At 39.0% G+C, this 107,166-nt stretch carries 100 protein-coding genes and 1 pseudogene; 87 read left to right on the plus strand and 14 right to left on the minus strand.

What is annotated here, in order from left to right:
* Positions 1 to 218 (plus strand): hypothetical protein (locus T356_RS21370; RefSeq protein ID WP_035780622.1); only part of this gene is annotated, 218 nt, incomplete at its 5' end.
* A gap of 146 nt (positions 219 to 364) precedes the next feature.
* Here the strand turns inward: T356_RS21370 and T356_RS0106685 are convergent.
* A complete protein-coding gene (locus tag T356_RS0106685; RefSeq protein WP_026513830.1) occupies positions 365 to 1,531 on the minus strand; it encodes a serine hydrolase domain-containing protein in 1,167 nt (388 codons plus the stop codon).
* A 127-nt stretch (positions 1,532 to 1,658) separates the two neighbouring features.
* On the opposite strand from T356_RS0106685, the gene T356_RS0106690 reads away from it, so the two are divergent.
* A complete protein-coding gene (locus T356_RS0106690; protein WP_026513831.1) occupies positions 1,659 to 2,279 on the plus strand; it encodes a GDSL-type esterase/lipase family protein in 621 nt (206 codons plus the stop codon).
* Positions 2,280 to 2,779: 500 nt separating this feature from the next.
* On the opposite strand, the gene T356_RS0106695 is transcribed toward T356_RS0106690, so the two are convergent.
* On the minus strand, positions 2,780 to 3,115 hold the full coding sequence (locus T356_RS0106695; protein WP_026513832.1) for a hypothetical protein: 336 nt from the start codon (positions 3,113 to 3,115) through the stop codon (positions 2,780 to 2,782).
* A gap of 274 nt (positions 3,116 to 3,389) precedes the next feature.
* Between T356_RS0106695 and T356_RS0106700 the strand changes: the two genes are divergently transcribed.
* From T356_RS0106700 to T356_RS18655, 4 genes are all read left to right on the plus strand, one after another.
* On the plus strand, positions 3,390 to 4,691 hold the full coding sequence (locus T356_RS0106700; protein WP_026513833.1) for an ATP-binding protein: 1,302 nt from the start codon (positions 3,390 to 3,392) through the stop codon (positions 4,689 to 4,691).
* 327 nt (positions 4,692 to 5,018) lie between these two features.
* On the plus strand, positions 5,019 to 5,357 hold the full coding sequence (locus T356_RS0106705) for a hydrogenase maturation nickel metallochaperone HypA/HybF (RefSeq protein ID WP_242846572.1): 339 nt from the start codon (positions 5,019 to 5,021) through the stop codon (positions 5,355 to 5,357).
* Positions 5,358 to 5,406: 49 nt separating this feature from the next.
* Positions 5,407 to 6,354 carry a GTP-binding protein gene (locus T356_RS0106710; RefSeq protein WP_026513835.1) on the plus strand — a complete coding sequence of 316 codons (948 nt, stop codon included), beginning with the start codon at positions 5,407 to 5,409 and terminating at the stop codon, positions 6,352 to 6,354.
* 74 nt (positions 6,355 to 6,428) lie between these two features.
* Positions 6,429 to 7,850: a sensor domain-containing diguanylate cyclase gene (locus T356_RS18655; protein WP_035780624.1), complete on the plus strand. Its 1,422-nt coding sequence runs from the start codon at positions 6,429 to 6,431 to the stop codon at positions 7,848 to 7,850.
* Between the two features lie 74 nt (positions 7,851 to 7,924).
* Here T356_RS18655 and pta read toward each other — a convergent pair whose 3' ends face one another.
* Entirely contained in the window at positions 7,925 to 8,911 is a 987-nt protein-coding gene (gene pta, locus T356_RS0106720) for a phosphate acetyltransferase (protein ID WP_026513836.1), read from the minus strand.
* A 137-nt stretch (positions 8,912 to 9,048) separates the two neighbouring features.
* Between pta and T356_RS0106725 the strand changes: the two genes are divergently transcribed.
* The gene (locus T356_RS0106725) at positions 9,049 to 9,282 is read left to right on the plus strand and encodes a hypothetical protein (protein WP_026513837.1); all 234 of its coding nucleotides are present in this window, start codon (positions 9,049 to 9,051) and stop codon (positions 9,280 to 9,282) included.
* Here the strand turns inward: T356_RS0106725 and T356_RS0106730 are convergent, their stop codons facing one another.
* Complete coding sequence (locus tag T356_RS0106730) at positions 9,283 to 9,891, minus strand: YgjV family protein (RefSeq protein WP_026513838.1); 609 nt, start codon at positions 9,889 to 9,891, stop codon at positions 9,283 to 9,285.
* A 291-nt stretch (positions 9,892 to 10,182) separates the two neighbouring features.
* On the opposite strand from T356_RS0106730, the gene T356_RS0106735 reads away from it, so the two are divergent.
* Positions 10,183 to 11,610 carry a hypothetical protein gene (locus T356_RS0106735; RefSeq protein WP_155838984.1) on the plus strand — a complete coding sequence of 476 codons (1,428 nt, stop codon included), beginning with the start codon at positions 10,183 to 10,185 and terminating at the stop codon, positions 11,608 to 11,610.
* 32 nt (positions 11,611 to 11,642) lie between these two features.
* On the opposite strand, the gene T356_RS0106740 is transcribed toward T356_RS0106735, so the two are convergent.
* Complete coding sequence (locus T356_RS0106740; protein WP_026513840.1) at positions 11,643 to 12,929, minus strand: aminotransferase; 1,287 nt, start codon at positions 12,927 to 12,929, stop codon at positions 11,643 to 11,645.
* A gap of 200 nt (positions 12,930 to 13,129) precedes the next feature.
* Here T356_RS0106740 and T356_RS0106745 point away from each other — a divergent pair, with 200 nt between their 5' ends.
* Complete coding sequence (locus tag T356_RS0106745; protein ID WP_026513841.1) at positions 13,130 to 13,495, plus strand: DUF1622 domain-containing protein; 366 nt, start codon at positions 13,130 to 13,132, stop codon at positions 13,493 to 13,495.
* A gap of 377 nt (positions 13,496 to 13,872) precedes the next feature.
* Complete coding sequence (locus T356_RS0106750) at positions 13,873 to 14,406, plus strand: histidine phosphatase family protein (protein WP_026513842.1); 534 nt, start codon at positions 13,873 to 13,875, stop codon at positions 14,404 to 14,406.
* A gap of 72 nt (positions 14,407 to 14,478) precedes the next feature.
* Here T356_RS0106750 and T356_RS0106755 read toward each other — a convergent pair whose 3' ends face one another.
* Positions 14,479 to 14,763 (minus strand): HU family DNA-binding protein, encoded by a 285-nt coding sequence (locus T356_RS0106755; protein WP_026513843.1) that lies wholly within the window; start codon positions 14,761 to 14,763, stop codon positions 14,479 to 14,481.
* 332 nt (positions 14,764 to 15,095) lie between these two features.
* Positions 15,096 to 15,944, minus strand: coding sequence for a MerR family transcriptional regulator (locus tag T356_RS0106760; protein ID WP_026513844.1), 849 nt, complete (start codon positions 15,942 to 15,944; stop codon positions 15,096 to 15,098).
* A 149-nt stretch (positions 15,945 to 16,093) separates the two neighbouring features.
* Between T356_RS0106760 and T356_RS0106765 the strand changes: the two genes are divergently transcribed.
* The 14 genes from T356_RS0106765 (at position 16,094) to T356_RS0106830 (ending at position 27,464) form a co-directional block, all read left to right on the plus strand.
* A complete protein-coding gene (locus tag T356_RS0106765; RefSeq protein WP_026513845.1) occupies positions 16,094 to 16,315 on the plus strand; it encodes an acyl carrier protein in 222 nt (73 codons plus the stop codon).
* Positions 16,316 to 16,343: 28 nt separating this feature from the next.
* Positions 16,344 to 17,273 (plus strand): enoyl-[acyl-carrier-protein] reductase FabK, encoded by a 930-nt coding sequence (gene fabK / locus T356_RS0106770; RefSeq protein ID WP_026513846.1) that lies wholly within the window; start codon positions 16,344 to 16,346, stop codon positions 17,271 to 17,273.
* 14 nt (positions 17,274 to 17,287) lie between these two features.
* Positions 17,288 to 18,217, plus strand: coding sequence for an ACP S-malonyltransferase (gene fabD / locus T356_RS0106775; protein WP_026513847.1), 930 nt, complete (start codon positions 17,288 to 17,290; stop codon positions 18,215 to 18,217).
* Positions 18,217 to 18,957, plus strand: a complete 741-nt coding sequence (gene fabG, locus T356_RS0106780) for a 3-oxoacyl-[acyl-carrier-protein] reductase (RefSeq protein WP_026513848.1) — start codon at positions 18,217 to 18,219, stop codon at positions 18,955 to 18,957. The genes fabD and fabG overlap by 1 nt, the downstream gene beginning before the upstream one ends.
* A complete protein-coding gene (fabF, locus tag T356_RS0106785; RefSeq protein ID WP_026513849.1) occupies positions 18,950 to 20,185 on the plus strand; it encodes a beta-ketoacyl-ACP synthase II in 1,236 nt (411 codons plus the stop codon). The genes fabG and fabF overlap by 8 nt, the downstream gene beginning before the upstream one ends.
* Before the next feature lie 12 nt (positions 20,186 to 20,197).
* Positions 20,198 to 20,629, plus strand: coding sequence for an acetyl-CoA carboxylase biotin carboxyl carrier protein (locus tag T356_RS21610; protein ID WP_051563220.1), 432 nt, complete (start codon positions 20,198 to 20,200; stop codon positions 20,627 to 20,629).
* 9 nt (positions 20,630 to 20,638) lie between these two features.
* The gene (fabZ, locus tag T356_RS0106795; protein WP_026513850.1) at positions 20,639 to 21,079 is read left to right on the plus strand and encodes a 3-hydroxyacyl-ACP dehydratase FabZ; all 441 of its coding nucleotides are present in this window, start codon (positions 20,639 to 20,641) and stop codon (positions 21,077 to 21,079) included.
* 1 nt (position 21,080) lies between these two features.
* Positions 21,081 to 22,409: an acetyl-CoA carboxylase biotin carboxylase subunit gene (locus T356_RS0106800; protein WP_026513851.1), complete on the plus strand. Its 1,329-nt coding sequence runs from the start codon at positions 21,081 to 21,083 to the stop codon at positions 22,407 to 22,409.
* Positions 22,410 to 22,412: 3 nt separating this feature from the next.
* On the plus strand, positions 22,413 to 23,246 hold the full coding sequence (locus T356_RS0106805; RefSeq protein WP_026513852.1) for an acetyl-CoA carboxylase carboxyltransferase subunit beta: 834 nt from the start codon (positions 22,413 to 22,415) through the stop codon (positions 23,244 to 23,246).
* 22 nt (positions 23,247 to 23,268) lie between these two features.
* Positions 23,269 to 24,024: a carboxyltransferase subunit alpha gene (gene accA / locus T356_RS0106810; protein WP_026513853.1), complete on the plus strand. Its 756-nt coding sequence runs from the start codon at positions 23,269 to 23,271 to the stop codon at positions 24,022 to 24,024.
* Positions 24,025 to 24,032: 8 nt separating this feature from the next.
* A complete protein-coding gene (locus T356_RS0106815) occupies positions 24,033 to 25,691 on the plus strand; it encodes an AMP-binding protein (protein ID WP_026513854.1) in 1,659 nt (552 codons plus the stop codon).
* Between the two features lie 129 nt (positions 25,692 to 25,820).
* The gene (locus T356_RS0106820; RefSeq protein WP_026513855.1) at positions 25,821 to 26,195 is read left to right on the plus strand and encodes a response regulator; all 375 of its coding nucleotides are present in this window, start codon (positions 25,821 to 25,823) and stop codon (positions 26,193 to 26,195) included.
* A gap of 135 nt (positions 26,196 to 26,330) precedes the next feature.
* Positions 26,331 to 26,735: an amino acid-binding protein gene (locus tag T356_RS0106825; protein ID WP_026513856.1), complete on the plus strand. Its 405-nt coding sequence runs from the start codon at positions 26,331 to 26,333 to the stop codon at positions 26,733 to 26,735.
* 90 nt (positions 26,736 to 26,825) lie between these two features.
* Positions 26,826 to 27,464: a hypothetical protein gene (locus T356_RS0106830; protein WP_026513857.1), complete on the plus strand. Its 639-nt coding sequence runs from the start codon at positions 26,826 to 26,828 to the stop codon at positions 27,462 to 27,464.
* Positions 27,465 to 27,720: 256 nt separating this feature from the next.
* On the opposite strand, the gene T356_RS0106835 is transcribed toward T356_RS0106830, so the two are convergent.
* A complete protein-coding gene (locus T356_RS0106835) occupies positions 27,721 to 28,383 on the minus strand; it encodes a hypothetical protein (protein WP_026513858.1) in 663 nt (220 codons plus the stop codon).
* 20 nt (positions 28,384 to 28,403) lie between these two features.
* Complete coding sequence (locus T356_RS18665; protein WP_035780628.1) at positions 28,404 to 29,219, minus strand: helix-turn-helix domain-containing protein; 816 nt, start codon at positions 29,217 to 29,219, stop codon at positions 28,404 to 28,406.
* A gap of 520 nt (positions 29,220 to 29,739) precedes the next feature.
* Here T356_RS18665 and T356_RS0106850 point away from each other — a divergent pair.
* The 16 genes from T356_RS0106850 (at position 29,740) to T356_RS0106925 (ending at position 46,861) form a co-directional block, all read left to right on the plus strand.
* Entirely contained in the window at positions 29,740 to 30,417 is a 678-nt protein-coding gene (locus tag T356_RS0106850) for a response regulator transcription factor (protein WP_026513859.1), read from the plus strand.
* A complete protein-coding gene (locus T356_RS0106855; RefSeq protein WP_026513860.1) occupies positions 30,411 to 31,691 on the plus strand; it encodes a sensor histidine kinase in 1,281 nt (426 codons plus the stop codon). The genes T356_RS0106850 and T356_RS0106855 overlap by 7 nt, the downstream gene beginning before the upstream one ends.
* A 109-nt stretch (positions 31,692 to 31,800) precedes the next feature.
* Positions 31,801 to 32,487, plus strand: a complete 687-nt coding sequence (locus tag T356_RS0106860) for a polyphosphate polymerase domain-containing protein (protein ID WP_026513861.1) — start codon at positions 31,801 to 31,803, stop codon at positions 32,485 to 32,487.
* A 44-nt stretch (positions 32,488 to 32,531) separates the two neighbouring features.
* Positions 32,532 to 33,203, plus strand: coding sequence for a DUF4956 domain-containing protein (locus T356_RS0106865; protein ID WP_026513862.1), 672 nt, complete (start codon positions 32,532 to 32,534; stop codon positions 33,201 to 33,203).
* Positions 33,204 to 33,225: 22 nt separating this feature from the next.
* Positions 33,226 to 35,229: a CotH kinase family protein gene (locus T356_RS18670; RefSeq protein WP_051563222.1), complete on the plus strand. Its 2,004-nt coding sequence runs from the start codon at positions 33,226 to 33,228 to the stop codon at positions 35,227 to 35,229.
* Between the two features lie 1,098 nt (positions 35,230 to 36,327).
* The gene (locus T356_RS0106875) at positions 36,328 to 37,572 is read left to right on the plus strand and encodes a DUF2130 domain-containing protein (protein WP_026513863.1); all 1,245 of its coding nucleotides are present in this window, start codon (positions 36,328 to 36,330) and stop codon (positions 37,570 to 37,572) included.
* A gap of 178 nt (positions 37,573 to 37,750) precedes the next feature.
* Positions 37,751 to 39,106 (plus strand): MATE family efflux transporter, encoded by a 1,356-nt coding sequence (locus tag T356_RS0106880; protein WP_026513864.1) that lies wholly within the window; start codon positions 37,751 to 37,753, stop codon positions 39,104 to 39,106.
* Between the two features lie 60 nt (positions 39,107 to 39,166).
* A complete protein-coding gene (locus T356_RS0106885; RefSeq protein ID WP_026513865.1) occupies positions 39,167 to 40,114 on the plus strand; it encodes an NmrA family NAD(P)-binding protein in 948 nt (315 codons plus the stop codon).
* Positions 40,115 to 40,320: 206 nt separating this feature from the next.
* Complete coding sequence (gene glnA / locus T356_RS0106890; protein WP_026513866.1) at positions 40,321 to 41,655, plus strand: type I glutamate--ammonia ligase; 1,335 nt, start codon at positions 40,321 to 40,323, stop codon at positions 41,653 to 41,655.
* A gap of 57 nt (positions 41,656 to 41,712) precedes the next feature.
* Entirely contained in the window at positions 41,713 to 42,267 is a 555-nt protein-coding gene (locus T356_RS0106895) for an ANTAR domain-containing response regulator (RefSeq protein ID WP_026513867.1), read from the plus strand.
* Positions 42,268 to 42,391: 124 nt separating this feature from the next.
* Positions 42,392 to 43,117, plus strand: coding sequence for a lysophospholipid acyltransferase family protein (locus T356_RS0106900; RefSeq protein ID WP_026513868.1), 726 nt, complete (start codon positions 42,392 to 42,394; stop codon positions 43,115 to 43,117).
* An 18-nt stretch (positions 43,118 to 43,135) separates the two neighbouring features.
* Positions 43,136 to 43,321 (plus strand): hypothetical protein, encoded by a 186-nt coding sequence (locus tag T356_RS0106905; RefSeq protein WP_026513869.1) that lies wholly within the window; start codon positions 43,136 to 43,138, stop codon positions 43,319 to 43,321.
* A gap of 77 nt (positions 43,322 to 43,398) precedes the next feature.
* Positions 43,399 to 43,596, plus strand: a complete 198-nt coding sequence (locus tag T356_RS0106910; protein ID WP_026513870.1) for a DUF6465 family protein — start codon at positions 43,399 to 43,401, stop codon at positions 43,594 to 43,596.
* A 118-nt stretch (positions 43,597 to 43,714) separates the two neighbouring features.
* Positions 43,715 to 44,866: a glycosyltransferase family 4 protein gene (locus T356_RS0106915; protein WP_242846573.1), complete on the plus strand. Its 1,152-nt coding sequence runs from the start codon at positions 43,715 to 43,717 to the stop codon at positions 44,864 to 44,866.
* Between the two features lie 61 nt (positions 44,867 to 44,927).
* Positions 44,928 to 46,121 (plus strand): UDP-4-amino-4,6-dideoxy-N-acetyl-beta-L-altrosamine transaminase, encoded by a 1,194-nt coding sequence (gene pseC / locus T356_RS0106920; protein ID WP_051563224.1) that lies wholly within the window; start codon positions 44,928 to 44,930, stop codon positions 46,119 to 46,121.
* 119 nt (positions 46,122 to 46,240) lie between these two features.
* Positions 46,241 to 46,861 carry a superoxide dismutase gene (locus T356_RS0106925; RefSeq protein ID WP_026513873.1) on the plus strand — a complete coding sequence of 207 codons (621 nt, stop codon included), beginning with the start codon at positions 46,241 to 46,243 and terminating at the stop codon, positions 46,859 to 46,861.
* 305 nt (positions 46,862 to 47,166) lie between these two features.
* On the opposite strand, the gene T356_RS0106930 is transcribed toward T356_RS0106925, so the two are convergent.
* On the minus strand, positions 47,167 to 49,641 hold the full coding sequence (locus tag T356_RS0106930; protein ID WP_026513874.1) for a CotH kinase family protein: 2,475 nt from the start codon (positions 49,639 to 49,641) through the stop codon (positions 47,167 to 47,169).
* 157 nt (positions 49,642 to 49,798) lie between these two features.
* Here T356_RS0106930 and T356_RS0106935 point away from each other — a divergent pair, with 157 nt between their 5' ends.
* From T356_RS0106935 to T356_RS0106985, 11 genes are all read left to right on the plus strand, one after another.
* A complete protein-coding gene (locus tag T356_RS0106935) occupies positions 49,799 to 51,019 on the plus strand; it encodes a glycosyltransferase family 4 protein (protein ID WP_026513875.1) in 1,221 nt (406 codons plus the stop codon).
* A 32-nt stretch (positions 51,020 to 51,051) separates the two neighbouring features.
* Positions 51,052 to 51,276: a DUF3791 domain-containing protein gene (locus T356_RS0106940; protein WP_035780632.1), complete on the plus strand. Its 225-nt coding sequence runs from the start codon at positions 51,052 to 51,054 to the stop codon at positions 51,274 to 51,276.
* Complete coding sequence (locus tag T356_RS0106945; RefSeq protein ID WP_026513877.1) at positions 51,273 to 51,839, plus strand: DUF3990 domain-containing protein; 567 nt, start codon at positions 51,273 to 51,275, stop codon at positions 51,837 to 51,839. The genes T356_RS0106940 and T356_RS0106945 overlap by 4 nt, the downstream gene beginning before the upstream one ends.
* 8 nt (positions 51,840 to 51,847) lie before the next feature.
* Positions 51,848 to 52,075, plus strand: a complete 228-nt coding sequence (locus T356_RS0106950; RefSeq protein WP_026513878.1) for a hypothetical protein — start codon at positions 51,848 to 51,850, stop codon at positions 52,073 to 52,075.
* Between the two features lie 13 nt (positions 52,076 to 52,088).
* On the plus strand, positions 52,089 to 53,198 hold the full coding sequence (locus T356_RS0106955) for a glycosyltransferase family 4 protein (protein ID WP_026513879.1): 1,110 nt from the start codon (positions 52,089 to 52,091) through the stop codon (positions 53,196 to 53,198).
* 92 nt (positions 53,199 to 53,290) lie between these two features.
* Positions 53,291 to 54,676 carry a sugar transferase gene (locus T356_RS0106960; RefSeq protein WP_026513880.1) on the plus strand — a complete coding sequence of 462 codons (1,386 nt, stop codon included), beginning with the start codon at positions 53,291 to 53,293 and terminating at the stop codon, positions 54,674 to 54,676.
* 61 nt (positions 54,677 to 54,737) lie between these two features.
* Entirely contained in the window at positions 54,738 to 55,907 is a 1,170-nt protein-coding gene (locus T356_RS0106965) for a glycosyltransferase (RefSeq protein ID WP_155838985.1), read from the plus strand.
* Between the two features lie 28 nt (positions 55,908 to 55,935).
* The gene (locus T356_RS0106970) at positions 55,936 to 56,913 is read left to right on the plus strand and encodes a glycosyltransferase family A protein (RefSeq protein WP_026513882.1); all 978 of its coding nucleotides are present in this window, start codon (positions 55,936 to 55,938) and stop codon (positions 56,911 to 56,913) included.
* 9 nt (positions 56,914 to 56,922) lie between these two features.
* Positions 56,923 to 57,870, plus strand: coding sequence for a glycosyltransferase family 2 protein (locus T356_RS0106975; protein WP_026513883.1), 948 nt, complete (start codon positions 56,923 to 56,925; stop codon positions 57,868 to 57,870).
* Between the two features lie 4 nt (positions 57,871 to 57,874).
* Entirely contained in the window at positions 57,875 to 59,314 is a 1,440-nt protein-coding gene (locus T356_RS0106980; RefSeq protein ID WP_026513884.1) for a lipopolysaccharide biosynthesis protein, read from the plus strand.
* The gene (locus T356_RS0106985) at positions 59,314 to 60,417 is read left to right on the plus strand and encodes a DegT/DnrJ/EryC1/StrS family aminotransferase (RefSeq protein WP_026513885.1); all 1,104 of its coding nucleotides are present in this window, start codon (positions 59,314 to 59,316) and stop codon (positions 60,415 to 60,417) included. The genes T356_RS0106980 and T356_RS0106985 overlap by 1 nt, the downstream gene beginning before the upstream one ends.
* A gap of 19 nt (positions 60,418 to 60,436) precedes the next feature.
* Here T356_RS0106985 and T356_RS0106990 read toward each other — a convergent pair whose 3' ends face one another.
* Entirely contained in the window at positions 60,437 to 61,144 is a 708-nt protein-coding gene (locus T356_RS0106990; RefSeq protein WP_035780634.1) for a WbqC family protein, read from the minus strand.
* 151 nt (positions 61,145 to 61,295) lie between these two features.
* Between T356_RS0106990 and T356_RS0106995 the strand changes: the two genes are divergently transcribed.
* From T356_RS0106995 to T356_RS0107170, 35 genes are all read left to right on the plus strand, one after another.
* On the plus strand, positions 61,296 to 63,791 hold the full coding sequence (locus T356_RS0106995) for a hypothetical protein (protein WP_026513887.1): 2,496 nt from the start codon (positions 61,296 to 61,298) through the stop codon (positions 63,789 to 63,791).
* A gap of 223 nt (positions 63,792 to 64,014) precedes the next feature.
* Positions 64,015 to 65,250 carry a glycosyltransferase family 4 protein gene (locus T356_RS0107000; protein ID WP_026513888.1) on the plus strand — a complete coding sequence of 412 codons (1,236 nt, stop codon included), beginning with the start codon at positions 64,015 to 64,017 and terminating at the stop codon, positions 65,248 to 65,250.
* A complete protein-coding gene (locus T356_RS0107005; protein ID WP_051563230.1) occupies positions 65,225 to 66,400 on the plus strand; it encodes an N-acetyl sugar amidotransferase in 1,176 nt (391 codons plus the stop codon). Before T356_RS0107000 ends, T356_RS0107005 begins: the two co-directional genes overlap by 26 nt.
* A gap of 43 nt (positions 66,401 to 66,443) precedes the next feature.
* The gene (gene hisH, locus T356_RS0107010; RefSeq protein ID WP_026513890.1) at positions 66,444 to 67,055 is read left to right on the plus strand and encodes an imidazole glycerol phosphate synthase subunit HisH; all 612 of its coding nucleotides are present in this window, start codon (positions 66,444 to 66,446) and stop codon (positions 67,053 to 67,055) included.
* A 13-nt stretch (positions 67,056 to 67,068) separates the two neighbouring features.
* A complete protein-coding gene (locus tag T356_RS0107015; RefSeq protein ID WP_026513891.1) occupies positions 67,069 to 67,845 on the plus strand; it encodes an AglZ/HisF2 family acetamidino modification protein in 777 nt (258 codons plus the stop codon).
* A gap of 4 nt (positions 67,846 to 67,849) precedes the next feature.
* Complete coding sequence (locus T356_RS0107020; RefSeq protein WP_035780636.1) at positions 67,850 to 69,019, plus strand: N-acetyl sugar amidotransferase; 1,170 nt, start codon at positions 67,850 to 67,852, stop codon at positions 69,017 to 69,019.
* 5 nt (positions 69,020 to 69,024) lie between these two features.
* A complete protein-coding gene (locus tag T356_RS18675; RefSeq protein WP_051563231.1) occupies positions 69,025 to 70,218 on the plus strand; it encodes a glycosyltransferase in 1,194 nt (397 codons plus the stop codon).
* A 189-nt stretch (positions 70,219 to 70,407) separates the two neighbouring features.
* Positions 70,408 to 71,628 carry an O-antigen polymerase gene (locus T356_RS0107030; protein WP_026513893.1) on the plus strand — a complete coding sequence of 407 codons (1,221 nt, stop codon included), beginning with the start codon at positions 70,408 to 70,410 and terminating at the stop codon, positions 71,626 to 71,628.
* A gap of 6 nt (positions 71,629 to 71,634) precedes the next feature.
* Complete coding sequence (murJ, locus tag T356_RS0107035) at positions 71,635 to 73,182, plus strand: murein biosynthesis integral membrane protein MurJ (RefSeq protein WP_026513894.1); 1,548 nt, start codon at positions 71,635 to 71,637, stop codon at positions 73,180 to 73,182.
* A gap of 9 nt (positions 73,183 to 73,191) precedes the next feature.
* The gene (locus tag T356_RS0107040; protein WP_026513895.1) at positions 73,192 to 74,523 is read left to right on the plus strand and encodes a hypothetical protein; all 1,332 of its coding nucleotides are present in this window, start codon (positions 73,192 to 73,194) and stop codon (positions 74,521 to 74,523) included.
* Positions 74,516 to 75,562, plus strand: coding sequence for a sugar phosphate nucleotidyltransferase (locus tag T356_RS0107045; protein WP_035780638.1), 1,047 nt, complete (start codon positions 74,516 to 74,518; stop codon positions 75,560 to 75,562). The genes T356_RS0107040 and T356_RS0107045 overlap by 8 nt, the downstream gene beginning before the upstream one ends.
* Positions 75,563 to 75,590: 28 nt before the next feature.
* Positions 75,591 to 76,205, plus strand: a complete 615-nt coding sequence (locus T356_RS0107050) for an acetyltransferase (protein ID WP_026513897.1) — start codon at positions 75,591 to 75,593, stop codon at positions 76,203 to 76,205.
* 37 nt (positions 76,206 to 76,242) lie between these two features.
* A complete protein-coding gene (gene neuB, locus T356_RS0107055; RefSeq protein WP_026513898.1) occupies positions 76,243 to 77,241 on the plus strand; it encodes an N-acetylneuraminate synthase in 999 nt (332 codons plus the stop codon).
* Positions 77,238 to 78,404, plus strand: a complete 1,167-nt coding sequence (gene neuC, locus T356_RS0107060) for a UDP-N-acetylglucosamine 2-epimerase (RefSeq protein WP_026513899.1) — start codon at positions 77,238 to 77,240, stop codon at positions 78,402 to 78,404. The genes neuB and neuC overlap by 4 nt, the downstream gene beginning before the upstream one ends.
* A gap of 651 nt (positions 78,405 to 79,055) precedes the next feature.
* Complete coding sequence (locus T356_RS0107065) at positions 79,056 to 81,032, plus strand: hypothetical protein (RefSeq protein WP_155838986.1); 1,977 nt, start codon at positions 79,056 to 79,058, stop codon at positions 81,030 to 81,032.
* A gap of 7 nt (positions 81,033 to 81,039) precedes the next feature.
* On the plus strand, positions 81,040 to 82,170 hold the full coding sequence (gene rffA, locus T356_RS0107070; RefSeq protein ID WP_026513901.1) for a dTDP-4-amino-4,6-dideoxygalactose transaminase: 1,131 nt from the start codon (positions 81,040 to 81,042) through the stop codon (positions 82,168 to 82,170).
* 33 nt (positions 82,171 to 82,203) lie between these two features.
* Positions 82,204 to 83,442: an ATP-grasp domain-containing protein gene (locus tag T356_RS0107075; RefSeq protein ID WP_026513902.1), complete on the plus strand. Its 1,239-nt coding sequence runs from the start codon at positions 82,204 to 82,206 to the stop codon at positions 83,440 to 83,442.
* 6 nt (positions 83,443 to 83,448) lie between these two features.
* The gene (locus T356_RS0107080; protein ID WP_026513903.1) at positions 83,449 to 84,147 is read left to right on the plus strand and encodes an aspartate/glutamate racemase family protein; all 699 of its coding nucleotides are present in this window, start codon (positions 83,449 to 83,451) and stop codon (positions 84,145 to 84,147) included.
* A gap of 29 nt (positions 84,148 to 84,176) precedes the next feature.
* Positions 84,177 to 84,935, plus strand: coding sequence for a 4-hydroxy-tetrahydrodipicolinate reductase (locus T356_RS20250; protein WP_026513904.1), 759 nt, complete (start codon positions 84,177 to 84,179; stop codon positions 84,933 to 84,935).
* Positions 84,932 to 85,867 carry a glycosyltransferase family 2 protein gene (locus T356_RS0107090; RefSeq protein ID WP_026513905.1) on the plus strand — a complete coding sequence of 312 codons (936 nt, stop codon included), beginning with the start codon at positions 84,932 to 84,934 and terminating at the stop codon, positions 85,865 to 85,867. The genes T356_RS20250 and T356_RS0107090 overlap by 4 nt, the downstream gene beginning before the upstream one ends.
* Before the next feature lie 100 nt (positions 85,868 to 85,967).
* Positions 85,968 to 87,842 (plus strand): adenylyltransferase/cytidyltransferase family protein, encoded by a 1,875-nt coding sequence (locus T356_RS20255; protein WP_197020889.1) that lies wholly within the window; start codon positions 85,968 to 85,970, stop codon positions 87,840 to 87,842.
* 56 nt (positions 87,843 to 87,898) lie between these two features.
* Complete coding sequence (locus T356_RS0107100; protein ID WP_026513906.1) at positions 87,899 to 89,161, plus strand: lipopolysaccharide biosynthesis protein; 1,263 nt, start codon at positions 87,899 to 87,901, stop codon at positions 89,159 to 89,161.
* Complete coding sequence (locus T356_RS0107105) at positions 89,154 to 90,215, plus strand: acyltransferase family protein (protein WP_026513907.1); 1,062 nt, start codon at positions 89,154 to 89,156, stop codon at positions 90,213 to 90,215. Before T356_RS0107100 ends, T356_RS0107105 begins: the two co-directional genes overlap by 8 nt.
* Positions 90,212 to 91,156 (plus strand): Gfo/Idh/MocA family protein, encoded by a 945-nt coding sequence (locus tag T356_RS0107110; RefSeq protein WP_035780640.1) that lies wholly within the window; start codon positions 90,212 to 90,214, stop codon positions 91,154 to 91,156. Before T356_RS0107105 ends, T356_RS0107110 begins: the two co-directional genes overlap by 4 nt.
* A complete protein-coding gene (locus T356_RS0107115; protein ID WP_026513909.1) occupies positions 91,153 to 91,908 on the plus strand; it encodes an acylneuraminate cytidylyltransferase family protein in 756 nt (251 codons plus the stop codon). The genes T356_RS0107110 and T356_RS0107115 overlap by 4 nt, the downstream gene beginning before the upstream one ends.
* Positions 91,909 to 91,928: 20 nt before the next feature.
* Positions 91,929 to 92,939, plus strand: coding sequence for a Gfo/Idh/MocA family protein (locus tag T356_RS0107120; RefSeq protein ID WP_035780642.1), 1,011 nt, complete (start codon positions 91,929 to 91,931; stop codon positions 92,937 to 92,939).
* The gene (locus T356_RS0107125) at positions 92,929 to 94,161 is read left to right on the plus strand and encodes a polysaccharide biosynthesis protein (RefSeq protein WP_026513911.1); all 1,233 of its coding nucleotides are present in this window, start codon (positions 92,929 to 92,931) and stop codon (positions 94,159 to 94,161) included. Before T356_RS0107120 ends, T356_RS0107125 begins: the two co-directional genes overlap by 11 nt.
* Before the next feature lie 39 nt (positions 94,162 to 94,200).
* Complete coding sequence (locus T356_RS0107130; protein ID WP_026513912.1) at positions 94,201 to 95,352, plus strand: aminotransferase class I/II-fold pyridoxal phosphate-dependent enzyme; 1,152 nt, start codon at positions 94,201 to 94,203, stop codon at positions 95,350 to 95,352.
* A 22-nt stretch (positions 95,353 to 95,374) separates the two neighbouring features.
* Positions 95,375 to 96,442 (plus strand): polysaccharide biosynthesis protein, encoded by a 1,068-nt coding sequence (locus T356_RS0107135; protein WP_026513913.1) that lies wholly within the window; start codon positions 95,375 to 95,377, stop codon positions 96,440 to 96,442.
* Positions 96,443 to 96,445: 3 nt separating this feature from the next.
* Entirely contained in the window at positions 96,446 to 97,723 is a 1,278-nt protein-coding gene (locus tag T356_RS18690; RefSeq protein WP_051563233.1) for a polysaccharide biosynthesis C-terminal domain-containing protein, read from the plus strand.
* Between the two features lie 15 nt (positions 97,724 to 97,738).
* Positions 97,739 to 98,917 carry a non-hydrolyzing UDP-N-acetylglucosamine 2-epimerase gene (gene wecB, locus T356_RS0107145; protein ID WP_026513914.1) on the plus strand — a complete coding sequence of 393 codons (1,179 nt, stop codon included), beginning with the start codon at positions 97,739 to 97,741 and terminating at the stop codon, positions 98,915 to 98,917.
* Between the two features lie 39 nt (positions 98,918 to 98,956).
* Positions 98,957 to 99,667 (plus strand): glycosyltransferase family 2 protein, encoded by a 711-nt coding sequence (locus tag T356_RS0107150; protein WP_026513915.1) that lies wholly within the window; start codon positions 98,957 to 98,959, stop codon positions 99,665 to 99,667.
* A gap of 63 nt (positions 99,668 to 99,730) precedes the next feature.
* The gene (locus T356_RS0107155; protein ID WP_026513916.1) at positions 99,731 to 101,227 is read left to right on the plus strand and encodes an ArnT family glycosyltransferase; all 1,497 of its coding nucleotides are present in this window, start codon (positions 99,731 to 99,733) and stop codon (positions 101,225 to 101,227) included.
* Positions 101,228 to 101,392: 165 nt separating this feature from the next.
* Positions 101,393 to 102,355, plus strand: coding sequence for a hypothetical protein (locus tag T356_RS0107160; protein ID WP_026513917.1), 963 nt, complete (start codon positions 101,393 to 101,395; stop codon positions 102,353 to 102,355).
* A 152-nt stretch (positions 102,356 to 102,507) separates the two neighbouring features.
* On the plus strand, positions 102,508 to 103,836 hold the full coding sequence (locus T356_RS0107170; RefSeq protein WP_155838988.1) for a hypothetical protein: 1,329 nt from the start codon (positions 102,508 to 102,510) through the stop codon (positions 103,834 to 103,836).
* A gap of 204 nt (positions 103,837 to 104,040) precedes the next feature.
* Here the strand turns inward: T356_RS0107170 and T356_RS0107175 are convergent, their stop codons facing one another.
* Both T356_RS0107175 and T356_RS0107180 read right to left on the minus strand, forming a co-directional pair.
* Entirely contained in the window at positions 104,041 to 104,847 is an 807-nt protein-coding gene (locus T356_RS0107175; RefSeq protein WP_026512706.1) for an ExeA family protein, read from the minus strand.
* On the minus strand, positions 104,847 to 106,109 hold the full coding sequence (locus T356_RS0107180; RefSeq protein WP_026512707.1) for a DDE-type integrase/transposase/recombinase: 1,263 nt from the start codon (positions 106,107 to 106,109) through the stop codon (positions 104,847 to 104,849). The genes T356_RS0107175 and T356_RS0107180 overlap by 1 nt, the downstream gene beginning before the upstream one ends.
* A gap of 179 nt (positions 106,110 to 106,288) precedes the next feature.
* On the opposite strand from T356_RS0107180, the gene T356_RS0107185 reads away from it, so the two are divergent.
* Positions 106,289 to 106,501 carry a hypothetical protein gene (locus tag T356_RS0107185; RefSeq protein WP_026512708.1) on the plus strand — a complete coding sequence of 71 codons (213 nt, stop codon included), beginning with the start codon at positions 106,289 to 106,291 and terminating at the stop codon, positions 106,499 to 106,501.
* Between the two features lie 51 nt (positions 106,502 to 106,552).
* On the opposite strand, the pseudogene T356_RS21825 reads toward T356_RS0107185, so the two are convergent.
* Positions 106,553 to 106,813: pseudogene (locus T356_RS21825) on the minus strand (hypothetical protein); the annotation flags it as partial.
* Positions 106,814 to 107,166: the final 353 nt, after the last annotated feature.

The following is a 107,166-nucleotide window of genomic DNA, read 5'->3' on the forward strand; positions in this document are numbered from 1 at the left end:
GAACGAGCACCACACAGAATCATCGTGTAGAAGCTGTACGGTGTGAAAAAGAGACCAAGCACCACACAGAATCATCGCGTAGAAGCTGTACGGTGCGAAAACTGGACCAAGCACCGTACAGAATCATCGCGGAGAAACTGTACGGTGTGAAAAAGCCCGGCCACAAAAGGTATATATTCGGAAATTCGCCGTCTTCGGACGAGCAGGATGATTTTTAAGATGAAAAAAAGAAGAGAGCTCGACTGCTTCGAACAACGCTGAGAGGAGAGCTCTCTTCTTTTTTGAGTCTTAAAAAATCACCGCGCAGCCGTACACAGCGAATTTCCGAATATATACCTTTGCGGCCGGGCGTCCGTAAATACCCTTATGAAAAGATAATATTCTTAATCTTTCGTGTAAGTGGTCCTGTGCCGTAGTCGTAGCGCTGAACCATCATGAGGAAAGTGGTGTTGGTCTCGGGATCGTTTGAGAAGTGCGCACCAAGCCATCCGTCCCAGCCGTATTCACCCTTGTTGGCAATAAGCGAAGCCTGCCTCGGATCATCCAATACACGCATCAGATTTCCGTAGGTATAACCTTCAAGCCCTTGCCACTTCAGGAGATCGCTTTGCTGAGTGTCGTTAAGCTTTCCGGATGTGAGATATTTAACACTGTTTGGCGTAAGAAACTGCTTACCTTCGTATGTACCGCCGTTTAGAAGCATCTGTGCGAAATGCGCATAATCATCTATTGTTGAGAAAAGACCTGCTCCGCCTGATTCAAACAGATTCGGATCCCCGTTATTTCTGATGGCGAGATGATCACCTGAGTATGTTGAAAGCTTTCCTTTTGTGCGTCTGTATGATTTTGCAAGACGCTCTTTTTTCTCATCCGGAACATAGAAATCGGTGTCTTTCATACCAAGCGGTTCAAGAATCCTTGATCTTACGAAGTCTCCAAACTTCATTCCCGAAGCTTTTTCTATAACAGCGCCCAGAACATCGGCACTTGTTCCGTACTGGAAATGACTGCCGGGGATGAAATTAAGCGGGATTTTTCCGAGTTCTTCCGCAAATTCCATCGTTGTTATCATCTTATCCGAGCCGAGTTTTTTCTCCATCTTGTTCATGAGACGGCCGACTTCAACTTCAGAAGTTGTATTGAGCCCGGGATATACGAGACCTGAGGTCATATTAAGGAGTTCGCGAATTCTCATCTTGTTTTCTTCAGGAACTTTATGAACCTTACTTTTGGAAAGATAAGTCTGCTTGTTATAGCTCTCGATATAATTGCCGACGGGCTCGCTAAGGTCAAGGATTCCGTCTTCTATCAGCATCATGGCGGCGGTAGCTGTTATCGGCTTTGACTGTGAATACAGTCTGAAGATATTGTCACGGCTGATAGGAATGTTATTTTTTATATCGGCATAGCCGCTCTTTGCAAAAAAGATTTCTTTTCCATCCTTTATCTCAAGTGCGATAACGCCTGCGACTTCCTGATTTGCCACGGCTCTGTCCATGCACTCTTGAATAAGTTTCAGTTTGTCTCTCATAACATCTTTCCTTTCATGACTTTTTAAACATTGTAATATGAAATGCTTATACCTGCCTATAAGATGTCAATATTATACAAAATAAAGTCTGAATAGCATAATGGAATTATCAAAGGAGTACTAAACTATGAAAAACATACTTGCATTTGGTGATTCAAATACATGGGGACTTATCCCCGGAACAAAAGAAAGATATCCCGACGAAATCAGATGGACGGGACTTGTTCAGAACAAACTTAATGATACAAAAATAATAGAAGAGGGCCTCTGCGGAAGAACAACCGTATTTGAGGATGAGATAAGACCTTTCAGAAAAGGTGTTGATACACTTCCTCTTATCCTTGAGAGTGCATCACCTCTTGACGGAGTTATTATCATGCTCGGAACCAATGACTGCAAAACCTATTACCATGCCAACCCGCATGTGATAGGAAAAGGCCTTGAGCGCTGCGTCGAAGAAATCGAAAAATATGTATCTCCCGAAAAGGTACTGATCATATCCCCAATACATCTTGGCGACGAAGTCTGGCAACCCACAAAAGATCCTGAATTTGACGTGGATTCCGTAAACAGAAGTAAAGAACTCGCAGAAACTTACAGAAACATTGCCAAAAGAAGAGGCAATCAGTTCCTCGCCGCTTCATCCGTTGCCACTCCCAGTAAACGCGACGACGAACACCTCGACGAAACCGGCCATGAAGCCCTCGCTACCGCCATCTCAAGAAAAATCGAGTCTATGCAAATCTAAGCACACAAAGAACCGCGAGCGACTATCTATTCTGCGCAAAAAGTCGAGATATTTGATGACATCACATATCAGTGTGGTGTCTTGTTGACAATTTGATAAATTACTTGCCTGATTATTCATATGCGTTGTCAATCTCAATCGTCGTAGCCACCGCTACGACTCATTCGATTTCCTAGCATATGAATAATCATTCAGCGTAATTTGATCAAAAATCACCGTGTCAGCACACTAAATTTTCACATTTACCGCCCTTTTCATAGACAGCCCGGCCACAATGGTATATATTCGGAAATCCGCTGTCTTCGTACGAGCAAGATGATTTTCAACTTTAATAAAACCCGAAGATGCTGACTTCTCTGAACAACGTGAAAGGAAGCATCTTCGGGTTTTATTAAAGTATGAAAATCACTGCGCAGACGTACACAGCGGATTTCCGAATATATACCATTGTGGCCGGGCGTCAGGAAAGGCAGTATCACTAAAAATTAGCGCGCAGTCCTTTATACTTCGTCATCGTTTGCTTTGTTTGGCTTGGGAGCGCGTTCTTTGGCTTCGTCGACGACAATGGTGTTGTTCATGCAAGGCGAATTGAGGATTCTCTCTGCATATCTTTCTGCCATATCGTAGGCAAAAGCCACTTTGTGTAAGTTTGATTCGATATTCTGAAGCGTTACATTAATTTTTGCCGCCATCATTCGAACGTAACTCCTGTTGGCCGGAGTCGTCTCCATCTCCTCGAATTTTGCCAACATTTCATTGAGTTCTTCTTTGTAACTTTCGAATTCTTTTCTATGTTGTAAAAGATTGTCATTAAAAATAATAATCTTGGTCTGCATTTTTTTACCCTTTTCTTTCAAAGTATTTTTGTAAAATAAATGTTAATAAAATTATAGAGAAATATTTACAATGTTGCAAGTGTTTTTGAAATAATAGGGCGAAAAGCACATAGACAGGGGTTAAACAATTGTTACAGTGTGAAGAATATGTTTTTGGAGACGATAGATGGTGAACGAAGTTGTGATTGGAACGGCTTGAAAAAATACACGCAAAATGATGATAATAACAGATAACTGATATATAATTTACCTAAAAAAAATCGTGGAGAAATATATGGAACATCTGGTATCAAATTTGTTAATATACGGCGATCTGCCAAAGGACTCGGTTTTAATGCAACTTGCTTATGTTTTTAAAGATTTTCATTCAAAAGATTATGATAAGACCGAGCTCACAACAAGAATTTATAAACAGGTAAAGAGGATCCTTGAACTTGGGACGGATTATGCATTTGACAAGAATCTCTGGCATAACTATCTGACATATCTTTTGATCATGCAGGAGAATCCTTTTTCTTTGACATGTGAAAAAGTGGGAAGCAAGGACGGAAGTGTAAATCATTTCGCAAAGAGTGACTTTGGTGTGTATAAGAAGCTATTCGAATATGATTTTTCCGAGATTGAGGAAGCTTTGGAAATAGATTGCTTTACATGTATAACAAATTATAAGGCAATTGAGAAGCCGGAGCTTATGTACAATCATAATGTGAGTGAAAAAGTAAGGAGTCTTTCGGAGAAACTTGAAAAGGCTACCGATGAAAATGACTTTTTTGACATTGTAACGAAGTTCTATAAAGATATCGGTGTGGGTGCATTTGGTCTCAACAAAGCATTCAGACTTAATGAGGACAAGGATGGAAAGATTGTTTTTTCATCTATCAACAACATGGATACGGTTGTGCTTGACGATCTTGTCGGCTACGAGATTCAGAAGAAGAAACTTGTGGCAAATACCAAGGCATTTGTCGAGGGAAAGAAAGCCAACAATGTATTGCTTTTTGGTGACAGTGGAACGGGAAAATCAACGAGTATTAAGGCTATTGTAAATGAGTTCTATTCTGACGGACTAAGAATGATAGAGATATATAAATACCAGTTCAGGCTTTTATCTTCGCTTATTTCGCAGATCAAAAACAGAAATTATAAGTTTATTATTTACATGGACGATCTTTCTTTTGAAGAGGATGAATCCGATTATAAGTTCCTTAAAGCCGTTATCGAAGGCGGTGTTGAGACAAGACCTGATAATATTCTTATTTATGCGACATCGAACAGAAGACATCTTATCAAGGAGACCTGGAAAGACAGACGTGATGTTGAGCAGAATGCTGATATCCATCATTCCGATACGATGGAGGAGAAGCTTTCACTTGCAAACAGATTTGGTGTGACAATAGGATATTACAAGCCTTCAAGACAGGAATACTATGACATTGTCAGAGAGTTGGCGGTCAGAAACAATATCGACATGGAAGAAGAGGAGCTGTTCAGGGAAGCAGACAGATGGGAAATGAATCACGGCGGAATATCGGGACGTGTTGCACAGCAGTTTATAAATCACGTGCTGGGACAGTAAATCGAGACGTGCTTAAGGGTTCCACTTTAGATTGGGACAGCCCTGGGCACAGCCGTTGAGATATTCGTTTCTCACTTCACATGCTGCATTACGACAGTCCTTGCATCTGAAAGTGTAGTGGTAGGAATATCTCTTTTTGCAGGTCTTGCAGCAAAAGGGCATACTACTGTTGCGGGCATTAAATGTGCGACCGCAGCCTATACAGATTTTAGTCGTATTATGTGCCATAGCAAGTACCCCCTTTATGTATTATTATCTTTTTTGTGCTGAATATAATCAATTAAAATGCAATAAAATGATAATTAAATAATGATTTATGGTGAAACTATGCATGAGATGAGTTATGTGACGAAGATAGTTGCGATGGCTATGGATTCGGCAAAAGACAGTAAAATAAAGAGTATACATGTTCTTGTTGGGAAGACCAGCGGAGTATTGCCCTATTACCTGAACAAGTACTATACGAAAGTAGTGGAGGGAACGGAACTTGAGGGATCTGAGCTTATATGTGAGGAAGTTCCGGTAAAAGCGCTGTGCGAGGAGTGCGGCAAAGAGTATTATCCCGACAAGAGCAACAGATATCTGTGCCCGCACTGCGGAGGAAAGAGGGCAAAGATAATAGAAGGCAAGGATATAGTTATAAAAAGTATAGCGGTTGTAGATTAAAAATATAGAGGTCTGTCTGTACAGGCCTCTTTTTTGAAACGGAGAGATGATGACAAAAGTTGATCTTATAACAGGATTTCTCGGATCGGGAAAGACTACTTTTTTAAAAAAATATGCTAAGAAACTCATGGAAAAAGGTGAGCGTATATGCATTATCGAAAACGACTTTGGTGCGATAAATGTTGATATGGTTCTTTTGAAGGAGTTGTTGGGCGATAATTGCAATATAGAGATGATAGTCGGCGGCGACGGAGAAGAAGCGCATCAGCGCAGGCTAAAGACAAAGCTTATCGCGATGGGGATGCTCGGATATGACAGAGTGATAATCGAACCTTCGGGGATTTTTGATCCGGATGAGCTGTTTGATATTTTATATGAGTCGCCGATAGATATGTGGTATGAGATGGGAAGCGTCATCTGTATATATGACGCGGAGACCGGGGCGGATATGTCGATGGAATCAAGGTATCTTATGATGGCGGAAATGGCATCCGCAGGAATTGTGCTTGTAAGTAAACTTGATGAAGAGGACGAGAAGAAAAAGACAGAGATTGCATCAGAAATTGGAGCTGTACTTGATGAATTCGATTGTTCACGAACGGTAAGACCTCAGGACATCATCGCAAAGAATTGGGAAAATTTGTCAGATGCTGATTACAACAGGATTATCAATGCGGGATATAAAAGAGCCGATTATAAAAAAAGTTTGCGCGTAGGAGATTCCGGTTATCAGACGCTGTTTTATTTTGATTTTGCGATGGCTGAAAATGTATTACACGAAACCGTGACTAATATCCTGAAGGACAAGGATTGCGGAGATGTGCACAGAATAAAAGGCTTTGTAAATATCAGTGATGATAAAAAGGTGGAGATAAATGCTACCGTGAGCAGGTATGAGGTAAAGAGCGTAGATACGGACCGCGCTGTACTTATAGTGATCGGCGAAAGGCTGGACCGCGAGAAATTGGCTAAATATGTAGGAAAGCCTTCCGTATAGGTGCAAAGTGCATTTATTTATAGTATAATTTACGCAAGAGAGTTAATATGTTAACACAATTAAGGAGTATACGAATGTCTGACAATCTTAACGACGGAAAAATTGGATATTCATCATCTTCTAATTTTGCGCCTAGTGATATTTTATATATGCTCAAGGACCTTCCGGATGCATATTGTATTTTTAAAGTAATGACAGATCCTTTCGGAACAGTAAAGGATATGCTTTTTTTGTTTGCAAATGAGAAATACTCTCAGCTTGTTGGTAAGCCATCAGCTGAGCTTGTCGGAAATACATATTTAAAGACTGTAATGAACAGAGACGAGGATTGGATAAAGTATAGCTATCAGGCAGCAATCCTCAGACAATCCGCAACAATCAGAACATACAACACCCAGCACGATAAGTGGCTGGAGTACTGTGCCGTTCCTGTTTATCAGAAGGGCTTTTGCGCATTTATCATACATGACATAACTATTGCGAAAAAGAGTGAGGATAACAGGGAGCTTGCTTCGAATACGAGTAAGCTTGTCATTGATTGCGCTACCGCATTATCTTCTGCCGAGTTTGGAAAAGGTATAAGAAAAGTATTAAAGCTGTTAGGCCAGACGATAAAGGCTGATCGTGTCGGTATTGTAGAGGTAAAAGACAGGAAGGTCGTTGATGTAAGAGAGTGGCTTAACGATGCACATGCGTCCAATCTTCCCAACCGCAAGAATTTTGAACGCATGAATATCATAGATATGTGGGACAGGCAGCTTAAAGGGAAGAATACAATTGTTATAAATGATACATCAGTTATTCGCGACTATGAAGAAGAGGTATATAACGAGCTTCTTGCAGGAAGTATTTCAAGGTATATAGTAACAACGCTTCATGACAATGATGAGATAATAGGATATCTTGTTGCGGATAATTATGAGAATACATTGCCTATAAATGTAGCGGAAGTAATGGAATCTGTAGCGATTTTCATTTCCTACGATATGAGAAACAGGGCACTTACCAAAGAGATGGAGTATCTTGGAAGTCACGATGCACTTACGGGACTTGGAAACAGAAATTCATTGAATCAGGTACTTCTTGTGTTGTCCGGAATGTCATCGGTTGCAGGTGTATGTTATACGGATATAAACGGACTTAAAGCAATAAACGCGCGTGAAGGCCATGATGCGGGAGATGCGAAGATAAAAGAGGCGGCAAATATTGTTGCATCTGTATTTAAACGCAAGAACTGCTATAGGATCGGCGGAGATGAGTTCCTGGCAATTATCCCTGAGATCACGCAGGAGAAATTTGAGGAGCAGGTTAAGAAACTTCGTACAAAACTTGCGAAGGTTTCCGCTGCGATCGGATCTGTATGGATAGAAGATTCCGGTGAGATCAATAAAGCTGTTAAAAGAGCCGATGAGAGAATGTATGAAGACAAAGCTGCTTATTACAAGGATAAGGAGCATGAACGTCGCGGAAAGCACGAACAGGAAGAGCAAGAATAAAGAGTAAAAAATAACCCCATAGAAGCGAGTATTTCAAGCTTCTATGGGGATTTCTTTTGCTTTTAACAAATGACTTATGCAAGAGAAGCGGTAATGATTGACATTGAGTAAACTTCAATCGCATTGCATCCACGTGAAAGGTCGTTGATAGGAGCGTTAAGACCAAGTAAGATAGGTCCGAATGCTTCAAAGTTACCCATACGCTGAGCAATCTTATATCCGATATTTCCTGCGTTGATATCAGGGAAGATAAATGTGTTTGCATATCCTGCAACAGGTGAATCGGGAGTTTTCTGCTTAGCAACATTGGGTGCTACGGCAGCGTCAAACTGAAGCTCACCGTCAATCGGGATATCAGGATACTTTTTCTTAGCTTTTTCAGTTGCGTTCTGCATCTTTGTAACAGTATCATCTTTTGCAGAACCCTTTGTAGAGAATGAAAGGAAAGCAACTTTGGGATCGATACCGAATCTGCGTGCGCAGTTTACGGTCTCACCACAGATCTCAACAAGCTCGTCTTCATTGGGATTAATGTTTATTCCGCAGTCGGCCATAGCGATAACTTCGTTTTCTCCGGTTGCAGAAGGACGAACAAGAATAAAGCAAGATGAAACAATAGAGTTTTCAGGCTTTGTCTTAATGATCTGAAGTGCAGGTCTTACTGTATCAGCTGTTGAGTATGTTGCACCGCCGAGAAGACAGTCACCAAGGCCCATTTTAACAAGCATTGTACCAAAGTAATTAGTCTGCTTGAGAATCGGGATAGCTTTCTCGGGAGTCATTCCCTTGCTCTTACGAAGCTCACAGAAAGTTTCAACCATTTCATCAAATTTATCATAATTTTCAGGATCAATTATCTGAGCGCCTCTGATGTTGTATCCGGCATCCTCTGCAGAACGATTGATCTCATCTACATTTCCGAGTAAGATAGGCTTTAAAAAGTTAGCGGCAAGAAGACGTGAAGCGGCCTCTAAGATTCTTGGATCTGAACCTTCGGGGAAAACTATAGTCTTGGGATTTGCCTTAAGCTTTTCTATCATATCACCAAATCCGTAGTACATGTATTGTCCTCCTTTTATATATCAGGTATTTCTATTATGTAAGCGCATACATATTCTAGACCTGTTAACCGGAAAATAATTTGATTTCGCTCAAGTTTTACATTAATATAAAAAGAAAACAGGAGAATTTTTTTAATATGAACCCAATGAGTTTAATGCAGTTACAACAACGTTTTAAGATTTTTCAGCAGGAACATCCGAAAATCATAGCATTTTTCAAGGCAATCGGAAAAGATTCTATGCAAGAAGGCACTGTTATTGCTGTAAAAGTCACTACGCCCGACGGAAAAGAGATCGAATCAAATATTAAGATTACAGCCAATGACATAACGACTTTTCAGCAGATCATGGAAGTAGCCCAAAACAGATAATTAAAGATTTTTTTTGTAAATACCGTCATATCTTTCAAAACCCATTTTTGCAAGGTATGGCATATGATGTTTGTCCGGGCCTTTATAGGTAAGCGTTTTGAATCCGTCCTCGGGAAACTTTGAGTACAGGAACTTGCCTATAGAGAAATCGCGGTATTGAGGAATTGAATAATCCAGAAGTATATCTATATTGTCTTCGGGTTGTTTTTTTCCCAAAAACAGCCCGGTCGGAGTACCTTCGTGCAAGACCGCATAACCTACATCCGAAGAATCAAAGTCAGTGTTGATACCGGGAAAACACTTTTGAATATCCTTCATATAGAATTCAATAAAATGCTTTATCACCGGATCGTCTTTGGAAACTTTTATGCAGGTATAGTCAATTGATGTATTATTAAGTTTTACCAGATAATATACGTTTATAAGAACCAGGCATAAATTCATTACCGCAGTCGGATATGATTTGATTATGAAAGCGTAAATCGTGAAAATTACGCTTCCTACCGAGTTTACAATTCTTAATTTTGCGACTGAGGCCATTAAAAAGGATATGAGTACCAATGAAGATCCCAGATAGCCGATCATTTCAATAATAGTATTTGTATTCATAGTGTATCTCCATTAAAAAATATATGCTATATGTAATGATAGCAAAAGATTATACGATATTCAAATTATGCCTCGCGTAATTTGACCGGTAAATTTGGCAATGTTAGAATTAAGCGAAAAATATGAAAGGATATAGTTATTAAAGAAAGAACCGACATCATGTTTCAACTAAAAAAAATATTGAATAACAGCATTTCTACACTCTTCCGAATTCTTATCGCAGTAGTTTCTTTTTTTGTCCTGATATCAAAGTATATTCCATACAATGAATATTTCAAAAGAAGTCATATCTTGGGCAACGCCATCCTGATGATATTTGGTATTTTATTTTTTACCGTATTATATGGATGTTTTGAACGTTTTGATTTTTTGGAATCCAAAACTAAAAAAGTTGTTATCCTCATAGTTCTTTTTGGTGTTCAGGTGATAATCTCGCTTTGTTCGATGTACGGAACAGGATGGGATGCGGGAACACTTACAGAAGACGCATATAATCTGGCGGTCGGAAATTCTTTCGATCCGGGATATTACTCAAGTTACACCAATAATATGCTGTCGCTGGTTCTTTATGCGAAGCTGTTTTCACTTGCCGCACATATAGGATTGTCTTCTTATATATCGGCTTACGGTTTTTGTGTTGTATTTAATTGCATCATTTATTACTGTATGGGACTTCTTCTTGCCGATTGCATATATAAGCTTACGGGTGATAAGAAAATGCAGGCTATGGGATTCTTGGTATGCTATGTATTTGTGTATATCTCGCCCTGGAATTTTGTATTATACACGGATTCATTGGGAATAATCTTCCCGGTGCTTATGTTGTGGATATATCTGTCTATTACTGAGAATTCTGTAAAAAAATCGATCTTAAAGTGGGTAATGATGCTCTTTGTATCGATAGTAGGATTTCATATAAAAGCAGAATCGGTGATAATGCTGATCGCAATTGTTATCACACATTCCATCCACGTCTTTGTTGAAAACAGAGGAGTGGAGATTATTAAAAAGCTTGTTCCGATAATACTCGTATTGGCGCTTGTCGTGCCTTCTTTTAAACTGGGAAGTTATTCCGTTATCAAGACTTTTGAAAACGAAACGGGCACGGAATACGATAGTGAAAAGAGTTTTTCAATGTTCCACTGGCTGATGATCGGAATGAATGTAGAATCCGACGGTACTTTTAACGGTGAGGATGACACTTTTTCACATTATATTTCCGACAGTGAAGAGCGTGAGTCTCAAAATAAAAAGGTTATAAAGCAGCGCTTAAAAGAAATGGGGCCTTCAGGTTTTTGCGTATTGATGATCCATAAACTTATTTTAAATTATAATGACGGCTCTTTCGGAAACGGTCTTGACGGAGAAGGATTTATTGTTAATAAGTTTTCAAAAGATACGCCGGCAAATTCATGGATCAGATTTTTTTACAGACCGGATCATAAGGGCTTTTCGGTTTATCTGAATCTTGTTCAGCTATTGTGGCTCGGAATTCTGTTCTTTAGCTTTTTTATAAAGAATAAGTGGAAATATCAGTCCATTATGTTAAGTATTATCGGTTTATCTGCCTTTGTTATGCTGTTTGAAGCGCAGCCGCGATATCTGATCGTTTTTGCTCCGATATATGTCATTGCAGGAATTCTTGGTATGAGCAATTTCTTTGATATTGCAAACAGGAAAGCAATTTCCTATCAAATACAAAAAGACTCGGACATTTAGTAAAATGTCCGAGCTTTTTGTATAGTGTGAAATTATGCTTTGGATAATATCAACTTCTCTAAGTATGCGATTCTTGCACATACGGTAAAGATATCTGCAGCCTGCTCAAGCTCTTCAAGAGGCGGAAGAGAAGGAGCAAATCTGATGATTGAATCGTTAGGATCCATGTGGTAAGGGAAAGGAGCTCCTGCGGGAGTTAATATAACACCGGCTTCCTTTGCAAGTTCAACGATACGTGATGCAGTTCCCTTAGGTGCTTCATAAGTAATGAAGTAACCGCCTTTTGGTGATGTCCAGGTTCCGCATCCTGTGTCTCCAAGATCTCTTTCCATGGTCTGAATTACCATTTCAAACTTAGGTCTCAAAATTTTTGCATGTTTCTTCATGTGAGTCTCTACAGATTCAACATCCATGAAGTATCTTGCATGACGAAGCATGTTGATCTTATCGAAACCGATTGTCTGAACAGTAAGAGTTTTCTTTAATTCCTGTCTGTTTGCATTGTTACATGCGATAGCAGCGATTCCGCCGCCGGCAAAAGTAATCTTAGAAGTTGAAGCAAATTCAAATGCAAGACTCGGATTATCAGCTTCTTCACATTCATGAAGGATATTTAAGATTTTGCATTTTTCTTTATATAAGTGATGTACGGCATAAGCGTTATCCCAGAAGATTCTGAAGTCCTTGGCAGCAGGCTTAAGATTTGCCATGCGGCGAACAACTTCATCTGAATAAACAATTCCCTGAGGGTTTGAATACTTGGGAACACACCAGATTCCCTTGATCGAATCATCCTTAGATACGAGATCTTCGATCATATCCATGTCGGGACCGTCTTCATTCATAGGGATGTTGATCATTTCAAATCCGAAATGCTGTGTTATGGCGAAGTGTCTGTCATATCCGGGAACGGGGCAGAGCCACTTAACTTTATCAAGCTTGCACCAAGGTGTGCATCCGCCAAAACCGAACATATATCCACGCGCTACGGTATCAAACATTATGTTTAATGAAGAGTTACCGCAAACGATAACCTGCTCAGGCTGGCAATCCATGATCTCAGCCATTAAATGCTGAGCTTCGACGATACCTTCAAGGCAACCATAGTTTCTGGTTTCAACACCGTTCATGCATCTCATTAAAGACTTTCCGTCTAAAATGTCGAAAATAGGCATAGAAAGATTGAGCTGTTCAACAGAGGGCTTTCCGCGACTCATGTCGAGCTTAAGGCCTTTAGCTTGCCACTGTTTGTATTCGTTTGAAAGAATCTCTTTTTCTTTTACTAATTCTTCGTGTGACAGTTCACTGTACTTTTTCATAAATCAATCCTCTACAAAATTGTATACAAGTATTTATGTATCTTACATATTATTACAGTAACCTCCTGACAAGTCAAGTATAAATAAGAAATGCAAGCGTCGGTTTTTTGATATAATTAATCTATCAGTATAAAAAGGCATTGTAATATTGCAGATTAGTGACATGGATAATTCCGGAGATTACCTTATGGAGGGCAGAAATGGAAGGATTATATAGTGTTTCTGAAAAAGTACTTAGATATGCCGTAGAATATTCCACGCTACTTTTGGAACTATTCGGAATCTGTATTCTTGTATTTACTGCCATAAAGAGTTTTATATTCTGGCTGAAAAAAGATGAGTCGATAAGACTTGAACTTGCGCAGGGAATAGCTCTTGCACTGGAATTTAAGTTGGGCGGAGAGGTGCTTAGGACGGTTGTTGTGCGCGAATGGTCGGAACTCGGAATCCTGGGGGCCATAATCGCGCTCAGAGCGACACTGACGTTTTTGATACATTGGGAGATTGAGAAAGAGAAGATTGCACTGCAACCAAAGGTTAATGTTGATAAAGATACTCCTTCGTGACGCACTGTCACTGATTGCAGGCTTTTTTATGGACAAGTCCCGAAGGAGTTGTAGATAAGAAAGAACTTTTATAGAATTAAGACGATTTTTGAAACAGCAAAAAAGTATTGGAAAAATATTGCGATAAAACATAAGATGATGAGTTTTCCAAAAGGAATAGATGTTCAAAAACTCAATATAGAGTAAATGCAGATTTTTAATATAAATTCGGTTCCCTGCAAACCGCATTAGCTATTTTCGCTTTTTCGTGTGTTTTATATGTGAAATAAAAGTGTTCATTTTGTGAACATGATTGAAGGTGAAAATTAATTTACTTTTATGAGGAATAGTTTATAATAAAAAATCACTTACATTATTATAAGGACGGATAATTACAGATGGATCATTTTTATTTTGTACGACACGGAGAAACGATCTGGAACGTTGAAAACAAGATATGCGGGGCAACAGACATTGCACTGACACAAAGAGGCCATGATCAGGCCATAGAGGTTGGACGTTTGATCCTGGAAAAAAATATTAAGGCAGATGAGATACTTACGTCTCCTCTCATGAGAGCGTATGACACTGCAAAGCATATTTCGGAATGTACCGGTATTCCGTTAAGAGTGGAACAGAGATTGATCGAGCAGAATTTCGGTATATATGAATCAACTCCGCGCGACGGAAAGGAATTTCATGAGGCCAAGAAACACATGGCGAGCCGCTTCAAAACCGGCGAATCCATGATGCAGCTTGCGCAAAGAATATATAATCTCCTGGATGATATAAAAAACGGCGACAAAGAATATATATTGGTTGCCCACAACGGAATAGTAAGGATTATAGAATCATATTTCAGAGAGATGGATAACGAAGAGTTCTCAAGGTTTGGAATAGATAACTGCGAGATCAGAAGATATGAGTTTTGATCCGGCGTATCAGCACATTAGATAAAACAATCCCCTGCCGCTCAGTAATTGAAGGCAGGGGAATTGAAATAATTATTTCTTTTTACCGTTAACGGCATCCTTAAGAGCTTTGCCGGCTTTGAACTTAGGAACAGTAGCTGCGGGAATCTTGATAGCAGCGCCAGTCTGGGGATTCTTACCTGTTCTTGCAGCTCTCTTAGCTGTCTCGAATGTACCAAATCCAACAAGCTGAACTTTACCTTTTTTCTTAAGTTCCTTTGAAACTGTCTCTGTGAAAGCCTTTACTGCCTTCTCAGAATCTTTCTTGGAAAGACCGGTCTCTTTTGCAATAGCATCAACGAGTTCTGTCTTATTCATTATAATACCTCCCTCACAATGAGTATTTTAACTACTAATCAAGATTTTACAACGTTTTTATGCACCATACAAGAGTTTTGAATCGAAAAAACGCCAAAAATTATAGCATTTTTTAGTGCACAATACTGAAAAGTCGCATGAGTAAATGGTTTAAAATGAGTATCACATCTTAAGATTAGAATAATTAACAATATGAGGGAAGCAGGCTTTTGAAAAACGCTAAATATGGGGATTAAAGGGATGTAAAACGTGTGAAACCGCTAAATTGATATATAAATCCATTTGTGAGATAATAACAACTTGTACTCATTACAGTAGTCCCGTGAACGTAATTACTCAACGCAGATAAAAAGATATTTGAAATACGTGTGATCGGCTTCTTTATTATATATATTGATAAGACTCACGGAAAAAAGATCGGAGCAGGCAGTCAGCTTGTTCCTTTTTATATATGAAACCATTTTCTTATAGGTTTTATCTATTCCCGAAGTGTTGTGGTCGTGATAGCAGCTTATGATCTTTCTGCTGGGAAGCGGGAAGGTATCAACATTGTCCGCGGGCAAAAAAGACAGAGTAATTATATTGTTGTACACGTAATCCCCCGCCAAAAGATCTTTATATTCAATTGTAACTCCCGAAGGAAATGCGGCAAATGAAGAGTCGGCGTTGGCCCTTGCCAGATGGGCGGAGATATCCTTGGCAACATCGGCGGCATGGTAGGATGCGGATTTGTCTTTTACTTTCGTTGACGAAAAACTCATGTCCGGGATTATATCAAGGAAAGGAACTCCGGGTTTGCAGTCGTCATATTTTTCCAAAATCCAAAGACCTAAATGAAGAGAACTTATCTTTTTATTGATAAGAAAAAGCTCACGTTGCATATCAAGGATTTTTGAATTTACCAGTTTTGAGATACTTTCTTTACTGGAATTGTGCATAGTGGTACTTATTTCTTTTATCGAACAACCGGCTTTTCGCATTGTATTAATAAAGAAAAAAGAGCTGATCTGAGACGCGGAATAATAGTGATAACCGTTGTTTGGATCAACTCTGGGAGTCAGAATTTTTTGTTCGTAATAATAGCGAAGAGTGTCTCGCGTAGTGTTACATAGTTTTGCAAACTGGCTCACGCTCAGTGTATACTCTATGTCTTCATCTTCAAAGTCACTATATCTTGTCATAGAAGCCTCCTAAAAAATGATAAAAAAATATCAAAAAGACACTTGACCTGGGGGTTACCCCCACGTTTATTGTAACAGAGAATTAAGTTAATACAATCCTATTTATCAGAAAATAGGGAAAATTATCTAAGAAAAAGGGAGAAAAAAAGATGAAAGATGTAAAAGCAACAATTGTACGTATAATCGCAGAGTACCTTGATAAGGAGGAGTCAGAGATCAAGACAACTGATACTTTTACAGAAATCGGACTTGATTCACTCGACATCATGGAACTTGTAATGCAGATGCAGGAAGAGCTTGATTGCAAGATCGAACTTTCACAGGAAATCACAACAATTGACAAGCTTGCTGAGCTTATTGAGAAGCAGTAATCAGCGATCCGTTTGGAGGAATAAGAAAATGGAAAAGAATCCTGTTTGCGAAATGCTTGGGATTGAATACCCCGTAATACAAGGCGGAATGGCTTGGATTGCCGATGCAAAACTTGCCGCTGCCGTTTCAAATGCCGGTGGACTTGGACTTATCGCAGCAATGAACTCAAACGGCGAACAGCTCAGAGCTCAGATCAAAGAAGCCAAGAAGCTTACAGACAAGCCCTTTGGAGTTAACCTGATGCTCATGAGTCCATACATCGAAGAGGCTGTAGATGTTGTATGTGAAGAAGGTATTTCGGTTGTTACTACAGGAGCAGGAAATCCTTCGAAATACATGGAGAAGCTTAAAAGTGCAAATATAAAGGTCATCTGTGTTGTTGCCAGTGTTGCACTCGCCGTAATGGTTGAACGCATGGGCGCAAGCGCTGTTATAGCAGAAGGCTGCGAGTCAGGCGGACATGTCGGAGAGACAACGACAATGGCACTTGTGCCTCAGGTTGTGGATGCAGTAAACATCCCTGTTATCGCTGCCGGCGGAATTGCCGACGGAAGAGGAATGGCTGCTGCATACATGCTTGGTGCAAAGGCTGTGCAGATGGGAACAAGATTCCTTACAGCAAAAGAGTGCGGAGTGCATGAAAACTATAAGGAAAAAGTTCTCAGCGCAAAAGACAGAGACACGATCGTTACCGGAAAGTCTCTCGGTCATCCCGTCAGAGCTTTGAAGAACAGAATGACAAGAGAATTTCAGGCAAAAGAGCTTGATCCCAATACTACAAGTGAAGAGCTTGAAGCAATGGGCGCAGGCGCATTGAGAAAAGCAGCTATAGACGGAGACGTAAAGTACGGTTCATGTATGTGCGGACAGATCGCGGGACTCGTTAAGAGCGAAGGAACCTGCGAGGAAATCATCAAGAGCATATACAATGAAGCTATGGCACTTATGGGTGCTTGAAAAGTGGAGATAATATGAAAAAAATCGCATTTTTATTTGCCGGTCAGGGGAGTCAGTACGCCGGAATGGGAAAAGACCTATATGAGAATATCACTGAAGTGAAGGAGTTTTTTGACACTGCTGAGACTGTCAGGCCCGGAACACTCGATCAGATGTTTTCGGGAACAGAAGAAGAGCTGAAAAAAACAGAGAACACACAGCCTTGTCTCTTTCTGGCTGATATAGCAAGCGCGATCGCTTTGGAAAACAGCGGAATAAAGGCAGATGCCATTGCAGGCTTTTCGCTGGGAGAAGTCGTTGCTATGGGAATGTCCGGAGCGCTTGCCAAAGAGGATGCTTTCAGGCTGGTATGTAAAAGAGGAAAGCTCATGCAGGCAGCTGCAGATGCCAAGAAGGGCAGCATGATAGCTGTTATGCGAATGGATAAGAGTGAGCTAGAATCACTGTGCGATGAATTTGGAGTATATCCTGTCAATTACAACTGCCCGGGACAGATCGTTGTTTCCGGGGAGGAAGACAGGATTGAGAAGTTAAAAGAAGCTCTTTCAGAAAAGAATGTGAGATTCGTACAACTCGCAGTTGGCGGACCGTTCCACACTCCTTACATGAAAGAGGCATCTTTGGGCTTACAGGAAGAGATTGAAAAAGAGGGTTCATATAACATAAACAATCCGCAGACACCTGTGTATGCGAATATGACAGCTAAGCCATATCCCGATAACAAGGCCGGAATAATCGATACGATTTCCAACCAGATATCAAACAGCGTTAAGTGGGAAGAGACACTTAGCAACATGGCTGCGGAAGGAATCGACACATTTATCGAATGCGGTCCCGGTAAGACACTTTCAGGTTTTGTGAAAAGAACCGTTTCAGGAGCAAACATTTATAACGTAAGTGATATTGATTCTTTGAACAAAGTTGTAGAGGAGCTGAAAAAATAATGTTAAAGGGAAAAGTTGCTGTAATTACCGGCGGTACAAGAGGAATTGGCAACGCCATTGCGAAGAAATACGCAGAGAACGGTGCAAACCTTGCGGTAATCGCCACAAAAGACAATGAGAAAGCACAGGCTGCCATTGAAGAACTTAAGAAGAATGGCACAGATGTAAAGCTATATCTGTGTGATATAAAAAATGCCGATCAGGTTGCTTCCGTATCGGAGGCAATCCTGGCAGACTTCGGCGGAGTTGACATAGTAGTAAATAATGCCGGAATAACAAGAGATAACTTGCTTCCGGGAATGAGTATTGCGGATATAGACGATGTTATCGACATTAACTTAAAAGGAACAATGTATGTAACACGCTCTTTTATCCGTAATTTTATAAAGAGAAAAGGTGGAAATGTTATAAATATCAGTTCTGTAGTGGGACTGATGGGAAATAAAGGTCAGGCAAACTATGCCGCATCAAAGGCGGGAATAGTTGGATTTACCAAGACCGTAGCTAAAGAATATGGCAGAAAAAATATAAGATGCAATGCCATCGCGCCCGGATATATAGCTACCGAGATGACGGCGCAGCTGTCCGAAGCTCAGACAGAAGAGCTTAAGAAACAGCTTCCGCTTACAAGACTCGGAACGCCGGAAGATATCGCTGAACTTGCGTTGTTCCTTGCAAGTGAGAAATCTTCATATATCACAGGAGAAGTTATAAAAGTAGATGGAGGAATGTATGTGTAGAGTAGTTGTTACAGGAATGGGAGTAATCTCACCCGTTGGAAATGATATCGATACTTTTTGGGAGAGCTTAAAGGCCGGAAAATGCGGCATTGACAAGATTCAGAGATTCGATGCTTCAGGACTTAAGGTAAGCCTTGATGCCGAGGTCAAAGAGTTTGAGCCTAAAAAATATTATGACACCGTTCAGGAAATCCGTAAGTCGGATCTTTTCATGCAGTATGCAATGGCTGCAGCAAGACAGGCTGTTGAGCAGAGTGGAATCCTTGAGAGCGAACTTGATAAAGAGCGCTTTGGTGTATATATAGGATCCGGAATCGGCGGAATAAATACAACAATCCGCGAGACAAGAAAGCTTGATGAAAAGGGACCTGAGATGGTTTCTCCGTTCTTCGTTCCCATGATGATCAGCAATATGGCGGCAGGTGCCGTATCAATCAAATTCGGTGCAAAGGGCCCCACACTTCCTATCGTTACAGCATGTGCTACTTCAACACATACTATCGGTGAAGCTTACAGAGTTATCAAGCACGGCTATGCGGATGCGATCATCGCAGGCGGAAGCGAAGCTTCTATCAATGAACTTGCAATGGCAGGATTCATCAATTGTCAGGCGCTCAATCTTTCTGAGGATCCTTCTGAAGGAAGTATTCCTTTTGATAAGAGAAGAGGCGGCTTTGTAATGGGTGAGGGCGCAGGAATCCTTATCCTTGAAGAGTATGAGCATGCCAAGAAGCGCGGAGCCAAGATCTACGCTGAGGTTGTAGGATATGGAAACACATCCGACGCGTATCACATCACAGCTCCGGACCCTGAAGGAGACGGCGCTGTAAGAGCAATCCAGGCTGCAGTTAAGGAAGCAAAAGTTAGCGACAGCGATGAGATCTACTTCAATGCACACGGAACAGGAACACATCTTAACGATGCGATGGAGACAAAGGCAATCAAGAAAGTCTTCGGTAAGAAAGCATATGACATCCACATCAGTTCCACAAAGTCCATGACGGGACACATGATGGGTGCAACAGGTGCGGTTGAAGCAATTGCGTCAGTTATGGCACTTAATGAAGGAATCATTCCTCCTACGATCAATTACAAAGAGAAAGATGAAGAGTGCGATCTTAACTATACAGTAAATAAAGCTGAGAACGTTGATGTTGATTTTGCTATCAGCACATCACTCGGATTTGGCGGACACAATGCATGTATAGCTTTCAAGAAAGTGGATTAAGGAAGGGCAATTATGAGTTCATTAAAAGAGTACGGTGATCTTTTTTTAAGATTGAATTTAACAGAGCTTTCTGTCGAAGAAGGAGACTTTAAGATTCAAATGAAAAGAGAGAACTCCATAAAGACCGAGAGCGTAAAGGTAGTGGAAACAGCGCCGGTACAAAAGGAGAGTGCTCCGACATCTGCCGAGCCTGAGGATAAGGCAGAGGCGGTTAGCGGAACTGCCGTAAACGCACCGCTTCTTGGAATTTTCTATGCGACTGTCGGAGAAAAGAAAGCTATCAAAGAAGGCGACAAAGTCTCTGAAGGCGATGTACTGTGCACCATCGAGGCAATGAAGATGATGAACGAAGTAAAAGCCCCCGTAAGCGGCGTGGTCAAGAAAGTCTGCGTTACAGACGGCGCACTTGTAGAGTACAAACAGACACTTTTTGTTATTGAATAAGAGGAATTTATGGATAGAGAAGAATTGAAAAAGATACTTCCCCACAGAGAGCCGATGCTCCTTGTGGACGAGGCGTATCTTAATGAGGATGGAACGGCAACAGGTTATTACAACGTGCGCGGCGATGAGTATTTTTTGCAGGGACATTTCCCCGGAAATCCCATCGTGCCCGGAGTAATACAGTGCGAGATAATGGCACAGTCAGCCTGCGTTCTTTTTGCCGATAAGATGGCAAACGGTGGAGTTATTCCTGTTTATACGGGACTTGATAAAGTACGTTTCAGAAATATGGTTAAGCCCGGAGACAGAATCAGAGTTGACACTAAGGTCATAAGGTCTTTTCATCCCATGTACGTACTTCATGGGGAATTGACCGTAGATGGGAAAAAATGTATGAGCGGAGATTTTTCTTTTGCCATTACGGAAGTAGGAGAAAGAGAGGAAGCGTGACATGTTTTCTAAGATTCTTATAGCAAACCGTGGTGAAGTTGCCGTACGTGTTATCAGAGCATGCAAAGAAATGGGAATAGAGACCGTTGCGGTTTATTCCGATGCAGACAAAGACGCACTTCATGTAGAGATGGCTGATGAGAGTTACTGCATTGGCGGACCTTTAGTAAACGACAGCTATTTGAATATGAACGTCATAATTACGTTGGCTCAGGCAGTGGGAGCTGAAGCAATCCACCCCGGATACGGAATGCTTTCCGAGAACCCTGAGTTTGCAAGAAAGTGTGAAGAAAACGATATCGCGCTGATCGGCCCCGGTTCCGAAGTTATGGAGAAGATGGGACAGAAAGAGATCGCAAGACAGATTGCTGTAAGCACGGGAGTTCCGGTAACACCCGGAAGCGATATCCTGGATAGCAATAAGGCTGCGATCAGATGGGCAAAAGAGATCGGATATCCCGTTATCTTAAAGGCGAGAGCCGGAGGCGGCGGAAAGGGAATCCGCGTAGTAAGAGAAGAAAGCGAATTATTATCGGCTTTTGAGCAGGTAAAAAAGGAAGCTAAGAGCTCTTTTGCAGACGATGCGATCTTTATGGAGAAATATCTCGAGAACGTAAAGCACGTGGAAGTTCAGATTCTTGCAGATCAGAAGGGAAAAGTAATTGTCCTTGGTGACAGGGACTGCTCCGTTCAGCGTAAGAACCAGAAGCTCATAGAAGAGTGCCCTGCGCCTGTTTTATCTGACGATACACGTGAAAAGATGTACAAAGCGGCTTCGGATCTTGCGAAGAAAGTCGGCTATGTCACTGTCGGAACGGTGGAGTTCCTTGTAAAAGGAGATTCTTTCTACTTTATGGAAATGAATACCCGTCTTCAGGTTGAACACTCCGTCACAGAGATGGTGTGCGGCATTGACATAGTTGAGTGGCAGATAAGGACCGCTGCAGGAATAGACATTCCTTTTAATCAGGAAGATATTGCGCACAGTAAGCATGCGATAGAATGCAGGATCTGTGCGGAAAATTCAGTAGACTTTAAGCCGTCTACCGGAAAGGTTGAACTGCTTCATATTCCCGGTGGTGTGGATGTCAGATTTGATTCCGCACTTTATCAGAGCTATGAAGTGACACCGTTCTATGATTCCATGCTCGGTAAACTCATAGTTTGCGCAGATACAAGGGACGGTGCGATCCGTAAGATGAAGAGTGCACTGTCTGAGTTCGTACTTGTCGGCGTTGACAACAACAGAGAAATGCACATGAAATTCATGGACAACGGCAAGTTTATAGTCGGAAACTACGATACGGGGATATGTCAGAAGGTTTTGTAAACTATGGAATTAAAAAGTTTTTTTCTAAAAGCGAATAATGAGCTTGAATACGGCGATGTTAAGCCCAGAAGCAGAAAAGTTACCTGTAAGAGATGCCAGAAAGAAACAGCCGTAGCCAAGATAAGAAAAAACAATTTTGTCTGTCCGAACTGCGGATATTACTTCCCTGTAAGAGCAAGGCGAAGAATACTGATGCTCTCGGATAAAAGAAGTTTTGTGGAATTGTTCGGAGATCTTGAGTCAAAGAACATCCTTGATTTCCCCGAGTATGACAGCAAGTTGCAGGCGGCCAGGGAAAAGAGCCGTGAGAACGAGGGGGTTATCTGCGGCGTTGCGGCGATCGGCGGATACAGAACATGCATATTTGCAATGGACGCGAACTTCATGATGGGATCGATGGGAGCGGTAGTAGGAGAGCGTATCACAAGTCTCTTTGAATATGCCACGGAAAAGAATCTTCCCGTTATTGGAGTTACCGTTTCGGGCGGAGCGAGAATGCAGGAAGGAATGCTTTCTCTTATGCAGATGTCGAAGGTTTCGGCTGCAGTAAAAAGACATAACAATGCAGGAAATCTTTATATAAATCTTTTGACCAATCCTACGACGGGAGGCGTTGATGCAAGTTTTGCGATGCTTGCCGACATAACGCTTGCAGAGCCCGGCGCAAGAATAGGCTTTGCGGGACCCCGTGTTATTGAGAAGACTCTTAACAGAGCACTTCCCAAGGGATTCCAGAAAGCCGAGAGAGTTCTGGAATGCGGATTTATAGATGACATCGTAACAAGAGACAAGCAAAGGGATTACCTTGAAAAAATACTTAAGATACACAACTGCTAAAGAAGAATACAAGAGGGCAGATATGAAAGATTATGATATCGTGCTCGGGGCACGAAGTGACAACAGGTACACGGCAATCGATTATATGAATGCCATTATCGGTGACTTTATTGAATTTCACGGTGACAGATACTTTGGTGATGACGGTGCCGTTATCGCAGGAATCGGAATGATAAAGGATATGCCTGTGACGGTTATCGGAATCGAAAAAGGTAAGAATACCGAGGACAGGATTGCTCACAATTTCGGAAGCGCTCATCCCGAAGGGTACAGGAAAGCTTTGAGGCTTATGAAACAGGCTGAAAAGTTTCACAGACCGATAGTTTGTTTTGTTGATACGGCCGGTGCTTTCTGCGGCGTTGATGCCGAAGAGCGCGGGCAGGGAAGAGCCATAGCCGAGAATCTTTATGAGATGTCAGACCTCCGGACACCTATTTTATCGATAGTGATAGGGGAAGGCGGAAGCGGCGGTGCGCTTGCTCTTTCTCATGCGGACAGAGTGTGGATGCTTGATGATGCGTATTTTAGCGTGGTATCGCCGGAGAGCTGTGCGAACATTTTGTGGAAGAGCACGGAAAAGGCTGATGTGGTCGCGGATGCGCTGTATCTTACAGCTGATAAGCTGTATAAATTGGGACTTATAGATAAGATTTGTAGTAATGATACTTTTGAGAACTTAGAGAACGACATCTATTCGGAGCTTAAGAATCTTATGGCTACGGATATTGATACACTGACGGATCTAAGGTATGAAAAATTCAGAAGAGTCGGATATTAGAGGCAAAGATGACTAACATATATCAAAGATACTATAAGGAAAAATGTGACAAAGACAGAAATGTAGTAAGTATTGAGACCACTTATGATGAGAATTTCAATTTTGCTTATGACGTAATTGATAGATTTGCTGATGAATGCCCGGATAAGCAGGCTATGGTTCACAGAAGTACAGACGGCGTGGATACACGCTTTACATTCGGTGACCTTAAAAAGCTTTCCAACAAGGCGGCAAATGCTCTAAAGTCACTCGGGATAAAGCGCGGAGATCCGGTAATGCTTCTTCTCAAAAGACGCTATGAGTTCTGGATCAGTATTTTGGCTATTCATAAGCTTGGTGCTATAGCGATACCCACGTCTCATATGGTATCTTCGGAAGATATTAAGGAAAGAATTAATATCTCAGGAGCAAAAGCTGTGATCTGTGTCAATTCAGAGCAGATCTGTGATAAAGTAGAACGTGCTATTTCGGGAAAAGATGTCATTCAGATTGTGGTCGGAGACAGATACAAGGACGCGGTTTCTTTTGACAGTATAATGGACGAAGCTTCCGCGGAGCTTGAGAGGATCGCTACCGATGTAAATGATGATATGCTTTACTATTTCACATCAGGTACTAGCGGTGCGCCCAAGGCGGTAATACATGATTTTTCCTACCCGATCGCACATATCTATACTGCAAAGTGCTGGCATGCTGTGGAATATGATGGACTACATCTGACCGTTGCAGATTCCGGATGGGCTAAGTCTGCATGGGGCAAGCTCTACGGCCAGTGGTTCATGGGAACGGCAATAATGGTCTATGATTATGAGCAGTTCTATGCGGCTGATCTGTTAAAGCTTATTTCGGAGGAGAAGATAAACACATTCTGCGCTCCTCCTACAATATATAAATACTTTATTTTGGAAGATCTGTCACAGTACGATCTTAGCGAGCTTCATACCGCAACAACTGCGGGCGAGCCGATGCCTGAAGAGGTTTCGGAGAAGTTTTTTGCCATGACGGGAATCCGTATTCGCGAAGGCTTTGGCCAGACTGAGACTGCGCTTCAGATATGCACCCCTGTCGGAATAGAGCAGATAAAGGGCTCTATCGGATTGTCTTCGCCATTATATAATGTAAGTTTGGTGGATGAGGATAATAAGCCCGTTGCCGCAGGCGAAGAGGGAGAGATAGTTATCATTCCCGAAGGAGATGAGAGGCCTATAGGCATTTTCAAGGGATATCTTGGAGATGAGGCATTATATAAGGAAGTATGGCGCGGCGGCGTATATCATACAAAGGATAAAGCCGTTATGGACAAAGACGGACATTTCTTTTTTATAGGAAGAAATGACGATGTAATTAAGTCAAGCGGTTACAGGATCGGGCCGTCCGAAGTAGAGGACGTTATAATGTGCCATCCTGCGGTATTTGAGTGTGCCGTTACGGGATTTCCTTCCAAGAACAGAGGCGCTGTCGTAAAAGCCAGCATCATCTTAAAAGATGGTATCGAGGATACCGGAAAGCTTGGAACCGAGATTCAGGAATTTGTAAAAAAGCGCGTTGCGATATACAAGTATCCCAGAATAATCAAGTTCGTTGAAGACCTTCCGCGGACCAGTTCGGGAAAAATAAGCAGAGCGCGTATCAGACAGGCAGATCTTGCAAGGATGAATAAAAAGTAATTGTCGTTTTATCAATATTTTATTTGAAATATGAACGGATTTGCAGGCATAATATATATATGAAATAAGTGTCAAATGTTATAAATGCGTATGTTAAGACGTTTGGATTTCAAATAAGGAGACCACGTTATGAAAAAGAGGGTATTGATAGCGGATGATACAGCATTATTCAGAGAAATGATCAAAAACGCACTCGGTTCTGAGGAGTATCAGATTGTAGGTGAAGCGGTCAGCGGAGGTCAGGCAGTTGACATGTACAAAGAAAAAAAGCCGGATCTCATGATCTTGGATATAAATATGCCCAAGATGAACGGTATAGACGCACTTGCTGCCGTGATGGACTACGATCCCGAAGCAAAGGTTATTATGTGCTCCGATCAGAAATACGAGGGAATGATAGTCATGGCGATAAAAAAAGGAGCCAAAGACTTCATTGTTAAGCCGTTTACAACTTCGGATGTTTTATTCGCGGTGAAAAAAGCATTTGAAGAGGAAGAAGAGTAAGATTATCATATAAGCGAGGCTATATTATACATGTAGCCTCGCTGTTTAGTTAGTCCGGGAGCTCTTTTACACTGGACAAGAATAAAGTGCGATGTTAGAATACATCCATAAATCAACCGGAAGAGGGGCAAGTGTATGTTAAAGCAAATATCTATTTATGCAGAAAATAAAAAGGGATGTTTACAGAATGTGACAGGCATTCTTTGTCAGAACGGAATAAATATCCTTGGATCGGTAACCAATGATTCTGCTGAGTACGGCATTATCAGAATGGTGGTTTCAGATCCCGAGAAGAGTATCGAAGTTCTCAGTAAGGAAGGCTATATCTGCAAGACTACGCCTGTACTTGCTGTTGAGTGTCTTGATGAAGTCGGATCATTGGATAAGATCTTAAAGACTTTGTTTGACAGCAATATAAATGTAAATTATACATATCTTTCTTTTAACCGTGACTCAGGTCTTCCTATTATGGTTATCCATACGGACGACACTGCTCAGGTTGAAAATATTCTTATTAACAGAGGCTATAATTGCATCTGATGTAAGATATAAATTATAATGGGTATATAAGTAAATATAGTAAGATTTAGGTTGTTTTGTTGTTTGCCATTGGCTCATAGGAGGGTACACATGCAAGGATACAAAAAACTTGAATACACCGGAAATACTGACGTAATTCTTCGTTATACAAAGGGACATTTCATAACCCCTAATTCCCATGTTAATTACTATATTGATCTGTGTGATACCAAGGCCAGAATGAAAGAGGCCCGCGCCGCGGGTGAATCGCTGGCTGAGATGTATATGTCTTCAGATGTTATAGACACGATTCTCTGTCTTAACGGAATGGAAGTAGTAGGCTCGTATATGGCCAATAAGCTGACCGAAGCCGGAATACTGTCCATGAATTCCCATAAGACCATGTATATTACAGCGCCCGAATACAACGTAAACGGGCAGATGATGTTCCGTGAGAACAATCAGCACATGATCAACGGCAAAAAGGTGCTGATTCTGATCGATTCGGCAACGACCGGACAGACGCTTAAGAGTGCGCTTGAGTCGATAAGGTTCTACAAAGGTGAGATTGTAGGAATATCAGCGGTTTTCTCAGTTGCAACGCAGATTGAGAACATCCCTATCCGTGCGCTTTTCACGATGCGAGATCTCCCCGATTATTCAACGGCTTCACACGATGCCTGCCCATTATGCAAAAACGGTGTTCCGGTTGACGCCATCTGCAATGGATTTGGCTATTCGCAGCTGTGAATCGGGATGCGGCTATAGGGCAGATTTTCTTAGCGTTACATATGTTGATATTCAAGGCATAAAAAAACTAAGGTTTTCATTCTTCGCTCCAAAAACTCGCCCATAAATGGGCTCAGACAGTTGGAGCGAGAGCAGAATGAAAACCTTAGTTTTTTTATGCTCTTGAATATGGCAACATATGTAAATGCTAAGAAAATCTGCCCTATAGCCGTATGGCGGAATTTACAGGGCGACAAAATTTCCAAATGAGCTCAAATCAATAAGTGTACTTTGAACGGGTATCAACATTTATATAGTCAAAGCTATCAACTACATCGCCACCAAAGAAAGTGAAAGTGAGTTCAGTTTTACCGAGATCGTATACCATGAAGAAAGCGCCTTCATCAAAGCTTTTGGTGGGTTCGCCATATGCGGCTATGACATCGTCTTTTTTGCTTCCGACACCGATTCCTTTGGCGGTTTTTACGTTGCTATCACTGATTGCGATGGAAAAAGGATAATTCTTTCCGTCTATAACAGCTATATTTAATTCTACCAATTTATCTTCGGAACCATATCTATAATCGATTCTATCAGGCTGTGAAGAGAAAGGTTCCTTTTCATATGGAGTACCCAACGTATCCATTAGTTTTGTAGCATCATCCAGAACAGAGATTGTCTTTCCGTTATATACAAACTGATCATCGGACAGGTCGACGGAAGAGTCTGATGATGAAGCATCCGAAGACTCTGCTGTACTTGCAAGATCGGATGAAAGATCTTCTGAACTCAAGTCGCTTGATGTATCGGTATCATTTTCGATACTGATCTCATCTGTAGATACATCCTCAGTTTCAGCAGTATTGTCATTTGACAGAGAGGTACAGGCTGTCAATAAAGATGCCATTATCAAAGTTACTAGTAAATAATTTTTTTTCATGCTTTTTCCTCCGGTAAAACTCACAGTAGTCTCTTGTAAATATCAAGCATACTCTCTATCTGGTACTTAAGGAGCCAAGCGGCATTGTTGTATTCGGTAGTATATTTGATCACTTTGATAAGATTGGGATAATACTTTTCCGTTTCATTTATCATTCTGAATATCTTTTCACGGCTGAGTCCCCAGGACATTGTTGTAAGATTATTACATCTGTCCAGGCACTTTATGAGCGCAGCTTTGGGATTGGTCGCTATCTGATTGTAATAAGCTATCATGACCTCGTCACGATTTTTGCCCTTTGTATCTTCTTTTGTCAAAAGTCTTACCAGCTCTTTTGCCTCATCTCCGACAGGAAGCTCATCGAGCCCAATCTCGCAATCTTCAACCACGTCATGAAGAAGACATGCCGCAATTACCGCATCGTCAATAATGTCCATAGAAAGAGCGTGACATGCCAGGTTAAGCGGATGATATATATATGGAACATTTGAACATTTTCTGTTCTGACCGGTATGAGCTTTTACCGCGAAATCAACTGCTTTCAAAGAATCGGAAAGCTTGAAATTCTTGGCTGTTGTCTTCACATAAGTTTTCATATGCTCCCAATCGTAGATAGCATCCTTTGTCTTAAACGCGCCGTGCTTCTCTTCAGCAATCGCAGAAACAGATACCCCAAAATACTCAGCCAGCTTCACCAGATTATCCGTATCAGGTTTGTATTCATCTCTTTCCCATGCAGAAACGGCCTGAAACGTAATTCCCAACGCATCTGCCACCTGATTCTGTGTGAGCTTACGCTCTTCTCTAAGTTCCTTGATATTTGTCCCTATACTCATCTTAACTCTCCTTATAACTCCTATATAAACGTTACCTTATGCCCTTATGGTACACTTGATATACCCTTTATTCTACCGAGTATTAATTTAAGTTTCAATCTATTTTTCAAGCTGAACTTGAAATTCTATTGGTCAAAAGAAACAATATTTCAATCCAATCAGCAAATTGCCAAAAAGAATTTGATAATCAAAGTATTTAATTAGTTCATTTGTGGAAAAAATGAAAGTTTTATTAAATCAATTTCTTTATAGTCAAGCGTGTGATATAAATATATGCAAGTAGTTTTTTGTTTAAGAGAAAAGAGGGAAAAAAATGGCAGAAATGAGTAATGGTTCTACTATGTTGTCACAAGAAGAGATAGATAAGCTTATAAAGAAATTGGAAGAAGAAAAAGAAAATAATAAATAATATAAAGGCTATTGCTTGAGTGCAGTAGCCTTTTTTTTGACCATTTTAATAAGACGTCATATTATGTTTTTATAGACGGTTTACCGAATGGCTATTTACAAGGAGAAAAAGATGCGAATATTGATTGCCGAGGATGAGGTTGCGACAGCGAAGGCGCTTAAGATACTGCTTGAGAAAGCGATGTATTCCGTGGATATTGTGCATAACGGAGACGATGCGTGGGATTATATACAAGAAGGTTCGTATGAAGTGATCGTTCTTGATATTATGATGCCGGGAAAAAGCGGGATCGAAGTTTTGTCGCTTATAAGGCAGAACGGAATCAGGACGCCTGTGATGCTGCTTACATCCAAAGCTGAGATAGAGGACAGAGTTGCGGGACTTGAAGCGGGAGCGGATGATTATCTTCCAAAGCCCTTTGCTACGAGCGAGCTTATTGCAAGAGTTAAGGCGCTCGGGCGCAGAAGCGAGAATTACAACGATTCTGTTCAGAGCATCGGGAATATAGTTCTCGACATTAACAAGTATGAAATGAGTGTTGGGAAAAAGAGTGTCAAGCTTACCAACAAGGAGTTTCAACTTATTGAATTATTTGTCCTTCATCCGGGACAGGCTTTTTCGACAGAGCATCTGATGGAAAAGATATGGGGATACGATACGGAATCTGATATAGACGTGGTATGGACTACCATTGGATATGTGCGAAAGAAATTAAGGCAGATCAAGGCAAATGTGGAAATAAAGACAATGCGTGGCATCGGATATGCCCTGGAGGTGACTTCATGCTGAAAAGAATGCGCTACCGCGTGATAATTGCAGCTATGGCGGCTTTTTTGGCAGTAATACTCATGGTTGCAGTTCTTGTAAATCTGATAAATTACCGTGTTGTCACAAGGAGCCTTGATGAAACGATTAGTGCCATCTATGAATTTGAGGCAGAAAATCCTCCGATGCCGGGACCTGAAATGAATAATGGGCAGCCGGGATCCGGCGCAAATCCACCGGGACCGGGGACGCAAGCACCGCCGGATGGGCCTTTTAGAGGTTCGCCTGATGCGGAAGCGGGATATATGACGCGATTTTTTATTGCAAGGCTTGATGGGGAAGGGAATGTATTGTCCACATCGCTTGATTTTGTCGCTTCAGTTGACGCGTCGGGAGCTAAGCAGCTGGCCGAGCAGGTTTATTCGGGCAAAAAAGACCGTGGCTATATAAAAGAATTCAGATTTGCAAAGGAAGAACTTAGGGATACTACGGTGATCATCTTCCTTAATTCAATGAGAGAGCTGCGATTTATGCATACATTAAGGTCGCTTACGATTGCGGTTTCCGTTGTAAGTTTGTTACTTGTTTTTGTATTGGTAGTTCTTTTTTCAAACAGGGCGATTCGCCCAATCGCAAACAATATCAGCAGGCAGAAGCAGTTTATTACTGATGCAAGTCACGAGCTGAAAACGCCGCTAACGTCCATAAGTACCAGTCTGGATGTTCTTAGCATGGAGCATGAGGATGACGAGTGGATAGACAATATAAGGAAGCAGACGGGAAGGATGAGCAAGCTTGTGAGCGAACTTGTTCAATTATCAAGGCTTGATGAGGATAATCCGCTTCCCGACAAGGAGCATTTTTCGCTAAGTTCCGCTGCGTGGGAGACGGCGGAGATATTCGAGGCGCAGGCCAAGGCAAGTGAAAAGAAATTTTCTGTGAATATTAAGGATGATGTGAATCTGTACGGAGACAAAGCGGCTATTCATCAGATGTTGTCGGTGCTTCTTGATAATGCGATAAGATATTCGGATGCAAATGCAGATATAAGGTTCAGTGTTTATAAAAAGAAAAATAAGACGGTTATCGAGGTTTTTAATACGTGCGATCTAAATCCGGTGCCGGATACGGAAAAGCTTTTTGACCGTTTCTACAGGCCCGATGCGTCAAGAAGTACACAGACCGGCGGTAACGGCGTAGGACTTGCGATCGCTAAGGCGGCAGCAGAGGCGCACGGCGGCACGATAAGCGCATATTGTCCGAGCGGCAAAACAATGACAATAAAAGTTATAATCTAGTGCTATTTAAGGGAAGTCGAGAGGCTTCTCTTTTTAAATTGTTTCAGGTTCATTTCAGGTTGGGAATTTATTATGGCTTCATGATTATTAAGAAGGGAGAGGATAAGTAGTGGAAAAGCATTACAGACATGAACTCAAATACAGTATTTCTTATTCTGAGTACATAGCGATGCGAAAACGTCTTCAAAATATAATGATCTCCGATTCACATACGGATTCAAACGGTCTTTACCGGATCAGGAGTATCTATTTTGACAACAGCGATGACAAAGCGCTGCGGGAGAAGATTGATGGTATACAAAAGCGTGAGAAATTTCGCATCAGGTATTACAACGACGATTTTTCTTTTATAACACTTGAAAAGAAAATGAAGATCAATGACCTGTGCCTTAAATATGATGCAAGGATCACCGAAAGCGAGTGCAGAAAGATACTTGCCGGCAATCTTGAATTTATGAAGGAGAGCCCGCATGAGCTTGTAAAAGAGCTGTATGCAAAGATGAGATATCAGCGGCTTGTTCCGAGGGTTTTGGTGTCATATGTGCGGGAACCTTATATATACAAAGCGGGAAACGTCAGGGTTACATTTGATTCAAGGATAAGAACTACTCTTTTTAACAGGGAGTTTCTCACAGAGAATGTCAATGACATAAGCGCAACGGATAACCCGGAGGACATGATATTGGAAGTGAAATATGATGCGTTTCTGCCGTCGGTAATACAAGATCTGATACAGGTTAACGGCATGATGCGGCAGTCGTTTTCCAAATATGGCGCGTGCAGAAGATTTGGGTAAAAAATTCGATACAATAATTAGTTCATTTGAAGGAGGAAATAGTAATGTCATTTAACGATATTTTTAAATCAAGTTTTTTGGAAAGTGTTACACAGTTCTCGGTCGCAGATACACTGATCGGAATGGCTTTTGCACTGGTGATAGGTCTTTTTATCTTTTTGATCTATAAAAAGACATTTAGCGGAGTTATGTATTCAACGGGATTTGCGATGACTCTTGTGGGACTTGCGCTTGTAACCAACCTTGTGATAATGGCTGTTACATCAAACGTTGTGCTGTCACTTGGTATGGTCGGAGCTCTTTCTATCGTGCGTTTCCGTACAGCGATAAAAGAGCCAATGGAGATAGTATTTTTGTTCTGGGCGCTTGCGGCAGGTATAGTAGTCGGAGCGGGAATGATCCCTCTTGCGGTGATCGGTTCCGTGATAATCGGTGTCATACTTGTTCTTTTTGCCAACAAAAAGATTTCAAATGTGCCTTACATACTTATTGTTGATTGCTACGATGAGAGGGCCGAAGAGAACGCTTGCAGCATAATCAAAAAGGCAGTGGATAAGTATATCGTAAAGTCTAAGACCGTTACTGACGATGGAATTGAGCTTACAGTTGAGATACGCACAAAAAATGAGGAAACAGGTTTTGTAAATCATGTAAATGCTGTATCAGGTGTAACAAGTGCTACGCTGGTTGCTTTTAATGGTGAGTACATGAGCTGAAGTTTTATAGGAGGAGCTGATAATGGCTACGAACAAGCACATTGGTAAAATCGTGGTGGTCATCATGGCCATAGCTGTAGTGATATGCCTTCTTGCCGGCGTAATCGTGGGTCAAAGCGATAAATACGCGGAAAACACAAATATTTCGATGGAATATCCAAGCAAGCTTTTTGATATAGATGAAGCTATAAGCGTAAATATCAAGATGGATGAAGATGAATGGAATGAGATGTTGGAAAATTCAATGTCAGAGGAATATTACGTCTGTGATGTTGAGATATGCGGCGAGACATTTAAGAATGTTGCGATACGTCCCAAAGGAAACACATCTCTTTCATCTATAGCAAGGGACCCTGAAACCGACAGATACAGCTTTAAACTGGAATTTGGGCATTTCATGGAAGGGCAGACCTGTTTTGGGCTTGATAAACTTATTCTCAATAATAATTACGCTGACGCCACCAATATGAAAGAAGCAATCGTATATGACATGTTCAATTATATCGGAGCGGCATCGTCTTTATATAATTACGCATCGGTGACGTTAAACGGTGAGTACAAGGGCGCTTATCTTGCTTTGGAAGCTGTTGAAGAGAGCTTTTTGCTTAGAAACTACGGAACACAGAACGGAGAGCTGTATAAACCGGAAAGCATGGGAATGGGCGGCGGAGACGATAAGTCAAAGAATGGCCCCGAAGGCGGACAACTGCCGATTGGAGATTTTAATCCGGAAGATATGCCGGAGATGGGGGATTTCAATCCTTCGAACGCGCCAGGCATGAAGGATATGGAAGGGGGCGATTCGGAGAATTCATCAGATAAGCCTGATATGGGAGATTTTGATCCGACAAATCCACCGTCTAGATCTGACGGTATGGGAAATTCTGGTTCGGATGGCAGTGATGGAGCGGATGATTCGGAATCAGGAAATGAGAATTCGGACAAAAAGGCTCAGAACGGCCCTCCTCAGGGTGGCGGTGGTCCCACGATGGGCGGAAACGGAGGCGCGAATCTGAATTATACAGATGACAATCTCGATAGTTACTCTACAATTTGGGACGGCGAGATTACGGAGACTGCAGACGGAGATCACAGAAGAGTGGTAACTGCGCTTAAGAATATAAGTGAAGGAACAGACCTTGAGAAATACCTTGATGTCGACAATATCCTTAAATACATGGCTGTGCATACATTCTCGGTAAATATGGACAGTCTGTCCGGAAATATGGCGCATAATTATTATCTTTATGAGCATGACGGGAAGCTTAATCTTTTCCCTTGGGATTACAATCTTTCATTTGGAGGAATGTCATTCGGCGGAAGAGACGGAGAAGGCAGCGATAAAGGAACTGAGATGGTAAACGATGCGATCGATACACCGTTCTCTGCAACTGACTTTTTTGATGCACTGCTTGAAAATGAAGAGTACCTCAAGAAATACCACGAGTATCTTGATAAACTTGTGGAAGAATATGTTAATGGCGGAAGATTTGAAGAGACTTATAACAGGATCAGAAGCCGGATAGATACACTTGTTGAAGAGGATCCGACTGCATTCTGCAGCTATGAAGAATATGACGAAGCATGTGAGATGCTGTACAAGGCTGTTACTTTGAGAGCGGAAAGTATCAGTGGACAGCTTGACGGAACAATACCTTCAACCGACGAAGGGCAGAAGCAGGATTCTTCGACGCTCGTTGACGGTTCGGAAATTGATGTCAGCGTTATGGGTCAATTTGGAATGGGAGGCCCCAGCGATGACAACAAGGATGGCGACACCGATTCACAAGATAACAATGCCGTAAAACGTCCCAAGAGAGAACGCGGCAAAGGGCAGGAGGGAATGCAGCCCCCTGAAGAAATGAGGTCACCTGAAGGAATGCAGCCCTCGGAGGGATTTGGACCGATGGGCACAAGCAGGAATTCAGGACCGGATATAAAGAAGATTGCACTGTGCGGGCTTTATATGGCGATCATGGCGGCAGCAGTTATTCTTTTGGCTAAATATAAGAGGCGTAAGATTTGATGATGGCCCAAGTGCTACTGTCACCAAATAAGTCGACTTTATTACTTGCCTAAATTGTTATTTGTTTCGTTGTCGTCAATCGTCGTACCGCCCGGTACGACTCATTCCTTCGTCTCACAAAATAACAATTTATTCTACGTAAAAAGTCGAGTTAATTTGATGACAGCAGCACTAAGTTTTACGTGAGGCCATGCAAATAATCAGGGATATTCACGTAAAAACTTCTGATTATGTGTAGAAGCTGTACGGTGTGAAAAGAGAACATGCACTGCACAGGATCATCGCGTAGAAGCTGTACGGTGTGAAAAAGAGAACGAGCACCACACAGAATCATCGCGTAGAAGCTGTACGGTGTGAAAAAGAGACCAAACACCGCACAGAATCATCGCGTAGAAGCTGTACGGTGCGAAAACTGGAACAAGCACCGTACAGAATCATCGCGGAGAAACTGTACGGTGTGAAAAAGAGAACATGCACCGCCCAGACTCATTGCGTAGAAGCTGTACGGTGCGAAGTAAATCAGGGATATTCACGTAAAATTCTATTGATATGAAGTTTTTACGTGAATCTATGGGAAATCAAAGTAATTCACGTAATTAATGCCGGAAATTGGAGTAACTTTGGAATTCGAATTATACCCGTAAAAATAAGTGAAATGTAGGAATGACTTTACGGACTTAGAATCTGAAAAATTGATTTATACACGTAGAAGTAAGCAAATTTAGGAGTAGTTTTACGGTCATTAAATCCTGGAAAATGATTTATACCCGTTGGAATAAGTGGATGTATGACCGCATGAGAGGGGAACTGCGATGTGAGTCAACACAATTGGCAAGATATGATGACTTAATAAGCGAAAACTGCGATATGAGTCAACACAAATAGCAAGATGGGATGATCTCATGAGCGGAAACAGCAATGTGAGTCAACGCAATTGGCAAGACGGTATGACTTCACAAACGGGAACCGCACTGTGAGTCAATGAATAATCAACAACGTTGTTACCGTAGCCATCGGCGTGCAAAAAGTTGCCAAGTAACTCTTTGTTTTTTATTATGGATATAGATATTTTTTGACTGATTTCGAGAGGGGGCAGACATGGCAGAACTTAAGTGCCCGCATTGCGGACAGGCTTTTACGGTTGATGATACGGAACTTGGTTCCATTATGAAGCAGATCAGGGACAAAGAGTTTGAAAAAGATCTTTCAAATCGCGTTTCTGAGCTGGAAAGGCATTACAGGGAAAAACATGAGCTGGAGCTCGTTGCAAAAGAGAACGAGATTATCTTAAAGAGCAAAGCTCAGTATGAGAAGGAAAAAGAGGATCATCAAAAGGAACTTGATAACCTCAGAGCGCAGCTTAACAAGGCTCTTGAAGAGAAGAGTCTTCTTTCCATGGAAGTAAAGGGCGCTGAGGATAAGACAAAGCTTGCTGTTCTTGAGGCTGTGAGGAAAGTTGAGACAGAAAAGAACGAGCTTGCAAATGCCTTAAATGATGAGAAGCATGAGCTTGAGAATGCCCTCAATCAGGAAAAAGAAAAGGGCAAGATCCTTCTTGAGCAGAAAGAGAAGGAAGTTGAGTTCTATAAAGACTTAAAGACCAAGATGTCAACAAAGATGGTCGGTGAGACGCTTGAGCAGCACTGTGAGATACAGTTCAATCAGCTTCGCGCGACCGCTTTCAGAAATGCGTATTTTGAAAAAGACAATGATGCAAGAAGCGGAAGTAAGGGCGATTATATCTACAGAGAGTGCGATGAGAACGGCGTTGAGATAATCTCGATCATGTTCGAGATGAAGAACGAGATGGATGAGACCGCAACAAAGCACAAGAATGAGGACTTTTTTAAAGAGCTTGATAAGGACCGCAAGGAGAAGAACTGCGAGTATGCCGTACTTGTTTCGCTTCTTGAGAGTGAGAGCGAACTCTACAACGCGGGAATTGTTGATGTTTCCTATAAGTTTGACAAGATGTATGTTGTGAGGCCGCAGTGTTTTATTCCTATAATCACGCTTCTTAGGAATGCTGCGTTCACCGCGCTTGAATACAAGCAGGAGCTTCAGATGGTCCGCAACCAGGATATAGATATTTCCAATTTCGAGGACAGCCTTATGAAGTTCAAGAACGACTTTTCAAGGAACTATGAGATCGCGCACAATCATTTCGACAAGGCAATCGACGAGATAGACAAGACAATACAGCATCTTGAGAAGGTGAAAAAAGAGCTTCTTGGTTCCGACAATCAGCTCAGGATCGCTAACAGCAAGGTTGATGATGTGAGCGTAAAGAAGCTCACGCGAGGCAACCCGACCATGAAGGCAAAGTTCGACGAGCTTAAGTAATCACTAGATTCGGTTTTTTCGAATCGTAGTGTACTACTTAGTTCTGGCGAGCGAATGCGAGAGCAGAACTTCATAAATCACTAGATTCGGTTTTTTCGAATCTTTTTCGAATCGTGCTATAATGGTTCTTGCTGTATTTTTTACAGACAAAATTTTTGAACATCGGAGCTACATTTAAATGTCTACACAGAATAGGAGAGAATATCTTACAACAACACCAATACCGAAGCTTATTATGACTCTTTCTTTTCCGACCATAATAAGTATGCTGGTTACGGGAATTTATAATACGGCGGATACGTTTTTTGTATCGAGGGTTTCAAGTAATTCTGATATAAATACATCGGCTATGGCGGCTGTCGGACTTGCTTTTCCTGTAATGGCGATTATTCAGGCATTCGGATTTTTTTGCGGTCACGGATCGGGGAATTATATTTCCAGAATGCTCGGAGCCGAAAAGCACAAAGAAGCTGATGAGATGGCTTCAACCGGTTTGGCTCTTTCTATAATTTTAGGACTGTTTTTTGCAATAATGGGAAATGTTCTGCTTAATGATATTGTAGGCTTGCTTGGGGCAGACAGTGCGCAGAGTCTTGCATTTACCAAAGATTACATGAGAATCATACTTTTGGGCGCACCGTTTATGATGGCTCAGTTTGTTATAAACAATCAGCTAAGGTTCCAGGGAAGCGCATATTTTGCAATGATCGGTCTTATGAGTGGCGCAGCGATGAACATGGTCCTTGATCCGCTTCTTATCTGGGTATTCCATATGGAAGTAACAGGAGCTGCGATTGCTACTGTAATGGGGCAGATCACAAGCTTTTTTGTCCTTCTTATAGGAACGACAAAGGGCGAGAATATTAAACTTAGCATCAAAAAAATCAAATTGAACGCGCATTATCTTTTCGAAATAGTAAATGGCGGTATTCCTTCACTGTTTAGGCAGGGACTTGCGGCAATAGCAACGCTTGTACTCAATACGCAGGCAGGAATATTTGGACATGACGCTGCTATTGCGGGAATGTCATTGGCAACAAAGATTTTAATGCTCATGGTGTCAGCACTTATCGGTTTTGGTCAGGGATATCAGCCTGTGTGCTCGTTTAACTACGGCGCAGGGCTTACAGCGAGGGTAAAAGAGGGATTTTATTTTTGCTTAAAGTATGCGACGGTTTTCCTTATATGCATGGGCGCGGCATGTTACTTTTTTGCACCGAATCTGATAGGTCTTTTCTCCAAAGACGCAGCTGCTGTGAAGGTTGCTGTTAAGTCGCTCAGATTCCAGTGCATGACGTTATTCTTATCGGCACCGATTATAATGAGCAATATGATGCTTCAGTCTATAGGTAAGGGATTAAAAGCTTCAATTACAGCTTCTGCGAGAAACGGTATCTGCTTTATTCCGATGATACTGCTTCTTCCGAGATTTTTTGGAATTACAGGTGTTGAGATCGCGCAGCCGTGCGCTGACGTTCTTTCCGCAATTATCGCTGTTCCTATGGCATATTCGGAGCTTAGGAAGTTTAAGTGATATAATGTAAGGTATCATAACGATATACATTCATACAATTTCATAGAAGGAGGTATTTTCATGGGTAAACTGTTACTTACAGGTGTTGATGGAAATCTTGGCGCTGAGGCAGCGAGAGTGCTGCTGACATTGGAAGATAAGAGCAATCTTATTTTTTGCGGCTACAGTGAAGATTCACTTAAGGGATTTGCGGCTCAGGGAGTTGAGACACATGTGACGGATTTCAATTATCCCGACGGACTTGCGGAAGCATTTAAGGGTGCAGATGTTCTTGCTCTTATTTCTATGCCTTTTGTAGGTGAAAAGAGACAGAGTGCCCACAGAAATGCTATCGATGCTGCGAAAAAAGCGGGTGTAAAGAAGATTATCTACACATCTCTTGTAAATGCAGGCGATGAGACCAATCCTTCGATTGAAAAGCTGGATCATATCTACACTGAGAACTATGTTAAGAGTGAGGGGCTCGATTATATCTTCCTTCGCAATTCCCAGTATGCAGAGGCTATGATCACCAACTATTTTACATATGTACATGCAAACGCACCGCTTACAAACAGCCAGGGCGACGGACTTATGGCTTACATCTCAAGAAAAGACTGCGCCAAGGCGGTTGCTTACGCACTTCACCGCGCATCCGAATATGATCACGCAACTCTCAATATCAATGGAAAAGAGCTTATGACTATCACGAAGTTTGTCGAGATCGGTAACAAAGAGACCGGCAACAACATAAGCTACAAGGCAGTTACCGATGAAGAAAATTACAAGATCTTTGATGCGATGGGAGTTCCGAGAACTACAGACGGTGTTTTCCAAAAGGGAAGTGAAGCGCCGTTCTCAAGCGACGGCATGGTAACCTTCGCCCAGGCAATCAGAGAAGGCAAGATGGCGGTTCACACCGATGACTTCAAGAAACTCACAGGTGACGATCCCATCACGGTTGATTTCATGTTTGCTCACAGCGATGACTTCCAGATCGGCGAGAGACATTCGAAAGACAAGAAGTGATATAAGCAGTTCAAAATAATCGATTGACACATTAAACCAAAGAATATTAATATATAAAAAGTGAACGGCAAGGGCGCCTTTAACACGAGCAGGAGTGCTCGCTGTTTAGGGCGTCTTTTTATTTGATAGGAAATTCCTATCAAATAAAAAACGCTCCGCTATGGATGCGCAGAGCATTTTAATACATTTTTGCAATGGAGGTCAAAATGAGCAAATATACCAAAGAAGACATTTTCCGTATCGTTGAGGAAGAGGACGTAGCATTTATAAGGCTTCAGTTCTGCGATATCTTCGGCATTCCCAAAAACATTGCCATAGCTGCAAGCCAGCTTGAATGTGCGCTTAACAACGAGTGCATGTTTGATGGTGTGTCGGTTGAAGGTTTTGTCAGAAGCGACGAGAGCGATATGTATCTGTATCCCGATCTTGACAGCTTCGAGATATATCCATGGAGACCGCAGTCCGGCAAGGTCGCGAGAATGTTCTGTAACGTCTATACGGTTGACGGCAAGCCTTTCATGGGCGATTCCAGAAATGTTCTTCATGAGGTGGTAAAAAAAGCTGAGAAAATGGGGCTTAATTTCAAACTCAATCCCGAGCCTGAATTCTTCCTTTTTGACTTTGATGACGAGGGAAGACCGACAAACAAGACCCATGAAAAAGGCGGATATTTTGACGTTGCGCCCGCAGATCAGGGAGAAAACGTAAGAAGAGATATAATCCTTAACCTCGAAGAACTCGGCTTTGATATCTCATCTTCACATCATGAGATTGCTCCTGCGCAGCATGAGATTGACTTCAGAGAAGAAGATGCAGAGCGAACTGCAGATATGATCATGACCTTCAGAATGGCAGTAAAGACAATTGCCAAGAAGCACGGACTCTATGCGACATTTATGCCCAAGCCCACTGAGGGAATCAGCGGATCCGGCATGCATATCAACATCATCGCACATGATGATGGCGGAAAGAATATATTTGTCGATGATAAGGGCGGACTTTCGGAAACAGCCAAGTACTTTATCGCCGGCGTGCTCAGCCACGTTAAGGCAATGACACTTGTGACCAATCCTATCGTCAATTCATATAAAAGACTTGTTCCGGGCTATGATGCACCGGTCAATATATCATGGTCTTCTTCGGGCGCCAACAGAAGCGCTCTTATAAGAATACCTTCAAAGCGCGGACAGGATACCAAGATTGAACTTAGAAATCCTGATTCCACCTGCAATCCTTACCTTGCGATCGCACTTATCCTGGCAGCAGGTATGGATGGAATTGAAAAGAAAATGACTCCTCCTGAGGAACTTAGCGACAACCTCAAGAACGCAACCTACGACGACCTCAGAGAAAGCGGACTTGAGACACTTCCCATGACACTTGGAGAAGCAATCGAAGCATATCAGGATGATGAATTTGTAAAAGAAGTCCTCGGAAGTTCCATATTCAACAAGATACTTGATGCAAAGCGCAAAGAGTGGAAAGATTTCCGCACCTGCGTAACACAGTGGGAGATTGGGAGATACCTTAACATATTCTGAAAAAAGGTAGATTCGTCGGTACGTTGAATAAAATTTGTGGAAATTTGAGGCTTATTTGTGAATATAATCATTGCGTTTGCGAAATCGGATGATGCGCAAAATTTTAAAAGCATATTAAGCCGTGGCGGATATGACGGAATGATCACCTGCACTTCGGGAGCGCAGGCTCTTTCTGCTATGGAAGATTTTGGAAGCGGAGTCGTAATTTGCGGCTACCGCTTAAATGACATGCTCTACAGCGAGCTTGCCGAGGATCTTCCCAGGTTCTTTCAGATGCTGATGATCGCATCGCCGGACAAAGCACCTCTTGATAGCTGCGGAGACAAGCTGGTTTATCTGCCGACTCCGCTTAAGAAGTCGGATCTTTTTTTCACACTTGAACTCATGCTCGAGGGCGTGACACGAAGTAGAAAGAAAGCCAAAGAGAAGGCCAAGCAGGCGGGGCGTTCCGACGAGGAGAAAAAGATCATAAATCAGGCAAAAGAGATCCTGATGGACAGGCACCATATGACAGAGCCTGAGGCGCACAGATACCTGCAGAAATGTGCGATGGATTCGGGAACGAATCTCAGAGAGACCGCGGAAATGGTCATTTCGCTGTCGGCTATATAATATGTATTTTTTGATAAAAAATTACAGAAACTCGCGTTTTTATGCATGATAAAGTGCAATAATCCGTGAAATGTGGTAAAATATCTCATCGTTATAAAATTTAATAGGAAAAGAAAATATACTGATGCGGAATTTTTATCACACAATAATAATAAATCTTCACAGAATTATATTTTATCTTATTAAGTCTAATTTATGGCTGAGACATATTGAGAAACACTCAGAGGAAGACAGATACGCTCTTGCAAACGAGATGGTCACATGTATGAACAAGTCATCGGGATACCAAACCATTGCTTACGGGTATGAGAACCTTCCCAAGGAAGGCGGGTATATGCTGTATCCCAACCATCAGGGCAAGTACGATGTCCTTGGAATATTCAATACTCACAAGAGTCCGCTCTCATTCGTGATGGATGAAAAGAGATCACATCTGGTGCTGGTCTCGGAATTTCTCAGGCTTGTGGAAGGCAAGACAATCGAATTAAACGATCCAAGACATACCATAACAGTTTTTAAAGAGATGGCGGAGGAGCTTAAGAGGGGCAGGAAATTCATTCTTTTTCCCGAGGGAGGCTACAAGGAAAATAACGGAAATGTCGTGGAACCTTTTAAGGCGGGGAGCTTTAAGGTTGCGCAGATGGCGAAAGTTCCGATTGTTCCGGTGGCCCTTGTGGATTCTTATAAGGTGTATAACAGCGACCACGTAGGCCCTGTTACAACATATGTCTATTACCTTACCCCAATAAGCTATGATGAATACAAAGATATGCGCAGTCACGAGATTGCGGAAAAAGTAGAGAAGATCATCAAAGACAAGATCGCAGAGCATCTTGAGAAAAATAATTAGTATCTTCCGGAGGAAGTGATGAATAAGCTTTTTGCCATATTTGCGGCAGTAATTCTTATTGCCGGTGTCCTGGTATTTACACACGGCGAGCTCAACAAAGACAGCGAAGACGAGCCTGAGACCTATCGTTGGATGAGAATATTAGGTGTAATACTGATAATAATAGCGATTGCATGTGCGATATTATGTAAAAACATGTTTTGAAATGTGTTCCCTTTTTATAATATGAGGTGTAAAATATAACGTAATTAAGCAAATTATATTATGAGGGAGGGAATACAATGGCAGCAACAACTATTAAGACTAAGGTTGAAATTCAGTACGAGGATCTTACGGTTACAGGGGATCAGCTTATTTCAAAGGCTAAGAAAGCGTATGGAAAGAAGGATATCAAGGACCTTAACATCTACGTTAAGCCTGAAGAGAGAATGGGCTACTACGTTGTAAACGGAAGTGAAAACGGTTCTTTCGACCTTTAATATTACGAATGAAACAGATCTGATCGCAGACGGGAAAGTACGCTTTTTCGTCTGTTTTCTTTTGCGGAAAACATGGTATTATAATATGGTTAAAGTGTGACCTTGGAAGGACAATCATTTGGGCAAAAAAAACATTTCAGATAAGCAGAAACTTAATATTGCCATGCTTGGACATAAACGCGTTCCTTCTAGAGAAGGCGGTGTCGAGGTTGTAGTGACCGAGCTGTCTACGAGAATGGCTAAGCTTGGACACAAAGTAACCTGCTACAACAGACAAGGACATCATGTGGCGGGCGAAGAATACGACTCTTTTGCGGGAAATACGTATGAAGGAGTAAGGCTCGTCAATGTCCCCACGATAAACAGAAAAGGACTTGCGGCGGCGACGTCTTCGTTATTCGGAGCGATAAAGGTCGCTTTCGGCAAATATGATGTGGTGCACTTTCACGCAGAGGGGCCTTGCGCAACGATGTGGATTCCCAAACTCATGGGGAAAAGATGCATTGCGACCGTTCACGGACTTGACCATCAGAGGCAGAAGTGGAGCAGGTTTGCAAGCGCATATATAATGATGGGTGAGAAAGCCGCAGTAAAGCATGCGGATGAGATAATAGTCCTGAGCAAAAATGTGCAGAAGTACTTCCTTGATAAGTATGGAAGAAAAACTGTTTACATACCTAACGGAGTAAACAGACCGGTTCTCACGGAGCCGCATAATATCAAGAAAAAATACGGACTTGATAAAGATGATTATATTCTCTTTTTGGGAAGACTCGTTCCCGAGAAGGGCTTGGAATACCTTATAAAAGCATTTATGGAACTTGATACGGACAAAAAGCTTGTGGTTGCGGGAAGTAGCAGCGATACACAGGAATTTGTCGACAGAATACATAAGCTTGCGAGCAAAGATGACAGGATAATCTTTACAGGATTCGTTCAGGGAAGGATGCTTTCGGAGCTTCTGAGTAACAGCTACCTGTACGTGATCCCATCGGACCTTGAGGGAATGCCGCTTACTCTGCTTGAAGCAATGAGCTACGGCAATTGCTGCCTGACATCCGATATTCCGGAATGCATAGAAGTGTGCGGAGGAAAGGCACTTTCTTTTAGGAAAAGTGATGTAAAGGATTTAAGAGATAAGCTAAGGATGCTTATTGACGACGAGGAGAAGGTGAAAGAGTACCGCAAGGAAGCCTCGGAATATGTTTGCGAGCATTATAACTGGGAAAGAATTGTTGATGAGACGATAAAGGTTTATAAAGGGCTTTAAAGGGCTGGAAATTTAAGAGTAAAGTGCTGATTGATGCGCTATAGAAGAAAGAAGGATACAGATGGAGAAACTTGCAATAAACGGAGGTACTCCGGTAAGAAAAGAAAAAATTTATTACGGCAGACAGTGGATAGATGAAGATGACGTAAAGGCTGTGACAGAGGCTCTTACGGATGACCTTATTACATGCGGCCCCCGCGTTGCGGCACTTGAGAAAAAACTCTGCGAAGTAACAGGAGCAAAATACGCTGTGGCTGTAAGTAACGGCACGGCTGCACTTCACTGCGCATGCCTTGCTGCAGGAATCGGAGAGGGAGATGAAGTGATAACATCACCGATCACATTTGCGGCATCCGCAAACTGTGCGGTTTATGTCGGAGCGACGCCTGTTTTTGCAGATATCGATCCTGAGACTTACAACATAGATCCCGCAAGCATTGAGGCACATATCACAGATAAGACCAAAGCTGTGGTTGCGGTTGCATATACGGGACAGTCTGTTGATTATGCAAGGATACAGAAAATCTGCGACAAGCACGGACTTACACTTATCACCGATGCGGCTCATGCGATAGGAACCAAGTACAACGGACAGCCTGTGGGCTCTATAGGCGATATGACCTGCTTTAGCTTCCATCCTGTTAAGACGGTAACTTCGGGAGAGGGCGGAGCGATTACAACGAATGATCCGGAGCTTTTCAGAAAGCTTAAGCTCGCATCGCAGCATGGAATTGTGAGAAATGCCGATGAATTTGTGCATGAAGCGGACGGCATCTGGTACTATGAGATGCAGGAACTTGGCTTCAATTATAGACTTACCGATATTCAAGCGGCTCTTTTGATAAGCCAGCTTAATAAGCTTCAGAAATTCTCTGACAGAAGAAAAGAGATTGTAAAAAAATACGATGAAGCTTTTAAGGATATACCTGAGATAATCGTACAGAAAGAGATCCCTGAGTCGGATACAACAAGACATCTGTATGTGATACAGCTTGACCTTGATAAGCTTAAATGCAACAGAAGAGAGTTCTTTGAAGCTCTTTCTGCAGAGAATGTTCAGCCTCAGGTTCATTATGTGCCTGTTTACTACTTCCCGTTTTATGAGAATAGAGGGTATAAGAAAGGTCTTTGCCCCAATGCAGAGAAGCTATACAACGGAATGATGAGTATACCTCTTTATCCGCTTATGACAGACAGCGATGTGGATGACGTTATAGCAGCGGTTAAAAAGCTTGTTGAAAACTATAAAATTTGAATTGTGCAGTGCGATAACTAAATATAGACAAGGTTTCGTAAAATGAATTAAAATTGTTTTGTAGAAGTGAGTTAATGGTTGGATTTATTATATATGCATATGCAGAAAGGAGAACCACTATGTACGAACAGATTAAATTACCCTATGCTACAAATGCTCTTGAACCCCACATTGACCAGCTTACGGTTGAGACACATCACGGTAAGCACCACGCCACTTATACCAAGACTTTTAATGAACTTGCAGAAAAAGCAGGAATGAGTAATCTCAGTGCGGAGGAACTCCTTGCATCACTTGATAAGGTTTCTGATGAGACTTTGAGAAAAGGACTCAGAAATCAGGGTGGTGGGTATTATAACCACAACCTTTATTTTGAGATGTTTTCACCAAGCCCTGCAAAAGCTCCTTCGGGAAAACTTGCAGAGGAGATCGACAAGACTTTCGGCAGTCTCGATGCGCTTAAAGAGCAGCTTTCAAAGGCAGCAGCAGGTCAGTTCGGTTCCGGATGGGCATGGCTTTCGACAGATAAGAGCGGAAAGCTCACTGTTTCAGCATCTCCCAATCAGGACAATCCGATAAGCGAGGGCAAAGGGCTTATCCCGATTGTTGCACTCGATGTCTGGGAGCATGCATATTATCTTAAATACAAGAATCTTCGTCCCGACTACATCAAGGCATTCTTCGAGATCCTTGACTGGGGCAAAGTTTCCGAAAGATACAACAAAATTATCGGAGCATAAATAATTGAGGCTGTCGCATTAGTGTGGCAGCCTTTCGTTACGCTCGGCCGCAAAGGGAGACATTCGGGAATTCGCTGTGTACGTCTGCGCAGTGATTTTCATGAATTTCTAAAAGCAGGAACCGCCGACTTTCACGTTGTTCAGAGCAGTCGTCGGTTCCTGCTTTTAGAAATTTTGAAAATCATCTTGCTCGTCCGAAGACAGCGAATTTCCGAATGTCTCCCTTTGCGGCTGGGCTGTCTATGAAATGGCGGGCAAAAGTAAAACCGAACTTTGGGAAGTTCGGTTTTGTGATTGCTGAATATTTATTTGGTTACGGCACGTACTTTTGTGCCGGAAGTTGTAACAGACACATCGTATTCAGGGGAAGTTGAAACGATTTTGCCGTTTACTTCCCAACCGGTGAAAGATGCATTATCGGAAGAGAATGATAAGTGTACGGGGTGCTCTGTTAAATAGTTGCCTTTCCATGTGGTGCTTAGGTTATTGAAGGAAAGGGTGTTTATCTTTATTTCATAGTCTGATGAGCAGTTACAGGAAACGCTGAGGCTTCCGACTTTATCTTTTAGTTCCAATTCGTTTAAAAGATATTCCTGCATGTATTTAGGTCTTTCGGTGAAAAAGTCTGCTATGACTTTTATGTCTACAGCAAAGTCTTCTTCTGTGTAAGGAGGGGTAAAATCGTCATTTGGATCGTAGCTGTCTACTACGAGAGGGCCGCGGAAGCGTTTGTGGGATTTTACGTCACCTTCTTTAAACTCTTTGGCACGGGCGTTGAGTTTGGGAAGAACGTTGTCAGGGTTAAAATTGTAATTCATCATGTCCATAAATGTGGATGCGAAACGGCCCTTAAATTCCTTGTTTTCAATCAGTGCACAAAGAAGTGTATCATTTAAAAGCGGGTTGGAATCACGCCACTGGCCGTCGATGAATGAATCCATGGAAGGATTTGTCCTGTTTGTTATAAGGTTTGTGGATTCATCGAGGTCGTAGAGGAGCCAGCGCCATTTGCAATCGCCGTAGGTGCTTCCGTCAGGTGTTATCGTTCTCCAAAGAGCAAGATTGTTGGAGAAAGAATCGGAGTTTGCGACGTATATTTCTGTTATGTAATAATCAATCATGCTCTGAATGTCTATTCTGTCGGAAATCCATTTGTAGTTTTCAGGGACAGTCAGATCGTTTGATGCGGCAAAATCAAGTATCTCCGTAAAATATGAAGTATCCTCGGGATTATCGGTATTTGTGTTAAAAACGTCCTCGGTGTTTTTTATTATAAGGACATTGTCGGGAGAGACGTTGTAGTGAGTGCTTACATAATCTTCGCTGATAGTTTCCTGTATGACGTACAGTCCCCAGTATTCTCCGTTTATAAATACTTCGCACGGAATTCCTTTCTGGGTTCCGATGTTTCTGTCTTCCACAAGGCTTTGACAGAATACGTCACGCATCTTTGTGACAAAAAGATCTGTTGAACCTCCGGAGCGAAGCATGAGTTTGGATTGTAATCCGGTTCCGTCTTTGAAAAAGTCATACTTAAATGCCTCGTTATTGTCATATTCGGGACGGGCATACATGTTGAAACTTTTCTGGTTTTCTGCAACGGACCATCCGCCATGTATTCTCAAACCTATTTTTTGTTCGAATTCTTTTTTGTGCTCGGGAGAAAGAAATTCAATCTCCGCAGGTCTTTCCCAGCCTCGTCCCTCCTTGGCATAGTTGGGAGAGTCATATATGAAGGACTGAGGATCTGCGTCATATTTGGCTGTCTTAAGATCCATGGCTTTTCCTATGCAGTATATGCCTTTCTCATAGTTAAAAAGATCTTCCGGATCCATTGAGATTGACATTATGGCTGTGTTCTTGTAGCCGTAGGAATCAAGGCCTACATAATACGTTTCTGAAGCAACCTGACTTTTTCCTCTTGAAGATATTGCGACTGCTTTTAACACAGTGGCTTTGTCTACGTTATAGTCGGGAAGATAGGTGTTTTCATAAGCAATATTATCGATGTTTGAATAGATATTTGGCTCACTTGTCCTGTTTGTAACGGTTATGGGGCCTTCATATTTAAGCGAGTTTTCAGTCGGAACAGATCCGTCAAGTGTGTAGTAGATGTCACCTTTTGGGGCCGATAATGAAACGCTTATCTCATTGTCAAACCATCCGCCTTCTACAGAAAATGTGGGTGATTTAATCTGAGGAACTTCGCGGATCTTGGATTCAGGAACATAGTAGGGCGTTGCGTCGCAGATAAAAAATTTCCCGAGATTACTGAGAGAAGAGGAATATGCTTTGTTATCGGGAAGGCTGCCCGGAATGCCCACTCTTGTAATGATTTTTTTGTCAGGTGATGAGAGAATGACCTGTTCTCCGTTTGAAAATCTGAAAGGAACGTCATGAATATCAGAGGGACGGAAGTCTTCTTTGTACATCGAAGTATCATCGATATTGGGGCTGGACCAAACCATTACGGTCTGCTGCGGCTCAAGCGTATAGTCTTGGAAAATGAACTTTTCGAGGTCGCGCTTGTTATCAGAAAGAGCCCATCCACTCAGATTGACGGGGGCATCGGAATTATTATACAGTTCTACATAGTCGGCGCCGTAATTGGCGTTATCATCGTAAGCTGCGGATATATTTTTGGCACATACTTCTGTGATGCGGATAGGAGATCTTTTTTCAGGGAAAAATTTGCAAAAAAATGCCAAAAGGCATAGAAATACTATGGATGCAAGTATTAAGATGATTCTTTTTATTTTAACTGAATTTATAGTAGTCATAACAGTAACATTTTATTGTAAAAACATAGTGATGACAAGAGGTTCGGGGCGCTGAGAAATTTATATGAAGGTTATCGCACTTCACACTGTGGAAGAGAGTATGATAAACATGATATAGTTATTGATGAAAATATATCCAGGCGGAGATTTATATTGTATGAGAATTCTTATGGTCAATAAGTTCCTCTATCCAAACGGAGGATCTGAAACATATATATTTAAGCTGGGCGAAGCTCTTATTAAGATGGGGCATGAAGTCCAGTATTTTGGCATGGAACACAAGGGAAGGTGCGTTGGGAATGCGGTAGGTGCGTACACATCGGACATGGATTTCCACGGGGGCAGCAAATTAAGTAAGCTTACTTATCCCATAAAGACAATATACAGCACGGAAGCGAGGAAAAAGATAAGGCTTGTCCTCGATGATTTTAAGCCCGATGTTGTTCATTTAAACAACTTTAATTACCAGCTTACGCCGTCTGTAATCCTTGAGGTTGTTAAGTGGAGAAAAGAAAATTCAAGAGAGTGCAAGATTTTCTTTACTGCGCATGATTATCAGCTTCTTTGCCCGAATCATATGTTTAATAATCCCAAGACACATGAGAACTGCGAGAAGTGCGTCGGAGGACACTTTGCCAATTGTGTGAAGGGAAGATGCATACACGGCTCGGCGGCTAAGTCTGCGGTGGGAGCTATGGAGGCAGTCTTCTGGAAGATTAAGGGGACATACAAGTACATTGATAAGATAATCTGCTGCTCGGAGTTTATGAAGACCAAGATGGATACCAATCCTGTGTTCGCGGGCAAGACTGTGGCGATGCACAATTTTATTACGCATGCGGAGAAAGGCCCTACAGATGATAAGCAGGCAGGGGATAGATATGTTTTGTACTTTGGAAGGTTTTCGTGGGAAAAAGGTGTCAGAACACTGATCGATGCGTGTAAAGAGCTGCCGGATATAAGATTTATCTTCGCAGGAAACGGTGAGTATGCGGAGGAAATCGAGAAACTTTCCAATTGCAAAAATGTTGGATTTAAGACAGGCGATGAACTTGATAGAATAATAAGAAATGCAGAGTTTACGGTATGTCCGTCGGAATGCTATGAAAACTGTCCGTTCTCTGTAATGGAGAGCCAGGAGAGGTTAGTGCCTGTAATAGGAGCGAATATTGGTGGTATTCCGGAACTTGTTGAAGATGGAAAGACAGGAAGGCTGTTTACAAGCGGAGATTCAAAGGAGCTTAAAGAGGTAATAAGAAAGCTTTGGGAAAACTCTGAGGAATTGGACAGATATAGAGAAAAACTTAAGGAATTAAATAGGCTTGACGCAGATGAATACGCAGAGGAACTAATCGCTATAGTAAATGAGATAAAATAATTGGTAGAATGAGATTATTCATAGGAGGACAAATGGCTCTTAATCACAAAGATGATTTATTTATGCTGCAAGTCAGATTGTTTCGACTTGCGCAGATAAAGTGGGATATGGATGCAGTTAATTGTGAGAAAATATTCGATGAATTTGAAGTAAATGATTATATTGCAACATGCTATGAAGAGTACCATGTCCAAGGCGATGAAGCAAATTTAAATGATATAGAGAAGTACCTTCGTGGTAAAGGAGTTAAGATATGATTATAGAAGCGGGGAAGAGGCTATATCATGGCAGTTATGTAATTGTAGATAAGCCGGATCTTGCAAAGTGTGAGGTGGGAAAAGACTTTGGAAAAGGCTTTTATTTGACTACTGATATTGATCAAGCAAGGAGATTTGTAAAGTCTTCAATAGGAAAGGCTTCAAAGAACGGATATTGTGACAAAAACCAGGATAGGGGCTATGTATCTGTTTTTGAATTTGACAGTGTCGAGAGTATATTGCATTACGAGTTTGAAACTGCTGACAGAGAATGGCTTCATTGTGTGGCTATGCATAGAAGAAATGGCTTATTTACAGAACAGCTTAAGAAATGGAACGGATATGATGTTATTGCCGGAAAGATAGCCAATGATAATACAAACCAGGTTATTACGGCATATATTAATGGGGTGTATGGAAAAGTCGGTAGTGATGTTGCAGATAGGACGGCTATAGCGCTTCTTATGCCTGAAAAGCTTACGGACCAGATATGTATAAGGACAGAAACGGCGCTTCATAGTCTAGGATTTGTCGGATCGGAAACAGTTGATTTTAAAAGGTAGGTCATAATATGAAAGTAAGTAAATATGAGTATACAATGGAATTGCTTGCGGCAATGGCATCTATGAATCTTGCTAAGGAAAAGAAGATATCCAGAACAAAGGCCTTTTTTCAATTTATGAAGTCAGAGACGGCGGATATGTTGTTTGATGAAGATACGGACATGTGGATGAACGGCCCTGACTATATCGCGGATGAATACAGACGTGAGATGAAGGCAAAGAAAACAAGAATCTGAGGGATTGCATCATATGAAGATATTATTTCTTCCAAACTGGGAGGTTATGAAGTGCAGTGAGGCACCGAAGGACAAGCAACCTCCCGATTATTATGTAAAGGGTGAAGACTACTGGTTTTTTAGATATTTTGAGAGAAAGCCGGAAGTTGATATTATTGATGTCGCATCTGCAAAGTGGATACAGAATATAGAGAAGAATAAGCTGAGATTCTATGTGATACAGGCGCTGAAGGCGATACCAAGGCTTAATAAGTATGACCTTGTTGTGTCGCACGGGATGCAGAGCGGCGTTGTTATAAGCTTGTGGAGGAGACTTTTTAAGACGAGAGCAAAGCATATTGTATTTGATATAGGTGCGTTTAACAGCGCGGCAGAGAGCGGCGCGGCGCTTAAGCTGATGCAATTTGCCAGCAGGTCGATTGACGGTTTTATTTATCATACAAGCAGTCAGATAAAGTACTACGAGAAGTTTTTTTCATGGATTGTGGATAAATCGCAGTTTATAAGATTCGGAACGGATGCGGAGTATTTCACAGAAGAAAGCGACGTCCGGAAAACTAATAATGCTTCAGCCAAGAGGCAGGAAACCCCTGATGCTCCTATCCAAACCCCTTACTGCATCTGCGTCGGCTACTCCAAGAGAGACTGGGACACCGTGATCAAGGCATTTGAACTTGCACAGCCCAAAGATCTCAAACTCCTTCTGGTTGGACATGTGGAAGATAAGTACAAAGACATAGCAAATGTCGAACAGATGGGCTTTGTATCGATAACAGAATTAAAGAATCTTATTACAGGTGCTAAATTCGGTATCCTTCCGCTAAAGTCGTACAACTATTCATATGGCCAGATGACGCTTCTTCAGCAGATGGCTATGGGTAAGTGCGTGATCGCATCCAAAGTGCCGAGCCTTGTGGATTACTATGAGGAGGGCGTAACAGCGGTATCTTATGAGCCTGAGAATGCACGGGAGCTTGCGAATGTGATCAATAGCATAAACACCGATGACGCCGTGCGCGAAAAAATCGGAATTAATGCCGCGGATCATGTGAAGAATATAAGCAACGAATGCACAATGGCAAAAGAAATTGAGCGCTTTTTATATGGGTATTTATATAATTAAAAAAGGAGATTATTATTCACAAAATTATAATAAATATCTGCTATGATATGTTATACTCCTAGTGGGAAAAGTTTGTTGAGGAATAGGTACTAATGAAAAAGAGCAAGATACAAAAAAGATATATATATAGATTTTTATGCACAGCGTTTTTATGCATACTTGCGACAGGAATGTTTCTGATAGCGTGGTATGATTTTGTTTTTGATAATAACCACACAGGAAATCTTCTTGGAATCGGAAATCTGGGCATGGCAATCGGAATATATTTTATTTTATATTATTTTATCGGAAGGTCACTCAGGGCATTTAGGATTGGTGTTGACAGGAAAGCTAACCTATTGGCGTCGCAGGTAATGACGATATTTATCGTGGATTTTTGCGAGCCGTTTATTTCTTGTGCAATCACAGGGCAGTTTAGGTATTTTCCTATTTTTGCGCTAATATATTTGGTTTTGGCATTTGCGCAGAGTACTGTTCTATGTTTGATCATAATTCCGCTTGTGGATTTATACAGAAAACTCTTTAAGCCGCAGCGCATTTTGGAAGTATATTGTGATGATTCCAATGAAAAAACTGAGTTTATGAACGAACGCCCTGATAAATACAAGGTTGTTGATTCAATCAATATTACAGAGGGTGTGGAAAAGATTATATCGATTGTGCCTAAGTATGAGGCTGTTCTTCTTAATGACATACCTTCAGAGCTTAAGAATGATATATTAAAGGAATGTTTCAGAATCGGGAAAAGGGTATATTTTACACCTAAGATTGCAGATATAATCGGTAAGAATTCTGAGAATATAAACCTCTTTGATACACCGCTTTATCTGTGCAGAAATAATGCAATGGGTATGTGTCAGCGTGTTTTAAAAAGATTTTTTGATCTATTCTTTTCGACTTTGGCATTCATCATATTTAGTCCGGTCTTTATAATTGTTGCCATTGCGATAAAGCTTGAGGATAAAGGCCCTATTTTTTATAAGCAGGACAGAGTTACTATTGGAGGTAAAGTCTTTAGCATTTTAAAGTTCAGATCAATGATAGTAGATGCTGAGAAAGATGGAAAGCCCCATCCTGCCGGAGAAGCAGATGATCGTATAACCAAAGTGGGACGCTTTATTCGCCCTACAAGGATTGATGAACTTCCGCAGCTTCTTAATATTATTGCAGGTGATATGTCTATTGTCGGACCGAGACCTGAACGAGTTGAGCATGTTGAGAAATATACAAATGATATACCGGAGTTTTCTTTCAGACTGAAAGTAAAGGGTGGTCTTACGGGAGTTGCTCAGGTATTTGGCAAATATAATACAAGTCCGCTTAACAAGCTTAAGATGGATTTATATTATATAACTAATTATTCCCTTCTTCTCGATCTTCAGATTATTTTTGAAACTGTAAAAATTCTTGTACAGAAAGAAAGTACTGAAGGTTTCTCGGAGGAGAAGCAAAAAGAAATGAGACAGGCACAGAAGTGATATAATAAGTGGAGGTGGTAACACCTCCTTTTTTATAATTTTGAAAGTATGGTACAGTCTATTGGATAACAAAATTAAAACAATCGCATACGATCTTATAACAGCCCAGCCCTCGTTTGGCAGCAAGTTCCATGGCGGCGGAGAATATGTGAAGGCTGTTTTTGAAGAGCTTGTAAACAGATATCAGGGAAACGGCGCGGAGATAATAGCTTTTTATGCTAAGGACAGATTCCTTGATGACTGGATAAAAGACCTTATTAAGGAAAAGAATGTCAGGACGGTATATATAAATGAGCCGAATGACATTATAAGCAAGATATCAAGCGGAGAAGTTAAATGTGATGTCTTTTACTCCGCGGGAACGATCGTATTTGACAGAAAAGAGCTTCCGGTAGATATGATCACTATCGGTACTTTCCATGATCTCAGGGACTTTGAAGAACCTGTCGACAATTATTCACATCTTTATTATGATGGAATGACCGACAAGATAAAGCAGTGCGGCAAATATTTAAGGCGCGGGTATCTCAGGAACAGGAACCTCGGCAGATACGCGGTATGTGCGGCAGGATATGACAGGATAGTATGCGTTTCGGAGCACACAAGAGCTATGATGGAGACTTATCTTCCTGAGACGAGGAATAAGATCGCGGGCGTATTGTACACTCCGAGTAAGCACTACATGGAGCCTGAGAGCGAAAAAACAGGTCTGAACGTCGGAACGGGCTATGTTCTGATGATCAGCACCAACAGGTGGATAAAGAACTCGTACAGAGCATTAAAGGCACTGGATCGCCTATATGATAACAAGACGATAGACAGAAAGACGGTGCTTGTTGGCGGATTGTCCAAAGGTATTAAAAAGAGCATAAGACATTCCGAGATGTTTGAGTTTATCCCGTATGTCAGTCCTGAAGAGCTTGAATATCTTTATTCCAATTGCGGACTTTTTGTATATCCGACGCTCAATGAGGGATTTGGAATGCCGCCTCTTGAAGCAATGAAATACGGCAAAACCTGCGTTATTTCGGCATTGTGTTCTCTTCCCGAGTTATATGCAGGAAGCGCATATCTGATAAATCCGTACAGCGAGGAGGAGATGGCTTCGCGCATATATATGGCACTTAATAACCCGATAGATACTGAGGATATTAAGGCTACTTACAACAGAGTCACGCAGAGACAGAGCGACGACCTTCGTAAGCTCGCGGATATGATTGCCGGAGCCTGATGAATTTTTAGAATAGAGGATTAAAGACATGTATTACGCACCTGTGATAATTCCTACATTGTGTAGATTTGATCATTTCAAAGAGTGCATGGAGTCCCTTGCCCGCAACACATGGGCAAAAGATACTGAAATATATATAGGACTTGATTATCCTTCCAAGGAAGCGCACCGCGAAGGATACGACAAGATATGCAAATATCTGGAAGAGACCAAGTTCCCTTTTAAAGAAGTCAATATTTTCAAAAGGGAGAGAAACTTTGGAGTATATAAAAATGTCGAGGACCTCGCCGCAGCTGTCAGAAAGAAGCATGACAGATACATTTTTACCGAGGACGACAATGTCTTTGCAGACAGATTCATCGAATATGTTGACACAATGCTCGAGCAGACAAAAGACAGAGACGATATATACGGCGTGTGCGGTTATTCCTATCCTATCGACCACAGCGCATATGAATCCGGTAATGCAAACGATAACGAAAACGATAATGAAAAGAGCGGATACAGTTACATGGTAAGAACCGCGTTCCCTGCCTGGGGATACGGAGGCTTTTTTCACAAAAGAGATAAGCTCATGAGCGAGTATACGCATGAGTTCCTGATAAATGGTATAAGAAAAGGCGTAAATCATAAGCTCATAAAGTCGCTTGGAAAAATATACGGCGGCTGGTTTGTGAACAGAGCCTGCGGCAAAGAAATCACCTATGATGACATCGATGTCCAGCTGTACCAGACTCTTACCGGTAAAATGAGCATTATGCCGCACAAAACCCTTGTTAAAAATATGGGATGGGACGGAAGCGGAGTAAACTGCCAGACAGGAAGTTATGATTTTTCTTCTCAGGAACTGTATGTGGGAGAAATATCAGACAGAATCCTTCCTCAGGATGACAACAGGGAAAAAGAAATCTGGAAATTTATAAGCGGTTTAAATTCATTAGATACAATTACGGATCTTAAGATTAAGATAAAATATATTCTTATAAAACTGGGAATAAAGAGATAAGAGACGAGTATGTTATCTGTAATAGTTGTAGACTATAATTCCATAGAAAAAACGCTTAGATATATCCGCGATATAAGTAAGAAATTGGTAGCTGACGGGGATATCCACTACATTATTGTGGATAACCGCTCGGACATTAAGGACTTATGTGGAAATCACAAGTATTCACATTGCTTTAGCGGCAAAGAGAAACTTAAGCGTAAGGAAGATGAAGAATTCGAGGGCAAAAGAGTTGTCAGATACTCTTTTGGCGGAAAGAGTCTTATTTACATATCAGCCGGAGATAACCTTGGTTATGCCAAAGGCAACAATCTGGGAATACGACTGTCGGAAAAGCTTTTTGGGGATGAGTATTATCTTGTGTCCAACAATGACATTGAGATTTCCGATACGTTTGATTTTGGTATGATAAAAAGAATCTTTGACAGAAACTTTGCTGTTGCCGTTATAGGGCCCAAGATCGTAGGCCTTGACGGAGAGCCTCAGAGCCCTAACCGCAAGCCGACTGCGTTTGGGAATCTTGTCATGACATACCTGTCAATGGCTACTCATGATAAGATATTTAAATGGAATGATGTCGATTATACCGGCGAGAGCAAGACCTGTTACAGAGTTATGGGCTCGTTTATGTTCATTCGCGCTTCGGCTATGGCTGAGGCGGGGATGTTTGATGAGAATACATTTATGTTCGCGGAGGAGATGATCCTCAGCGAGCGTCTTCTTAGATGCGGATATCTCACATATTTCTATAACGGACTTTCGGTTATCCATGCCCACGGAGAAAGTGTCGGTAAGGTTGCGGACAGGTCGGAACCGATAAAGTGGGCACATGAATCATTGACTTATTATTTTAAGACATACAGAAAGACTTCAGTAGTCTTACTTTGGCTTGGAAAAGCTACTTGTGGCCTGTACATAAAGCTTTATAAGCTAAAAAAGAAAATTGCATCGAGGTAGTAAAGTGAGTACCGGGAACAAAAAGAAGGTTATTACAAATTTTATATGGAGATTTCTTGAGAGAATCGGAGCGCAGGGCGTTTCGTTTATTGTATCGATAGTACTTGGCAGAATACTTGACATGGAAGTGTACGGAACGGTGGCACTAATTGTTGTCATCACAGCTATCTTGCAGGTTCTTGTGGATAGCGGACTCGGAAATGCACTTATCCAGAAAAAAGATGCCGATCACCTGGATTTTTCATCCGTGTTTTATTTTAATATATGCGCATGTGCAATTCTTTACATGATCATGTTTTTTGCGGCACCTTTTATCGCTGCTTTTTATAAAGAAGACGGTTTGGCGGCTATGGTAAGAGTGATCAGCCTTACCATCGTGATATCGGGTGTAAAAAATGTGCAGCAGGCTTATGTATCAAGAAAGATGATATTTAAGAAATTCTTTTTTTCTACGATAGGAGGAACGATCGCGTCTGCTGTTGTGGGAATCTGGATGGCACTTAAAGGGTTCGGAGCGTGGGCTCTTGTTGCGCAGACCGTGGTTAACCCTGCCGTTGATACGATTATCTTGTGGATAACGGTGGACTGGAGACCGAGAGCGGAGTTCTCGTTTGAGAGACTTAAAGGTCTCTTTTCATACGGATGGAAATTACTTGTTTCGGCTTTGCTCAATACAGGATTTGAGAACCTGCGTGGCCTTGTAATAGGTAAAATAGATAAAGAACAGCTTGCCGGTTTTAACAGAGGGCAGCAGTTTCCGATGTTTATCATCAATAACATAAACACGTCGATTAGCAGTGTACTTCTTCCTACAATGTCTGAGGAACAGGATGATATAGCTAGGATTAAGATGATGACTAGACGCGCTATCAAGACGAGCACGTATTTTATGGCACCTGCTATGCTGGGACTTGCAGCATGCAGCGATGTTTTTATTAAACTGCTCCTTACTGAAAAGTGGCTTCCCGCGGTTCCGTTTTTGATAATATTTTGTATTGTGGATGTCTTTTATCCGATTGCGACAGCAAATCTCAATGCCATGATGGCGATTGGACGAAGTGACTTATTTCTGAAACTTGAGATTATCAAGAAGACGACGAATTTACTGATACTTATCATAACGGTAAGACATGGCGTCATGGCGATAACGTACGGAATGATCGCAGCAGAACTTGTAGATCAGGTCGTAAATGCATGGCCGAATAAGAAGCTTATCGGATATTCTTATTTTGAACAAATGCGTGATATACTTCCGACACTTTTGCTGTCTGCTGTGATGGCGGCAGTTGTATATTGCATAAGATTTTTGAACATGAATCTTATATTTACGCTGCTTGTACAGATTGTGGCCGGAGTCATAGTCTATGTGGCGGGCTCTGTTGTATTTCATTTTGAAACCTTTAATTATGTTCTTGGAATTATAAAAGATTGGAAGAAACAATAATGGAAAATAAGATACTTGTAACAAGATCATCAATGCCTCCGTTTGAGGAATATGTGGATGAGATAAAAGATATATGGGAGTCCCACTGGATGACCAATATGGGCGTTAAGCACTGCGAGCTTCAGGCGCGGTTAAAAGAGTATCTAAAAGTTGAGAATATGGACCTTCTTGTAAACGGTCATATGGCGATTGAATTGTCATTACAGGCACTCGGATTCTCTGAGGGAGAGGTTATAACCACGCCTTTTACATTTGCATCCACAACACATGCGATCGTGAGAAACGGCCTTAAGCCTGTATTTTGCGATATCGATCCCGTGACATATACAATGGATGTCACTAAACTTGAAGAACTTATAACGGATAAGACCGTTGCGATTCTTCCCGTGCATGTTTACGGACATATCTGCAATGTTGATGAGATAGAGAGAATTGCTAAGAAACATAATCTTAAGGTTGTCTATGATGCCGCGCATGCATTTGGCGAGACCGTAGACGGAAAAGGCGTCGGAAGCTTCGGAGACGTCAGCTGCTTTTCATTTCATGCGACCAAAGTATATAACACGATAGAAGGCGGCGCGGTCTGCTTTAAGGATGAGCAGTTCGGCAAAGACATATACAGACTCAAGAACTTCGGAATAAAGAATGAAGAAGTCGTTGACGGAGTCGGCGCAAATGCCAAGATGAATGAATTCTGCGCAGCGATGGGAATATGTAATCTTAAGCATGTTGACTCAGAGATACAGAAGAGAAAGAAGGTTGTGGAAAGATACCGCGAGCACTTAGAGGGCGTTAAGGGAATACAGCTTGCTGCGGTTCAGGATAAGGTACAGCCTAACTATGCATATTTTCCCGCTGTATTTGATAAAGACGTATTTGGAAAAGACAGGGATGAGGTATTTGAGAAACTCTCGGATAACGGAATCGGAGCAAGAAAGTATTTCTATCCTCTTACCAATGAATTTGACTGCTATAAAGGGCAATTCGATGCAAGTAATACACCGATTGCCCTTAAGATCAGTAAACAGGTTCTTACACTGCCGCTTTATGCGGACCTTGATATAGCAGATGTAGATAGAATCTGTAAAGTTATACTAGAATAATCAGCGGAGCCGGTCATTGTCATACCAATTCAAATTGGTTCAAAAATTCTTTGACCTGCTCTTTGGAATTGAACATCATTACATCGATTATAGACAGGCCGGGAACAAACTCATTGTCATACTGCTTGTAAACAATATCTCCGGTCTTAAGGAACTTAAGCTCAAGTCCGTTGTCTGAGAAGTGCTCTTTGGAATAGAGCTCTTGTCCGCCAATCGCGTTGAGATAACGGTCACCCGAAAGACGCTTTACTATGTCTATCACCTTAGCTTCTGCGGCAAGTGACGTATCTTTTTCAAGGTCTGATGACAATACCAGTTTAGTCCGGATGTCCAGGTAATCGCAGACTTCACTGATTGAAGTAAACAGGAACTTTGCGAGATTTCCGTTCATCTTGGAGAGGATACTCTCAAGAAGCGGATAGACTTCGCTGTAATACGGAGCATTTTTGTAACAGCGCTGAAGCGTCATATAGAGCTTTTTCTCAAGTCTTGGATCGTCAAATATATCAATTTCGTTTATCTTCTTGTTGGGGCTTGCTTTGGATAACTGGACATTTATATAAAGTGGCTCTGCGTCCGATAGAATCCTGTTTCTGTTGATCCAGCCACCCTTTATAAAATTGACATCATCATATACCACATATTCATCAACTGCATTCATCAGTTGCCAATATCCTATATAAGGGAAAAAATACGGTTGCATGATTCCTATTGTTTTATTAGCCATAATATGCAATTCCTCCAAATAATCCATATAATAATACTTCATTTGTAGAATGAAGGCAAATATAGTATTATTACACAGGAGAACAGATTTCACACGTAATATCGGCGTGTTTTATACAATATAACATTTACTGATCGGAAGGATATTAGTAGTGAATAAGAGAATCAGGTTTTTTAATTTTATAGTATTGTTTGTTGTTGTGATTATTATTGCTGCAGCTATTCTTCTCAGAAATCAGACTGTTTCATATAATCTTGTCGGAAGTACAGATTCTTCTGTTACTTTATCTCCCGGTGATATTTTTATTCAGACGTATTATCCCAATAGAAAAGAAATAGTAGAGGTTGATTTTGCTCTTAAAGAAGATACTCTTTTAGATGGTGAATATTCGCTTGTTATATCGGAAGGCGGTTACCCATTTGAAGGCTATGGCAGTAAAGTGACCAATTTATATAATGGAGAAAATGAGAGCGTTTTAAGGTTTAAGCTTTCAGACAAGTATAAACCTTCTCCCGGAGCAAGACTTAATCTTTTTATAATGAGTGATGAAAATAATAAAGATAAAATTGAACTTGCTTCAGATTCATCTTACCGTAGCTTTTTTGTGTACGATATTCCGACTGCGGTGCACAAGCAGGGAGATTATACGCTTGATGTCAGGATATTGGCAGAAAAGAACTACAAGTGGTTTTTACTAATGTGTGTTCTACTGTTCACAGTAGGAATAACATTGCTTCTGGTGCATTTTTTCAAAAATAGTTTTGAGGAAAATGTGGCACTGTCCGTATTTGTTACGGTTTTTCTTTCGTATATGTTCGGCTTGATGGGAGCTCTTAAGCTTGTTTTTGTAATCCTATTTATTGCATCTATAGCAGGTATTGTCTTTTTCTTTTTGGACTGTAATAAGAGGGAGCTACCGTTTTACAAATGTGTGGATAACGGAGCCATTTTATGGGTTGTGACTGTTTTAGTGCTCTTTGTTACAATCCGCCATACCTATATAGGCGATCCGGACACAATTTTCTATATGAATAATTGTAAATATATGTTTTGGTCGGATTCACTTGCGTATACTCATGGGTATCATCAGTTTATTTCGGTCTTTGCATATCTCTTTGAAGCAATAAACGGGATTTTTTCTGAAGATATTTATTTGTTTTCTGTAATTTTATATGAGTTTTCACTTCTCTTTGTATTTTTAAATGTGATCAGGTTACAAGGGAAAAAGCAAGATTTTATGTTCAAAGTGTTGCTTCTTGCATTATGTACGATTTTTGCTGTTGCTGTTCTTCCAAGTGCTTTTTTTAGCGCTATGATGGATGTTCCGTTTGCTATTACGCTTGCATATGTTTTGGGAAATCTTTATTTTGAGAAGTTAAGTAAGATATCTTTGATAAGGCTTATTTGTGCATCTATTGCTCTTGTTATGATCAAGAGAGCCGGACTTCCGGCAGTGCTAATAATTGCTTTGATTCTTGGGACACATGCTATTCGTTTTAGGGAAAAAGGCAGGAAGGTTGAAAAAAAATATTTGGCGGCTATGTTGTTGCTACTGTTTGCGTGCATAACTGCAAGTAAGACGGTAGATATTTTGGGGGCGAGATTAACTGATAAGGTACCAATAGAATGGGAAGTTGATTATTCATATGTTGCTTCGGGTTCTGAGCAACAGGAAAATCCGCAATATTTAATAGCGTCATCTGCTCCATGTCTTCCCGCTCTGGTATCATTTACAGATCAGTCAGGTTCTATTGATGTTGCTGATGTTGCTATACTTAGGAAATTAGCAGATGCCTTTTTTAATATGAAAACCTTTATGGGATTGTCTTATGCTGAATCGTTGGGGATAGTGTTTATTGTTGCGGCGGTTTTGTGGCTTATCAGAAGAGATGAAACTTCTTTGGAGTTCTTTAAGGATAGTTTAGAAGTGGTATTTGCGGCTCTTTTATATTTTAGCTCTTTGATCTATAAGTATTTATATAATATGGAAGAGTATAACAGGGGAAGTCTTAATGCATATGACAGATATGCTGTTCACTTTGTCGGAGCATTGGCGATATTTGAAGCGGTATATCTGATAAAAGTTTTGCACCAAGAAAGCGATGGAAAAGACAATATGCTGCGGCTTGTTGTTATTACATTGGTTGTTATGGTGGCTTCGTGTATAAGAATAGATTTTGCTTCCATGACATCTTGGATTGATTCGGATATAGTTTCGATTGAGAGGTCGAGAGAAGACTTTGAACGTGCACTTTCAATTTACTATGGCTACGGACATCGCATGGCTGTTTATATGCCGGAAAAATCGTTTGATCAAGCAAGTTATTATGTAAAGAGGGTTGATCTGGATTGCTGGACTTCTGTAGCTTCGTTTTGTACTGATGCTATTTCATCTGAGGATATGATGATGGATTATGCAAGGTATTTATCCAATAAAGAATATTTATATCTGGTCAATTATGATGCTGATTTTCTTAAATATTGCTCACGCTTGTTTGATAATAATGGACAAGATATAAAAAGACATGCGTTGTATCATATTAAATTAAAAGAAAATGGGGCACTGTATCTGGAATATTTGGGACAGATTCCGTTTAGTGATAGTGTCCTCAGAACTCTTGACGGAACTGATAGAATTGAAGGATGATCAATATTTCTCCAAATAAAAGTATATGGCTTTTATTTGGAGATTTTTGTATATGTGAGGGGTATAATATTATCTGTTGGATAAAATAACGTATAATAAACGTCAATATGTCGGTTTGCTTGCCCATCATTATTATTCAATGTATAATAAAGTGGTTTATATGTGTTTAGGTGTACTATTACACTGTGACACCAAATAATAAATTCACAAGGAAAGCATTCAGATGAGTAAAAGAATCCTTGTAATATGCCAATATTTTTATCCTGAACAGTTCAGGATTAATGACATATGCACAGAATGGGTACAGAGAGGATATGACGTTACTGTACTAACCGGAATACCTAATTATCCGCAGGGCAAATTTTATAAAGGCTACGGATTGTTTAAGAATAGAGAAGAAACATGGAACGGAATTAAGATAATAAGGATACCTCTTATTCCGAGAGGGCATTCACCGATAGGGCTTGTGCTTAATTATTTTTCGTTCCCGATTTCAGGATTCTTTTGGAATATATTTACAAGAATACAGGCTGATTACGTATTTATGTTTGAAACTTCGCCGATGACTCAGTGCAAGATCGGTGTGAGATATGCCAAGAAACATAGAGTTCCGCTTTATTTATATGTTCAGGATCTTTGGCCTGAGAACGTTGAGATTGTGACAGGAATACATAATCCACTCATAATAAAGCCTATAGACAGAATGGTTGATAAGATTTACAAAGCCTGTAATGAGATATTTGTTACAAGTCCAAGTTTTGTAGAGGCGGTTGTGAATCGAAAGGTTCCCGTTCCGAGAGAAAAGGTACATTATTGGCCGCAGTATGCGGAAGATTTCTATAATGTGCTGGATAGAGAGGCTTCGATAAAGGAACTTGGCGACTCTGATGATGACAGTATCAAAGAGCTTATAGCTGATAATACATCCATGAAGGTTGCTTTTACCGGTAATATCGGTTATGCGCAGGGACTTGAAGTCCTTCCGCAGACAGCAAAACTTCTCGGAGATATGAACGTTAAGTTTGTGATTGTAGGAGATGGAAGATATAAGAGTAAGCTTGTTTCTGAAATAGAAGAATTGGGTGTGAGAGACAAGTTTATACTGATAGACAGACAGCCTGCGGAGAAGATTCCTGCATTTTTGGGATTGTGTGATGCGGCGTTCATCTCATTTATGGATACGCAGCTCTTTACATGGACTATACCGGCCAAGCTTCAGTCATACATGGCTTGCGGAATGCCGATAATTGCATCTGCAAAGGGTGAGACTGAAAGAGTTATAAAAGATGCGGATTGCGGTGTATGCGTTGATATCGGAAATGCAGAAAAACTTGCTGAAGCAATAAAAAATCTTCCGGATTCATATAAAAATATGTATGGACCGAAGGCAAGAAAATATTTTGAAACTAATTTTACAAAGAAGAAACTGATAGATGAATTCGAAAAATATTACAGATAATAAGACAACAGTTAAAATAAGACCGTATCAGAGATGTACAAGATGCGTTATGGATACGACTGATTCTAAAATAACATTTGACGAGAACGGTGTATGTGATCATTGCCGTAACTTTGATAAGAATATAGCGCCGTATTGGAAGCCAAAAGAAAATAAAACAGAAGAATTAATGCAACTTGCCGAAAAGATAAAAAAAGCAGGAAAAAACAGTGATTATGACTGCATACTCGGGCTTTCCGGCGGGGCAGACAGTTCATATCTTGCATATATTGCCAAGGAAGTTATGGGGCTTAGACCTCTGGCTTTTGTGGTTGATACCGGTTGGAATCTTAATGTGGCTGTTGATAACATTGAGAAGATAGTTAAGGGCCTTGACATAGATATGTACACTGAAGTCATTAACTGGAAAGAAATGGCCGATCTGCAGCTTTCATTTTTTAAGTCCGGAATATCTTCACAGGACTTTCCTCAGGATCACGCGATTTTTTCTGCCTTGTACAATTATGCTGTTAAACATAAGATTCACTATGTTCTTACAGGATCCAATAATGCGACGGAGTTTATCCGTCCGCCGGTCGAGTGGATATATATGAATGACCTGACCATGGCAATGGATATTCATAAGAAATTCGGACAGAGAGAATTAAAGACATATCCCACATGCGGAATGCTGAAGTACAAAGTATATTACAGATATTTTAAGCAGATGCACAGGGTGTATCCGCTTGATTATGTTGTTTATAACAAACCGGAAGCAGAACAGCTGCTCCATGAGAAGTATGGGTGGAATAAATACGAGAATAAACACTATGAGAATGTGTTTACCAGATTTTTTGAAGGATACTATCTTCCTCACAAGTTTGGATTTGATACTCGTAAAAATGTAATGTCCAATGAGATACTTGCAGGAACACTCACAAGAGAAGAGGCTTTGGAGAGACTTGAACAATCTCCGTACGATCCTGATCTGATGATGCAAGATAAGGAGTATATTGCCAAAAAACTCGGAGTATCAACAGAGGAATTTGATGCGATTATCGAGGGACCGAATAAGACACCTGAAGATTACAAGAATTCTATGTGGATGATTCGACTCGGAGTGTTTGTTAATAAACTGCTCGGTATGGAGCGAAGGAATCTTAGAGTATAACGGACATTACAGTCAGACAATATATAGAAAAAGTGGTAAAGCAATGATAGGAATAATTGATTATGGGCTGGGTAATCTTGGCTCCATAAAGAACATGCTTAAGATAATCGGAGAGAAAGCAATTATTTCTTCCGATATAACAGAACTTGATAAATGCGATAAACTTATTTTACCGGGCGTTGGGTCTTTTGACGCCGGAATGAGTAAGCTAAATGAAAGCAATTTAGCTGAATATATAAAGAAGGTGGCAACTCAGGATAAGAAACCTATTCTTGGTATATGCCTTGGAATGCAACTTCTGGGAACAGGCAGTGAAGAAGGTACTTCAAAGGGACTTGGCCTCATTCCGTTTTGCAGTAAGAAGTTTCAAGTTCACGATTTTAATTTGAAAGTCCCTCACATGGGCTGGGATATAGTTGATATCAAAAAAGATATACCGCTTACACGCGGTCTCACAGAAAAGAGACAAAGGTACTATTTTGTTCATTCATATCATGCAGTATGTGATTCACAGGATAATGTCATGATGACATGTGATTATGGTTATGAATTTGCGGCAGCGGTTGTGAAAAATAATATCATGGGCGTTCAGTTTCACCCGGAGAAGAGTCATAGCTTCGGAATGGCACTACTAACTAATTTTGTAGAAATGTAATCAGAGATTAATTATGTATAACAGACCACGTATAATCCCTGTTCTTCTGGTAGATGACAGGGATCTTATTAAAACAAGACAATTTAAAGAAAGAACATATCTTGGAGATCCGGTTAATGCGGTTAAGATATTCAATATTAAAGGAGTAGATGAATTATCCATATTGGATATAAGCGCTTCCAAGAATCATGGAGAACCGGATTTTCAGTTACTTAGCGATATAGCAAGTGAAGCATTTATGCCATTAAGTTATGGCGGCGGAATCACAAATATTGATCAGGTCAGGAAACTGCTTGCAATAGGATATGAGAAGGTTGTACTTAATACAGCACTTGTGGATAATCCCGAGCTGATAAAAGAAGCCGTGCGACTATTTGGAAGCCAGAGTGTTGTTGCATCTATAGATGCAAAGAAGAACAAGAACGGATACGAGTGCATTATAGAAGACGGAAGTCGTAAGACCGGAATAGCACCGGCTGAAATGGCAAAGAAAGCATTGGAGCTTGGTGTTGGTGAGATCATAATCAATTCCATAGATAATGACGGTATGATGCAGGGATATGATATTGAACTTGTTAAGAGCATAGCTGATGCAGTTGATATTCCTGTAACTGCAATAGGCGGAGCAAGCGGAATTGATGATCTAAAAAAGGTACTGCAGGAAGGACATGCACATGCGGCAGCAGGCGGAAGTATGTTTGTGTTCTACGGAAGACTTCGTGCTGTGCTTATAACGGCACCTCGAGAAGAGGAATTGATAAAAGCCGGAATATATGATTCGGAAGGATAATAAGATGAGTGAAGTTGTCATAAAAAGTAAATACAGTAAGCCATATCAGATATGCAAATGTTGTGTAATGGATACGTCAGATGAAGATATTACATTTGATTCAAACGGCGTATGTATGAGATGCAATGAATATAAAGAACGTATAGAACCTGAGTGGAATCATGGCAAGGGACATGAGAAAGAATTGCAGGATCTTATAAATGCTATTAAAGAAAGCGGAAAAGGAAAAGAGTATGACTGTATACTCGGCCTTTCGGGCGGACTTGACAGTTCTTACATGCTTCATCTTGCGGTAAAAGAATGGGGATTAAAGCCATTTGTATTCCATATCGATGCCGGTTGGAATCTTCCTGTGGCTGAGACCAATATAAAGAAGCTTACGGATAAGCTCGGAGTTGAGCTTCATACGGAGAAGATGGACTGGGATGAGATGCGCGAGATGCAGCTTGCGTGGTTCAGAACAGGACTAGAAATGCTTGACGCTCCTCAGGATCATGCGTTTATTTCACTTATAGACAGATATTCATGTGAGCTGGGAGTTAAGTATATTCTCAATGGTTATAATATTTGCACGGAGATCATTGCAGATCCATCTTCATGGGAGAAAGGATCGGGCCCGACAGGTGACGGTACATATCTTAAGGATGTAATCCGCAAATATTGCAAGATACCGATCAAGAAATATACTTTTACCAACGGTTTTAAGCACAAATTCTGGATTCCGTATGTTTTGGGTGTAAAAACCCTTAAGCCTCTTAATTATGTAGAGTTTACAAAGGAACAGATGCTTGAAACTCTTAAGAAAGAATATGAATATGAGCCGTATTCGCAGAAGCATTTCGAGGATCTTATCACGAAATTCCTTGAAGGCTATTGGCAGCCTACAAGATTTGGACATGATATAAGAAGAGCACAGTTATCAAGCCTTGTTGTAACAGGACAGATGACAAGAGATGAGGCGTTAAAGATTCTTGAGCAGCCACCGTTGTCAGAAGAAGAAAGCAAAGAGCTGTTCACTGAAGTGGCAAAGAAGCTTGAAATATCTGAAGAAGAACTTATGAAGTATCATGAGATGCCGGAATGTACAGATAAATTCAAGAGCCAGGAATGGTTTTACAATCTTGGAATCAGAGTTTATGAGATGCTGGGATTAGAGAAGAGAATTAGGAAGTAGAATATATGAAAGTGCTTTTGATAGATGTTAATTGTAAATCTAGTAGTACAGGACAGATTGTATATAATCTATATTCATATATAAATGCGCAAGGAGGAGAAGCATCTGTTTGTTATGGTCGTGGTCCAGTTGTAAATGAAAGAAATATATATAAATTCGGCATTGATGTTGAAACATATCTTCATGCTTTTTTAACTAGGATAACAGGATACACAGGGTGTTTTTCTTTTTTTTCTACCAAAAGACTTATAAAATATATTGAAGACTTTAAACCTGATGTAGTTCATATTCATGAGTTACATGCGTATTTTGTGAATATAAAACAATTGTTAGATTATTTGGCAGAGAAAAAGATTAAGATTGTGCATACTCTTCATTGCGAGTTTTCATATACTGGTAAGTGCGGACATTCGGTTGAATGTGAAAAATGGAAAAAGGAGTGTGGTGAGTGCCCACATTTAAGAGATTATCCGATTACACTGTGGTTTGATCATACAAAAAGAATGAAAAAGGAAAAACAAGATTGTTTTAATAAAATAGATAATCTTATTATTGTTACTCCTTCACAGTGGCTTGCGGAAAGAACAAGAATGTCTTTTTTTAAGGATAGACGTATTGAGGTGATTCATAATGGTGTAGATACTAATATATTCAAACCAGTAGATTCATCTGAATTAAAAAAAGAGTTGGGGATTGATTTTGGTGAAAAGGTAATACTTGCAATTGCACCTAATCTCATGAGTAAAGAAAAAGGTGGCTGTTATGTCCTTCAAGTTGCTAAAAGATTGAAGAATGAGCATATAAGATTTGTGTTAGTTGGTGTAGATGGTGATACATATGAGAACTTGAGTAATTGTATAATAAAACCGCGTATATACGAGAAGGAAATATTGGCAAAATACTATTCAATGGCAGATGGATTCATTATTTGTAGTGAAAGAGAAAATTATCCAACAACATGTTTGGAGGCTCAGGCATGTGGGACGCCTGTTTTTGGATTTGCTACAGGGGGCGTAATAGAGACATCTTATCTTGATGAAAATAGATTTGTTGATTACGGAGATGTTGAGGGCTTAATTAAAGAAATAAGGCATATTGAAAAAAAGAGTAACGAATTGATTGCTAGAAGAATGGATAGCGTTGGAGATAAAGTAAGTAACGAGCTTTTCTTGCGTGAGAGTTATAAATTGTTTATATGATTTAGGTATAGGTGAATATAGCAAAAAGTATTATTTTGCATTGAACAATTAGTGTTTTAGAGTTTTGGTTAGCGTATCTTGTTTTAACAGAATTGGTATTATTAGTGATGACGCCTATATTCAATAACTCACATAAAAATTGGGGATTATTAGAAATAATTAAAAACATGGTATGGTTGGAGGTATTTAATGCCAATTGTATATTTTATATTGGCTGTATGTAGCTTTTGTTTAATATATTTTAAAATCCATAAGGACGTATTACATCCAGTAGCGATATTGACTTCTGTCTGGTTTTTTACAGCTGCAATTTCTTCTTTTCAATGGGGAGTATATCAGCATTCATGGTCTTTGCTAACACATTTTATGATTATTATGGCAGGCATAGGTTGTTTTTTTGCTGGATTTTTTGTTGCAACGCATAAAGAGTGTGAAGGGAATGAAAAAGTATGTATTAATAAAAAGTATAGAATTATAACAAGGATTCTCTTTATATTGTTATTATTTATGGTAATAGCGATTTTTTATAAGAATGGTATGAATCTAGCTTTCTTTCATAATATGAGAGGTGGAGATTTAAAAACTGAAGTTAGTAATAAGTTGGAAGGGATTACATCTTTTGAGTCTTATGTAATTAATTTATTGCCATTTTGTGCTATTTTTTCTTTTTTTGAATTGATTTATGGAGAACGGCGAGAAAGGCATATTGTATATAATGTTTTTGTTATTGGTAGTGTATTGTTTTATTGCTTAAGAGTAATCTTCTCTAGAGGCACACTATTATATTTGTTATTGGGGGGACTATATATATATAATTCGAAGAAAAAATTATCTATAAAATTACTGCTCTTTATACTTTTGGGAGTGATTATATTATTGGGAATTTTAATGACGATTAGAGTGCAGGCCGAGTCAATGGTTTTTAACGGGGTTAAGCATATTAGTAGTCCTATATTAACATCTGCATATAATTATATTGCATATTCATTTGAAAACTTTAATGTCATAGTGGAAAAGGGTAGTAGATATCATATTTTTGCAAATGTATTTCAGTCTATTTATAAGCTATTGGGAATGTATAGAGAGGATCAAATTATAGCAAATGATATTGCTGGAGTTTTCAATTCGCTTACGTGGCTTAGCCCTTTTTATGATGATTTAGGCGTCTTTGGTACGGTGTTTTATCCAGTGGTAATCGGTGGTGTACTAGCATTTTTTTATAATAAAAGTGCTAAAGACAAATACTATATTTTAATTTTGGCAGTACTACAGAAAGCTGTATTTATACCTTTTTTTGGGAATTATTTTATTACAACATTAAGTATAGTTTTTCCATATATAGTTACTGGAATTATATGTTTTGTTTCAAAGAGGGTAAAAATAACAATTCCTAAATTTAAGTGGGGATAAGTAGCATTGAGTGATAATTCGAAAAGATTGGCCGTTGTTGTTACGGTTATAACATTTTTATGCAAGATGTTTGGGTTTTTAAAAAATAGTATTTTGGCATATTATTATGGAACTAGTCCTGTAGTAGATGCTTATGTGATGACTTTTTCAATAGGGACAATTACATCTGGATGGATAGCGGGGTTGATAGGGAATTTTACGCCAAAATATCAAGAAATTCAAACAGTGCGAGGACATAAAAAAGCGATACTATTTTCAAGTCAGGTGATAAATTTAATCGTTTTTTTAGTGGTTGCGTTGGTTATATTGTTGGAAATATTTTCACCGCATATCGTAAAAATTGTAGCACCAGGATTTACGAACGAAACATATTATTATACGGTATATTATTTTAGAATCTATTGCATTAGCGTGCCATTCTATGCATTATTTCGCTTCTTTCAAGAGTTCCTTAACTGTAATCAGAATCATCTTGCTGCAGTAGCACCAGATTTGTTAATGAGCTCTATGTGCATAATAGCAATAATTATAAGTCATTATATTGGCTCGAATGTATTGATTTTGGGCTATGTATTTGCAATAGTGGCACAGAGTATAGCGACACATCTAAGTTCAAGAAAAATAGGGTTCAATTTCAGGGTTACCGAATTATGGAACAAGGATTTAAGATCATTGATGGTTATGGCAATTCCTATTTTTCTAAGTGATACTCTTGCGAATATTAATAATCTTATAGATAAGGTTTTTGCATCAAAGCTTGAATCAGGTATTGTTTCAGCTCTAGATTATGCAAACACAATGAAGGATTTTGCATACCAAATAGGTACAATTGCAATTTCAATAATGGTATTTCCTGTTATTTCGAAATTGTGGGCTGAGAATGATTATAAAGGATTTAATGAAAAAGTGGTAAAGGGGCTTGATTTCTTTTCTGCAATGTATATTCCTTTAGTTGTTGGTATTGTTGTGGCTGGAGATTTAGTGATACATATAGTGTTTGGAAGAGGTGCATTTAGTGAAGCTGCCGGAAATATTACTTCAAATGCTTTTATAATTTATTCTATTAGTTTGCTTGCTATGACTTATAGGTGTATTTTTTTGAAAGCGTTTTATGCTATGCAGAAGACATCATATATTTTGTTAGTAAGTTTTTCAAATGTTTTATTGAATGTTATTTTGAATTTTGCATTGGTGAGAAGATATGGATATATTGGTTTGACTTTTGCTACTACAATTGCAGCTGTATTATGCTTGCCAATTTATTTTGTTTTATTTAGAAGAATGACTAATGTTTCCTATAAATTATTCGCATGCAAATTTGCGAGATGCTTAATATGTGCTGGAATTATGGGAAGTGTAATCTATTTTGTTAAAAAAGTAATGTATAGTTTTTGGGAAAACAGCTTTTTAGAAAATATACTTTTACTAGTTTTAATTCTGGTCGTTGGAGCAATTGTATATGTTTGTGCGGGAGTTTTATTTAAAATTGATGAGGTAGTGGATTTATTATCATATATTATTAGAAAGATAAAACATAATATTTATAAGGATTGAGTGATATTTATGCGTGTAAATATAATTTATGAAGTAAATAATAGAGAGTTTAATAATTGTGTGTTATTGCAAAGAGAATTGAATAGGCGAGGATATGATGCGCGAATATATAATAAAACTGAGGACATGCTCTTAGGAGATAATTCGAATAGTATAACAGTAATTCCAAATTCATATAGAAATGAAGATTTGAATCATTATCAATATTGTTTTAATACAAATGGAGGAATTATTATAATTTATTCATGTGAGCAAGTTACCAATCATGTTTTACCAGCTTTTTTTGATTATTCAGACGGAAATCGAGTTAAGAGATTGCCACATTTATGTTGGGGAAGTGATTATAAAGATTTTATTAGTGAGTTAGGGTTCAATAATAAGTATAATTCTATTGTTGGAGCTATACAGCTTGACTTTTATAGAAGTAATTTTAAATCATTATATAGGTCACGTGAAGAACTTGCTAAAATGTTTGAATTACCAAATGATAAAAAATGGATTTTATTTGTGTCGGATTTTGTTTTTAATTCAGAAAATATTGTTGAGCAGATAATTAAAAGCGGGGATCAGTCAGAGGAAATAATAAAAAATAAACATATATTTGGAAAAAAATCATGTGAAAAAATAATGGAATGGTTCGATGAATTATTTAGAGAGAACGATGAGTATATTATTATTTATAGGAAACATCCTATTGAACAAATAACGAAAAACGTAATTGATTTTTGGAGTAGCCATAAAGATAAATTTTTTATGATTTCTGATTTGAATATTCGTGAATGGATAATTAATTGTGATAAAGTTGCAAGTTGGTATAGTACGACAGTTATAGACTGTATTGCGGCAGAAAAGGATATGCTTTTATTACGACCCTATGAAATGGGCGAAACTAGTGGATTTAAAGATTATGAGATCTATAATGGATATTGTAAAATTGATAGTTTTAAGAAAATGTATGAAATGCTAAATCAAAAGTGCAGTTATCCAGAGGATACGAAGAGAATAATAGATAAGTTATACTCGATAGATGGAAAACCAACATATATTCGGATGGTTGATGCTATAGATATGATAGTTGGAGATATAGAGAATAAAGCGGAAAAACAAAGGCTATTTTTTTTCAAAAGATGGTTCTATTTATTAAAAAATATGATTCCATTTAAAAATTTAGTAAAAAAGATATTTGAACGAGCATATTTGTTATGCGGAACAAACTATACTTATCAAGGGGAATCTCGCAAGGCAATAAATGAATGGATAGCTACGGCAAATAATAAAAAAAATTATCCTATGCTTGCGAAAAAAATTGATTCATGCTTGGAGAGCACAATAGATGGATGATTTTAGAAGATTTTTGACAAATGAAGAGTTGTCTATATCCGAAGCGATGCAGCATATTAATGAGAATGCATTGGGAATATTGTTTTTAACAGATTCTAATTGTAAGCTCAAGGGATGCATTACAGATGGAGATATAAGGCGTTTCTTGTTGGCGGGAGGGAAAATGTCAGATGCAGCATATAATGCAGCTGAACATAATCCTCGTTATGCAAAGAGCATTGAAGAGGCAAAAGTGCTCTATCATAAAAAAAATTATATTGTTATTCCGGTGCTTGATAATGAAGGAATTGTCACTAATTTGTATTGCGGTGATTTATCATTACAGAATAGGATAAGAAAAAATCTAGATATTCCTGTTGTTATAAATGCAGGTGGAAAAGGTACAAGATTGGATCCGTTTACCAGAGTGTTACCTAAGCCCCTTATACCTGTGGGGGATTTGCCTATTATTGAGCTGATAATGCAAGAATATTATTCATATAATTGTAATGAGTTTCACATTATAGTGAATTACAAGAAAGAGCTTATGAAGGCTTATTTTTCTGATAATGAGGCTAATTATAATATTACTTGGTATGATGAAGAGAAACCTCTTGGTACAGGAGGAGGATTAAGTCTATTAAGAGGAAAGTTGGATAGCACATTCTTTTTTGCAAATTGTGATGCGTTACTTACTGCTAATTATGAGAGTATGTTGAAATTTCATAGAGAAAATGGAAATGTTATCACAATGATATGTGCTTATAAAAACATCAATATACCGTATGGTGTTGTTGAAATTGGAGAAAATGGTGTTATTACTGATATGAAGGAGAAACCGTTAATGTCGTTTTTGACTAATACAGGAATTTATATTGTTGAGCCTGAGGTGATTGATGATATAGATGATGACGAAGCTATTGGTTTTCCTGATATTATAGAGAGAGAAAGACAAAAAGGAAAAAAAGTTGCAGTATTTCCAGTTAGTGAAAATGATTGGATGGATATGGGACAGTTGCCTGAACTTGAAAAGATGAGAAAGAAATTGTTTGGAGAGTAATCGGACGTGTGTTTTTGGGGGAGAATAAATGAATCTTGTGATTGTTGGTAATGGTGGCTTTGGTCGAGAAGTCGAATGGCTTGTAGAACGCATAAATAGAGAAAATAGTACATGGAATTTCTTGGGATTTATAAGTAATGACATTGATAATCCTAAAGTTATAGGGGATGACAATTATGTAATAAACTGTGAGCAAGAATTGTATGTGGCAATAGCGATAGGTGCAACAGGGCTTAGGGAAAAACTTTATAATTGTTATAAAAAAAATCCCAATATAAAATTTGCTAATCTAATAGATCCCAGTGTAATTTGTTCTGATAGAGTTAAAATTGGTGAAGGGAATATAATATGTGCTGGAACAATCATTACTGTTGATGTTTCAATTGGAAATTGCAATATTATAAATCTAGATTGTACAGTTGGTCACGATGCTGTCATAGAAGATTTTGTCACATTAAACCCAAGCGTAAATGTATCAGGTAATTCAATTATTGAATCTGGTTGTAATATTGGTACTGGAACACAGATAATTCAAGGAAAATCCGTAGGAAGAGATACTATTGTTGGTGCTGGAGCTGTTGTGAATTGTGATTTGCCTGCTAATTGTACAGCAGTGGGTGTTCCGGCAAAAAAAATAAAGTAAATATGTTTTAAGGTTGTTTAAAAGGAAGAAATAATTCATGAATAGAAGAACTCTTATTATTGCGGAAGCAGGAGTAAATCATAATGGAAGTCTTGAGATGGCAAAAAAACTGGTAGATACTGCAAAACAATGTGGAGCTGATATTGTTAAGTTTCAAACTGCTAAATTAGATTCATTAGTGTCAAAGTCTGCGCAGATGGCTGATTATCAGAAAAAAAATACTGGTACAGAAGAAAGCCAGAAGAATATGCTTAGTAAATTGCTTCTTAGCTATGAAGATTTTATTGAAATTGCAAGATATTGTTGTGAAGTAGGGATTCTTTTTTTATCGACTCCATTCGATATTGATAGTATACATTTTTTGAATGATATGCAGAATATATGGAAAATACCGTCTGGAGAAATTACAAATTATCCATATTTAGTTGAGATAGCTAAAACTGGGAAAAAAGTAATTCTTTCAACAGGGATGGCAGAAATGCAAGAAATAGAATCTGCGATAAATGTTCTTAGAGATAATGGAACTAAGGATATTACAATATTACATTGTACTACAGAATACCCCGCTCCTATTGAAGATGTCAATCTTAATGCTATGAAGACTATAGAGAAACAGTTTGGATATGAAGTGGGGTACTCTGATCATACGAAAGGGATAGAGATTAGTTTGGCGGCAGTAGCATTAGGGGCTACAGTAATAGAAAAACATTTTACTTTGGATCGTAACTTGCCAGGACCAGATCATAAAGCAAGTATTGAGCCTGCTGAGTTAAAGGCGATGATTGATGGTATAAGAAAAATAGAGTTGGCATTAGGAAGTCCAAAAAAGAAGATATCTGAGGCGGAATTAAAAAATAGAGATGTTGCAAGAAAAAGTATTGTTGCTAAAAGGAAAATTAAAGTGGGGGAATTATTTACAGAAGATAACATAACTACTAAGCGTCCAGGTACAGGTATTACCCCAATGAAATGGTGCGAAATTATTGGAACAAAGGCTAATAGAGATTTTGAAGAGGATGAGTTAATAGAGATATGAGAAAAATTGCAGTTGTAACTGCCACAAGAGCTGAATATGGATTGTTGAGTTCAGTTATAAAAGAATTACGAAAATATGAGAATGATGAATTAAAGATTGATTTAATTGTCACAGGTACTCATCTTAGTTGTGATTATGGTTATACTGTGGATGATATAGAGAAAGATGGAGTTAGGATTGATTATAAAATTTCTGTTTTGATTAAATCTGCTTCTGAAGAAGATATATCAATTAATCAAGCGGATGTGTTGGTTAAGTTTACATCAGTATTTGCAACTGAACATTATAATGCAGTTATTCTTCTTGGTGATAGATATGAAACGCTTGCAATTGCCATAGCTGCAGGGAATACATTAACACCTATTTTTCATTTATGCGGAGGAGATACCACTGAGGGTGCTATAGATGAATGGATAAGGCACTCTATTACCAAGATGAGCTATCTGCATTTTGTTACAAATGATGATAGTAGAAGACGAGTAATCCAACTTGGCGAGGAGCCAGGACGTGTGTACAATTATGGCTCTACAAGTATTGATAATATATTAAATGTTGCAGATATGAGCAAGCAGGAAGCACTTGAAAGCGTTGGACTGCCTGATTGTAAGTATGCTCTTTGTACGTATCATCCTGTAACATTGGATAACGGAAATGTTGATGAGCAGATAAATTCTTTTCTGGGAGCAATTAAGAGCTTTCCGGATGTGGAGTTTATTGTGACTAAGTCTAACGCTGATCACGGAGGAGCAAGAATAAATGAATTGCTTGATGAAGCGGAGAAATGTATGGATAACTTACATGTATATACTTCATTGGGAATTCGAAGATATCTGTCTTTAATGAAATATGCGGAGTTTGTATTAGGTAATTCTTCGAGTGGAATTATAGAAACTCCAGTATTTAAGGTTCCGACGGTTAATATAGGTGATAGACAGCGTGGCAGATTACAATCTGAAAGTATAATTAATTGCGGAATTGAAACCGCTGATATAGTAGTTGCGATGAATGAAGCTATGAGCACTGAACATAAGGCGTTATGTAAAAATGTTGTAAGTCGGTACGGAGATGGGAATTCAGCTAGAAAAATTGCAAATAAAGTAGTTGAAACAGTAATGGGTGGGGGAATTGATTTAAAAAAGAAATTTTATGATATGAAATGTTAGTTTTATTGAGTGCTGTAAACGTCAATGAAAAAGTTTACACTGGTCAACTTTTATAATAGCGTTTACAGAGTGCTACATTTATTAGTTAACACTAATTCATAACACTAATTTATTTTATGAGTTTTTGAAATCATTTAATGAATGTGGTAATATTGGAAAAGTGTTGGGGACGTTTGGGAGACTGATATAAGTATTTCTCAATTGTATAGGTATAATTTTGAAAAATTATATGGTGTGACTATTCTACATAAGTAATGTGGTAAATATTTGATGCATTAAATATATTCAATATAGTGGCTAATTACGAGTTTTGAATTTTATTGGTCATAGATGATGACAGTTCTATAGTTCTATTTGCTTTAAGGGACACTCGCCCTTGAAGATAATTATCTTACCTTACATAGGTGTTTCAGTTTTTTATGTAAAAATATAGTGTATTAATTTTAAGAATTATTTTCATATTTAATTATTACAAAAGTATATAGAAAGGGATGAGTTTCAAGTTTAGAAGGAGATTCATCATACAAGAACTATATGTGTAATATAAATAAGATAATGCAAAGCATAAAGAATATAGGTATTACTAATTATCTATGTGGCAAAAACAGATACAAGGGTATTCTTCAGATAATCATATTATGTGCATGTTTGATGACATGTATAATACATCATTTGTCTATTTTTGTAGGACTTACGTTCTTTATATTTCAGTTTCTGTGTGTGTTTGCGCAAGGAAAGTTGTTCTTATCTGGAATGAAAATACATTTTCCAAATGAACTTGCTGGTACTGCGTTTTGTTACGGTGTAGGTCTTATTTTTCTTATTCCAGAATATTATTTTTTTGAGTTTTTACATATTGGAAAATGTGCTTTTGTTGCGTGGGTGCTAGTTGGCTTGGGGTTACTGAATTATTATAAAAAAAAGATTATGGTAGACAAGCAAACATATTATAAACAAGATACGGATGATAGTTTGCTAATTCAAGAAGACGATGCAAGTTGGGGATGGAAGATATGTTTATTTTTTTTGTTCCTTATATATGTTGTTGATTTCTTTGCTGTATCAATGGTGACTACGATTCCTAATGAGAATGGAGCGAACGGTTATTATGTAGATTGGTTATTTTGGATAGGAAATGCTATTTCCTTTCAAAAAGGATTGCCAGTTCAAGTTTTTAGAGTGGTGGGGGAAAATTTTCGATATCATTATTTTTCAAGTATAGTTATTGCTCAAATAAGTCGTATGACTGGAATAGATGTATTGATTGTTGGATTTTATCTGTCATATATTATTGTTTCAATAATATTGGTATTTGGTACGTTTATTTTGCTGTCAAGATTCACTAATAGAAAAGTTCTTCTTGCTGGTGCAATAGTTTTGATATTTTTTACGGGTGATCGGGGAGGAGTTACTACTGATTGGCATTATTTCTTTTGCCCATTTGGATATGATTATGGAATGGCTATGGGAATATTGACTATTTACTTCCTTTTTTTTATGCATTCTCATGATATGAAAAACAGAGATATATTTTTTTCATCTTTTTTATTGGCGGCCACTACTGGATTTAAGGCTCCGATTGCGGTCGTGGTTTTATTAGGCATGGGCATAGAAGGTCTTTGGCTTCTTTATCAAAAAAGGATAAAAAAAGCGCTACTTGCTGGAAGTGTTTGGCTGGGAGCGTTTGTTTGTGTATATTATGTATTTATTATGAGTCATAAAAGAAATATTGCTCGAACATATTATGGGATTAGGCAGGCTTTTGCGGAGAATTCTTATGGTATTGATATATATATGAAAATTTCGCAAATACTTCCATTTCCTAGTCGATTAGTTAAAATTTTTGCATTTTTTATTAGCGTTATTACTATAAATAGGGCGATTATGATTTGTTATATAATTGCATCTCTGATATATGTGTTTAATAAAAAAATACTTAAATATGAATTAGTAGTACTTTTTTTTATGGCTAATTCAGGTATTTATATGACATTATCTATCCTGATGAGTGGAAGTAGTCAGATGTATTTTGCTATGGCAGCATTGCCATATGCAGTGTGCTTCTCTTTGCCAGCAATAGAGTATTTCATTTATTCAAAGGAGTGCAGGGGGAAAATTTTTGCGATAACAGCGATTATTTATACGGTAGCATTTGGCGTAGGTTATTGGGAGAGGAGTTTTCAAAAGATGGCGTGGCAAGGAATTAATACAATTCAGGGAAATTTGACTTATGAAAATTACGAAAATGAATTTGTGAATTCGAGTAGGTATTATATCACAAGCGGTCAGATGGAGGGGTACCAGTGGATTAAAGAAAATACTGAGGAAGATTGTTTGATAGCTTCGAATTTTGGAAGGGGAAATATGGCAATGGGGGTATTTACTGAACGCTTTTTGTGGAATGATGGGACATATGGTGATTATTGGATAGATGAAGTGGAACGAAGAAATGATATTGTTGGTATGCTAAATAATTCGGAAAGTTTTCATGAGGGCATAAATGCATTGAAAAAGGAAGGAATAGCTTATTACATAGAAGATGCGCAGTCTCAGGAAAATTCATTAGCAGATTCAGTATTGAAGAAAATCTATTCAAATAATGATATGGCGGTATACAGAATTGAGTGAAAAAAAAATAATTCCTTTTAATAAGCCGGTTGTTATCGGTACAGAAAGAAAATATATTGATCAGGTATTGGAAAAACAAAAGCTATGTGGAGATGGAGCTTTTACTAAAAAGTGCAATGAGTGGCTAGAGAAAAATATACATTGTGGGAAGGGGCTTCTAACTACATCATGCACTCATGCAACAGAGATGGCAGTTCTTCTTTCAAATATTAGTGAAGGGGATGAAGTTATAATGCCATCGTATACTTTTGTATCTACTGCTGATGCGGTAGTTCTTAGAGGCGCAGTACCTGTCTTTGTGGATATTCGTCCTGATACTATGAATATAGATGAGAAATTGATAGAAGAAGCTATCACGGATAAGACTAAAGCAATTATACCAGTTCATTATGCAGGGGTGTCTTGTGAAATGGATAGGATAATAGAAATTGCCGATAGATATAATCTATCAGTTATTGAGGATGCTGCACAGGCTATAGGTAGTTTATATAAGGGGAAATATTGTGGTACCTTAGGAAATTATGGCTGCTTATCATTTCATGAAACTAAGAATATTAACATGGGTGAAGGTGGAGCATTACTAATTCGAGATAGTGATAACTTTGAGCGAGCAGAGATTATTAGGGAAAAAGGAACAAACAGAAGTAAGTTTTATAGAGGAGAAATTGATAAATACACGTGGGTTGATGCCGGATCATCATATTTGCCGAGTGAATTAAATGCAGCGTTTCTTTTCGGGCAGTTGGAACGGTATGAGGAAATACAGATTAGCAGGATGAATGCATGGAACAATTATTATGGACTGCTAAAAGTATTGGAAGATAAAGGGGATATAGAACTTCCTTTTATACCTAGAGAATGTGTTCATAATGCACATATGTTCTATATTAAAGTAAAAGATATTGAGCAGAGAACGAAACTTGTGAATTACTTAAAACAATATGATATAAATGCAGTGTTTCATTATATCCCACTTCATTCAGCACCTGCGGGGGTAAAATACGGAAGATTTAATGGAGAAGATAAATATACAACCAAAGAAAGCGAGCGTTTATTAAGACTTCCGCTATATTATGGGATTTGTTGTGATGATGTGGAGAGAGTTGCTGAAAAGATAAAGGAATATTTTAAAATTTAGCAATTGCAAAAAATAAGTATAAAGAGGAATAAGATGAAAACAGTAATGATTCTTGGGGCAGCTGCTGGTCAGATCCCATTTATAAAAATATGTAAAGAAAAAGGACATCGTGTTATTGCAGTGAGTCCAGAAGGAGATTATCCTGGATTTGATATCGCTGATGATGTTGTATATGCAGATACATCTGATAAGGAAACTATTTTAAAGTATGCTATGGAGTTTAAAATCGATGCTATATTGACAGATCAGACGGATGTTGCTGTTCCTTCAGTTGCATATGTATCTGAAAAAATGGGATTAAGGAGTATTGGATATCATAAGGCGATGATTTTTTCTGATAAATATTCTATGAGAGTTGAAGCTGAGCGATGTGGAATACATGTTCCTGTTTTTTATAAGGCAAATTCGGAAGATGAAGCAATTGGTATTATTGAATCAATGGAATTACCTGTTGTAGTTAAACCAACGAGAAATAGCGGAAGTAGGGGCGTGCGCAAAATATCAACGAAAACAGAGATAGTTGAAGCTGTGAGAGATGCGTTTAACGAATCTCGAATTAGTGAAATTATAATTGAAAAATACATCAATGGAAAAGAGTATTTGGTTGATGGATTTGCGCTGGAGGGCAAGTATATTAATACTGATGTAGGAGAGAAATTATATTTTGATTTGAAAGGAAAGTATGTATCCAAAATGTGCATGTTTTCTTCTGCCAAAAGTGAATTAGATGATATTGAAAGAAAAGTTCTTGAAACAAACAGAAACTTGGTGGAAAGAATTGGCCTTCCATTTGGAATAACACATGCAGAGTATATATATTCTTATGATGATAATGAGGTTTATCTAGTTGAAATAGCGGCACGGGGAGGCGGAGTATTTCTTTCTTCGGACCTTACTCCGAAGGCAAGTGGAATTAATACAAATGAATATCTTATAGATTATGTAGTTGATGGAAAAAGCATTGATGTTAGCAAACTTGAATTTAAAAAAGGTGTTGCTGCATGGCGATGCTTTACTTTTGTTCCAGGGCGAATCAATTCAATAGATGGTCAAAAGGAGACAAGTGAAATTCCGGGGGTATTTAAAGTTTGTCTGGAAGATTTATATATTGGAAAAAGAATTGTGGAGATAAAGGACGATAAAGGTAAATATGGTCCAATACTTATTGAAGGTGACTCTAAAGAGGACTGTAAAAAAACAATGAGTGAAGTTGAAAGAACATTGAAAATTACAACTGAGCAAAATGGTATAGTTTCTGAAATGGTATGGTAAAGCGATATGAATATTGTTAAGGGCGGGAAAACTTTCTATGGATATGAAGTGGGGATAATTATGTTGGATACCAAGTTTCCACGTATTCAGGGAGATATAGGAAATGCACTATCGTTTGGTTATCCAGTGTTGTTTGAAAAGGTGGTTGATTGGAAACCAAGCAAGGTGGTTCTTGATTTAAGTAAAAAAGACATAGAACCATTTATTGATGCTGCAAAGCGATTGGAAAGAGCTGGGTGCAAAATCATATCTACATCATGTGGGTTTTTGTCTTTATTTCAAAAGGAGATTGCTGATAGTGTTGATGTTTCTGTTTTTACATCAGCATTAATAATGGCACCTATGATAAAGCAAACTATTTCGTCAGATAAAAAAGTTTGCATATTGACAGCAAACAAAAAGACGTTGTCGAATGAACATTTGTTTTCTGTAGGGATAAATCGTAATGATTATATTATATATGGTTTAGAGGAGGAGAAGACATTTACTAATTTTACAGTGCAAAACTGGGATGAGGTTGATGTAGATGAATGCAGAAATGATTTATTAAAGGTTACAAGACGTGCGATTTCGGATAATAATATTGGCGCTATTTTACTTGAATGTACAAATATGCCACCTTTTGCTAATGATATAAAAAGAATAAGTGGTTTGCCTGTATACGATATAATATCACTTTTGGGATTTGCTAAAAACGCGCTATAGAATAACGGCTATTTGGAGGAAATAATATCATGAGGATTGGAGTTTGTGGGACCGGTAAAGCAGGAAAAGAAATGATTATGAATGTTATAAAGCATAATAATCATGAATTGGCTATGGTTATTAATCGGGCAACAAGCAATGATATAGGAAAAGACGTTGGCGATTTGATAGATGGAAAATACATGAATATGGATGTTATTTCTATTGAAGAAGCAGTTAGCAAAGTGGAAGAAAAAAAGGTAGATGTAATTGTTGATTTTTCTGGTAAAGAGACATCTGTTAAATTATTAGAACTAATGACAGGAAAAAAAATAAATTTTGTTATATGTACTACGAATTTTAATAATGATCAGTGGTCGGATTTTATGAAAAATGTAAAATATATAGATGGATCTGTTGTATATGCGTCTACATTAACTGTAGGAATAAATCTTTTGATAAGTTATGCTGCAAGGTTATCAAAGGTTTTACCTGATTTTGATTTTGAGATTATTGAAAGACACAAGGCTGGAAAACCAAGACCAACTACTACAGCAAAAAAAATTTCTGAAGCAATTAATAGGGGGCAAGTTCATATATCTTCAGTACGTTTGGGGGGATATGTTGGTGTACATGAGTTGACGGCTGCCAATGAAGTAGAGAGGATAACAGTTATTCATGAATCTTTTTCTCGTGAGGCTTTCGCACATGGTGCATTAATTGCAGCAGAGTTTGGATATGGAAAGAGAGGCTATTATGAAATGAAAGATGTTATAGCTGAAATGGAAAGAAAGGCTTTGGGCGAATGATGAATGATTTAATCTCTTTTGTAATACCGTGTTATAGATCTGAGAAGACAATAAGTGAAGTGATTGCGGAAATTGTTGAATTAAGTAATGCTAATCAATATGATTATGAAATTATATTGGTAAATGATAGTTCTCCAGATAACGTATGGGAAGTGATTCGTAATATTTGTTGCGAAAACCATCATGTCAGAGCTATTAAATTTTCTAAAAACTTTGGACAGGCAGCAGCTGTTATGGCTGGTTACAGAGAGTGTAATGGAGGGCTGATAGTGACGATGGATGATGATGGTCAAAGTCCTGTAGATAGACTACCTGAAATGATAGCCATGATGAATACAAATGACTTTGATGTTGTATACGGAACATGTGAAGAGGCCAAATTTTCATTTTCTAGGAGAATTGGTTCTAAGATTAATGCATGGATGGCTTACACAGCATATGGAAGACCTATGGATAAAAGAATAGTAAGTATAAATGTCATGCGAAGATATGTTGTGGAAGAAATTGTGAGATACAATCAGCCATATGCATATCTTTCTGGATTAGTATACAGAAGTACAAGGAATATAGGTTATTGTAAAGTTGAGCATAGATCCAGAGCTAGCGGAACTTCCGGATATAAATTATCTAGTTTATTAAAAATATGGGTAAATGGTTTTACTGCATTTTCAATTAAACCGTTACAGCTGGCAACATATATAGGATTTATGGTTGCTGCCGGAGGCTTTGTTTTGGGTATAATTACCATTATTAGAAAAATCATTAATCATCATATAACAACAGGGTGGAGTTCAACCATAAGTATTCTATTGTTTTTGGGGGGGATAATTCTTCTTGTGCTTGGAATAATCGGAGAATATATAGGAAGGATATATATGTGTATAAACTTGTCTCCACAATATGTAATAAGTGAAAAGGTGAATAATAAGTGATATGAGAAGTATTAGTAATATACTAGATAACATTCAAATAAAAGATATAGAGCGTTATTGTTATTTTTGGGGAATATCTTCTTTTAACTGGGAAATAGAAGTGACAAAAGAAGTTAAGGCTCTCAAAAAAAAAATAGACAAAGCATCATTATATGGATATTTCCATGGATATACAATGACAATTACAGATGAAACTGTAGATGAGTTAAAAATTCCTTTTTTGCAGATTATATATGACATGCATGCTTTTTCGTGCATGGAAGATGACATATGGGAGTTAGTTTCCTTAGAGAACTTTAAATCATTTGTAGTATCTAGGGTTGCTATTATGGAAGAGCAAGGATGGTATGTAACAAGTGATAAGGAAATAATATATCCACAAGTCAAAACCATTTTTACAAAAAAAGAGAAGAGCGTGGAAAAATGGGACAAGATTTTTTATATTAGATTTTGTCCTTCTTTTTCCCGTGTATATGAGCGATATGATGCGGAGCTTTATTGGATAAACCCTATGAATTTCCAAGAACTTGTTAGGGTTTATTTAATGAATGTTATTGTTAAATATTATAAGACTATTCTGGGGAAATATGATGTATCAGTGTTGGCTGTAAATTGGGTTTGGGCATTAAATAATTGTTTATACCCAATCAAAAATATTACTACAAGGATGATTAGTGATAGGGATAAATATCTTGTAGGAAACTTAGAGGGAAGACTTTCAGAAGAGGTACCTTTTTTAAGCGATATATACAAAGAATATGATGAAAAAAAGATAAAGCAACTATTTGATATACCGGAAAAAATAATGCCAAGTAGAGGAATGTTAAGGCATGTTGATAGAAATGGGCAATACATTAACGTTATAGCCGGAAGAAGAACAACTACTGATATACCGTCTGATTATAACAACACAATATATATGTTTGGAGGATGTGTATTCTTTGGATATGCGGAAGAAGATAAGAATACAATACCAAGTAATCTTCAAAGGATAATCAACGAGAAAAATGCAAAATATCGTGTGGTTAATCTTGCGGCGTGGGGAGGAAATATAGATGAAGAGCATATGTGGCTTAGAACATTGCGATATAAACCGGGAGATATTGTTCTGATAAGTTATGCGGGAATAATTCCTCTTGGTGATGATTATGAAAAATCGGATATAAGTTATGAATTTGCAATTAATGATAATAGAATCAGATATTTTAATACGTTAGTGCATTGTAATCGATATGGATACGAAGCTGTTGCACGCACTATTTATAGCAAGATTGAATCGTTAATGAGAAAAAACTATATAGCATGTGGTTATATTGATGCTTTCAAAAATAGTGGGATTGATTATGAATTGGTTTGTGAATTCAATGAATATTATAAGAGTGTTGAAAACCAAGTGCCTAAGAATATAGAAAAGTTTGCTGCTATCGTTATGAATTGTAATCCCTTTACTAATGGACACAGATATTTGATAGAAGAAGCCGCCAAAACTGAGGAGTGGTTATTAGTGTTTGTTGTAGAAGAGGATAAGTCAGAATACAAATTTGAAGATAGAATAAAACTGGTTAAAGAAGGTGTTAGTGATTTATCGAATGTATCAGTAATCAGAAGTGGGAAAATGATGATAAGCGGGAAAACATTTCCAGAGTATTTTACTAAGAAAGAGAATAACACAATAGAAATCGATCCTTCTTCAGATGTGTATTTGTTTGCAAGATTAATTGCACCAATGTTTCATATATACAGAAGGTATGTTGGAGAAGAACCGAAAGATTTAGTTACTCAAAAATATAATATGGTTATGAAAGAAATTTTGCCAACATATGGAATTGAATTAATAGAAATTCAAAGGAAAAAAATAGATGATGAAACAATAAGTGCATCAGATGTCAGAAGATATGTGTCAGAAGGTGAATGGGAAAAAGTACGACAAATTGTACCTATAACAACATATGATTATTTAAAAAAACATAAATAATATTATTAGAGTATGCATGATCAAATTATTATAAATATATGAGGTAGTAATATGAAATGAAAAATAAGAAAAAAAGCTACATATGGAATACGATATCTGGAATGTTGAATGCGTCGCAATCAGCAATTACTTTGATTTTTATATCACATAATTATGGGGTATATGAGGCAGGGATGTTTTCAATTGCATATGCGATTGGATTGTTATGTATGACATTCGCTAAATATGGGCAACGAAATTATCAGGTGACAGATGTTTCAGAGAGATTTTCTTTTTATGAGTATAAAGCATCAAGAGTAATAGTTATTTGCATAACTGTAACTATGATGTTTATGTTTATACTAATACAAGTATTTTGTGAAAGATATATGGTTAGAAAGGCAATAATTATATTGCTGTTTGTTGTATGGAAAATGATAGATGTTGTTGAAGATTTATATTATGGAATGTATCAACAACTAGATTGCATGGATATAGGAGCTAAACGATATTCACAGCGTTTATTATTTTCAACAGTTGCATTTTGTGCTCTTTCATTTCTTAGAATTTCATTTGTAGAGCTTTTGGCGATTGTTATAATTATATCAATTGTTGCAGCTACATATTTAATAAGAATTGACTATAAGAAGATTGCAGAAAAGTTTAAATGCAGAAGTCTTGCAATATGTAATGTAAAAAGTTTGGTTGTTGACTGTTTACCACTTTGTATCGGGACGACGCTTGGGGTTTTTGTGGGAAACCTTCCCAAGTATCTCATTGATAGGTATTTAGATGAGTCCAATCAAGCTTTTTTTGGTTATGTTATGATGCCATCGTTTGTTGTCATGCTTTTGAGTAATTTTATTTTTCAGCCATTAATAAAGGATATGGGTGTAGCATACAATAATGATGATTATAAATATATAAATAAGGTGATACGTTACCAGCTATTACTAATTTTTGCAATGACAAGTATTGTTATATTGATGAGTTTTTTTGTTGGAATACCAGTATTGGATATTCTTTATAACGTTAAGCTGGCAACATATAAAAAGGAAATGATTATTTTGCTTTTTGGAGGAGCATGTTATGCCATTGCACAGTTTATTATGATTCCTATTACTATAATTCGTAGACAAAAGGATATTGCAGCAATATATGTTGTGATAGTAATTGTATCATTATTGTTAGGACATATATTGGTACGTTATAAAGGTATGCTTGGAGCTAGCATATTATATTTGATTATTAATTTTATATTGGCTGGGGGATTATTTGTGGATTACTATGTGCAATATAAAAAACTCATTTTTTGTAGGGAGAGAATTGGTGATGAATAAGGCTGAAGCTAATACAATAAAGGGCATAGCTATAATACTAATGTATGTGCATCATTTGTTTTATTTAGTAGATAGAGTTAACAAATATAATATATCTCCGTTATTTTTTTCGCAAAACTGCATGCTTAAGATAGGGGCATATGGTAAAGTTTGTGTTGCAATCTTTTCATTTATTTCTGGATACGGTTTAACTAAAGTGTTTTATGGAAACAGTAATTGTGATGCACGATGTATAATTAAACGTGTTTTGCGATTACAATTATCAACTATGTTATGTTTGATTAGTGGAGTGGCAGTTGCTTCTGCTTTAGGAAAACATACTTATTCAGAAGTATATATGGGAAGTGGAATAGTTAGAAGCGTGTTATATTTTATCTGTGACGCTGCAGGCCTTGCATTTTTGTATGGGACACCATTATATAATGGTGCATGGTGGTATTTAACCATTGCTATATGGATTATTGTAATCATACCAATAGTTTGTAGCATCATTGAAAAAATAGGTAATAAGTTTATTATATGTTTTATTTTTTTATATTTAGCAGTAAAACTGCATTGCGTATATGATGGTTTTTGGCTTAATTTGTATATTTATGGAATTTTTTTTCCTATAGTAGGGGTAGTGCTTGCTACACATGATGAAGTTATGGTATTTGCTAAAAGAAAAAAGAGATTATTTTTTATTATTAGTGTAATATGTATTTTTATTGGATATATAGGTTTTGATTATATATCACCTAATGTAGAATTTATATTACTATTATCTGTTATAGGGATTACTTTTATTGGAATATCATTGTGTGAGTTAAATATAATAGCTAAAGGTTTAGGTATATTAGGTAAATATTCTAAATATATGTTTCTTTGCCATTCTTTCTTTTTATCTTATTTTTTTCAAGAGCATATTTATAGTTTTAGATATCCGATTATAATTTTGGCAATTCTGATAGCTGAGACATTAGTTGTTAGCATATTTCTATCAGTTTTTGAGGTTAAAATATTATATTTTTTAAAAAAAATAATTAATTTGATGAGGGATAGAGTATTATTATGAGTTTGAAGTTTTTAGATAAAAAAATCTTGATTATTGGTTATGGCTCAATGGGGAGAAGACATTCGTATAATTTATTGGAGTTTCTTGGAGATAGTGTTCGAATAGATATATTGAGAAGGAAAAGCAGTGTGGCTGAATCCGATAATGGTTCTGATATGAGGATTAGATTTTTATATTCAGATAATCAGTTGGAAGAATCTTATGATGCTGTTTTTGTAACTAATCCAACTTCATTGCATTATGAAACTCTAAATAAATACTTGTATTTGAGTAATTCTTTTTTTATAGAGAAGCCGGTGTTCGTTACGGGGGAAGAGGATATTGTTTCTTTGGTTAATGAGAACAAGCTGTTTTATGTTGCATGCCCTTTACGATATTCCAATGTTATACAATGGCTTAAGAGGAATATTGACTTTTCTGTGGTTCATTCGATGAGAGTGATGTCATCAAGTTACCTTCCGGATTGGAGACCGGGAACAGATTATAGGAATACGTATTCTGCACATAAGGAAATGGGGGGAGGAGTTTCTATTGATCTGATTCATGAATGGGACTACATTAGTTATCTGGCAGGCTTCCCGAAGGCTGTAAAAAGCATTATTGAGAGAAAATCAAATCTGGAAATTGATTCTGATGATATTGCGGTGTACGTTGCAGAGTATGAAAATATGCTTGTAGAAGTACATCTTGACTATTTTGGAAGAAAAGCGATCAGGAGAGTAGAATTATTTGCTGAAGATGATACAATTGTAGCAGACTTGATTAATCAGAAGATTGAGTGGTTGTGCTCCGGAAAAGTTGTTGATCTTTCTGAAGAAAGGAATTCATATCAGAAAAAAGAACTTGAACATTTCATTGATATTATTGAAGGAAACAGCAGTAATGACAATGGAATTGAGGAAGCATGCAAAGTATTAAGAATTACTCGAGGTGTATTATGAGAATTTTGTTTACGATATGTGGAAGAGCAGGATCTAAGGGATTCAAGAATAAGAATTTAAAAGAGATGAATGGCGTCCCGCTTGTTTATTACACATTATCTGTTATCCGACTTTACAAGCAAGCTCACCCTGCGGATGACATTGTGGTGGCACTCAATACGGATAGTTTGCCGCTTGTTGATATTGTAAGAAAGCAGACTGTTATAAGTGACGTTGTATATGTGGAACGTAAATCTGAACTGGCAGGAGATAAAGTTGCCAAGGTTGATGTTATAAGAGATACATTCAGAGCTACGGGAAGCAATTATGATGTAATAGTTGATTTGGATATAACATCTCCGCTTAGAAGGTTGGAAGATGTTGAGAATATAATTGCTACATATCAAGAAAATGCAGACTATGATTTGGTTACGAGTGTAGTTCCTGCAAGACGCAGTCCGTATTTTAATATGGTTGAAGAAAAAAGCGGCTTCTATAAGAAGATATGCGAATCAGCTTATACGACCAGGCAGGAAGCACCGAATTCATATGAACTTAATGCCAGTATTTATGCGTACAGACCGCAGTTCCTTGATACAGACATTTCAGATACCATCTTGGATCATAAATGCGGCATTTCGGTTATGCAGGATTATCTGGTGTTGGATATTGATTCGGAAGAAGATTTTTGTATGATGGAGATTCTTCATAGATATTATATTGAGCATGATGAAGAATTGAAAAAAGTATATGATATGGCAAAAAGTTTTTGAAAGATGAAATGGGGCTTTTGATGAGTGATATTAGTTCAATATTGGTAGTGGGATATGGTTCAATGGGGAGGCGCAGGATAAGACTTGTTAAAGAGTTGATTCCTGATGCAAAGATCATTTGTGTGGACAGTAACGCCGATAGACAGGTTCAGGCTAAAGAAGCCGGATTTATAGTTGCGTCTACCATTGACGAAGGAATAAGTTATTCTCCTGATATAGCTTTTGTATGTACTTCTCCGGGAAGGCATGCTGATATAATAATAGAGCTTCTAAATGGTGGTATTCATGTGTTTACGGAGCTTAATCTTACGTCTGATAAATATGATGAGATCAAGGCTACGGCAGACAAAAACAATAAAGTTGTTTTTGTATCCAGCACTCTCATATATAAGCGGCAGATGGAAGTGTTCAGAGAAATTGTTTCTTCACAAAACAAACCTGTCACCTACATGTATCACGTAGGGCAGTATCTTCCTGATTGGCATCCGTGGGAAAGTTATAAAGATTTCTTTATAGGAAGAAAAGAAACAAATGGTGTCAGAGAGATAATGGCTATACAGTTGCCGTGGATCATACGCACATTTGGAAATGTTGCGGACGTTAAAGTTTTGCATCAAAGATGTACCGGACTGGATATTAATTTCCCTGATAGTGTAATATTAAGTATTGAGCATGAAAATGGAAATATCGGTTCGTTTCTGGTTGATGTCACCTCAAGAACGGCTGTGACCAAACTTGAGATAATCGGCGAAGATGTTCATTTGACATGGAACGGACATAATGATGATTTGTTAAAGCTTAATCTTGAGACAAAGGAATTTGAACAAATTAAGGTTTATGAGACGGAAGAGCATATTGAAGGATATTCGGATAATATTGCGGAGGAGCCATATCGGGATGAGATCAGAGAATTCTTGAAGGCTATTGAAGGTGAGGATATACGTTATGGTCTTTCGGATGACAGATATGTCCTTGAAATAATTGACAATATAGAAAGAAATTATGGTAAGAGATATGAGTATGACATTTAATTTAGAATCATTTATAGGGGAATATGTAACAAAGCGCAATGCTTCTATGTTTAAACCTGATATAGAGGTCAATCAAAAAACTCTTTCTGCTGCGATAAGTGGGAAGTCGGTTTTGGTCATTGGTGGAGCAGGTAGTATCGGTTCATCATTTATCCGTGCTATTTTGCCGTTTAAGCCGGCAGAACTTGTTGTTGTAGATACAAATGAGAATGCTTTGACAGAGCTTACAAGGTCGCTTCGTTCAAGCGCAGTTCTCAGTTCTGTTGTGCCGGATATATATTTGCCATATCCTATGGATTACAGTTCGGTTACTTTCAGAAGGATGTTTAACCATCATAAGAGAAGTAACGGCTTACGAGGTTTTGATATTGTAGCTAATTTCAGTGCGCACAAGCATGTCAGATCAGAGAAGGACATTTATAGTGTGGAGGCGCTTCTTAGGAATAATGTAATAAGTGCAAAAGGTCTTCTTGATCTTCTGGAGCAGAATCCTCCCGAGGTTTATTTCTGTGTAAGTACCGATAAAGCTGCAAATCCTGTAAACATTATGGGAGCAAGTAAGCGAATTATGGAGGATCTGATTTTTAGTTATTCTGATGTGTTCCCTGTTAAGACGGCGCGTTTTGCCAATGTGGCATTCTCTAACGGTTCGCTTCCTGCAGGATTCCTTGATAGAATCAATCAGAGACAGCCCTTATCTGCTCCTTCGGATGTAAAGAGATATTTTGTCAGTCCTCAGGAATCGGGGCAGATTTGTATGTTGTCTGCAATGCTTGGCGGCAACCGCAATATTTTCTTCCCTAAGCTTGATGAAGCTCAGATGACGACATTTGATAAGATTGCAGAGAACTTACTGACATCAATGGGATATGAAATTGATTATTGTTCGTCAGATGAAGAGGCAATAGACAAGGCTGATAAGTGGACTGAAGGATTGCCGTATCCGGTGCACTTCAGCGCGTCTGATACAAGCGGAGAGAAGGCTTTTGAAGAATTCTTTGTTGAAGGCGAAGCTGTTGATATGGAGAGATTCTCGTCTTTGGGCGTGATTACGGACAAGCAGATTCCGGATAGAGATAAAGTTATAAAGCTGATCAATACACTTGATGATGCTTTTGAGTCAGAAAGTTGTACCAAGGCTGATATTGTTAAAATTATCGGACAGTATCTGCCAAATTTTGAACATATAGAGACAGGTAAGAGTCTTGATGGTAAAATGTGATTTTGCAAAGATATATAAGTAAGAAGGATAGGAAGAGAAATGATTTCGTTGGCAATACCGAATTTAAACGGAAATGAAAAAAAGTATCTTGATAACTGCATTGATACAACATTTGTATCATCAGTTGGAGAGTATGTTAATGAATTTGAGAAGATGGTGGCAGAATCAACAGGCAGTATAGGAGCGGTTGCAACAAGTTCCGGAACAACAGGACTTCATTCTGCTTTGACATCGGTTGGTGTAAAGCATGGAGAGTTGGTTATTATCCCAACTTTTACATTTATAGCATCGGCTAATGCGATTCGCCATTGCGGAGCTGATCCATGGTTGATGGATATTAGTGAAGAGGATTGGTGTCTTAATCCTGTATTGGTTCGAAGTGAAATAGAAAAGCATTGTGAGAAACGTGCTGATGGAATTTTGTACCATAAAGAAAACGGTAAACGAGTTGCGGCACTGATGCCGGTGTATACTTTGGGAAATGTTCCTGATATGGAAGCATTCAGAAAGATTGCCGATGATTATGGTATTCCGCTTGTTGTTGATGCTGCTTGTGCGATCGGGGCAACATATGATGGAAAGAAGTTCGGTTCATTGGCGGATTTGAGTGTTCTGTCTTTTAATGGAAATAAAACCATTACATGCGGTGGTGGCGGTGCTGTTGTTGGTTGTGATCAGGATAGGCTTGATCATGTAAGACATATTACTACGACAGCTCGCGTGTGGCCTGATTATGATTTTGACGAGGTTGGATTTAACTACCGTATGACAAATGTTCAGGCTGCTATCGGTGTGGCACAGATGGAGAGATTGGACAGTTTCATTGATGCTAAGCGCAGAGCTCGTGCATATTATGAGGAGAAATTAGAAAGCTGGGCTCAGGATAAGGGTATAACATTCTTCCCGACGACAGACGGATCATCATGTTGGTTTTCAGGTATCGTTTTACCTGAAGGAGCACATCTTGAAGACGCCAAGAGAGTATGTGCTAAATTAAAAGAATCAGAAATTGAGGCGCGTTCATTCTGGAAACCGGTACATCTCCAGAAACCATACGCTGATTGCCCTAAGAGCGATGTTTCTATAGCGGAGAGTTTGTGGCAGAGAATAATAACATTGCCTTGCAGTACTAATATTACAGAGGCTGAGTTGAAAAAGGTAACTGATAGCGTGATTGAAATATTGAATTGAGAGTTATTTAGGAGAAGTAATAATGTCAAGTATAAAGGAGTCATTTAAAGATAAAACATTAGTCATCACCGGAGGAACAGGATCATTTGGCTCAACTGTTCTGAAGCATTTTTTGACCTCAGATATTGCGGAGATCAGGATTATATCTCGTGACGAGAAGAAACAGGATATGATGAGACATATTCTTCAGGCCAGGTATCCTGAACAGTTTTCTAAGGTTCAATTCTATATCGGAGATGTAAGAAATATAGATTCTGTACGTGATGTAATGTATGGTGCCAATTATGTTTTCCATGCCGCTGCACTTAAGGAAGTTCCTTCATGTGAATTCTTCCCTATGGAAGCTGTTAAGACCAATATTATCGGAACAGATAACGTTATAACGGCAGCTGTTGAGAATAAGGTGGAAAGAGTTGTATTCCTTAGCACTGACAAAGCTGCTTATCCAATCAATTCAATGGGAATGTCTAAAGCACTAGGTGAGAAAGTTGTTGCGGCAAGAGCACAGAAGGCTTTCGAGAGAGGCGGTACAGTTCTTTCTTGCACAAGATACGGTAACGTTATGTGCAGTAGAGGATCGGTTATTCCTCTTTTCATAGATCAGATCAAAGCAGGACGTCCTATTACAATTACAGATCCGGAGATGACAAGATTCCTCATGAATCTTGATGAGGCAGTTAATCTTGTTGCTTTTGCATTTGAGCATGCTGAACCCGGAGATCTGTTCATTCAGAAGGCTGATGCAAGTACAATTGGAGACCTTGCTAAGGGTGTCATGAAGGTGTTTGGAGAAACCGAATGCAAGGTTATCGGTACAAGACACGGTGAGAAGTTGTTTGAAACTCTTATGACAAGAGAAGAGAGACTTCGTGCTACTGATATGGGAGACTATTTCAGAATCGCTCCTGACGGAAGAAGTCTTAATTATGATCAGTTCTATGTGGAAGGTCAGGTTATGACTCAGGGCGATGAGGCATATACAAGTCATAATACAAACAGGCTTGACGTGGATGGTGTCGTAGCTAAGATTATGGGCACCGATTATGTTAAGGAAGAACTTGAAGGAAGACCACACGCTGTGGAGGCATAAGATATGAGAATATTGGTTACCGGATCTAACGGATTTGTTGGGCGCAATCTGGTATGGAATCTTAGGAACATACGAGATGGAAGAAATAATACAAGACCAAATCTGTTGATCACAGAAATCTATGGATATGACTTGGGAACAAGCGATGAAGAACTTGAGCTTGCATGTGAGAGAGCAGATTTTGTTTTTAATCTTGCAGGTGTAAACAGACCAAAAGACCAGGCAGAGTTTATGGAAGGGAATTTTGGTTTTGCCTCAAAGCTTCTTGATACACTTAAGAAAAAGAACAACACTTGTCCTGTAATGTTATCGAGTTCAATTCAGGCTTCACTTATCGGAAGATTTGCGGACTCTGAGTATGGAAAAAGTAAGCTGGCAGGTGAGGAACTGTTCTTGAAATATCAGGAAGAGACAGGGAGTAAGGTCCTTGTATACAGATTCCCAAATTTATTTGGAAAGTGGAGCAAGCCTAATTACAATTCAGCGGTAGCAACATTTTGTAATGCATTTGCAAATGACCTTGAATACACGGTGAATGACAGAAATACTGAATTGGAATTGGTTTATATTGATGATCTTATTGAAGAGATGCTTGATGCTCTTGAAGGAAAAGAGCATAGATGCGATTATGACACTTCATCAGGAAGCATTGAGCCTATTGCAGATGAGACCGGTAAGTATTGCTATGTCCCTATATCGCATCATGTAACTTTGGGTGAGATAGTGGATCTTCTTGAGTCATTTAAGACTGCGCCTCAGACACTTATGGTTCCGTCTATTCCGAATAATTCTTTTGCAAAGAAGTTATACAGTACATATCTGTCCTATTTGCCGGCGGAGAAGATGTGCTATAGTTTTAAATCCAACGTAGATAACAGAGGTACATTTACAGAGCTTATAAGAACTTTGGATCATGGACAGGTTAGTATCAATGTTGCTAAGCCCGGAATTGTAAGGGGAGAACATTGGCATAACAGTAAGTGGGAGACATTTATAGTTGTTTCAGGACATGGTCTTATTCAGCTTCGCAGAATCGGTATAGATCCTGAGACAGAAAAGGGATATCCTGTTATCGAATTTGAAGTGACTGGTGAACAGATGAAGGCAATTCAGATGATTCCGGGATATACACACAATATAATTAATCTTTCTAAAACTCATGATCTTGTAACTGTTATGTGGGCAAATGAAATTTTTGATCCGGGGCACCCTGATACATTCTACGAGATAGTTAATAGAGATGGTGATGAGAAGATTAATCCTGAGAAAGGCAATGTTTAAGATTAGGTGAATATAATGAGCTCATATAATTGGAAAAATAATGGCAAGATCAAGCTTGCAATAATTGTAGGAACAAGGCCGGAAATTATAAGACTTGCGGCAGTGATCAATAAATGTCGTAAATATTTTGATACGCTTTTGGTACATACAGGTCAGAATTATGATTACAATCTGAATGGTGTTTTCTTTAAAGACCTGGGACTTGCCGATCCCGAAGTGTATCTTGAGGCGGTCGGAAATGACCTTGGAGAGACTATGGGAAATATTATTGCCAAGTCATATCAGTTTTTTGCGGAGGCTAAACCTGATGCTGTTCTGGTTCTTGGTGATACTAATTCCTGCCTGTCTGTTATAGGAGCAAAGCGCCTTCATATTCCTATTTTCCATATGGAAGCAGGAAACAGATGTAAGGATGAGTGTCTTCCTGAAGAAACCAATAGAAGAATTGTTGATATTATTTCTGATGTTAATCTTGCATATTCAGAGCATGCACGCAGATATCTTGCTGATTGCGGACTTCCAAAGGAAAGAACTTATGTAACGGGAAGCCCTATGGCAGAAGTATTGTCTGATAATCTTGATAAAATAAAGGCATCTGATATTCACACAAGACTTGGACTTGAAAAAGGAAAATATATTCTTCTCTCTGCACATAGAGAAGAGAATATTGATACTGAGCAGAATTTCCTTAGCTTGTTCAATGCTATAAATGCAATTGCTGCTAAGTATGATATGCCAATCTTATATTCATGTCATCCTAGATCCAAAAAGCGCCTTGAGCAGATGAAAGCAGACGGCAAGTTCGAACTTGATTCCAGAGTTATACAGCATGAGCCGTTGGGATTCCATGACTATAATTGTCTTCAGATGAATGCTTTTGCTGTAGTGTCAGACTCAGGCACATTGCCGGAAGAATCATCATTCTACACATCAATTGGTCATCCGATTCCTGCCGTATGTATAAGAACTTCCACCGAGCGCCCCGAGGCTCTTGATAAAGGATGCTTTGTTATCTCGGGTATAGATGAACAGGGACTTGAGCAGTCGGTTGAACTTGCAGTTGAGATGGTTGAAACAGGTGATAATGGAATTCCGGTTCCTGATTATGTTGATACCAATGTGAGCACGAAGGTTGTGAAGATCATCCAGTCTTATGTAGGTATTGTAAATAAGATGGTGTGGAGAAAGAGATAGTTTATTAAAAAGACGTAAATGATAATGATGGAGGAAACTATGGATAAGCTATATATAGTTATGCCTGCGTATAACGAAGAAGGAAATATTAAGAACGTTATTGATGAATGGTATTCTGTTATAGAAAAAATGTCAGAAGAATCAAGAATAGTTATTGCTGATAGTGGTAGTGAAGATAAGACACATGAAATATTAGTTGAACTCAAGAATACTATTTATCCACGAATTGATATTTTATCGGATACTAATAAATTTCACGGACCCAAGGTGATAGCACTATATGATTATGCAATAAATAACGGGGCAGATTATATATTTCAGACTGATTCGGATGGACAAACAAATCCACTTGAATTTGAGGATTTTTGGAAAGAACGATTACAATATGATGGAGTTTTTGGAAATAGAACTGCAAGAGGTGATGGGAGAAGTAGAGCTTTTGTAGAACGTGTTGTATGTAGATTACTAAAATTTTATTTTGGGGTTGAGGTTCCAGATGCTAATGCACCCTTTAGACTTATGAAGGCAGATACTGTGAGGAAGTATATGACAAAAATGCCGACAGATTATAATTTGCCTAATATCATGTTAGTGGCTTTTTTCGCATATCATAAAGAAAAAATAGTATTCAAAGAAATTACTTTTAAATCAAGGCAGGCAGGAATTAATTCTATTAATATACCTAAAATTATAAAAATTGGTTATAGGGCACTTGGGGATTTTAGAATGTTTAAGAAGAGTATAGGATAATGATTTCTTGGCTGAGTAAATAATTTAAACAAATATGGAAAAAGTTACTATGAAGGGGCAAAAATGAAAGTAAAAAGCTGTATATGTGAAAATACTGAAAATATTATGTCGATTTTGTTTTCTATTATTGTTTCGTTGGTTTTTCTATTTTGTAGTCCTATTCATCCTTGGATTGTTGGAAAGGCATACACAGACTCTAGTGTCTTTATGACGGTGGCTTTAATGATGGAAAGAGGTTATATGCCGTATAGAGACACATTTGATCATAAAGGTCCATTTATTTATATCTTAAATTATATTGGAAATAAGCTACATTACTATTGGGGGGTATGGATTGTAGAAGTGCTTTTTTTGTCTGTTACGGTTTTTTTTATGTACAAAATAGCGCGTTTGTTATGTGGAAAGGTGTCTTCAATTGTATCCACGTTAATGGCATTTTCGTTGCTCTTTGATTACTTCGAAGGAGGTAATCTTACTGAAGAATATGCTATGCCTTGTATTGCAAGTGCATTATATATTTTTCTAGATTATTTGCTGAATGAAAAATTGTCAAAATTAAGAATAATTTTTGCTGGAATAGGTCTTGGTATTGTTTTAATGCTAAGGCCTAATATGATTGCTGTTTGGTTTGTATTTTGTATTTCTATTTTTATTCATAATATTTTTTTGAAAAAAAATAGAGATTTATGTAGAATGATTATTTATTTTGCTTTTGGGCTGATGTTGGTTTTATTACCAATTTTTATTTGGCTTATATTAAATAAAGATTTTTCCTTTTTTTGGAAAGCATATATAGAATTTAATAAGGCGTACTCATTTGCAGATGGAAGAGCAAATTTTTCTGCGAAAATGCATACGTTTCTATGGTTTTTAAAAACGACAATATGCATTATGAGCTATTCGCTTTTGCTCATTTATTTAAAGAAAAAAGAATTACGGTATTTAAATATTACGTATTTAGTATATATGGTAATGAATATTGTATTGATATCTTTAGCTGGAATAGAATATGGTCATTATGGAATGATAATTGTTCCTGCGACAGTTTATCCAATTAGTTTATTGTTTAATTGTATCGAGAATATAGAAACTAATGATATTAGGATAAATGTTTTATCTGTGGTTTCAGTGAGCTTTTTGATTTCATTGGTAATACCTCAATGGTTAGAAATTATAACTGATATTCCGGTGATTTATGAAAATAGAAAAGAGAAAACAATTGATTCGAATGAAGAAATTAGCAATATTATGGCGTGTATAAATCAGTATACTACTCCGGATCAAGCTATATCAGTATATGGTAATTATGATATTATTTATGTGCTAAGTAATCGAAAACATGCAACAAGATATTCATATCAATCATCATTGGGACAGGTGGTGCCAGAAATTTTGGATGAATATTTTTCAGAATTATATTCTGAATTGCCCAATGTGATAGTTGTTCAGAAGGATTGGCATGATGAAAGAATGACTAGATTTTTGGATGATAACAATTATTCTTTGCTTTGGAGTCAAGATTCAGAAAATCTTCAAAGCGTATCTGTTTATTCAAGATGAGTTGGAAAAAAGTTGGTGACAATAGGCTGAGTCAGGTATTATAAGCATTTAGAAATTCAAGAATTATATTGAGAGTTTTACGTAACTTATAAAAAATTTAATAACTGACTTTTTTTACTAGAATTTATGTTAAACAACAAAAAAGAATAGCGAGTGTATATGTTGATGGAGAATTATAGAGATAATTTGCAAATAGACCTTAAAGATTTGGCACATTATGTATTAAAGTTTTGGAAGATTATTTTTATTATTGCGGTTGTGGGAGCACTCCTTGGAGGAATTTGTCAATTTGCCACAGGTGGTAGTGCAAGTGCGGAGGCAGCTCCTGTATCGATACCGGAGCTTTCAGAAGAAGAAATGACAAAGGTGAATGCGGCAGTAAGTAGTTATAAGACTTATCAGGAACTTCATGATACTGTAATGGAGAGCATTAATTCTGATCTTGAGAAGATTAAAGCTGGAGAAGTGCTTGATAAAGATAGCGCGGAAGCGTTGGAATACAAGACTTCAATTATTAGTCAAGCAACTACTGGAATGTTTAGCGGGAATCAGTCTGTTTATAATACACTTAGTGCTAACGAGAAAGCAGTGTATGATAATCTGATGGGGAAAGTGATTGAAGTTGAGACTAAGCCATCAAATAATAAGAAGTTTCCTTTTTTGGGATGTGTGTTTGGTGTATTTATAATTCTTTCTGTCATCGTAATCAGATATGTATTGTCAACCAAACTTAAGACGGAGGATGATCTTCGCTCTGCGTTTAAGTTACATATATTCGGAGCAATCGCTAAGAAAAATGACGATGGTCTTGCAGTTGTTTGCAGTAGTATAATGGCTCTTTCAAGTACAGGAAAAGCCAAGAATATTTTGCTTTGTACTTCTCTTGCAGAAGGAATTGCAACAGATTACATCTCTCGTATCAAGGAATTTCTGATGGAAAAGGCTGTATCTACAGAGACGGCTTTTAATATTGTCAGTGATCCCACATCAATTGATAAGGCTGCCAAGTCTGACGGGCTTATTTTCTTTGAGTGCATCGGAGAGTCGATTTATGAGAATATTGATAAAGAAGTTGAACTTGCATCAAATCTGGGGATAAATGTTCTTGGGGCAGTTGTGGTAAAGTAGTAAAAACTGGAGTGATATTAAGATTAAGGGAGGATTTGTTGTGGGGTATAAGGATGAAATGGAAGTAGATGTACATGATCTTTGTAAATATGTTTTAGTTCATTGGAGAATGTTGATTTTGGGATGCTCCACGGGTGCGCTGATAGCTGGTTTTGCCGTATTTTTCGGGGGGGGGGTGGAAGCTATCGCAGAAACAGCAGGAAGTTTCTGCCGTTACTGGTTTGAATGATGCTAAAGACTTTGAATTAGGTGAAGCAAATTTATCTAAAAGTGAGCTGGATAATATTGAAGTTGCAATAAATAATTACAATGAGTATAAAGACATTCTTTCAAAAAGAATGAAGTATAAAGAGGATTCTATTTTACTTAGTCTGGACAATTCTTGTGTTCCGACCTTGGAGAGAAAATATCTGATTTCGGATTATTATGAGCTCGAATTCCCTAAGGTTGGGAAGTCTAATTATATAGATAATATTATCGCATTGTATAGAAGTGCTGTTGTTAGTAGCGATTCAATTATGCGGATAAAGAAGAATATTGGCTGGAAATGCAACGATTTGTATATAAAAGAACTGATAAATGTTGGTTTGTTGGGAAACAGTATTTTACAAGTCAAAGTTATGGCACCATCTAAAGAGGATTGCAGCAATATCATGTCGGTTGTTGATGATATTATTAGTGAGGCAACTGGTGAGATTAACAGAAGTTTTAATTATGATTTTGATTATCTGAGTGAAAGTTATTCTGAGGAATACAATGAGGAGATTACGAAGAATAAGAAGTTTCTCGTGGATGATATTTTAGCTATTGAGAATAGCATAGCCGGTATTCCAGCAAATATGTCTGAAAAAGAAAAATCTATTTATTTTCAGCTTATTACAGATAAAGTGGAAGAGCCTATAAAATCTTCGCCGATGAAGAAATTTGTACTAGGCATTATCGTAGGAAGCTTTTTAGCATTATTTGTTTTAATTGCTAATTATGTAATAAGCGATAGGCTTAAGACGACGAATGAGCTTATAAGTGTATTTAAATGTCCCGTTCTTGAAGTGATTGACGATCCAAAGAGAGAGTTTGGTAACGATTTATTTGGTAAGTTTGATAAGAAGTTAGATGAGTTTTTATATCATAGAAAGTCATATAATGACACTTTAAGTTTGTCTGCTTCGCGGATAAAGCTTGGGATTGGTGAAAGTAGTAATGTTTTGTTGACCAATTCTTATGACAGTGTTTGTAATGATAATCCTGTTATTGATCTTGTGGCAAGGGTAAAGAATCTTGCTTCTTCAAGCGAAGATTTTGCAGTTGAGTATGTGAACAGGGTTATCAAGAATACTATGGAAATAGAGAAAATTGGAAATATGGACTGTGCTGTTATAATTGAGCGACTTGGTGAGTCCCGATACGAGGATATCAACAAGACAATTGAGCTTTTGAAAAAGAGCAGAATTGAATTACTTGGCGCAGTGGTCATTAGATAGTGTCCGGCGGCACATTGTGGGAGGCGGCAACGGCTGATTGTTTTCGGCAGTTTCCACTCCCTGACCGTGCGGTATAATTCCTGACCGCAGGATATTGGCGGGAACACCGCACACTGTCATAGCTTTATTCCAGAGAGCATTCGGAATGCTTTTTGAAATAAGGCCATGACTAAACAGTCACAGCCTTGTACATTGAAAATTTCATCAATCCAGAGTCTGGTTCTCAACGGCATCACGGATGATATCGGCATCGATGACCTTGCATTTACGCTGTGAGCCGATGGCAAAGGCATCGGTCATCAGGTTGTCGATGAGTCTGGGGTTGCCCTGGGTATAGCTGTGGGCTGCAGACAGTGCAGCGGTATCAATGATCTTTTCGGATGCACCGGCAAGCTTTATCTTGTGAAGTATATACTCTGCAACCTCACCGTCATCCAGTCCGCTGTAGTTGTAGTGGACGGTGATCCTTTGGCGGAGGGCTTCATGAACGGGCTTTCTAAGGGTGTCATTCAGGTGTGATTCACCGCAAAGGATGAGCGTAAAGTAGTTGACGGAATCGTAGCCATAATTCATCAGCATCTTGATGTCATTAAGGATTCCGGTGTTCAGGTACTGCGCCTCATCAATTGCAAGGAGCAGAGGTTGCCGCTTTTCCTTGAAAAGGTACGATATCTGCTCGCGGATTGCCTGGAACATCGCAGGCTTACCGCCTTTTTCTGTCACACCCAGGATACTGCAGAACTGTTTATAGAAGTCGGCGACACTGATAGTTGACAGGCACATGTACTCCATGTGGTAAAGGCTGGGGTTGAGGCTGTTTGCAAAACACCGGAGGGCATAGGATTTACCCATGCCCGGTCTTGCGGTGAATACTCCTATGCCCCTGATGTCCTTGAGGTAATTGAGACGGTTTGTCATTTCGTTGAAATCTTTTGAGATAAAGCAGTCCTTTTCCTTGAGCTGCTGCTTGTCAAAGGGATTGTATGACAGACCATAGAAGCTATTGTACATCAGCCTACACCTCCAATCCTTGAGTAGTCGATAGGGTTCTGGCGTTTTACATGGCAGTTCTCATTGCGGTTGGTCCTGCGGAGGGGATAGTGTTTTCCATCAAAAAGAATGTAGGCAGAATCCATGTCATCCGGAAGAAAGCGGATATCAACCTTTGCAGATATGAACTGCATGGGGACATCAAAGCTGACCTTGTCGATTGAGATGGTGGAGTCTTTCCTTACCTTGCGGGTTATGCGGTTGAGGAAGCACTCATCAAGCCACTCTTCGGACTGAGGCGGCTTGGGTTTGTATTCTGAATTTAAGTACCTGTCCATTGGAGTAGAATCGATGCCGCGATGGAAAGTGGTGTTGTAGGTGCGCATATAGTCCTTGAGCATGCTGTCAAACTGGGAGAGCGATGTGATGGATCCGATATCCAGTGTGTACAGCCATCTTTCCTTGAGTGTCCTGAAATGGCGTTCCACCTTGCCTTTGCTGGCACCGTCGCGTACTTTTGTATGCAGGAGCACTATGCCAAGCGACACACAGATCATGGAGAGCTGCTCGTTGGAGTAGCTGCAGCCGTTATCGACATAGAGCTTGTCAGGAATGCCGTAGGTAGCAACAGCCTGTTTAAGGACTTTCTGGAAGTTGAAAGCGTTGTCGCTGTAGAACAGACCGCCTCCGACAAGGAGCCTTGAATGGTCGTCGATTATCATTATGCAGTAGACGCGCTTGGATTTACCGTTCTCAGTGATATATGGGAGATAACAGGTGTCCGCCTGCCAGCATTTTCCGAAGCCGTCCTCCTCAAATGCCTTACGGTCCTTTAGATTGGGATTTCGTGCGGACTTGAGGTCATTGTTTTTGATGAACCTCTGTACTGAGTCGACGCTTACACAGGCAGGGATGAATGATTCAGCTACCAGGTGGTGGTATATCTGGGTGGCATTCATGCGGGGATGCTCCTGCTTCATGCGGTAGATCTCACAGATTGCTTCGTCGTTCAGAACACGGGAAACGCCCATATCGGAGCGCCTTCCGGGAAGAAGCGCATCAAGGCCGCCGTTAGTGTACTCTGATTTCCACTTCTCCAGTGTTTTGTAGCTGTACTTTACAACGGTTCCGTCAGGAAGTGTGAGCGGGTTTTCGGTCACTCTCTTGTAATAAGCTGTAGCTGATGCATCAGGAAAAAGCCCCTGGACTACAGGAGCTATGAGTGCAAAGCGGAACTGGGCCATGTCGGCATCCTGCTTTGTGATTTCAGGGTTATTATTCATGTATTATGATCCTCCTTTATGTTTTCTAAAGCATAAAGCGAAGATATGGGCATAAACAGCCACCGGTTGTGTGGTCAGGTGATTCTGTAATCCGGAAGAAATATCTTCTGGCAGTACCCTGCGGATTCGCTACAGCATACAGATGGATTTTTATGCGACTGAAGGAATGAGAATGCGAAATGGCTGATGAATTCCGAAGAGAATCCATTGTAAGGATTACTGACCAGAGTTTTCATAAAATCACGGGTATCTGTTTTAAGATTTTCAAGTTCACCGAGCCAGAGTTTCTTATGCTGCCTGAACAGGCACTTCCACTTACGGAACTGACTGATGGATATTTCATATCTTTCGCAGATGCTTTCAATGGACCGGAATTGGAAGATGTGCTCTGACAGAACCCTGAGCACAAAGAACAGCCCATATGTCCCATAAGGGATGATGTGGTCAGGAAGTATGGCATGAGTGTGATGACAGCTGTCACAGATAACCCTCATTACACTGATGGAGCATTTGTGTCTCCGACCATTAACAAAGTCAGTGATAGTACGACCATAGTAAGCGTGGACATGACATTCGCCTCTGGATCCGCAGACAGGACAGGTCTCCTTCGATGGAACAAAGCGGGTCATAAATCGGTCAAAGAGGATTTTTGATGAAGTTTTAATATTTAGCATCTTGATAAACAGTAAGTTTTTCCGTATCATACAGACGTATCTCCTTTCATTATTCCCCGGATTCGTTCTGGACAGGTATGAAAGGGGACTTAAGATGACTGCTTATGAACAGGCAACCATAATTAGGGCATTGACCCTGCGCAGGACCTGTGTGCAGCTCTTAAGGGTGTGAATGAGGAAGGACGAACTGTGGTAGGGGCTGTCTTTCCTCATTTTTTATGCAACTGTATGAATATAGATCCGAAGGGGATAGTCAGTCAATATAGACACGAAAAAAACGTGCGGTAAAAAACAGCACGTTCAGATAGACAATATATAGGAGAACGAGAAATTAATCCGCAGTAAACCTTCGGTAGGTGAGAGGATTAATTCGACGCATTACA

The organism is Butyrivibrio sp. LB2008 (genome assembly GCF_000621565.1).
GTDB lineage: Bacteria > Bacillota > Clostridia > Lachnospirales > Lachnospiraceae > Butyrivibrio.

Coding starts and splice junctions, on each gene's coding strand:
- T356_RS0107020 (WP_035780636.1), top strand. CDS start 67,850: ATGAGTGAAGTTGTCATAAAAAGTAAATACAGTAAGCCATATCAGATA.
- T356_RS0106910 (WP_026513870.1), top strand. CDS start 43,399: ATGGCAGCAACAACTATTAAGACTAAGGTTGAAATTCAGTACGAGGAT.
- T356_RS0106950 (WP_026513878.1), top strand. CDS start 51,848: ATGAAAGTAAGTAAATATGAGTATACAATGGAATTGCTTGCGGCAATG.
- T356_RS0106815 (WP_026513854.1), top strand. CDS start 24,033: ATGACTAACATATATCAAAGATACTATAAGGAAAAATGTGACAAAGAC.
- T356_RS0107160 (WP_026513917.1), top strand. CDS start 101,393: ATGGAGAATTATAGAGATAATTTGCAAATAGACCTTAAAGATTTGGCA.
- T356_RS0106955 (WP_026513879.1), top strand. CDS start 52,089: ATGAAGATATTATTTCTTCCAAACTGGGAGGTTATGAAGTGCAGTGAG.
- T356_RS0107045 (WP_035780638.1), top strand. CDS start 74,516: ATGGATGATTTTAGAAGATTTTTGACAAATGAAGAGTTGTCTATATCC.
- fabG (WP_026513848.1), top strand. CDS start 18,217: ATGTTAAAGGGAAAAGTTGCTGTAATTACCGGCGGTACAAGAGGAATT.
- T356_RS0106960 (WP_026513880.1), top strand. CDS start 53,291: ATGAAAAAGAGCAAGATACAAAAAAGATATATATATAGATTTTTATGC.
- glnA (WP_026513866.1), top strand. CDS start 40,321: ATGAGCAAATATACCAAAGAAGACATTTTCCGTATCGTTGAGGAAGAG.
- neuB (WP_026513898.1), top strand. CDS start 76,243: ATGAATAGAAGAACTCTTATTATTGCGGAAGCAGGAGTAAATCATAAT.
- T356_RS0107030 (WP_026513893.1), top strand. CDS start 70,408: ATGCCAATTGTATATTTTATATTGGCTGTATGTAGCTTTTGTTTAATA.
- T356_RS0106825 (WP_026513856.1), top strand. CDS start 26,331: ATGTTAAAGCAAATATCTATTTATGCAGAAAATAAAAAGGGATGTTTA.
- T356_RS18675 (WP_051563231.1), top strand. CDS start 69,025: ATGAAAGTGCTTTTGATAGATGTTAATTGTAAATCTAGTAGTACAGGA.
- T356_RS0106740 (WP_026513840.1), bottom strand. CDS start 12,929: ATGAAAAAGTACAGTGAACTGTCACACGAAGAATTAGTAAAAGAAAAA.
- accA (WP_026513853.1), top strand. CDS start 23,269: ATGAAAGATTATGATATCGTGCTCGGGGCACGAAGTGACAACAGGTAC.
- T356_RS0106855 (WP_026513860.1), top strand. CDS start 30,411: ATGCTGAAAAGAATGCGCTACCGCGTGATAATTGCAGCTATGGCGGCT.
- T356_RS0106925 (WP_026513873.1), top strand. CDS start 46,241: ATGTACGAACAGATTAAATTACCCTATGCTACAAATGCTCTTGAACCC.
- fabD (WP_026513847.1), top strand. CDS start 17,288: ATGAAAAAAATCGCATTTTTATTTGCCGGTCAGGGGAGTCAGTACGCC.
- T356_RS0107130 (WP_026513912.1), top strand. CDS start 94,201: ATGATTTCGTTGGCAATACCGAATTTAAACGGAAATGAAAAAAAGTAT.
- T356_RS0107150 (WP_026513915.1), top strand. CDS start 98,957: ATGGATAAGCTATATATAGTTATGCCTGCGTATAACGAAGAAGGAAAT.
- T356_RS0106690 (WP_026513831.1), top strand. CDS start 1,659: ATGAAAAACATACTTGCATTTGGTGATTCAAATACATGGGGACTTATC.
- T356_RS0107180 (WP_026512707.1), bottom strand. CDS start 106,109: ATGAATAATAACCCTGAAATCACAAAGCAGGATGCCGACATGGCCCAG.
- T356_RS0107125 (WP_026513911.1), top strand. CDS start 92,929: ATGACATTTAATTTAGAATCATTTATAGGGGAATATGTAACAAAGCGC.
- T356_RS0107090 (WP_026513905.1), top strand. CDS start 84,932: ATGATGAATGATTTAATCTCTTTTGTAATACCGTGTTATAGATCTGAG.
- T356_RS0106970 (WP_026513882.1), top strand. CDS start 55,936: ATGTATTACGCACCTGTGATAATTCCTACATTGTGTAGATTTGATCAT.
- T356_RS0106835 (WP_026513858.1), bottom strand. CDS start 28,383: ATGAAAAAAAATTATTTACTAGTAACTTTGATAATGGCATCTTTATTG.
- fabZ (WP_026513850.1), top strand. CDS start 20,639: ATGGATAGAGAAGAATTGAAAAAGATACTTCCCCACAGAGAGCCGATG.
- T356_RS0107185 (WP_026512708.1), top strand. CDS start 106,289: ATGGCTGATGAATTCCGAAGAGAATCCATTGTAAGGATTACTGACCAG.
- T356_RS0106755 (WP_026513843.1), bottom strand. CDS start 14,763: ATGAATAAGACAGAACTCGTTGATGCTATTGCAAAAGAGACCGGTCTT.
- T356_RS0107105 (WP_026513907.1), top strand. CDS start 89,154: ATGAATAAGGCTGAAGCTAATACAATAAAGGGCATAGCTATAATACTA.
- T356_RS0106725 (WP_026513837.1), top strand. CDS start 9,049: ATGAACCCAATGAGTTTAATGCAGTTACAACAACGTTTTAAGATTTTT.
- T356_RS0106975 (WP_026513883.1), top strand. CDS start 56,923: ATGTTATCTGTAATAGTTGTAGACTATAATTCCATAGAAAAAACGCTT.
- T356_RS0106800 (WP_026513851.1), top strand. CDS start 21,081: ATGTTTTCTAAGATTCTTATAGCAAACCGTGGTGAAGTTGCCGTACGT.
- T356_RS0107075 (WP_026513902.1), top strand. CDS start 82,204: ATGAAAACAGTAATGATTCTTGGGGCAGCTGCTGGTCAGATCCCATTT.
- T356_RS0107065 (WP_155838986.1), top strand. CDS start 79,056: ATGACATGTATAATACATCATTTGTCTATTTTTGTAGGACTTACGTTC.
- T356_RS0107175 (WP_026512706.1), bottom strand. CDS start 104,847: ATGTACAATAGCTTCTATGGTCTGTCATACAATCCCTTTGACAAGCAG.
- T356_RS18670 (WP_051563222.1), top strand. CDS start 33,226: ATGGCTACGAACAAGCACATTGGTAAAATCGTGGTGGTCATCATGGCC.
- T356_RS0107115 (WP_026513909.1), top strand. CDS start 91,153: ATGAGAATTTTGTTTACGATATGTGGAAGAGCAGGATCTAAGGGATTC.
- hisH (WP_026513890.1), top strand. CDS start 66,444: ATGATAGGAATAATTGATTATGGGCTGGGTAATCTTGGCTCCATAAAG.
- T356_RS0106885 (WP_026513865.1), top strand. CDS start 39,167: ATGGGTAAACTGTTACTTACAGGTGTTGATGGAAATCTTGGCGCTGAG.
- T356_RS0106990 (WP_035780634.1), bottom strand. CDS start 61,144: ATGGCTAATAAAACAATAGGAATCATGCAACCGTATTTTTTCCCTTAT.
- T356_RS0107155 (WP_026513916.1), top strand. CDS start 99,731: ATGAAAGTAAAAAGCTGTATATGTGAAAATACTGAAAATATTATGTCG.
- T356_RS0106930 (WP_026513874.1), bottom strand. CDS start 49,641: ATGACTACTATAAATTCAGTTAAAATAAAAAGAATCATCTTAATACTT.
- T356_RS0107100 (WP_026513906.1), top strand. CDS start 87,899: ATGAAAAATAAGAAAAAAAGCTACATATGGAATACGATATCTGGAATG.
- T356_RS0106685 (WP_026513830.1), bottom strand. CDS start 1,531: ATGAGAGACAAACTGAAACTTATTCAAGAGTGCATGGACAGAGCCGTG.
- T356_RS0107080 (WP_026513903.1), top strand. CDS start 83,449: ATGAATATTGTTAAGGGCGGGAAAACTTTCTATGGATATGAAGTGGGG.
- T356_RS0106830 (WP_026513857.1), top strand. CDS start 26,826: ATGCAAGGATACAAAAAACTTGAATACACCGGAAATACTGACGTAATT.
- T356_RS0107040 (WP_026513895.1), top strand. CDS start 73,192: ATGCGTGTAAATATAATTTATGAAGTAAATAATAGAGAGTTTAATAAT.
- T356_RS0107135 (WP_026513913.1), top strand. CDS start 95,375: ATGTCAAGTATAAAGGAGTCATTTAAAGATAAAACATTAGTCATCACC.
- T356_RS0106905 (WP_026513869.1), top strand. CDS start 43,136: ATGAATAAGCTTTTTGCCATATTTGCGGCAGTAATTCTTATTGCCGGT.
- T356_RS0106805 (WP_026513852.1), top strand. CDS start 22,413: ATGGAATTAAAAAGTTTTTTTCTAAAAGCGAATAATGAGCTTGAATAC.
- T356_RS0106700 (WP_026513833.1), top strand. CDS start 3,390: ATGGAACATCTGGTATCAAATTTGTTAATATACGGCGATCTGCCAAAG.
- T356_RS0106940 (WP_035780632.1), top strand. CDS start 51,052: ATGGCTCTTAATCACAAAGATGATTTATTTATGCTGCAAGTCAGATTG.
- T356_RS0106865 (WP_026513862.1), top strand. CDS start 32,532: ATGTCATTTAACGATATTTTTAAATCAAGTTTTTTGGAAAGTGTTACA.
- T356_RS0106750 (WP_026513842.1), top strand. CDS start 13,873: ATGGATCATTTTTATTTTGTACGACACGGAGAAACGATCTGGAACGTT.
- T356_RS0106985 (WP_026513885.1), top strand. CDS start 59,314: ATGGAAAATAAGATACTTGTAACAAGATCATCAATGCCTCCGTTTGAG.
- T356_RS0106935 (WP_026513875.1), top strand. CDS start 49,799: ATGAGAATTCTTATGGTCAATAAGTTCCTCTATCCAAACGGAGGATCT.
- T356_RS0106695 (WP_026513832.1), bottom strand. CDS start 3,115: ATGCAGACCAAGATTATTATTTTTAATGACAATCTTTTACAACATAGA.
- T356_RS20250 (WP_026513904.1), top strand. CDS start 84,177: ATGAGGATTGGAGTTTGTGGGACCGGTAAAGCAGGAAAAGAAATGATT.
- T356_RS0107110 (WP_035780640.1), top strand. CDS start 90,212: ATGAGTTTGAAGTTTTTAGATAAAAAAATCTTGATTATTGGTTATGGC.
- T356_RS0106820 (WP_026513855.1), top strand. CDS start 25,821: ATGAAAAAGAGGGTATTGATAGCGGATGATACAGCATTATTCAGAGAA.
- T356_RS0106945 (WP_026513877.1), top strand. CDS start 51,273: ATGATTATAGAAGCGGGGAAGAGGCTATATCATGGCAGTTATGTAATT.
- T356_RS0106745 (WP_026513841.1), top strand. CDS start 13,130: ATGGAAGGATTATATAGTGTTTCTGAAAAAGTACTTAGATATGCCGTA.
- wecB (WP_026513914.1), top strand. CDS start 97,739: ATGAGCTCATATAATTGGAAAAATAATGGCAAGATCAAGCTTGCAATA.
- T356_RS0106760 (WP_026513844.1), bottom strand. CDS start 15,944: ATGACAAGATATAGTGACTTTGAAGATGAAGACATAGAGTATACACTG.
- T356_RS0107050 (WP_026513897.1), top strand. CDS start 75,591: ATGAATCTTGTGATTGTTGGTAATGGTGGCTTTGGTCGAGAAGTCGAA.
- T356_RS0107015 (WP_026513891.1), top strand. CDS start 67,069: ATGTATAACAGACCACGTATAATCCCTGTTCTTCTGGTAGATGACAGG.
- T356_RS0106710 (WP_026513835.1), top strand. CDS start 5,407: ATGACAAAAGTTGATCTTATAACAGGATTTCTCGGATCGGGAAAGACT.
- T356_RS18690 (WP_051563233.1), top strand. CDS start 96,446: ATGAGAATATTGGTTACCGGATCTAACGGATTTGTTGGGCGCAATCTG.
- T356_RS0106705 (WP_242846572.1), top strand. CDS start 5,019: ATGCATGAGATGAGTTATGTGACGAAGATAGTTGCGATGGCTATGGAT.
- T356_RS0106765 (WP_026513845.1), top strand. CDS start 16,094: ATGAAAGATGTAAAAGCAACAATTGTACGTATAATCGCAGAGTACCTT.
- T356_RS0106900 (WP_026513868.1), top strand. CDS start 42,392: ATGCGGAATTTTTATCACACAATAATAATAAATCTTCACAGAATTATA.
- T356_RS0107005 (WP_051563230.1), top strand. CDS start 65,225: ATGAATTCGAAAAATATTACAGATAATAAGACAACAGTTAAAATAAGA.
- T356_RS18665 (WP_035780628.1), bottom strand. CDS start 29,219: ATGAGTATAGGGACAAATATCAAGGAACTTAGAGAAGAGCGTAAGCTC.
- T356_RS18655 (WP_035780624.1), top strand. CDS start 6,429: ATGTCTGACAATCTTAACGACGGAAAAATTGGATATTCATCATCTTCT.
- pta (WP_026513836.1), bottom strand. CDS start 8,911: ATGTACTACGGATTTGGTGATATGATAGAAAAGCTTAAGGCAAATCCC.
- fabF (WP_026513849.1), top strand. CDS start 18,950: ATGTGTAGAGTAGTTGTTACAGGAATGGGAGTAATCTCACCCGTTGGA.
- pseC (WP_051563224.1), top strand. CDS start 44,928: ATGGAGAAACTTGCAATAAACGGAGGTACTCCGGTAAGAAAAGAAAAA.
- T356_RS0106880 (WP_026513864.1), top strand. CDS start 37,751: ATGTCTACACAGAATAGGAGAGAATATCTTACAACAACACCAATACCG.
- T356_RS0106850 (WP_026513859.1), top strand. CDS start 29,740: ATGCGAATATTGATTGCCGAGGATGAGGTTGCGACAGCGAAGGCGCTT.
- neuC (WP_026513899.1), top strand. CDS start 77,238: ATGAGAAAAATTGCAGTTGTAACTGCCACAAGAGCTGAATATGGATTG.
- fabK (WP_026513846.1), top strand. CDS start 16,344: ATGGAAAAGAATCCTGTTTGCGAAATGCTTGGGATTGAATACCCCGTA.
- T356_RS21610 (WP_051563220.1), top strand. CDS start 20,198: ATGAGTTCATTAAAAGAGTACGGTGATCTTTTTTTAAGATTGAATTTA.
- T356_RS0107120 (WP_035780642.1), top strand. CDS start 91,929: ATGAGTGATATTAGTTCAATATTGGTAGTGGGATATGGTTCAATGGGG.
- T356_RS0107000 (WP_026513888.1), top strand. CDS start 64,015: ATGAGTAAAAGAATCCTTGTAATATGCCAATATTTTTATCCTGAACAG.
- T356_RS0106730 (WP_026513838.1), bottom strand. CDS start 9,891: ATGAATACAAATACTATTATTGAAATGATCGGCTATCTGGGATCTTCA.
- T356_RS0106875 (WP_026513863.1), top strand. CDS start 36,328: ATGGCAGAACTTAAGTGCCCGCATTGCGGACAGGCTTTTACGGTTGAT.